The organism is Allobosea sp. GW821-FHT12C12 (assembly GCF_058807355.1).
In genome coordinates, this window is record NZ_JBXAQP010000010.1 from 1 (window position 1) to 112,182 (window position 112,182).

Genomic DNA, 112,182 nt, shown 5'->3' on the forward strand with positions numbered 1-112,182 from the left:
CCCTCGCCTCCCGCGGCGGCGGCCGGGACGGGCGGGCGGTTGCCGCCGTCGCGGCGACGGTCGTCGCGGTTGGGGCGGCGTCCGCCGGGCTGGCGTTCGCCCGGAGCGCCGTCGCGCGGCTGGCCCTGCCTGGCGTTGTCCGGCCTGCGGCCGGCATTATCCGGCCTGCGGCCGCCTTGGGGACGGTGCGGCCTCCAGACCTCGATCAGTTCGGGTTCGGCCGGAGCGGCGGGAGCGGCATCCGTCGCTTCCGAGACAGAGGCCGGGTCGGTTCGCGTCGCCTCGCCGGGCCCGGCTTCGACAGCGGTCTCGTCCGCGACCCGCAGCGTCGACATCAGGTCGGCCGGAACCGGCTCCGGCGCGGGCTCGGCCTCGGGTTCCCGCGTCGGCGCCGGTTCGGCTTCGGTCAGGATCGGCGCGTCGGCGGTCTCGGCCACCGGCGCTTCCACCTGGGCGTCCGGCGCTGCGTCCTCGGCGGCGGACGCCTCCGCCGTCTCCGCATCGGCTGCGGCGGGGGCGGCATCGGCGCCCTCGTTCAGGACGGCGGCCGGATCGGCGGACGCATCCGTGACGGGCTCGGGCGCGGCGGCCGGAGCAGGCGCGGCCGCCAGCGGCACGGTGATCGCGGGTCCGGGACGCTTGACCGAGACGTAGCCGAGCGAACGCAGGATCGAGGCGAAATCCTCGCCGGCGCAGCCGACGAGCGAGGTCATCGCTCCGGTCGCGACGAAACCGTCCTGGTCGGCCGCGCCTGACGGCGGCACGCCCTGGGTCAGGCCGGGACGATAGGCGATCGCGGGACGGATCAGGTCCGCGAGGCGCTCCAGGATGTCGACGCGCACGGCGCGCTCGCCGCAGACGCGATAGCCGGCGGCGCGGTAGAGCCCCTTCGGGATCGCCTTGTCGACCGGAAACGAGGTCCGGCCCGAGGCCGCGAGATGGGCGATGTCGTCGAGCCCGGTCAGGTCCGGCCCGCCATGCTTGAGCGCCCAGAGCTGGGCCGCGAGCGCGCGCGGCGCGGGCTTGAGCAGCGCCGGCACATAGAGATGGAACGCTCCGAAGCGGATGCCGAGATGGCGCAAGGCGGCGCGGCCCTCCTGATCGAGCGCCTTCATCTCCTCGCCGACCTTGGCGCGCTCCAGCACGCCGAGCGATTCGGCCGCCTGGAAGGCGATGCCGCGCGCGATGCCGGTCACGGTCGAAGCGCTTTCCAGCAATTGCAGCGGGCCGAGCAGTTTCGTGACGTGGTTCTTGAGCCAGAGCGTCAGGCGGCCTTCGATCTGCTCGCGCGCCGGTCCGGACAGGTGCTCTTCGACGAGAAGCCGCAGGCGCGGCTCGATCGCCTTCTCGCCGGCGACGAGACGCGCGACCGGCTCGCCGACCCAGCGCAGCAGGCCGTCATGGGAGAGCACGAAGGCGTCGTCGCCGGCGAGCACGACGCGCGCGGCGCGCGCCTCGATCTCGCTCGCGAGCGCCTTCATCGCCGCCATGTTCAGGGCTTTCGCCTCCGGCCCGCCGGCCTTCGGGTCCGCGGTGAAGCGGAATCCCTGCAGCATCCCGACGTGCTGGCCCTCGACGAGCACGTCGCCCGCCGTGGTGACCTCAGCCTCCAACATCGCATTCTCCCGCAAACGACGCATCAGCACACTCGTGCGCCGATCCACGAAACGGCTGGCGAGCCTCTCGTGCAAAGCGTCCGACAACCTGTCCTCTACAAGACGCGCCACCCCCTGCCAATGCTCGGGATCGGGCAGCCAGTCCGGACGGTTCGCGACGAAGGTCCATGTCCGCACCTGGCTGATCCGCGCCGAGAGCGTGTCGATCTCGCCATCGGTGCGGTCGAGCGCCGCGAGCTGGGCGCGATACCAATCGATGTCGAGCCGGCCGTTCCGCATAAGCCGCAGATAAAGCGTGGTCGCGAGGTCGGCATGCTGGGCCGGGGCGATCTTGCGGTAGTCGGGCAGGCCGCAGACCTCCCAGAGCCGCTCGACGGCGCGCCGGCCGATCGCGAGCGCCTTGATCTCGGGATCGCGCGCCAGGATCTCCAGCGTCGTCTGGTCCTCGGCGATCACGGCGCGGGTCAGGCCCTGCTCGTTCGGCTGTAGATTGAGCGTCTCGAGCAGGCTCTCGACCGAACGGAAGTCCAGATCGGTGTTGCGCCATTGCAGTTGCCGGACCGGCTCGAAGCGATGGCTCTCGATCGCCTCGACCAGCTCGGCCTCGAAAGGCGGGCAGCGGCCCGTGGTGCCGAAGCTGCCGTCGCGCAGATGCCGGCCGGCGCGCCCGGCGATCTGGCCGAACTCGGCCGGGTTGAGGATGCGGAACTGATGCCCGTCGAACTTCTTGTCGGCCGCGAAGCCGATATGGTTGACGTCGAGGTTGAGCCCCATGCCGATCGCGTCGGTGGCGACGAGGTAGTCGACATCGCCCGACTGGTAGATATCGACCTGGGCGTTTCGCGTGCGCGGCGAGAGCGCCCCCAGCACCACGGCCGCGCCGCCCTTCTGGCGGCGGATCAGTTCGGCGATGGCGTAGACCTCCTCGATCGAGAAGGCGACGATGGCGGAGCGCGGCGGCAGGCGCGTGGTCTTGCGGTCGCCGGCGAAGAGCAGCCGCGACAGGCGCGGCCTTGTCGCCACATTGACCCCGGGCATCAGCCGCTCGATCAGCGGGCGCATCGTGCCGGCCCCGATCAGCATGGTCTCGGCCCGGCCGCGCCGGTTCAGCAGCCGGTCGGTGAAGACATGGCCGCGGTCGAGATCGGCGGCGAGCTGGATCTCGTCGATCGCCATGAAATCGACGGCGAGATCGCGCGGCATCGCCTCGACCGTGCAGACCCAGAAGCGCGGCCGCGCCGGCTTGATCTTTTCCTCGCCGGTGACGAGCGCGACGGCGTCGACGCCGGCCTTCTCGACCACTCGGCCGTAGACCTCGCGCGCCAGCAGGCGCAGCGGCAGGCCGATCATGCCGGTCGGATGGGCGACCATGCGCTCGATGGCGAGATGGGTCTTGCCGGTGTTGGTCGGCCCCAGAACGGCGGTGACGCCATTGGCTCGGGCGGCGGGCGGCAGGGAACGAAAAGGAATCAAGACGCCGCCAATCCTGTCGACCGGCCGCCGGGCGGCCGGTGTCTCATGCGAACGGAACGAGTCCGGAACGAAAACGGCCCGAATCGCTGACTCGCCGGAATCGGGATTCGTTCTTCTCGCCCGTATCGTACCCTAGCTAGGGCCGGCTGCCCGCGAAGCGAAGGGCGAGGAAGGTCAAAGATCGCCGAAGACCTCCCTGAACACCTCCGCCGCCTCGTCGGGCGCCTCGACATGGACGAAGTGGCCGGCGTTCTCGCAGAACGTGACTTTGGCGTCGTCGAAATGCTCGGGCACGAAGCGGGCCCATTCCGATTTCAGGATCGGATCGTGCCGGCCCCAATGCACGCGCGCCGGCTGATGGATCTTCACCGAAGGCGCGGGATGGCCGTCGATGGCGGCGATGCGCGCCGCGTTCTGGCTGCGATACCAGTCGAAGCCGCCGCGCAGATTGCCGGGCTTCATGAAATTCTCGACCCAATCCTCGAAAGCCGGCTGGAACGCCTCCTTGCGATGGCACCAATGGTTGAGGAAATAGCCGAGATAGAGCGCGCAGGCCTCGCGGCTCGACCCGATCAGCACCTCCGCCAGCGGCAGCTGCTGGAAGGACTGGTACCAGATCTCGTTGACATGGCCTTCGCTGACCCAGCGGCCGGCGACCGAGGCGGTCGGGCAGTTGAAGAACAGCAGCCTGTCGACGAGCTGGGGATGGCGGCGCGCCAGCGCCTGCGCCGCATAGGCGCCGACGTCATGCCCGACGACGCCGACGGGATCGAGCCCGAGCGCGCCGAGAAGCGCCGCCATGTCGTCGGCATGGACATTGGCGCCGACATCGGCGCGCGGGCCGCGCGACTTCTCGCTGTCGCCGAAGCCGCGCAGATCCGGCGCGATCAGGCGGAATTCGCCATGCAGCCGGTTCATCAGCGGCAGCCAGGTCGCCCAGAACTCCGGCCAGCCATGCAACAGCAGAACGGCCGGCCCGTCGCCGACCTCCGCGACGTGCAGGATGGTGTCGCGCACCGCGATCTGGCGATGGCGCAATCCGGGCGGGGCGGCGAAGTCGCTGGTCATGGCGGCGTTCCGGCACAGGCATGTCGCGCATCGTAGCGGCAGGCCCACGCAAACCGCAATGAACGGCATGCAGGATACAGGGCGCGGGATGCGTCGTTCCACAGCGTTCCGGCGACACAACCGCAGGATGAACCTGGCGATCCTCATCGCGGAGAGGCGCCGGAGCGGAGACGAGCTCAACACTAATCCCCGTGCGCGAAACCGTCGTTGGATTGGCGGGCTTCCGAAACGGGACCGCGCCATGTCCGCCCAAGCCTCATGCGACGCCTGTCGCCGCCGCGAAGTGCTGCGGCTGCGCCGCGGCCTGATCCGCATCCAGGACGAGGCGCGGCTTCCGCGCCGCGATATCCGGGCAGGCAGGTATCGCGCGCGCAAATACAGCCCCGACCAGCCGCGCGTGCCCGCCGGCCAGAGTGGCGGTGGGCAATGGACCAGCGGCGAGGGTGGCGGCGGAGGCTCGGGCTTCGGGTCGGGTCCTCCCTTCGGCGGAGCCATCGCCGGTGATCTCGTCCGTCTCGTCGAAGCCGGCCCCTGTGAAGAAGACCATGGCGAGGCTGTAGGAGAGGTCGAGGCTGGCCTGCCTCGGCCCGAAGGCGATCTCGCCACGGTTGCCGGCTCCGATGACGATGGCGGCGGGCGCGACCAGGTCGAGATGGCCGCGATCCCGCGGACCGGCCTCGACGATCAGCCAACGGCCGCCCGGCGTGCGGCTCGATCATGCGCAGCGCCGCCGCCCGCCCGGCATGCCCGTCGGCTTGCGTCAGGCCGGCGTCGGCCAGAAGGCCATGGCGGTTCTCCATCGGCCCATGCCCCACGAAGCAGGGCTTGGCCTCCCTGCCCGCCCCCTCGCGGCAGGGCCGGGCGTCGGGATCGGTGGCCGAGCCACGGGTCTGGTTCGACCGCCTCTCGCCGTGGAAGTCCGCCTCGGCGTCGCGGAGAGCCTGGCCAAGGGCTCGGTCGTCGCGTCGGACGCGTTCTTCCCCTTCGCCGACGGCCTCTTGGCGGCGGCCGAAGCCGGGGCGACGGCGGTGATTCAGCCCGGCGGCTCGATGCGCGACGACGAGGTCGTCAAGGCGGCCAACGAGGCCGGCCTCGCCATGGTCTTCACCGGTCACCGCCACTTCCGGCACTGAGTTCGGAAGTCTCACCACAGCGCCGTCGTCCCGGGCAAGCCGCGCGGCGGCGCCGATCCGGGATGAGGCGGTGTTTCGACGCAAGACGATCTGGCCTAATCCAGCCGCGCCAGCCGCGTCAGCCGGCTCGGATTGCTCTCGGCCAGCAGGATGTCGCCCTCCGGCGTCCCGCAAATCCCGTGCGCGCCGTTCAGCATCGGCCGGCAGCGGCCGAGCTTCTCGCCGCCGGGGCCGATCTTCTGCAGGCTCGGCACCATGTCGGTGACGTAGCTGTTGCCATCCGCGTCGCCCCAGATCGCGACCGGCTGATGGAAATGCGTCCAGGTCGCGAGGTGAAGGCCCAGATTGTCGAAGACCTGGACGCGATCTTGAGTGCGGTCGACGACGCAGACCCGGCCGTCGGCATGGGTCCAGAGCGCATGCGGCCAGCCGAACTGGCCGTCGCCCGCGCCATGCTCGCCCCAGCTCTGCAGATGCACGCCATGAGCGGAAAAGCGGTGAACGCGGCTCGCGGCATAGCCGTCGGAGACGTAGATGTCGCCCCAGGACGAGACATGGACATCGGTCGGATGGTTGAAGGGCGAGAGCGGTTCGCCGCGTTGGCCGAGCGCGCCGAGTTTTTCGCCTGAACCCGAGCAGATGAGCACCTCATGCATGTCGCGATCGACGCAGAGGATGCGGCCCTGCGCATCCGCCGTCAGCATGTGGGAGTCGGCGATGAGGTCGCCACCCCAGCCGGCGAGATAGCTGCCGTCGGGCGCGAGCTCGATCACGCGCGGGTCGTTCGGATGCGTCAGCGGGTCGTGCCGCAGCATGACGAAGACGTGGCCGCGCGGATCGACCGTGACGTCGGTGACGAAGCCCGCGTTCTGCGGCCATGAACCGAAGGGGCGCTCGACCCGATAGCGCGTGTCGCCGAGCGCGACGATGAGGTCGGGGGTGGGCAAGGCCAATGGTCCTTCAGTCGAGCTTTCCGGCATACGGATGCGTCTTCGCCCAATGCCGCGCGATGTCGAGCCGGCCGGTGATCCAGACGCCCTCATGGCCCTGCACATAGTCGAGGAAGCGGGCGAGGCCGGCGGCTCGCGCCGGATGGCCGATCAGGCGCATGTGCAGGCCGACAGACATCATCTTGGGCTGCGTCGCGCCCTCGGCATAGAGCATGTCGAAGGCATCCCTGTGCCAGTCGAAATAATCGGTCGAGGTCGCGAAGAAGCCGGCGCCGAACTTGCCGTCGTTGTTGACGAGCGAATAGGGCACGACGAGATGCGGCTTGCCGGAGACCACTGTCCAGTAGGGCAGTTCGTCGTCATAGGCGTCGGAATCGTAGAGAAAGCCACCCTCCTCGACCACGAGCCGGCGGGTGTTGACGCTCGGTCCATAGCGGCAATACCAGCCGAGCGGGCGCGCGCCGACCGTCTCCCGAAGCGAGGCGACCGCCTTCCTGATGTGCTCGCGCTCCTCGGCTTCCTCCAGCTCGTAATGCTTGATCCAGCGCCAGCCATGGCAGCAGACGTCGAAGCCCGAGGCGCGGATCGCTGCGGCGGCTTCCGGGTTGCGCTCGATCGCCAGCGCGCAGCCGAACACGGTCAGCGGCAGACCGCGTTCCTGGAAGAGCCGCATCAGCCGCCAGAAGCCGACCCGGCTGCCATAGGCGAACATGCCCTCGCCGGCGAGGTCGCGACCCTTGACCGGCATGTTGAGGCTGCTCGATTCGGTCAGCGCCGTCTCGGTGTAGCCCTCGCCGTCCTGCATCGAGGGCTCGGAGCCCTCCTCGTAATTCATCACGAAGTTGATCGCGATGCGGGCGCCGCCCGGCCATTTGGGATCGGGCGGGTGGGCGCCATAGCCGATCAGGTCGCGGTCATAGCTCAAGGCGGCGTCTCCGTGGCTTTCTTGACGAGGCGATCATCGCCGGGTCGATGAAGCGGCGCCAGCAAGATCGTCGCCAGAAGACGCTGCCGCGCCGCAATCCGGAAGCGCCGGGGACGCATGGCGTGGAATCACGCGGCCATTGCCGCCAGAGTCCCGAGCGCCGCCAGCCCCCAGAGCAGCAGGCAGGCGCGGCGGTAGAGCCCGAGCGCCCGGCGGATGTCGGCGGCGTCTGCGGCGGCGCGGCCGTCGCCCATCCAGCCGTCCTCGACCCTGACCGCGCCGTAGATGCGCGGGCCGGCGAGGCGCAACCCCAGCGCGCCTGCCAGCGCGGCCTCGGGCCAGCCTGCATTGGGCGAGCGGTGGCGGCCGGCGTCGCGGCGGATGGCGCGCCAGGCGGCCGCCGGGTCGGCCTCGCGCATCGTCGCGGCGGCCGCGACCAGCAGCAGCGCGGTCAGCCGCGAAGCCGGCAGGTTGACGAGGTCGTCGAGCCTGGCGGCGGCCCAGCCGAAGGCGAGATGGCGCGGCGTCCTGTGGCCGATCATCGAGTCGGCGGTGTTGACCGCCTTGTAGAGCGCGATGCCGGGCAAACCGCCGACGGCGAGCCAGAAGGCGGGCGCCGTGATCCCATCGGAAAAGTTCTCGGCCAGGCTCTCGAGCGCGGCGCGCGCCACGCCGGCCTCGTCGAGGCTGCCGGGATCGCGCCCGACGATCATCGAGACGGCGGCCCGGCCCTCGGGCAGGCCCGTCTCGAGCCCGTCGGCTACGCGCGCGACATGCTCGTGCAGGCTGCGCTGGGCGAGCAGGGTCGATGCGAGCAGGGCGATCGGCAGCAAAGCGAGCGGGCCGAGCGGGGCGCAGAGCCGGACGAGGATCAGCGTCGCGGCCAGCGTGACCGCGAGCAGGATGAGGAGGGCGGCGACGCCGGCCGCCTTGCGCCGCATGGCGGAATCGCTCTCGCGGTTCAGCGTGCGGTCGAGCGCCGCGATCAGCGCGCCAAACCAGGTGACGGGATGGCCGATCCGCGCATACAAGCCCTGGGGATAGCCGAGCGCGGCCTCGATCGCGAGGGCGGCCAGCGCCAGGGGCAAGGTGTCGGAGAGGTTCATGCGGGTGTGCGGGGCGCGGCGTGCTGGTTGAGGAAGACCTGATTGAGACAGACCTGGCCGAGGACGAGATCTGGCATGGCGGCGATCTCGCGCGGGCCCGCGCGCTGTTTCCCGATGCGCCCGAGCCCTGGATCGATCTCTCCACGGGCATCAGCCCGCATCCCTACCCGCTTCCGCCGCTGCCGTTAAGCCTGTGGCGGCGCCTGCCGGGCGCGGCGGAGGAGGCGGCGCTGCTGGCCGCGGCGCGCAAGGCCTATCGCGTGCCCGAACGCGCCGGAATCGTCGCGGCGCCGGGCACGCAGATCCTGATCGAGCTTTTGCCCCGCCTGGCCGGCAAGGGGCCGGTCGCCGTTCTCGGGCCGACCTATGCCGAGCACGCGCTGGCCTGGCGCAAGGGCGGTCATATCGTCGCCGGGATCGGCTCGCCCGAAGCGCTCGGCGACGCGGCGACGCTGGTGGTGGTCAATCCCAACAATCCGGACGGACGGATCGTGCCGCGCGAGCTTCTGGCCGATTTGGCCGGACGATGCCGGGCGCGCGGCGGCTTGCTGGTCGTGGACGAGGCGTTCTGCGATTTCATGCCCGAGGCAAGCCTGATCCCTGAGTTGCCACCGGGCGCGCTCGCGCTGCGTTCCTTCGGCAAGAGCTACGGGCTGGCGGGCCTGCGGGTCGGATTCGCGGTTGGAGAGCCCGACGAGATCGCCGCCCTGCGTGCGGGCCTCGGTCCGTGGGCTGTGTCGGGACCGGCGCTCGCCGTCGCCGCGACGGCGCTTGCCGATACGCGTTGGCTCGAGATGGCGGCGGCCTCGACGCGAGCCGCCGCCATGCGGCTCGACACCTTGCTCGGCGCTCATGGCGCGGTCGCCGGCGGCACCTCGCTCTATCGCCTGTTGGAGACGCCCGGCGGCGCCGCCTTGTTCGACCATCTCGGCCGCCATGGCGTCTATGTCCGGCGTTTCCGCTACGATCCACGCTGGCTGCGCTTCGGATTGCCGGGCGTGGAAAGCGAGTGGTTGCGTCTGGAGGCGGCGCTCGCGACCTTCTCGGTTTCCTCCGGAAACACCGCGTCATCCCGGACAAGCCGCGAAGCGGCGCAGCTCCGGGATCCATCATAGGGCAGGACGGCGTTCCAGGATGGATCCCTGTGTGTTGAGATGTGCGAGTGTCGGTGCGGGCGGGAAGCCTTTGGATCCGTGGTGGCGAACACCACGTTCCGGCTCGGCTCCCGCCCGCGTTGCAAGACCCCATCCTGAACAGCTGGTCGAGGCCGCCGACACGGACCTCGCGGTACAGGGACAGGCGCCATGACCAGACACCCCTGCTTCATCGGTTGCGATATCGCCAGGCATCATCTCGACCTGTTCGGGAAGACGAACGGCCCGCACAGCCGGATCGACAACACGCCGACGGCGATCGCGGCGTTCCTGTCGCGCTTCGAGGGCGGTTCGATCTTCGTCGCCACGCGGCTTGTCCGGGATGACGGGGTGTTTCCAGTGAATTACGAGTCCACAGGCACACAGCCATGACCGACCAGATCGTCTGGGGCGCGACCCTGCTCGAAGGCTTCGACGACGCCGGCGAGCCGATCCTGCACGCCGACTCCGGCGTCCTCGTCCGCGACGGCGTCGTCGCCGGGATCGCCCCGATCGCCGACCTCAAACGCGCCCATCCGCACGTCACCGTCACCGGCGGCTCCCGCTTCGCGATCACGCCCGGCTTCGTCAACGCCCATCACCATGTCGGCCTGACGCCGCTGCAGCTCGGCTCGCCCGATCATCCGCTCGAGCTCTGGTTCGCCAGCCGGCTCGCGCTGCGCGACGTCGACCTTCACGCCGACACGCTCTTCTCCGCCTTCGAGATGATCGCGAGCGGCGTCACCACCGTGCAGCATCTTCACAGCCGCGCGCCGGGAACGCCCGACGACATCCTCGCCGCCGCCGAGAAGGTGATCTCGGCCTACCGCGCGATCGGCATGCGCGCTTCCTATTCGATGGCGCTGCGCGACCAGAACCGTTTGGTCTACGAGGCCGACGCGGATTTCGTCGCGCGCCTGCCCGAGGACCTGCGCCCGGCGCTGATCGCCTATTTCAGGCGCTTCACCGTGCCGCTCGAAGATCAGGTCGCGGTCTTCGACGAGCTCTTCCGCCGTCATGGCGCCGGCGACCGGGTCCGCATCCAGGTCGCGCCGGCGAACCTGCACTGGCTCTCCGACAGGGCGCTGGAGACGGCGGGCGAGCTCGCGGCGCGCACGGCTACGCCGATCCACATGCATGTGCTGGAGACGCCCTACCAGAAGGCCTATGCGAGGCGCCGCACCGGCGGCTCGGCCCTGGCCTATCTCGACAGGGTCGGGCTGCTCGGCCCGCATTTCACCATCGGCCACGGCGTCTGGATGAGCGAGGCCGACATCGAGCTGGCGGCCGGGCGCGGAGCTTGCGTCTGCCACAACTGCTCCTCGAACTTCCGGCTGAAGAGCGGCATCGCCCCGCTCAACCGGCTGCTGGCGCGACAGATCCCGGTCGCGATCGGCATCGACGAGGCCGGCATCAACGACGATCGCGACATGCTGCAGGAAATGCGGCTCGTCCTGCGCGCCCATCGCGAGCCCGGCATCGACGCCCCCCACCCCTCGCCGGCGCAGGTGCTGCGCATGGCGACCGGGCAGGGCGCGCGCACGACGCCCTTCGCCGGCCGCATCGGCGCTCTCAAACCCGGCATGGCGGCCGATCTCGTGCTGTTCGACTGGCAGGCGGTGACATACCCCTATCAGGACGAGGCCCTGCCCTTCGTCGACGTGCTTGTCCAGCGCGCCAAGGCGGGCGCGGTCGACAGCGTCATGATCGGCGGCGCTTTCGTCTATCGCGAACGGCGTTTCACCAAGGTCGATCGCGAGGCGGTGCTCGCCGGCATCGCCGAGGCGCTGGCCAGGCCGAAGACGGCGGCCGAGCTGGAGCGCGTCCGGCTCTCGCAGGCCGTGATGCCGCATGTGCGGGCGTTCTACGATGGCTGGCTCGACGGGCTCGCAGACGAAGCCCAAAAGATCACATCGTGATCGTCTGCCCAGAGTGAGAGCGTGGCATCGGCCATGTTCTATCGTACCAGCGGCCGCGGCTGAGGCCGCAGTCGCGTCACCTCGGCGCTCGGCATCGTCTCCGCCACGACCGGGACAGCGCGCGCAAAGGCTTTCGCGATCTCGGCGCGCGTGGCGATCCAGAGCCGCTCTCGCCTTGCCGCCAGCAGCCAGAGGATGTCGCGGAAGGCGGCGAAGCGCGCCGGCCGGCCGCTGATGCGCAGGTGGAAACCGACATTGAACACCCGCGGCAGCCCGCGCAGCGCCTCGGCCTCGAGCACGTCGAGCGCATCGCCGACATACTCCACCATCTCGCTGGAGCGCACAAAGCCGTTGGGATGGAAGAACTTCATGTCGTTGGTGTCGAGCGCATAGGGCACGACCAGCAGCGGCTTGGCGGCGCATGAGCTGTCCCAATAGGGAAGGTCGTCGTCGAACCCGTTCGAGGTGTAGAGGAAGCCTCGCTCGGCCAGCAGCGAGCGCGTCCACGGGCTCTCGCCGCCCCGGCAGAAGAATCCGACCGGCGTCGCGCCCGTCGCCTCGCGGATCACCGAGACGCAGCGGTCGAGATCCGCAGCCTCGTTCTCGCGCGTGTCGTAATCGGCATGGGGCCGCCAGCGCCAGCCATGCACGGCGGCCTCGTGGCCGCGTTCCGTGACCTCGGCCGCGAGCTGCGGCAGCCGCTGGACGGCGCGGCCGCAGAAGAAGAAGGTCGAGCCGAGGCCGGTCTCGTCGAGCGCGCCGAGCATGCGCCAGAGCCCGGCGCGCATGCCGTAGCCGAAGATCTGCTCCTGGCCCTGGTCGCGCCTCCCGGTCGGCACGACGCTGACGACCTCGCCCATGGCTTCCGAGCGCGGATCGCCGTCGCCGACCTGCAGCTCGGCGCCTTCCTCGAAATTCACGACGATGGAGACGGCGAGGCGCGCCCCGTTGGGCCAGGCGAAATCGGGCCAGACGCCGCCATAGCCGAGGAGGTCGCGTTCGCTCATGACGGCCCTCATTCATTCACCCGGTCGAGCCCGATCGTCAGCGAGATCGCCGCCAGCGCCAGCATGGCGAGCAGGATCTGGACGCTGGACACGGCCGCGACCAGCGGCGAGTTGGTGTTCTGGACGATGGCCAAAAGTTCGATCGGCAGCGGCCGGTCGCGATAGCCATGGGTGAAGATCGTCACCGAGAGGTTGTCGAAGCCCTCGATGAAGGTGAAGACCGCTCCCGCCAGGATCGCCGGCAGCAGCAGCGGCAGGGTGATGGTCCGGAAGGTCTGCCAGCGGCTGGCGCCGAGATTGGCCGAGGCCTGCTCCAGCAGCGGGTCGAGCCTTTGCAGCCGCGCCATCACGGTGCGCACCATCACCGCCATGACGTAGCAGGACAGCGCGATCGACTGCAGCCAGATCGACGGCCCGATGCCGAGCAGCGCGCCGGAGAACAGCACCGCGACGCCGAGCACGATGCCCGGCACCATATGCGGCACCAGCACGAAGACCGAGAGCGCGGTCGCGCCGCGGAAGTCGCCCCGCACGCAGGCGAGCGCCGTCGGTACGCCGAGCACGATGCAGATCGCGGTGACGTAGAGCCCGACCTTGATGCTCGTCCACATCGCCTGCGTCAGCACCGGCTGCTCGAAGACCTTGCGATACCAGTCCAGCGTGAAGCCGGCCGGCGGGAACGAGATGTAGCCGCGCGTGTCGAAGGACATGATCACGACGATCACCGCCGGCAGCAGCAAGAGCGCCAGCGCGAAGACCGCGAGCGCGACGATGACGCCGACGCCGAGCCTGTCCATGATTTCGGCGCGGTCGATCGTCATCGCTGCGCGGCCCGCGTCCAGCCCGTCGCCAGATGCGTGATCCAGGCGAACAGCGCGAGCACGATCAGGCATGTCGCCATCAGGATCATCGCCGTGACCGCGCCCTTGCTCCACTCCAGCGAGTAGACCACCTGCTCGTAGATCATCGTCGCGGCGTTGAGGTAGTTGCCGCCGCCGAGCAGTTGCGGCACCACGAAGGTCGTGTAGCTCAGCGTGAAGACGAGCGACGCCCCGGTGCCCAGCCCCGGAATGCTCAGCGGCAGGATGACGTGGCGCAGCGTGCCGAGCCGGCTCGCGCCGAGATTGGCCGAGGCCTCGTCGAGACGCCTGTCATGCCGGCTCATCACCGCGATCAGCGGCAGGATCATGATCGGCAGGTGGATCTGCACCATGCCGATCACCACGGCCCATTGCGTGTTGATGATGCGCAGCGGCGCGGAGATCAGGCCCAGATCCATCAGCATGCCGTTGACCACGCCGCGCCCGCCCAGGATGACGATCCAGGCATAGGTCCGCACGATGCCGCTGGTCAGGATCGGCGCGATCGTCAGCACCAGGATGATGCGCCGGACCAGGGGGCTGCCGATCAGGAAGAGATAGGCGACCGGGAAGCCGAGCAGCGTGCAGAAGAATGTCGTGGTCAGCGCCAGCGCGATCGAGCGCTGGAAGGTGGTCTGGTAGAGCGGGTCGGCGAGCGCGGCCGCGAGATGGCGCAGCGACAGTTCCTGCGAGACGATGACGCCGCGCGACACGACGATGTCGGAGAAGCCGAGCGAGAGCAGCACGCCGAAGGGAATGACCGCGACCACGGTCAGGACGACGATCGCCGGCACCGCCGGCCAGATGCCGGTGCCGGAAAAAACCTCGTCGAAGAGGCGGACGTGCAATGGCTTCGGGGTCATGGCGCCGACAGCCATGCGCAATTGACAAGGCGCGGCGCGCTTCGCCCCCCTCCCCCCGCTTGCGGCGGGGAGGGGAATGGCCGATGTCGCGCCAAGCAAAAATGAGCCATCGATCTTGCGCCCGTCATGACGGCGGAAACACGACGCAGGCCGCCGCGTCGCGGACGCCGAGCGCGACCCGGTCGCCGGCCGCCAGCGCCGCGATAGTGTCGTCCCGCAGCGCCACCGCGCGCAGCATCCGGCCGCCGTCGAGCTCGATCTCGTATTCCATCAGCGCGCCGACATGGCGGCGGAACCGGATCGTGCCCTGCCAGGCCGAATCCTGGTCGCTCGCCGCCCTCAGCACGAGGTTGTGAGGCCGCAGCATCGCCCGCACCGGCCCGTCGAGCGCGGTCGGAACGCTCTGTCCGTCCGGCAGCGCGACCCGGCCCGACCGCGCGACGCCCTCCCAGAAATTCGAGGCTCCGACGAAATCGGCGACATAGGCCGTGTTCGGCCGGTCGAAGATCTCCTCCGGCGTGCCGAGCTGCTCGATCTTGCCGGCGCGCATCACCGCGATCCGGTCCGACATCGTCAGCGCCTCTTCCTGATCGTGCGTCACGAAGATCGCGGTGATGCCGAGCCGCTTGATGAGCTGGCGCATCTCCATCTGCATCGTGCCGCGCAGTTTGGCGTCGAGCGCGTTGAACGGCTCGTCGAGCAGGAGCACGCGCGGCTCCAGCACCAGCACGCGCGCGATCGCGACGCGCTGCTGCTGGCCGCCCGAGAGCTGGCTCGGATAGCGTTCCTCGAAGCCGGTCAGCGAGACGGTGGCGAGCGCGGCCCGCACCCGCTTGCCGATCTCGGCCGCCGCCATGCCGCGCATGCGCAGGCCATAGGCGACGTTGCGCGCGACGCTCAGATGCGGAAACAGCGCATAGCTCTGGAAGACGACGCCGACCGAGCGCCGGTTGACCGGGACGGGGATGGTGTCGCGCCCGTCGATCAGGATCGCGCCCGCATCGGGCGCCAGGAAGCCGGCGATGCAGCGCAGCAGCGTGGTCTTGCCGCAGCCGGAGGGGCCGAGCAGCGTCAGGATCTCGCCCTCCTGCGCGGTCAGCGAGCAGTCGTCGAGCACGGTCAGGCCGCCGAAGCGCTTGACCGCCCCGCGGATCGCGACGACCGGCGCGTCCCGCGCCCCGGCCTCGTGCTTCGCCGGAAGGCCGGCCTCGCTCACCCTGCGAACATCCGGTCGAAGGCCTCGACGATCTTGCCGCGGTTCGGCGCGACCTTGGGCCAGTCGACCGAGACCATCGAGGCGACCTCCTCGGGCGTCGAGGGCAGATAGGCGGCGGCGCCCGCCGGGGCGACGATGCCCTTGACCGTGGTGCCGAAATAATAGGGCGGCTGCGCCGCGAAGGTCTGGCTTTCCGGCGTCAGCAGGATGTTGGCGAATTCGTGGATCAGCTCGCTATGGGCCGTGCGGGCGAACTTGACGATGCAGGTCGGCAGCATCAGCGGGCCGGGGCCGGTGACCTTGGCGTAGCCGAGCGGCAGGCCGCTGGCGACCGCGATGCCGGTATTGTCGTGCCAGAGCGGGCAGAGCCCGATCTCACCGCGCTCCAGCATCTGCTGCAGCAGGCCGGGCGTGCGCCCGACCAGCGGCTTCAGCTCCTTCCATTTGGCGAGGCCGAAATCGGTGTCGGAATCGGGCCTGCCGAAGGCCGCCGCGCCGATCGAGATGCAGGCGAGGCCGAGATTGGACTGCGGCCGCGAGACGCCGATCTTGCCGGCATAGTCCGGCTTCCACAGGTCGGCCCATGTCTTGGGCGGATTCGGCACCATCTGCTTGTTGTAGGCGATGCCGATGCCGGCATAGCTGATCGGCACGCCCATGCCGTAGGCATAGGGCGGGAAGCGCGGATCGATATTGGCGGCGTTCGGAACCTTGCTCACGTCGAGCGCCTCGAGCACGCCCTCGTCGACGGCGTTGATGATCGCCGGCGATCCCATCACGGCGAAGTCGTAGGGCGAGGCGCCGCGCGAGGCCTTGATCTGCGCGATCGCCTCGGCCGAGAGGCCGCCGATCACCCGGAGCGAGACGCCCGGATTGCGCTTGGCGAGTTCGGCGCCGGCGCGCTTCAGCGGATCGTCCTGGGCGCTGCCATAGCCGATCATGACGAGTTCGCGGGCCTGGGCCCGCAGGACGGTGGGAGCCACGATGACGCCGCCAGCGGCCGCGCCGAGGAACAAGCGTCGAGACAAGGTCTTCATGAGACGGCCTCCTGGGTTCGGCTCGGGCCGGGCGATTTAGGCCAAGGCTGAGCGCGGCGTTTCGATCGGCGATCAATCTCTTTCACTTTTAGGAGAAACGAAACCTTTCGCAAGCACAAAACTTCATCGGCCGGGGATGATTTTCGCGCCGCTCACGCAACCGCGACGCGCAGGCCGGCCGCCTCCAGCGCCTGGATGTCGGCGGCCGGCGCGCCGCTGTCGGTGATCAGCAGGTCGACCTGGTCGAGCGGCGCGATCCGGGCGCTGCCGACATGGCCGATCTTGCCGTGGTCGGCGACGACGATGATGCGCAGCGCCGCCGCGATCATCGCCTGCTTGATCTCGGCCTCCTCCCAATTGCCGTTGGTGAAGCCGCGCGCCGCATCGACCCCGGCGCAGCACAGGAACGCGACGTCGGCGTTGATCTCGCGCAGCAGATGCGTGCCGAAGGGCGAGATCAGGCTGCGCGCCGCCGCGTTGCGGCCGCCGCGCTTCAGCCGCCCGCCGGTGACGATCACCGTGACGCCGTGATGCCCCTGCAGGGCGATGGCGATATCGAGGCCGTTGGTGACGACGACGACGTCGGTCAGCCCCCTGGGCAGCGCCTGCGCCAGCGCCAGCGTCGTCGTGCCGGCGTCGAGGATCACCGTCTCGCCGTCGCGCACGAGGCTGGCGGCGAGATCGGCGATCGTCTCCTTCTCGGCCGAGAAGGTCTGGCTCGGCAGGTCGACCGGGCGCTCGAACCGGGCCGGGCGCAGCGCCATGGCGCCGCCCCTGACGCGCCGGATCAGGCGGCGCCTCTCCAGCGCGTCGAGATCGGCGCGGATCGTCACCGCCGAGACCGAGAGCGCCTCGGCCAGCGCCGTCACCTCGACCAGGCCCCTGGCGGCGAGCATTTCCAGGATGCGCTCATGGCGGGGGGACGAGCGCCCCTTGGCCAGATCCTGGAGCGGCTGCGGCTGGCTCGTCGGTTGCATTCCAGGTAAATCCGGCATGTTTCGGAACGTCTTGCGTTTCAGCATAAAATGAAGGATATCGAAAGTCAGCCCCGAACGCCGACCGGCCTCGGGACCTTGCGGTCAGCGACGGGATCGAGAGCACAATGGTCGACCACAGCCAGCAATTCAAAGCCCTGAAGCGCGAATCCTCGTCCGACGCGCCGGGCGACCCCGAGCGCTTCCGCCGGGTCGAGCTGACCAATCGGGAGATGATGGCGCAGGGCCAGGCGATCTCGCGCACGCTGGAGACGGCGGCCGATGGCATCGCGCGGATCGCAAAAGACCTCGCCGACCGCCCGCTGCGTCGCGTCGTGATGATCGGTTGCGGCGATTCCTGGATTTCCGGCCATGGCGTGCGCCTCGCCATGGAACGCGCGCTCGGCATCGTCTGCGAGCCCTACGAGGCCTTCGATTTCGAGCATTATGGCCTCGCGACCGTGGACGAGGCGACGCTGGTCGTCGGTCTGAGCTCCAGCGGCAACACCGCTCCCGTGATGGCCGGTCTGCGCGGCGCGGCCGCCAAGGGCGGCTACGCGGTCGCGCTCTCGAATTCGGCCAACTCCGCCATGACGCGCGAATTTCCCGACACGCTGCTGATCCAGGCGACGCGCGGCGGCTGGCCGACCCAGTCCAGCACCGCCGCCATGGCGCTGAAGATCGCGCTCGCGCTGGAGATCGCCAGGGCGCGCGGCCGGGGCGAGGGCGAGGCAGCCGGCCTCGCCGCCGATCTCGCCGCGATGCCGGCGCTGATGGACGCGGTCTCGCGCGACTTCACCGACCGCGCCGTTACGCTGGGCCGAGAGCTGGCGCGCGCCGACATGGTGCTGCTCGCCGGCGCCGGCCCGCATTTCGCGCCGGCCGCTTTCGGCGCGGCCAAGCTGAAGGAGTTGGCCCCGATCCACGCCATCGCCTTCCCGCTGGAGGAATATCACCACTACCGCACCCAGAAGGCCGGCGACCCGATGTTCGTGATCGCGCCGGACGCCGCCAGCCACCAGCGCGCGCTGGAGACGGTCATCGTCGGCAAGGGCGTCGGCGGCCACACCATCGTGCTCGCGCCCGAGGGCGAGAGCGCCTTCGATGATTACGCCGCTCATGTCTGGCATCTGCCGAAGGTCCGGGTCGAGCTCGCGCCGATGCTCTACAGCGTGCCGCTGCACCTCTTCTCCTACCACGTCACCAAGGCCCGCGACGCGCTCGGGCTGGGCGCTCCGCAGTTGGGCGGTCTGGCGGCGTGACGCCGGAGTTCGTCACGGTCGGCGGACTCACCGTCGACAACGTGATCTCCTCCGACGGCGCCGTCGCGCTGGCGCGCGTCGGCGGCAACGGCGCCTATTCCGCGGTGGGCGCGCTTTGCTGGGCGGAAACCGTCGGCCTCGTCAGCGTCGCCGTCTCGACCTATCCGAAACCGGCGCTGGAAACGCTGCGCCGCAACGGCATCGCGCTCGACGGCGTCGTGATGCACGACGCCGTCCTCGAAAGCGGCAACTGGTTCATCTACGACGAAGACGGCAACCGGCATGAGCGCCTGTCGAGCCCGCCCGGCGCATTGGCCGAGGCCGGCTTCCCGATCGACCGGCTGAGTCCGGCCGAGGTCGCGCGCTGGCAGGAGATGCTGCGCCGGCGCGATATCGCGAACGAGCCGAGCTATTCGCAGTTCCGCGACACCCATCCGATGGTCGTGGGTCAAGTGCCCGAAAGCCATCTCGACGCGCGCGGCGTCCATCTCGCGCCGAGCCGCGCCGTTGTTCTCGACGCCATGCTGCCGCTGTTCAACGCGCGCGGCATGGTGGTGACGCTCGACGCCGGCTGGCAGCTCGCCGAGCTCTCGCTGCCCGAACTCGAACCTTTGCTCGCCCAGGTCGACGCCTTCCTGCCGAGCGAGGTCGAGCTGCGCGCCATCCTGCCCGGCGTCGCGCTCGAACCGGCGCTGGCTCTGCTCGCCGCCCGCTGCCGCGGCACGGCCGCCGTCAAGCTCGGGGCCAGGGGCGCGCTGGTCTTCGACAAGGCCGCCGGGCGCGCCGTCTCCGTCCCCGTGCTCCCGGCCCATGCGATCGATCCGACCGGCGCGGGCGACAGCTTCTGCGGCGGCTTCCTCGCCGGCCTCGTCGAAACCGGCGATCCGGTCCGGGCCGCCTGTTTCGGCGCGGTCTCGGCCTCGCTGATCGTCAGCCGCTTCGGCGTCGACGGCGCGCTGCCGATCGACCGCGCCGCCTGCCGCGAGCGCGTCGCGGCGCATGCCGCCGCCATCGGCCGGCCGTTCGCCGGCAACGTTCCCTGAAACCGCCCCCGGAACCGAACGCCCGCCATGTCCACGTTTCGCGTCTTCGCCGCCCGCCCGCTCGTCATCGCCGCGCTGCATCTGCCGGATTTCGGCAAGCTGCGCGACAAGGGCATGGCCTGGCTGGAAGACTATGTCGCGACCAATGCCAGGGTCTTCGCCCAGGCCGGCGTGCCTTACGTCAAACTGCAGGACCAGACCCGCGAGGCCGGCGCGATGGCCCCGCTCTCGCTCGCCATGACGGCGGCGCTCGGCCGCTTCCTGCGCCGCGAGGTGCCCGGGATCGGGCTCGGCGTCATCGTCGAGGCGCACGACCCGGTCGCCTCGCTTTCGGTCGCCCATGCGGCGGGCGCGGATTTCGTCAGGCTCAAGGTCTTCGTCGGGCAGGCGATGACGGCCCAGGGCCCGCGCACCGGCATGGGCGCGCAGGCCGTGGCCTTCCGCGCCGGGCTCGGCCGCGACGACATCGCCATCCTCGCCGACGTGCATGACCGGACCGCCGTGCCGATGTCGGGCGAGACGCCGGAATTCGCGGCCGAATGGGCCCAGAAGACCGGCGCGGACGGCCTGATCCTGACCGGGAGCGACTGGGCCGATTCGCTTGCCCGGATCGCCCGGGCCCGCAAGAGCGGCATCAAGCGCCCGATCCTGCTCGGCGGCAGCGTCACGGCGGGCAATGTCGGCGAGGCGCTGACGGCCGCCGACGGCGTCATCGTCTCGACCGCGCTGATGCGCGAGGACGCGAAAGCCGGCGACGTGCTGCGCTGGGACGCCGACCTGTGCCGCCGCTTCATGGACGCCGCGCGCGGCGGAGCCTAGGCCGCGGCCAGCTCCTCCGCGACGAAGGCCCTGACCTCCTCGGCCGCGACGCCCGGAGCGATGAAGCTCTTGCCGATGCCGCGCGCCAGGATGAAGGTCAGCACGCCGCGCCTGACCTTCTTGTCCTGCGCCATGGCGGCGACGATCTCGTCGGCGCTGCCCGTCCCGCCCGGCGCCTGCCGCAGCGTGCTCGGCAGGCCGACCGCATCGAGATGGCGCGCGACGCGGACCGCATCCTGTCCGGGACACAGGCCGAGCCGCTGCGAGAAGCGGAAGGCGAGCGCGAGCCCGATCGCCACCGCCTCGCCATGCACCAGCCGCCTCGAATCGTAACCCGTCAACCGCTCCAGCGCGTGCGCGAAAGTGTGGCCGAGATTGAGCAGGGCGCGGTCGCCGTCCTCGCGCTCGTCGCGCGCCACGATGGCGGCCTTGGCACGGCAGGCGACGGCGACGGCGTGGTCGCGCTCGGGGCCGCCCGCGATGATCCGGCTCCAGTTCGCCTCGCACCAGTCGAAGAACGCCGGATCGTCGATCAGCCCGTATTTCACCACCTCGGCATAGCCGGCCTTGAACTCGCGCTGGCTCAGCGTGTCGAGCAGCGCCGTATCGGCGATCACGAGAGCCGGCTGATGGAAGGCGCCGATCAGGTTCTTGCCATGGGCCGAGTTGATGCCGGTCTTGCCGCCGACGGACGAATCGACCTGCGCCAGCAGGCTGGTCGGAATCTGGACGAAGCGGACGCCGCGCCGCAGCACCGCCGCGGCAAATCCGGTCAGGTCGCCGACGACGCCGCCGCCCAGCGCCACGACGATGTCGTTGCGCTCGATCTTCGCCGCCAGAAGCTCGTCGCAGAGCGCCGCCAACTGGCCATAGGATTTCGAGGCCTCGCCGGGCGGGATCACGATGCGGGTCGACGCGATCCCGGCCTGATGCAGGCTCGCCTCCAGCGCCGGCGCATGCAGCGCCGCGACCGTCTCGTCGGTGACCAGTGCGAGCTTGGCGCCCGGCGCGAGATCGCCGATCAGCCCGGCCGCCTCGCAGAGCAGATGCCGGCCGATATGGATGTCGTAGGCGCGGCCCTGCAGCGCGACGGACACGCCGATCCGCGCGCCGGGATTCCCGTTTGGCGGCACGCTCATGACGCCTCCGCGCGGGCCTCGACGCGGCGCATCATCGCGTCGAGCGCCGCGATCGCATCCTCGACGACGACGTCGTGCGGCGCGTCGCGCGAGGTCAGGGTCAGGTCGGCCAGCGCATAGACCGGCTCGCGCTCGGCCAGCATGCGCCGCATCGTGGCGTCGGGATCGGCGGTCTGCAGCAGCGGTCGGTTGGCGCGCTTGCGCACGCGCCGCATCAGCACCTCCGGATCGGCCTTGAGCCAGATCGAGATGCCGAGCCGGCCGATCTTCTCGCGCGTCTCGGAGTTCATGAAAGCGCCGCCGCCCGTCGCCAGCACGAGCGGCGCCCGCGTCGTCAGGATGCGGCCGATGACGCGGCGCTCGCCCTCGCGGAACTCGCTCTCGCCGCGCTGCGCGAAGATCTCGGGGATCGTCATGTTCGCCGCCGTCTCGATCTCGACGTCGGCGTCGACGAAGGGCAGGCCGAGCCTCAGCCCCAGCCTGCGGCCGACCGAGCTCTTGCCCGAGCCCATCATTCCGACGAGCACGATCGCGCGCGAACCCAGCGCATGGCGCAGGGCGTCGCGGTCGATCGGCTCGGCGGTGTCCAAAATCGTCACTTCGGCGTATCCTCGGCAGCCGCTTTAGCATGACAAATCGCGCGGCGTCATGCCCCGGCTTTCCATGCAATGGCCTGAAGCGCCGCCCTGTCCCCTTCCCCCCGCTTGCGGTGGGGAAGGGCCAGGGATGGGGGGCCGAACGACTGGGCGAGCCAAGCATATCGGCGTTGCACCCGGCCGAGCCGCCCCCCCAACCCTCCCCGCCGCGAGCGGGGGGGAGGGGGCTGAGAGCGCCGCGCCTTGAAACTGTTCAAGCGTTTGCCGTCCATCGTGGCCCGGCTGCCCTTGCGTCCGGGAGGGCCGATCGGGAATAACCGAAGCGTTCCGGCCCGAATCGGAACGTATCCGCAAAGGTCGCCCGGCGTGCCGACGCTGTTCAGATTCGTCGCCATCCTCGCCATATTGGGCGGGCTCGTCTTCGGCGGCATGGTCGCGCTCGTCGCCTTCGTCCAGCCGGAGCCGCGCGAGATCGTCGAGACCGTGCCGCCGGCGAAGCTCCAGCCGAAATGAGCCGGCTGTCGCAACAGCGGCTCAAGGCCTTTCTCGACATGCTCGCGGCCGAGCGCGGCGCGGCCCGCAACACGCTCGACGCCTATGAGCGCGACGTCTCCGACTACATCGTCTTCCTCGGCGCGCGCGGCTTGGCGGACGCGACCTCCGACGACATCCGCGGCTGGCTCGCCGACATCGCCGCGCGCGGGCTCAAGGCGTCCTCCGCCGCGCGCAGGCTCTCGGCCGTGCGCCAGTTCCACCGCTTCCTCTATACCGAAGGACTGTCGGGCGCCGACCCCGCCGCCGCCCTGCAAGGCCCGCGTCAGGGCCGGCCGCTGCCGAAGGTGGTGTCGGTCGCGGCGGTCGGGCGCCTGCTCGACACCGCCCGCCAGGCCTGCGAGGCCGAAGGGTCGACGCCGGCCGGCCGGCTCCGCGCGCTGCGGATGCTCTGCCTGATCGAGATGCTCTATGCCACGGGCCTGCGCGTTTCCGAGCTGATCGCGCTGCCGCGCTCGGCCGCGACCACGCGCGAGCGCTTCCTGATCGTGCGCGGCAAGGGCGGCAAGGACCGGCTCGTCCCGCTGAACGAACCCGCCCGCGCGGCGGCGCGGGCCTGGCTCGACGCGCTGAAGGAGGCCGGCCAGGCCGAGGGGCGCTGGCTCTTCCCCTCCGACGCCGAGAGCGGCCATCTGACCCGCCAGGCCTTCGCCCGCGACCTCAAGACCCTCGCGGGCGCGGCCGGGCTGCCGGCCGCCGCGATGAGCCCACATGTGCTGCGCCACGCCTTCGCCAGCCACCTCCTGCAGAACGGCGCCGATCTGCGCGTCGTGCAGGAACTGCTCGGCCATGCCGACATCGCGACGACCCAGATCTACACCCATGTCCTCGACGAGCGGCTGAAGAGCATGGTGCGCGACCTCCACCCGCTCGCCGACGAGGGCTGAGGGGTTTTCGGTCAAGAGACCTGCCGCTTTCCTCGCGCTCGCCAAAGGCACAGCGCTATCAGCCCCCTTCCCCCCGCTTGCGATGGGGAGGGTGGGGGGCAGTCCGACCGGGTGCAGCTTTAGTTAAGGCTTGCTCGCCCGGTCGTTCGGCCCCCCATCCCTGACCCTTCACCGCCGCAAGAGGGGGGAAGGGAACGCGCCACGCTTTCATGGGACCGTACGGCACCGGGCTTGCGGCTCAGGCAGCGCTCACGTAACCAAACCCACCACCCGCCGGCAGCCTCCCTTCATGTCCGCCTCGATCACCGACCGTTATGCCGCGCTCGTCGCGACGGGCGCCATCGAGCGCGACCCGGCGCAGGTCGCGGTGGTCAGACGGCTCGCCGCATTGGAGGAGGCGCTGGCCGCGCGCCGGATCGGCCGCAAGAGCAGCGCGCTCGGCTGGCTGCTCGGCCGGGGCAAAAGCACCGGCGAGCCGCCGAAAGGGCTCTACATCTGGGGCTCGGTCGGCCGCGGCAAGACCATGCTGATGGACCTGTTCTACGACGCCTGCCCGGTCGAGAAGCGCAGGCGCGTGCATTTCCACGAGTTCCTGGCCGATGTGCATGGCCGCATCCACGCCTATCGCCAGCGTCTCAAAACCGGCGAGGTCAGGGAGCCCGACCCGATCGCGCCCGTCGCGGCGGGGCTCGCCGACGAGGCGAGCCTGCTCTGCTTCGACGAGTTCACCGTCACCGACATCGCCGACGCGATGATCCTGGGGCGTCTGTTCACGGCGCTTTTCGCGGCCGGCGTCGTCGTGGTCGCGACCTCGAATGTCGAGCCGTCGCGGCTCTATGAGGGCGGGCTCAACCGCGCGCTCTTCCTGCCCTTCGTCGCGCTGCTGACCGAGAGGGTCGAGGTGGTGCGGCTCGACGCCCGCACCGATTTCCGGCTGGAGAAGCTCGGCGGCGCGCCGGTCTATCACGTCCCGGCCGACGGGGCCGCGACCACGGCGCTCGACGCCGCCTTCAGGCGCCTGTCGGGCGCGGCGCGGGGCCAGCGCCTGGTGCTCGACGTCAAGGGCCACGACTTCGTCGTGCCGCAGGCCGCGGCCGGCGTGGCGCGCGCCTCCTTCGCGGATCTGTGCAGCCAGGCCTATGGCGCGTCCGACTACATCGCGCTGGCGCAGCGCTTCCATACGCTGGTGCTCGACGACATTCCGGCGCTGGTCCGCGACCGCCGCAACGAGGTCAAGCGCTTCATCATCCTGATCGACGCGCTCCACGAGCACCACGTCAAGCTCGTCGCCTCGGCGGCGGCCGAGCCGCATGGGCTCTACCGGGACGGCGACGGCCGCGAGGGCTTCGAGTTCGACCGCACCGTCTCGCGGCTGATCGAGATGCGCTCCGAGGACTATCTCGCGCTCCCGCATGGCCGCGCCGACTCGGCCGCCAGCGGCGACACGAGCGGACTGGTCGAGACCTGAGCCATGGCGCAGCGCGAACCGAGCGAGACCCGCATCCTCTCGGTCGCCAGCGAGCATCTGCGCCAGTTCGGCCTGAAGCGCTTCACCGTCGTCGCGGTCGCGCAAGAGGCCGGCATGACGCATGCCAATGTCTACCGCTACTTCCCCTCGCGCGCGGCGCTGGTCGACGCCGTGGTCGATGTCTGGCTCAAGGCGACCGAGCGCCGCCTCGCCGACATCGCCGATGGGCCGGACCCCGCCAGCGACAAGCTGGAGCGGCTGATCCTGGCTCTGGCCAGGGGCAATCGCGACCTGCTGAGCGAGGATCCGCATCTTTTCGCCGCGTTGTCGCAGGCGGTGGCGAAGCGCCACGCCATCAGCCGGCGCAACCGGGCGCGCGTCCGGGCGCTGTTCGAGCGCGTCATCGACGAGGGCATCGCGTCCGGCGCCTTCGAGCCGCGCGACCGCGACCGGGCGATCGCCTTCGTCATCGACGCGACCCACCGCTTCATCCATCCCGCCGCCCTGGCGCTGGAGGCCGACGTGCCGCAGGCCTCCGTCGATGCCCGCCTGGCGACGCTGATCCGCGTCGCCCTGCGGGTTCTGGAAACGGGCATCGTCTGAAATTTTGGTGACAAGTTACACAATCTGTAGATCGTAATAGGGTGTTTTCGCCGCAATCCGCCGTTATCCATGGGGTTCGACCGGCCTAACCCATTGATATCATGTTGCTCGCCGCGCGACGGCTTTTGACTTCGCGGATCGACCGCCTAAATTGCCCCCTGTCGCCAAAGGGTTGCGGCAAAACCCCGGTTTGGGCCAAAGACACGCACGGTTTCGCCGGTTCGCCGGCCTCTCGCAGCGCCAAGGACAGCGCTAAGCACAAGGACTAGGCAATGGCCCGCAAGAAGATCGCCCTCATCGGCGCCGGCCAGATCGGCGGCACGCTCGCTCACCTCGCCGGCCTGAAGGAACTGGGCGACGTCGTCCTGTTCGACATCGCCGAGGGCATCCCGCAGGGCAAGGGCCTCGACATCGCCGAATCCGCCCCGGTGGACGGCTTCGACGCCGCCTATACCGGCACGCAGTCCTATGCCGACATCGCCGGGGCCGACGTGGTCATCGTCACCGCCGGCGTGCCGCGCAAGCCCGGCATGAGCCGCGACGACCTGATCGGCATCAACCTCAAGGTGATGAAGGCGGTCGGCGAGGGCATCAAGGCGCATGCGCCGGGCGCCTTCGTGATCTGCATCACCAACCCGCTCGACGCCATGGTCTGGGCCCTGCGGAAGTTCTCCGGCCTCGAGCCCAACATGATCTGCGGCATGGCCGGCGTGCTGGATTCGGCCCGCTTCCGCCATTTCCTCGCCGACGAGTTCAAGGTCTCGGTCAAGGACGTCTCGGCCTTCGTGCTCGGCGGCCATGGCGACGACATGGTGCCGCTGGTGCGCTATTCCGGCGTCGCCGGCATCCCGCTGCCCGACCTCGTCGCCATGGGCTGGACCACTCAAGGCAAGCTCGACGCCATCGTCGAGCGCACCCGCAAGGGCGGCGGCGAGATCGTCAACCTGCTCAAGACCGGCTCGGCCTTCTATGCCCCGGCGGCCTCCGCCATCGCGATGGCCGAAAGCTATCTCAAGGACCAGAAGCGCGTCCTGCCCTGCGCCGCGGCGCTGACCGGGCAATACGGCGTCAAGGACATGTTCGTCGGCGTGCCGGTCGTGATCGGCCAGGGCGGCGTCGAGAAGATCGTCGAGATCGGCCTCGACGGCGACGAGAAGGCGATGCTCGCCAAGTCGGTGGCCTCGGTCCAGGCCCTGATCGACGCCTGCAAGACCGTCGATCCGTCATTGGCGTGACATAAGGGCGGTCGGCAGTCGTGAGGCGCGCCGTCCACATCCCTGCTGCCGACTGCCCATTGCCGACTGCCCGCTTTTTCCCGAGGAACCCACCCCGATGAACATCCACGAATATCAAGGCAAGGCGGTCCTCAAGGAGTTCGGCGCGCCGGTCTCGGCCGGCTTCCCGGCGCTGACGGTCGCGGAGGCGGTCGAGGGCGCCCGCAAGCTGCCCGGCCCGCTTTATGTGGTGAAGAGCCAGATCCACGCCGGCGGCCGCGGCAAGGGTAAGTTCGAGGAACTGCCCGCCGAGGCCAAGGGCGGCGTGCGCCTCGCCAGGTCGATCGAGGAGGTCGAGGCCCACGCCAGGGAGATGCTCGGCAACACGCTGGTGACGGCCCAGACCGGCCCGGCAGGCAAGCAGGTCAACCGGCTCTATGTCGAGGACGGCTCCGACATCGCCAAGGAGTTCTACCTCTCGGCGCTGGTCGACCGCGAGACCTCGCGCATCGCCTTCGTCGTCTCGACCGAGGGCGGCATGGACATCGAGAAGGTGGCCCATGACACGCCGGAGAAGATCGTCACCTTCTCGGTCGATCCCGCCACCGGCATCATGCCCCATCACGGCCGCACGGTCGCCCGCACGCTCGGCCTGACCGGCGACCAGGCCAAGCAGGCCGGCACGGTGCTCGCCCAGATCTTCGCCGCCTTCGTCGCCAAGGACATGGCGATGCTGGAGATCAACCCGCTGATCGTGACGACGCAGGGGCAGCTCAAATGCCTCGACGCCAAGGTCTCGTTCGATTCCAACGCGCTCTACCGCCACCCCGAGCTGATGGCGCTGCGCGACGAGACCGAGGAGGACGCCAAGGAGATCGAGGCCTCCAAGCACGACCTCGCCTACATCGCGCTCGACGGCACGATCGGCTGCATGGTCAACGGCGCCGGCCTCGCCATGGCGACGCTCGACATCATCCAGCTCTATGGCGAGAGCCCGGCGAACTTCCTCGATGTCGGCGGCGGCGCTTCCGAGGAGAAGGTCACGGCGGCCTTCAAGATCATCACCGCCGACCCGAAGGTGAAGGGCATCCTGGTCAACATCTTCGGCGGCATCATGAAGTGCGACGTGATCGCGCGCGGCGTCATCGCGGCGGTGAAGACGGTCGGCCTCGAGGTGCCGCTGGTGGTGCGCCTCGAGGGCACCAACGTCCAGGAAGGCAAGGATATCATCTCGTCCTCGGGGCTCAACGTGATCCCGGCGGACGATCTCGACGACGCGGCGCAGAAGATCGTCGCGGCGGTGAAAAAGGCCGCGTGAGCATGACTGATCAAGGCAATGCCGACAAAGCCGCTCAGGTGAGGCTTGTGCTCGATCTTTCGCCAGAGCGGGCTGCCGAACTCGAAAAGATGGCGCGATATCCAAATCGCGACATTGCTGATCCCGCGAAGGAATTTCTTGAAGCAGAGATCGAGGCGGAGCACGGCCCGAGATACGGCCCGTTCCGACGCAAGCATTTGTACCGCGCCTGAGCCAATCTCCGCGCCAACAGAGATCATTGCATGTCCATCCTGATCGACAAGAACACCAGGGTCATCTGCCAGGGTTTCACCGGCAAGAACGGCACCTTCCATTCCGAGCAGGCGATCGCCTATGGCACGGTCATGGTCGGCGGCACCTCGCCGGGCAAGGGCGGCTCACTCCATCTCGGCCTGCCGGTGTTCGACACCGTCGCCGAGGCGAGGGAGAAGACCGGCGCCGACGCCTCGGTCGTCTACGTTCCGCCGCCGGGCGCGGCCGATGCGATCTGCGAGGCGATCGACGCCGAGATCCCGCTGATCATCTGCATCACCGAAGGCATCCCGGTGCTCGACATGGTCCGCGTCAAGCGCTCGCTCTCCGGCTCGAAGTCGCGCCTGATCGGGCCGAACTGCCCCGGCGTCGTCACGGCCGGCGAGAGCAAGATCGGCATCATGCCGGCCAACATCTTCAAGCCGGGCTCCGTCGGCATCGTCTCGCGCTCGGGCACGCTGACCTATGAGGCGGTGTTCCAGACCACGCGCGAGGGTCTCGGCCAGACCACGGCGGTCGGCATCGGCGGCGACCCGGTCAAGGGCACCGAGTTCATCGACATGCTGGAGATGTTCCTGGCCGATCCGAAGACCGAGTCGATCGTGATGATCGGCGAGATCGGCGGCTCGGCCGAGGAGGACGCCGCGCAGTTCATCAGGGACGAGGCCAGGCGCGGCCGCAAGAAGCCGATGGTCGGCTTCATCGCCGGCCGCACCGCCCCTCCCGGCCGCCGCATGGGCCATGCGGGCGCGATCATCTCCGGCGGCAAGGGCGGCGCGGAAGACAAGATCGCGGCGATGGAGGCGGCCGGCATCCGGGTCTCGCCCTCGCCGGCGCGCCTTGGAAAGACCTTGGTGGACGTGTTGAAGGGCTGAGCGTTTCCGACGCCGCACGCAGGGAAAAGGCAGGACGACCATGGCTCGCCAGGACATCAACGAGGCTCTCGCCCGGACGGGTTTCCTCTATGGCGGCAACGCGGCCTATATCGAGGATCTCCACGCCCGCTACCAGGCCGATCCGAAATCGGTCGACGAGCAGTGGCAGGGCTTCTTCGCCGGGCTGAAGGACGACGGCGCGTCGATCGTCCAGAACGCCAAGGGCGCGTCCTGGACCAGGCCGAACTGGCCCGTCCACGCCAACGGCGAACTGGTCTCCGCGCTCGACGGCAACTGGAGCGTCGTCGAGAAGGCCGTCTCCGACAAGCTCGGCGCCAGGGCGAAGTCCACGGGCTCCGCGATCAGCCCGTCCGACGTGCAGCAGGCGACGCGCGACTCCGTGCGCGCCATCATGCTGATCCGCGCCTACCGGATGCGCGGCCATCTCCACGCCAGGCTCGATCCGCTCGGCATCGAGACGGTCGACAATTCCGAGGAGCTGTCGCCGGCCGCCTTCGGCTTCGGCGAGGCCGATCTCGACCGCAAGATCTTCATCGACAACGTGCTCGGCATGGAGTTCGCCACGATCCGCGAGATGGTCGCGATCCTGCAGCGGACCTATTGCAACACCATCGGCATCGAGTTCATGCACATCTCCGATCCGGAGCAGAAGGCATGGCTGCAGGAGCGGATCGAGGGACCGGACAAGGAGATCGCCTTCACCCGCGAGGGCAAGAAGGCGATCCTGAACAAGCTCGTCGAGGCCGAGGGCTTCGAGAAGTTCATCGACCTGAAATACACCGGCACCAAGCGCTTCGGCCTCGATGGCGGCGAATCGCTGATCCCGGCGCTGGAGCAGATCATCAAGCGCGGCGGCGCGCTCGGCGTGCGCGACATCGTCTTCGGGATGGCCCATCGCGGCCGCCTCAACGTGCTGACGCAGGTGCTCGGCAAGCCGCATCGCGCGCTCTTCCACGAGTTCAAGGGCGGCTCGTTCCATCCCGACGACGTCGAAGGCTCGGGCGACGTCAAGTACCATCTCGGCGCGGCGACCGACCGCGAGTTCGACGGCAACAACGTCCACGTCTCGCTGACCGCCAACCCCTCCCATCTCGAGATCGTCGATCCCGTGGTGCTCGGAAAGGTCCGCGCCAAGCAGGACCAGTTCGGCGACATCGTCGAGCGCTCCAAGGTGCTGCCGCTCCTGCTGCATGGCGACGCCGCCTTCGCCGGACAGGGCGTGGTCGCCGAGTGCCTCGGCCTGTCGGGGCTGAAGGGCCACCGCACCGGCGGCTCCGTGCATTTCATCATCAACAACCAGATCGGCTTCACCACCTATCCGCGCTATTCGCGCTCCTCGCCCTATCCGTCCGACGTGGCGAAGATGGTCGAGGCCCCGGTCTTCCATGTGAACGGCGACGATCCCGAGGCCGTGGTGTTCGCGGCCAAGATCGCGATCGAGTTCCGGCAGAAGTTCCACAAGCCGGTCGTGGTCGACATGTTCTGCTATCGCCGCTTCGGCCATAACGAGGGCGACGAGCCGGGCTTCACCCAGCCGCTGATGTACCGCAAGATCCGCTCGCACAAGTCGACGCTGGAGCTCTACTCCGCCAAGCTCGAGGCCGAGGGCGTGATCCAGCCTGGCGAGATCGACGAGATGAAGGCCGCGTGGAAGGCGAGACTCGAGGTCGAGTTCGAGGCCGGCCAGGCCTTCCGGCCGAACAAGGCCGACTGGCTCGACGGCCGCTGGGCCGGGATGAAGGCGATCCGCGCCGACGAGGACGATCCGCGCCGCGGCGCGACCGGCGTGCCGGCCGGGGTGCTGACGGAGATCACCGAGAAGATCACCGCGGTTCCCGCCGGCTTCAACGTCCACAAGACGATCCAGCGCTTCCTCGACAACCGCCGCAAGGCGGTCGAGGCCGGGCAGGGCATCGACTGGGCGACCGCCGAATCGCTCGCCTTCGGCTCGCTGCTGCTCGACGGCCACCCGGTCCGGCTCTCCGGCCAGGATTGCGAGCGCGGCACCTTCTCGCAGCGCCATTCTGTGCTGATCGATCAGGAGACCGAGGCCCGCCACACCTCGCTGAACCATATCCGCGAGGGCCAGTCGCGCTACGAGGTCATCAACTCGATGCTCTCGGAAGAGGCCGTGCTCGGCTTCGAATACGGCTACACCCTCTCGGAGCCGAACGCGCTGACCTGCTGGGAGGCCCAGTTCGGCGACTTCGCCAACGGCGCGCAGGTGCTGTTCGACCAGTTCATCTCGTCGGGCGAGCGCAAATGGCTGCGCATGTCGGGGCTCGTCTGCCTGCTGCCGCACGGCTATGAGGGCCAGGGTCCCGAGCACTCCTCGGCCCGGCTCGAGCGCTTCCTGCAGATGTGCGCCGAGGACAACATGCAGGTCGCCAACTGCTCGACGCCGGCGAGCTATTTCCACATCCTGCGCCGGCAGCTCAAGCGCGACTTCCGCAAGCCGCTGATCCTGATGACGCCGAAGTCGCTGCTGCGCCACAAGCGCTGCGTCTCGACGCTGGAGGAGCTGGCCGAGGGTTCGAGCTTCCACCGCGTCCTGCACGACGACGCCGAGCGCGGCAACTCGACCACCAGGCTGGTCAAGGATTCCAAGATCCGCCGCGTCGTGCTGTGCTCGGGAAAGGTCTATTTCGACCTGCTGGAGGAGCGCGAGAAGCGCGGGCTGGACGATGTCTACCTGATGCGCGTCGAGCAGCTCTATCCCTTCCCGCTGAAGTCGCTGGCGCAGGAGCTCTCGCGCTTCAAGGGCGCCGACGTCGTCTGGTGCCAGGAGGAGCCCAAGAACATGGGCGCCTGGACCTTCGTCGAGCCCTATCTCGAATGGGTGCTGGGCCATGCCGGCTCGAAGTCGAAGCGGCCGCGCTATGTCGGCCGCCCGGCCTCGGCCGCGACCGCGACCGGCCTGATGTCGAAGCACCTCGCCCAGCTCAATGCGTTCCTCGACGAGGCCTTCGCGGCCTGACCGTCACGCTCAAGACAAGAAGACACCAGGAAGAGGCCTGACATGGCGACCGAAATCCGCGTTCCCACCCTCGGCGAATCCGTCTCCGAGGCGACCATCGGCAAATGGTTCAAGAAGCCCGGCGACGCCGTGAGGGCCGACGAGCCTCTGGTCGAGCTCGAGACCGACAAGGTCACGCTGGAGGTCAACGCGCCGGCCGCCGGCGTGCTCGGCGAGATCGTCGCCAGGGAAGGCGAGACGGTCGGCGTCAGCGCCCTGCTCGGCACGATCTCGGCGGGAGAAGGCAAGTCCGACGGCAAGGCCGCCGCGCCCAAGGCCGCTGCGCCCAAGACCGATGCCCCGAAGTCGGATGCGCCCAAGGCCGACGAGAAGAAGGGCGACGCCGCCATCGCCCAGGCCGCCGGCAAGGCCGGCGCGGACACGGTCGAGGAAGCCGAGAAGAAGTCCGGCGAGGTCGCCGGCGACAGCGAGATCAAGCCCGCGACCAAGGCCGGCGATTCAGGCCCGGCCGTCGGCCGGCTCGCCGCCGAGAGCGGCGTCGATCCCTCGACCGTCAGCGCCTCGGGCAAGGATGGCCGCGTCACCAAGGGCGACATGCTGGCCGCGATCGCGACCGGCGGCCAGGCCGCTCCGGCTCCAGCGCCTGCGCCGGCTCAGCTCCGCGCCCCCTCGGCCCCGGACGACGCCTCGCGCGAAGAACGCGTCAAGATGACGAAGCTGCGCCAGACCATCGCGCGCCGCCTCAAGGAGGCGCAGGCGACCGCCGCGATGCTGACGACCTTCAACGAGGTCGACATGTCGGCGGTGATGGCGCTGCGCAACCAGTACAAGGACGTCTTCGAGAAGAAGCACGGCGTGAAGCTCGGCTTCATGGGCTTCTTCGTGAAGGCCTGCGTGCAGGCGCTGAAGGAGATCCCCTCGGTCAACGCCGAGATCGACGGAACCGATATCGTCTATAAGAACTACTACCATGTCGCGGTCGCCGTCGGCACCGACAAGGGGCTCGTCGTGCCGGTGGTGCGCGACGCCGACCAGCTTTCGATCGCCGGCGTCGAGAAGAAGATCGGCGAACTGGGCAAGAAGGCGCGCGACGGCGCCCTCAAGATCGAGGACATGCAGGGCGGCACCTTCACCATCTCGAATGGCGGCGTCTACGGCTCGCTGATGTCGACGCCGATCCTGAACGCGCCGCAATCGGCGATCCTCGGCATGCACAAGATCCAGGAGCGGCCGATGGTCGTCGGCGGCCAGATCGTGGTGCGCCCGATGATGTATCTCGCGGTCAGCTACGACCACCGCATCATCGACGGCAAGGAGGCCGTGACCTTCCTCGTCCGCATCAAGGAGGCGCTGGAGGATCCGGCGCGGCTGGTGCTGGATCTCTGACGAGAAGACAGCCGGGACTGACGCCGACAAGGGAGGCCAGGATGCTCAAAGCGCGCCCTTCCATCGCGCGGATGGCTGCCGTGATCGCAGCCACGATGACGACCTGGCCCCTGTCCGCGGCCGAGACCGTCATGACCGCCGAGCAGGCCACCGAAGTGCGCGGAATCTTCCTGTACCAGCGGATGTTCTTCGAGGACTGCGGGCGGCAGACGGGCGACAGGGCGACCTATGACGAGGTCTGGAATTCGTGGGCGCGGCGCAACTTCTATCACGGCGATGTCGCCGACCGTGTTCTGGCCCACCACCGCGTCGCCTTTGATCAGGAGCGGCTGCGCGGTGTGACCGCGACGGCGATCCGGATGAGTTTCAGCAATGTCGGCAATGCCGTTGCCTACTGCGCATTGTCCGGGCTCGCCGTGGAAAAAGGCGATCTCGACATCCCGAAAACGAGGCCGGACCTCTTCGACATGCTGGTGCGCTCGGATCGCGTTCTAAGGGCCGGCGTAAAGTGAGGCCCTGGCGCATTGCGGCGCAGGGTGGCCCGCTGAGTTTCGCAGCATGCCCCGGGGCGTGAGGCGCTATTGAATCTGACCTGACCGCGCGCCGGACGCGCGCAAATGGAGCTCTGCATGTCCTACGATCTCGTCGTCATCGGAACCGGCCCCGGCGGCTATGTCTGCGCCATCCGCGCAGCCCAGCTCGGCCTCAGGGTCGCCGTGGTCGAGAAGCGCAAGAGCCATGGCGGCACCTGCCTGAATGTCGGCTGCATCCCGTCCAAGGCATTGCTGCACGCCTCCGAGATGTTCGAGGAGGCCGGCCACACCTTCCCGAGCCTCGGCATTTCCGTGGGCAAGCCCAAACTCGATCTCAAGCAGATGATGGTCCACAAGCAGGAGACGGTCGACGCCAACGTCAACGGCGTCGCCTTCCTCCTGAAGAAGAACAAGATCGATCCCTTCCACGGCACGGCCTCGATACCGGCGGCCGGCAAGGTCGTCGTCACGGCCGAGGACGGCAGGACGCAGGAGCTGGAGACCAAGTCGATCGTCATCGCAACGGGCTCGGAATCGACCGCGCTGCCCGGCGTCGCGGTCGACGAGAAGACCGTGGTGACCTCGACCGGCGCGCTCGAGCTGACGGCCGTTCCCAAGCAACTGCTGGTCGTCGGCGCCGGCGTGATCGGGCTCGAGATCGGTTCGGTCTGGGGCCGCCTCGGCGCCAAGGTCACCGTCGTCGAATATCTCGACCGCATCCTGCCCGGCATGGACGACGAGATCGCCAGGCAGTTCCAGCGCATCCTGGGCAAGCAGGGCTTCGAGTTCCACCTCGCCTCGAAGGTGACGAAGGTCGAGACGGGCAAGAAGGGCGGCGCGGCCGTCACGGTCGAGCCCGCGGCCGGCGGCGAGGCCAGGACGCTGAGCGCCGACATCGTGCTGGTCGCGATCGGCCGGCGTCCGAACACCGAGGGGCTCGGGCTCGACAAGGCCGGCGTCGCGACCGAGAAGGGCCGCGTCGTCATCGACGATCATTTCGCGACCAACGTGCCGGGCATCTACGCCATCGGCGACGTGGTGCGCGGCCCGATGCTGGCGCACAAGGCCGCGGACGAAGGCGCCGCGGTCGCCGAGATCCTCGCGGGCAGGGCGGGCCATGTGAACTACGACGCCATCCCCGGCATCATCTATACCGCGCCGGAAGTCGCCGCGATCGGCAAGACCGAGGAAGAGCTGAAGGCCTTGGGCGTCGACTACAAGGTCGGGAAGTTTCCCTTCACGGCCAATGCCCGGGCCCGCGCCATCCGGCACGCCGACGGCTTCGTGAAAGTCCTCGCCGACGCCGCCACCGACCGCGTGCTCGGCTGCCACATCATCGGCCCCCATGCCGGCGACCTGATCGCCGAGGTCACCGTCCTGATGGAGTTCGGCGGCTCGTCGGAAGACCTCGCCCGCACCTGCCACGCCCATCCGACGCTCTCGGAAGCCGTCAAGGAAGCGGCGATGGCGGTCGAGAAGCGGCAGATCCATATGTGAGGCGGGCGGCGGCGTCCTTCGCGCGCGGTCCGGTTTGGTGTAAATCGGGTATATGACCCGCGACGAAGCCGCCGCCGAACTGTCCTGCCGTGCGAAAGCCCTGCGCGATCGTGGCGCACGGGCTGCTTTCGTCTACGGCTCGACGGCTCGCAACGAGGCGAGAGACGACAGCGACATCTTCATCGATATCGAGCCCGGCCGGAAATTCTCGCTGCTCGATCTTGTCGGCATGCAGAGCTATCTGACGGAAGAGCTGGGCGTCGAAATCACCTGACGACACGCAACAGCCTGCATCCCAGGCTGCGGGATCAGATCGAAAGCGAAGCCGTCCAGGTCTTTTGCACTACTCTCGCCGCGCCCGAAACGCCGTCAGCGTGTTCCTCAGCAGGCAGGCGATCGTCATCGGGCCGACGCCGCCGGGAACCGGCGTGATCGCGCCCGCCACCGTCACCGCCTCGGCGAAATCGACGTCGCCGACGAGCTTGCCGTCCGGCAGCCGGTTGATGCCGACGTCGATCACGGTCGCGCCGGGCTTGATCCAGTCGCCCCTGACGAAATGCGGCCGGCCCACCGCCGCCACGACGATGTCGGCGCGCCGGACCACGCCGGCGAGGTCGCGCGTGCGCGAATGCGCGATCGTCACCGTGCAGTCGGCCTGCAGCAGGAGCTGCGCCACCGGCCGGCCGACGAGCTCCGAGCGGCCGATCACCACCGCCTCCAGCCCGGCGAGCGTCGGCAGCGTCTGGCGCAGCAGCAGCATGCAGCCGAGCGGCGTGCAGGGCGCGAGCAGATTCCCGCCGCTCGCCTTGCCGCCGGCGAGCCGGCCGGCATTCACCGGGTGGAGCCCGTCGACATCCTTGGCGGGATCGATCGCGTCGATGATGCGGCCGGCGTCGATATGCTTCGGCAGCGGCAGCTGGACCAGGATGCCGTCGACGGCGTCGTTGGCGTTGAGCTCGGCGAGCTTGGCCAGCAATTCGGCTTCGCTCGTCCCGGCCGGCAGGCGGTGCGCGGCCGAGTTCATCCCGGCCTCGGCCGCGAGCTTCTCTTTCGAGGCGACATAGACCCGGCTCGCCGGATCGTCGCCGACCAGCACCACGTCGAGGCCGGGCACGAGGCCGCTCCGCGCCTTGATCGCGGCGACCTCGCCGGCGATCCCGGCCCGCAGGCTCGCGGCCGCGGCCTTGCCGTCGATGATCTGCGCCTGCCCGGCCATGCGTCCCGTCTCCACTCGTCCCGGTCGAGCCGCCCTCATGCGCGATCGGCCGGGACGCGACAAGCCCGAATGCGACATCGCCTTGCCGCGGCGCGTCGCGGGACGGTTCAGGCCGCGCGCCGCAGCCCGGCCATCTCGGCGCGCAGGGCGGCGGCGAAGCGACGCGCGGCCAGACCCGGCCGCGGGCCGACGATCAGCCCGACCGCCAGCTCGAACAAGGGCGGCAGGCCGTCGCCCGCCCCGAGCCGGCGCAGGCCCGCGGGCACGGCGCTCTCGGTGATCGCGCTGACGCAGAGGCCGGCCTCCACCGCCGAGAGCACCCCGGCCATATGCGAGGAGGAGAACACGATGCGATGCGCCTTGCCGGCCCCGTTCAGCGCGGCGAGGATGCGCGGGCGGCAGCGGCACCCGTCCGAGAACAGCCCCAGCGGCAGCGTTTCCTGCAGTTCAGGCCGGTGGCCGCGACCGGCCACCCAGACCACCGGCTCGCGCCGCAGCATCTCGCCGACCGGGCGGCCTGGGTCCTGCGTCACCAGGGCGAGATCGTAGGCGCCGGCCGCGATGCCGGGCTCGATCCGCTTCGACAGGTCGCAATGCAGCTCCAGCTCGACCTTGGGGTGCTCGGCGGCGAAGCGCGCGATGAGCGGCCTCAGATAGGCGTCGACGTAATCGTCCGGGATGCCGATGCGCAACCGGCCCGTGGCGCTGTCGCCGGCGAGATCGGACAGCGCCTCGCGCTCGATCGCCAGCAGCCTGCGCGCATGCGCGATCAGGCGCTCGCCGGCGTCCGTCGGCGTCACGCCCCGGCGCGAGCGCTCCAGCAGCCTGTGCCCGAGCGTGCTCTCCAGATCCTGGATGCGCGCCGAGATCGCCGACTGCGTGCGCCCGAGCCTGGCGCCGGCGGCCGTGAAGCCGCCCGTCTCGGCGACCGCGACCAGCATGTCGAGCGCGGCGAGATCGAAATGGAGCATGGCCGATCCATCGGATTTCAGAATGGTCGAATCGATATAATCCGTTTTTCCGATGGATGGTAGCGGCGTAGGAAATGTCGATGAGCCTCCGTCCTCATCGTGAGGAGCGGACGTCGGCCCGCGTCTCGAAGGATGTTTCAGTGCGTGCCGGATCACCCTTCGAGACGCCGCTTCGCGGTTACTCGGGATGAGGGCGGAGGGTGCAATGCCCGGAAAGGCCGCCATGACCACCGCCGATCTCGCCATGCCCCGCCCTGCCGCGCCCGCGCTCGCCATGTTCCTCGCGCTGCTCGCGGGCGCGACCTGCATCGGCTTTTCCGGCGTGTTCGTGCGCTTCGCCGATGTCGGGCCGGCGGCGGCCGGCTTCTGGCGCATGGCCTTCGCGCTGCCGCTGCTGGCGGCGTGGATGGCGGCCGAGCGGCGTCGGCCCGTCACGGGCGCGGTGCGGACGAATGCGCCCTGGCCGATCGCGCTCGCCGGCCTCGCCTTCGCCATCGACGTCGTGCTCTACAACGCCTCGCTCGGCCATACGACCATCGCCAACGCCTCGCTGCTCGGCAATCTCTCGCCGGTCGCGGTCGTGCTCGGCGGCTGGCTCGTCCTCGGCGAGCGCCCGAGCCGGCGCGTGCTCGGTGCGCTGGCGCTGGCGCTGGGCGGCGCGCTGATGCTGGTCGCGCCCAAGCTCGCGGGCGCGCCCTCATCCGCCGCCCTGCCGGGCGGCGCCTTCGGCGACATGCTCGCGGTGATGGCGGCGGTCTCCTACGCGGTCTACATCCTCGCCATCCGCCGCGCCCGCGCCAGCGCGGACGCCGGCCGGATCAGCATGATCTCGAGCGCGCTCTGCGCCGTGTTCTGCCTCGCCGCCGCGCTGGCGCTGGCCGAGACGATCGTCCCGCGGAGCCTGCAGGGCTGGCTCGCGGTGATCGCGCTCGGCGTCGTCTCGCATGCGCTCGGCCAGGGCCTGATCACGCTCTCGCTCGGCTCTTACGGCGCGAGCGCCGCCTCGCTGGTGATGGTCTGGCCGGCTCTGGTCAGCGTGCTTGCCGCCTGGGCGATCTTCGGCGAACAGCCGTCTCCGGCCCAGGCGTTCGGCGGCGTCGCCATTCTGGCTGCCGTGCTGCTGGTGAGACGGGGCTGAGCGTCCAGGGCGTGGCGCTACCCTTCTCCCCCGGGGGGAGAAGGGGAAACGCGCCGATCCCCACGGGCAAAGCCGCCCCGCGAATACCCACCCTCCGAAACCCATGCCATAACCTCCCCGTCCACCCGGCCAGGGGCTCTCGCGAGGCGTCGCGCGGGCGGGTGGAAGGGCGGTGTCCGTGGCGCGAGGGCCGATGCAGCCCGAGACCATGGAGGGTCCGCGAGCGCCGCCGACTGCAGGCGAAGCCGGCGCGCTCGATGTGACCTGAGACCCGGACCTGAGACCCTTTTCTCTTCCGGTCTGAGGGAGCGTCCTGGTTTTCATTTCTGGCCTCAGGCGGCCTGTTTTTCCAGTGCGGATTTGAGGGCGAACTCGGCGGGCGTGATGTTGCCGAGGGCCGAGTGGGGTCGGTGTCGGTTATAGTCCTCCTTCCATGAGGTGATGGCGCTGCGAGCCTCGGCGATCGTCGAGAACAACGTGTCGTTGAGGCACTCGTCCCGGAAGCGTCCGTTGAAGCTTTCGACGAAGGCGTTCTGCGTCGGCTTGCCGGGGGCGATGTAGTGGCATGCGACGCCGGTCTCCTGGCACCAGCGCAGGATCGCCATCGAGGTGAACTCGGTGCTGTTGTCGGAGACAATGGTTTCCGGCCGGCCGCGCAGCCGAATGACGCCATCCAGTTCGCGGGCCACGCGCAGGCCTGAAAGCGAAGTGTCGGGGACGAGCGCCAGGCACTCGCGCGTATAGTCGTCGACGATGGCGAGCACCCTGAAGCGGCGACCGTCCGAGATCGTGTCGGAGAGAAAATCGAGGCTCCAGCGCGCGTTGGCCCGCTCAGGCACGAGCATGGGCCTGCGCGTGCCCAGTGCCCGTTTGCGGCCGCCGCGCCGGCGCACCTGCAACTTCTCCTCGCGATAGAGCCGTCTCAGCTTCTTCTGGTTCATCACGATGCCCTGGCGGTCCAGCATGATGTGGATCCTACGGTACCCCGATAGCTGGGGTCGGATCGGTCCATGCGCTGTGTCCGAGCGGCCACAAGAACAGAGTTCGCGGTTCGCGCTAGCATCGAGCGTCAGTCCTCGATCTTCGGCGCTCCAGCTTCCGCGCACCCTGCCGCCTGCATGATGTTCATGGCGTCGATCATGACCTGCGTGTCGAGGTAGGCATGGAGGACGACCACTTTTCCCCACCGGAGCTGAATGACGTGCGCTCCGTCATTCACATAGGCCTCGCCATTCGCGAGCGTGGCGAAGTCCCTCCATTCCACGACAACGGTCGTGTTCCAGGGCTGCCCGCTGATGGCCAGATGCTTGATGTGAAAATTCAGCCCGGGAAGAACGCGCAGCAACCGTTCTATCCAGAGGCGGATGGCGGCTGGCGTATGTCGCGTTCCACCGAGCGTATGGTCTCCGGGGAAGATATGCTCGAAGCGGCTTGCCATGCCGGCTACCGCATAGTCGACATCGCTGCGCCCCAAGGCGTCGAACAGCTTGCGCACATTGCGGCGAACGATTGCGTGGTACATTGAATTGGCTCCTATTTGTGTAGGGAATTGAGCCGGCGCTGCGACGAATGCCGGGCTAGGTCGTCAGCGGATCATGAAATTCAGCACGCGATCAGCGAGAGCGCCAAACGGAGCGCGCATCATTCCCGCCATGCTGAGCCGTGACTGGATGAACACGCTCTTGGCGTGGCTGAAGGTCTTGAAGCCTTCTTCGCCATGATAGGCGCCCATGCCGCTCGCTCCGACGCCGCCGAACGGCATGTCGTCCTGAACGAATTGCAGCAAGGTGTCGTTGACGACTGCGCTGCCGCTGGTCGTGCCGGAAAGCACTCGGTCGACGACGGCCGGCCGATCGCTGAAAACGTACAGCGCCAAGGGCCGGTCGCCCTCGTTAATACGCGCGATCGCTGCGTCGATATCTCGATACGCGACGACCGGCAGGACCGGACCGAAGATTTCTTCCTGCATGATCCTCATGTCGGGCGTTGCACCGACGACGATCGTGGGCGCTAGCGTGTTCGCCCGGCCGACCTCCGGCTTGGAGCCGATCTGGACGATCCTGGCGCCCTTCATGCGCGCATCTTCGATGAGGCCGACAAGGCGGTCGTGATGGCGTTGGCTGATCAGCGAGGCATAGCCCTTGTCGGCCGGTCCCTGCGGGTAGGCTTTGCGGGTTTCCGCTTCGTAGGCCGCGGCGAAGGCGTCGACCTTGTGCTCGGGAACGAAAACATAGTCAGGGGCGACGCATGTCTGGCCGGCATTGCTAAGCTTGCCGTAGACCAGTGCCTTGGCGACACGCGGGATCGAATAGTCGTCGCCGACGACGACCGGCGACTTTCCGCCCAGTTCGAGCGTCACCGGCACCAGATTCTCGCTTGCCGCCCGCATGATCGCCTTGCCGACGCTGGTGCTGCCGGTGAAGAACAGGTGGTCGAACGGCAGCGCCGAGAAGGCAGCGCCGATATCCGGCCCGCCAGCGACGACCGCGACTTCGTCTTCGGAGAAGACCTCGGCCAGCATCCCAGCCATCAGCGCCGACGTCCGCGGCGTATACTCCGATGGCTTGATCATCACGCGGTTGCCGGCGGCGAGCGCGGTGGCGAGCGGCGTGAGGCATAGAGCCAACGGATAGTTCCACGGCGACACGATACCGACCACGCCGAGCGGCTGCATCACGACCTTGGCGCGAGCCGGGCGGAACTGCATGGCGACGTGGCGCGACTTCGATCGCGCCCAGCGACGCAGGTGTTTCCGGAGATAGTCGATGCCCTGGATCACGGGCATGATTTCCATGACCGCGGTCTCGAAGCGCGAGCGGTTGCCGAAATCGGCGTTGATCGCTTCTTCGTATTCGGAGCGACGCGCCAGGATCGCCTTCTTCAGCCTCGCCAGGCTGGCGAGTCGCTGGTCGATCGCTGGCGCGCCCGCTGCGAGGAATGCGGCGCGCTGCCTGTCGAGCACGTCGGATAACGAAACATCGACGGGAATGGTCGGTTGAGCGTTCATGATAGCCTCCAACAGTGGTGCGTCTCATTGCTCAGCGGCAGATCGTCTCCGAGCGAAGTTGACGGTGTCAATATGATGAAGGAAATTGTCACTGTCAACATAGAAAATTTTGATAGGTGTCATCGGCTTCCCCGAACCCGCCCTTCTTAGGGAATGCGCCGCGCCACATCACCCGCGGCGTGTGCGGCAGCCACCGAGTGAATTGAGGCACACTCCACCGCGATGCGCAGCATCTCCAGAGCGATTCCGCCACCTTTCAGCTTGTGTGACGTGTTCCTTGAGGACTTCTCTTCGCGCTGGGCGAGCGTCCGTGAAGTCGATTGGCGCGTCGCACTCTACGGCTCGGGCCGGAAAGCGGAACAAGATATGGGCATTGTCAATATCGGTGGGTCTTGCTAGGGGAGCAGGATGAACTCACGCAGCAAATCCGCTCCCTCGCGCAAATATCATCACGGCGACCTCAGACAGGCGCTCATCGACGCGGGCGTCGCGATCGTCACCGAGGAGCAGAACTGGAATTTCTCCCTGAGGGAAGTCGCGCGCCGCGCAGGCGTTTCGCACAACGCGCCCTACAATCACTTCGCGGAAAAGCGTGACCTTCTGGACGCTGTTGCGGCCGTCGGCTTCGACACTCTTCGGCTGGAAATGAGCAGCGCCATGGAAGGGGCCAGTGATGCTGGCATAGCGATGCTCTCCATCGCGCGAGCCTATGTAGCGTTCGCGGCGAGCAACCCCGCGCTCTACCGGCTCATGTTCGGCCCAGAGCTTGCCGAACCGGAGGGTGAGCGGCCCGAACTGACGGAAACCTCGGGTGCCGGCGCTAAAGCCGTTCTGCGCGACGTCGTGGTGCGGGGTGCGGAGGAAGGTCTGTTCGCTGTGTCGACGGACAACGAGATGTCGGTCGCTATGGCCGTCCTGTCGGCCTGGTCGGCCGTCCATGGTCTTTCGATGCTGATCATCGACAACAAAGCCCATGCGGGAGCGAAACCTGAACTGTTGACCCAGAGCGTCATGACCCACCTCATCGAAGGGCTCCGCCGCCGTTGAAGCTAGAGTCAGACTCGATCACGTTTGCACATATCCTGAGTGTCGGATGTAGTTGGCGCATTCGGCGGGACGGAAGCGTTTGAGGATGGTTTGGAGCGCTGCGACGATGGCGTCGAACGAGCGTGGCGCGGCGCGTCGTAGCAGCGCCTTGAGCTTGGCGAAGACCTGCTCGATCGGGTTGAAGTCGGGGCTGTAGGGCGGAAGATAGAGCAGGCCCATACCGGCATCCTCCAGGCACTGGCGTACGCCAGAAACCTTGTGAGCGGGCAGGTTGTCGCAGACCACGATGCTGCCGGGCGGCAGCTCGGGGATAAGGTGATCGGTCACCTGCGACCTCCCGGAGCAGGTCGTTCCAATCCTGTCCCTCCGGCGCGGCGGGGATCGCGACCACGCACGTCGCCTGCTCCTCCTCTGCAAGCTGCCGGGCGGCGGCGCCTGCACCCGCATCGTCGTTGTCGGCTGCGACGATCAGCCGGCGCACGTCGGATGGAGGGCGGAAGCAACTCTCTGGCCGGGGCGATCACGGGACCGATGATCGTTCTCGCGGCCTTAGCGACGGCGACAACTGGCTCTGCTTGGCACGACCTCATCATTGGCCCGGGCATTTCCGCAAGGTAGAGGATGACCCGTCGAGGGTTAGTGCCCTGCCGGGCGATCAGCCGGCGATCTGGCCTACGTAGTCGCGGTACGAGCGCAGCGGCCGGCCGAGCAGCGCGGTCAGGCGCTCGACGTCGCCGGCATCGGGGATCATGCCGTCGGTCAGGAAGCGCTCGCCCATCAGGCGCATGTCGAGCGCCATCCAGCTCGGCATGAACTGGCGCAGGTTTCGCTCGAAGCCCGCGGTGTCGTCGCCGGGATAGACGATCGGCCGGCCGAGCACGTCGCTCCAGACGGCGGCGGCATCGGCGCCGGTCAGCGTGTCGGGTCCGACCAGGTTGATGCGGGTCAGCGGTAGCGGCGTGGCCGACTGCTCGCGGCGGACGAGCTCGATCGCCGCGATCTCGCCGACGTCGCGCGCGTCGATCATGGCGATGCCCTTGGCGCCGAATCGGCATCGGGTAGATGCCGTAGCTCGCGATCGCGTCCTTGATCGTCAGCTCGTTGTCCATGAAGTAGGCCGGCCGCAGGATAGTGGCGTGGAGCCCCATCTGCTCGATCATGCGCTCGACCCCGAACTTGCCGGCGAAATGGGGCGCGTTAACGTAGCGGTCGCTGTGGATCACCGAGAGATAGACGATCCGCTCGATCCCGACCTCGCGGGCGATGGCGAGCGTTACGAGAGCCTGGGTGTACTCGTCGGCGACGACGCCGTTGAGGAGGAACAGGGTGGAGACGCCCGTGAACGCCTGGCGCAGCGCATCGACGTCGAGCGAAGGATGATCGTCAGGCCGACGACCGAGCGGCCAGCGAAACTTGCGATTGGCCTCCGTGATCGGAAGATCGTTGATCGAGGCGATGCGGCGAGCCATCAGGCCGGCATCGTCGAACGCCCAGTTCTCGTTGCCGTAGGAGCGGAACCAGTGACCGCTGTCGTCGCGCCACTCGTAGGCGAACCGCACCGCGATTCGATTGCCGTCATGCGCCCACACCTCCTTGATGAGGCGGTAATCCAGCTCCCTTGCCCATTTGCGCGTCAGGAAGGCGACGATCGCCTCACGCCCCACCAGGAACTCGGCACGGTTACGCCAGACGCTGTCGGGCGTGTAGGCCAAGGACACACTTTCTGCGGATCGCGGCTGTTCCAGGCATCCTCCGCCATGCGGGCTTTCTGTGCCGCGGTTTCGGCGGTGAAGGGAGGCAATGGCGGTCGAGACATCGTTACACCAGCAAGCTACTTCAGGCTTTCCGTACGACGTTGCGGATGCCGCCTCCAGGCGAACCCGCGATCGAAGCCGGCGCAACCTGACGCTTTGGATCTCCGAACCGCTCCGGGGTAGGTATTCAGCTTCTCGCCCCGAACCGCAGGCCATCCATCAGCAGCAGCACCATCCGCTCGGTGTGTGCTGCGCCATCGTCTCCGGACGCCACGGCAAGGTTCCCGATCGCACGCAGCAGATCATAGGCGGCTACGTCGGTACGGGTCTCACCGCTGCCGGCGGCGGCATCCAGCAGCATCGACAGGGCGGGCTCGAACCGGCTTCGGAAGTAGTCCGGCAGGCTAGCGAAGGCCGGATCGCCGGAATGAAGCGCGGCCGCCAGCCCCTGCTTGGTGGCCAGGAAGCGCGTGTACCGCATCAGCCATGCCGCCAGCGCCTCGGCCGACCCGTGTTCGGCGGCAAGCTGCTCAGCCGCAGACGCGCAAGCGTCGACCTCACGACGGAACACCGCCGCCACCAGATCGGCGCGGGTTGGAAAGCGGCGGTAGAGCGTCCCCAGTCCGACACCCGCCTCGGCCGCGATCTCCCGGATTGGCGCATCGACGCCTGATCGGGCGAACACGATCTTGGCGGCCTCCAACACCGCTTCCTCGTTCCGGCGGGCATCGGCGCGCATTCGCGGCGGGTATGCGCCCGCATCGCGCTCGGCCCGAGAGGCCTCCTCGACCACGTTCCTCGATTTGGCCGGCGCCATACTCACGAGGCTCCTTGATAAGCGGAACAATGATCCGTATCTAATCATAGCGGATCAATGATCCGCTTGCCAGTCACGAGGTCGGCCGTCCCATGTCCAAATCGATTGCCGGAGGCGGTCCGTCTGCCGTCGCGTCCCTCGCATCCGCCATCTTGCCGTCCGCGCGTCGGGGCGTTGATCTGCACGTCCGGGTGTCCGCGCCACTCGTGGGCGAGGCGCTGCCCATCATCATCTTCTCGCATGGCAACGGCCAGTCGCTTCACGCCTATGGTCCGCTCGTCGATTATTGGGCGGCCCACGGCTTCGTCGTGCTCCAGCCGACGCACCTGGACGCGCGGATGCTCGGCCTCGCCCCGGATGATCCGCGTCGCCCACAGTTCTGGCGCTTCCGCGAGGAAGACCTGGTGGCGATACTCGACAGCATCGATCGGATCGAGAGCGAAGCCTTTATTATCCGAGGCAGGATCGACGGTTCCTGTATCGCGGTCGCCGGCCATTCGTGGGGCGGGCAGACCGCCGGCACCCTGCTCGGGGCCACTCATCCCGATCCAGACGACGGATCGGTGGTCGACCGGAAAGATGCCCGCATCAAGGCGGGCGTGCTACTGGCGGCACCCGGCAGCGGCGCCGATCTGACCGAACACGCCGCTCGCACCTTCCCGTTCATGGTCCCGGACTTCTCGACCATGACCACGCCGACCCTGATCGTGGTCGGTGACCATGATGTGGGCAGGCTTTCGACACGTGGCGCCGACTGGTGGCGCGACGCCTACGATCTGAGCCCATCCCCCAAGGCGCTCTTCACGGCCTTCGGCGGTGAACACGCTCTCGGCGGCATCCCCGGATACGAGGCACGCGAAACGACGGACGAACGTCCCGAGCGCGTCGCCGCGATCCAGCGCCTCTCGACCGCCTTCCTGCGCAGTGCGCTCTATCCGGGCGACCCCACTTGGGCCGAGACCAGCGCGGCGCTCGCGGCCGAGACCGCGCCGGAAGGCAGCATCGAGATGAAGTAGGCTGGACGCACCCAGCCCCGGCCCCCTCGCGGACGCGCGCCCGACCCCGTTCCCGGCCGCGCCACACCACCTCTCACAGGAGCTATTGCATGAACACGATCCTCATCACCGGCAGCTCGTCGGGCTTCGGGCTGGCGACCGCCCGCACCTTCCTCGATCGCGGCTGGACCGTCGTCGCCACGATGCGCACTCCCCGCGAGGAGGTGCTGCCCGCGTCCGAACGGCTCCGCATCGTTCCACTCGATGTGACGGATGCCTCCAGCGTTGCCCGCGCCGTGGAGGAAGCCGGGCCGATCGACACCTTGGTCAACAATGCCGGCGCCGGTCTCATGGGGGCGCTGGAAGGCGTGCCGATCGACGCGACGCGCCAACTCTTCGAGCTAAACACGTTCGGTCCCATGGCGATGACGCAAGCCGTTCTGCCCGGCTTCCGGGCACAGGGCTCGGGCGTGATCGTCAACGTGTCGTCGGCCGTGACGCTGAAGGCCTTGCCGATGCTGTCGGCCTACACGGCCAGCAAGGCCGCCGTGGAGGCGTTCAGCGAAGACCTCGCGCTGGAGGTGGAGCCGTTCGGGATACGCGTGCGGCTGGTCATTCCAGGTCGCGCACCGGAAACCTCGTTCAGCGCGACGGCCCGCGCCCGCTCCCGGAACGGCATCCCCGAAGCCTATGCAGCCTGGGCCAAGCAGGTGTTCTCCACTACGCCGCCGCAGTCTGTCGAGGTCACCACGGCGATCGACGTGGCGGAGGCGGTCTGGCAGGCCGTAACTGACGCCTCTTCGCCTTTCCGTATCCCCGCCGGCGCGGATGCTAAGACGCTTGCTGCACAGTTTGCCTAGCGACTGTTCTTTCCCTCCGAAGCGTCAAAGTGTCCGCCGCATGTAGACGTCGCAGCGCACATAGGGCGACACGGCGCGCTCCTCGGGCGCGAGATGGCGGAAGCCGCTGCGCTCGTAGAGCGTGACCGCGGGGATGAGCTTCGTGTTGGATTCGAGATAGATCGAGCGCGCGCCGATCATCCGGGCGTGCGCGATCGCGGCGTCCATCAGCTTGCGGCCTACCCCGCGCCCCTGCGCGGCATGCGACACCGCCATCTTCGCCAGCTCGAGTTCTCCGTCGGCGTACGGGATCAGGGCGACGCAGCCGATCGCCTCGCCGGTCTCGGCTTCCGCAATGAGTATCGCGCCGCCCTTGTCGACGATGGAGTCCTGCGCGCTCTCGATCTGCAAGCGGTCCTTCTCCTCGACGGCGAAGTATCGCTCCAGCCACTCGACATTAAGCGCCGCGAACGCGGCGGCATGGCGCGGCTCGAAGCTTACGATCGAAACATCGGAGTCGGCCGGCGTGAAGGCGGGATCAGGCGCGGCGAGCGGCACCTCGCCGCGGGCTATGGCATCGTAGGTTCGAATGTCACCGTTTATGCGACCCTGCCAGCGCACGATGAAGGTCCGCGTGTCCTCGGCTTCCAGATGTGTGGTGAGCGCTGCCTGGTCTTGCCACCGCTCAGCCACGAGAAGCCGCCCGGCAGCGGCGTCGAGCACGGCCGCGTCGTAGGACAGATTGCCGTCACGGAGCCGAGTGGCTGTGCTGAGGCGATGCAGATCCGCCATGAAGTGGGGGAGTTCGGCGGGAGGCACGGACACGGTGCCGGTCACGATCAGCATGCGACAGCTCGCGGTTGCGGCCGGTCAGACGGCGGTAAGGACGATCTTGCCCCGGATGCAGCCCGGGCATGTGCGCCTGCGGCATCCGCCAGCGGGAAGCGGCTGTCGCCACGATGCGCACCGTGCCGTCGGCGAGCAGGCCTCCCGCCTCCGCCAGTTGTGCGCCGTTCGAGCGGACCTGGGTGGACGAGACGGTGATGCCGCGCTGCTCGGCCTCTACCTGGCCGGCGAAGCCGAGAGGGTTGACGAGGAACAGCGCGCCGCTGGGGCGCAGGACGCGGAGGAACCGCTCCATGCCGGCGCCGCCCACCGCATCGACGACGAGGTCGGCGTCGTGGACGACTTCGTCCGCCGGCGCCTTGGCATAGTCGATGAAACGGTCGACGCCGAGGTCGCGCATCAGCGCCTTGTTGCGACCCGAGGCGACGGCAATCACCCGCGCTCCTTTCCAGTTCGCCAATTGCATCAGGAGATGGCCGACGCCACCGCCCGCGCCGTTCACCACCACCGTCTTGCCGGCGAGGTCCACGGGCCGGTGAGCGAAGGGTTGGAACGGGTTCGGCTCGTTGTGGCCGAGATCGATCAGGAACTGCCAGGCGGTGAGCAGCGACATCGGCGCGCCGGCGGCCTCGACATGATCGATGCCGGCGGGCTTGAGCGCCAACTCCGACGCCGCGACCGCGACATAGTCGGCGTAACAGTCGCTGCCCTTCATCAGGTCGGCGGGAAAGCGCACCATGGCGAACACCTCGTCGCCGGTCGCAAAACCTTCGACGCCCTCGCCGAGCGCCGCGACCGTGCCGGACACGTCGGTGCCGAGGATCTGCGGGAAGAGGGGATCGGGCCGCCATTCAGGCGGCAGCGCGCGATAGCCGTCGCGCAGATAGAGGTCGGGAGGATTGATACCGGCGGCGTGGACGCGGACCAGCACCTCCCCCAGACCCGCTACGGGACGCGGTGCATCCTTGTATCGCAGGACCTCCGGTCCGCCGAACGCATGCAATCGCGCCGCCTTCATCTCTCTGCCGACATCGCTTTCGTCCTTGTAGTCGCGATCCTCCGGGGGATCGTCTGATGATGTTGGATTGTGATGGAGACCCACCCCGGAGCAGGGTCTGCTGTCAGGCAGCGCTCGCCGGCAGACCACCACCTCGTCGTGGCGACATGCTACGCCTTCGGCTTCAGGAACGGGTTGATCGCCGCGAGCGTGTCGTCGAAGTGATCCTCCTTGTCGGCGTTGCGCATGAAGTCGACGCCCTCGACCAGGATCTCCCTGGGCGTGGGGGTCTCTTGGAACTTCGCCACCATCTGGTCGGCGAAGTCGTCGAGCGGCATGAAGCGCTCGTTGTTCTCCTGGCCAGGCGTGAGCGTGGTGCGCACGGCCGGACGGGCGAGCTCGATCACCTCGATGCTGCCGTCGAGAACGGCACGCAGCGAGATGGTGTAGCTGTGGATCGCCGCCTTGATCGCGGAATAGGTTGGCGCGATCACCAGCGGCACGAAAGCGAGCCCCGAGGTGACGTTGACGATCGCCGCGTTCGGTTGGCCGGCGAGATGTTCGACGAGCGCGCTGGTCAGCCGGATCGGGCCGAGCAGGTTGCTCGTGACCGAGGCTTCGGCGTCGCTCAGGTCGCGCTGCTTGGCGAGCGTCGGCTCCATGCGCATGATGCCCGCGCTGTTGAAGAGCACGTTCACGGCCGGGAGGTCGGCGACGAGTTTCTCGGCGAAGGCCGCGATGCTCGCGGGATCGTCCTGGTCGAGAACGAGCGCGTGCATGCGGGCCGATCGCCGATCGCCTTCTCCAGCGTCTCGATGCGGCGGCCGGCGATGACGACCGTGTTGCCGAGGTCGTGGAAACGGTGAGCGAGCGCCTCGCCGATGCCCGAGCCGCCGCCGGTGATGAGGATGGTGTTGCCGGTTTTCTGCACGGGGAACGTCCTTTCGATATCTGGGCCTGATCGCTTCCCTCCGGGCGTCGGCGCTTGCCGGGATCGAAGGTGCCTTGCTGTGGCCCGCTCAGATCTAGCGATCCGCGAACGGTCGAATAGATATCCAATATGGACGATGCGTCTCGCCTGCGGGACGATCTGCTGCCGTCGTTGGGTAAGCGCCCTGGCGACGACTTACGAAGACCGTCGTGTTCAGGCTTCTCCCCAGAGACGCCGGACCCGGTCGATGCTTGGACGGGCGATCAGTCGCTGAAGTGGCGCCGAACGTGCGTCGGCAGGGCGATGCCGACCTTCGGCGCCCAGCGCTGGACGTAGAAGAGGGCTGCGTCGGCGATGGTGAAATGGTCGCCTGCCGCGAAGTCGTGAGACGCGAGCGCGGTACCGAGCACGCAGAAGCCCTGCTCGACGATCTCGCGTCCCCGCTGTTTCACCGTCTCGGCCAGTTCGTCGCTCGGCGCGAACTGCGAGGGCGCGAAGAGCCGGCCATAGCCCTGGCCGTGGATCGTCCCCTCGACATAGGCGAGGACCTCGATCGCGCGCGCTTCCCCTTCAGCATCCTCCGGAAGCAGTGCCGCCGTCGGCGCCTGTCGCGCGATCCAGGTCGCGATCGCGCTGAACTGGGTCAGCACGGAGCCGTCGTCGCGGACGAGCGTCGGCACCTTGCTCTTCGGATTGATCGCCAGGAAGTCCGCCTCGCGCGTCGCGCCACGGCCGACGTCGATCTACTCCAGTTCATAGCTGAGCCCGGCCTCCTCCAGCAGGACGTGGATGCCGATCGCGCAGGTGCCGCGCCCCCAGTAGAGCTTCACAGCCCCGCTTCCGTGACGAAGGCGGCTTCGAGGAAGGCGCAGGCGCCGTCGAGCGCCTCGGGCGCTGCCTTGAGCATCGCGACGTTGGACGGGAAGACGTGGACCATGCCCTTCCAGACGTGCACCTCGCACGACGCCGAGGCCGCCTTGGCGGCCGTACCGAATCGAAGGGAGTCGGCGAGCAGCACCTCGTCGTCGCCCACGCCGATCCGCACCGGGGACAGCGAGGCCAGGTCACCGCTCATGGCGTTCACGCGAGCGTCGGCGGGGTCCGCGCCGCGCAGATACTGCTCGGCCCCCTGCTGGAGGATCGAGCGCGAGAGGATCGGGTCGGCATCGGCCCGGCTCTCCATCGTCTCGCTGGCGAGCGACAAATCGATCCAAGGTGAGAACAGCGCCGTTCCGACAGCCTTCGTTACGGGACCTCCCGACGCCACCAGCGCGAGCGCGAGGCCGCCCCCGGCCGAGTCCCCGGCTACCGCGACGGAGTCGAAGCCGGCCGGCGCCATTCCGTCCAGCGCCTGGTGCGCATCGTCGAACGCCGCCGGGAACGGATGCTTGGGCGCCAGCCGGTAATCGGCGACGAACACGGCACCCTTCACCCGCGCGGCGAGCTGGCTGGAGAGGCCGCGATAGGCGGTCGCCGACCCCAGCACGTAGCAGCCGCTATGGAGGAACAGCACGGCGCGGCCCGGCACGGCGTGGGCCGGTCGGCACAGCCATCCCCGAACGCTCCCGATCTCGGTCTCGCTCCACTCGACGCCTTCGGGGGCCGGCGTCTTCTCGATGAGCGCGTCATAGGCTTCGCGACCGTCCGGACGTCGCAGTGGCGATGGATCTGACGAGCCGCACCGTCGACCTCGTGGCGGAACAAGTCGACGTCACCTTCCGCATGGGGCCGATGAGCGACTCCAGCTTGGTCGTCAGTCGTCTCGGTGCGATCAACTGCGTGCTGTGCGCCGCCCCGGCGTATCTCGACCGGCGCGGATGGCCGACGACGTTGGCGGAACTACGCGCGCACGACCTGCTCGCGATCCCCCGTGGCGACGGTCTACCGCGCCGCTGGTGCCTGCGAGACCGGGATGGCGCCGAGCATCACTTCGATGCGCCGGTACGCCTGCGCCTGCGCCGGGGATACGGATCGTTTGTAATCCGTATTCTTCATAGATGGCGTTGGTCAGGTACGCGCCTTCGGTCGGCGACCAGTCTAAGGTCTCATAATCGAGCGCGACGCCTTCGGGGTCGGCGGCGATCGGCGCAGCCGGATGCGAGTAGGCCGCACGAGCGAGATAACCGCGCACGGATTTAGGGGGTGTCGCCAAGATGGGCGCGGAGGTCGCCGGCAAGGCGACGGGCGCACGGGTAGACACGTCGCGTTCGATCCATCCGAGCAGTGTGGCGACATCGGGCGCCATGCCCGGCGACGCCGGAAAGCTGGCGGGTGGTCGGCCGGCAGCTTGTCGATGACGGTCAGCCTGGTGGGGAACGTGGTGCCGTGCCTGGCATAGACCGAACCGGCGATAGCGGCGGAGAAGACAACGCGGCCTCGTTCCTGCAGGCGCACGAACGCATCGCGCCAGTCGGGCATGTCGGGACCGACATTGGCGCCGGTGATCGCCACGAGCCGGCCGCCGGGCGCGAGCCGGTTCAAGGCCGATGCGATGTGGCGAAACCCGGCATCGGCGACGCGGCCGGAGACATTGGACATGGCCGAGAATGGCGGATTCATCAGCACAACGGAGGGAACGGCCGCCCGATCGAGATGATCGTCGATCTGCCTGGCGTCGAACCGTGTGACGGCAAGCGCCGGAAAGAGGGACGAGAGGAGGTTAGCACGGACGTCAGCCAGTTCGTTGAGGATCAGCGAGCCGCCGGCCGTCGATGCGAGAATGGCGAGCAGTCCGGTGCCGGCAGAGGGCTCCAACACGATGTCGGTCGGCGCGATAAGCCGCAGCCGTCACCATGGCGAGGCCAAGCGGGACCGGCGTCGAGAATTGCTGGAGCGCTTGGCTCTCTTCCGAGCGGCGGGTGTGGGACGGTAGGAGCCCGGTGATTTTCGACAAGGCGGAGAGCCGCGCTGCCGGGGATACGGATTTACGGAACAGGGCCTTTCCGTATTTGCGCAGGAACAGGACGGCGGCGACCTCGCAGGCCTCGTAGGCCGTTTTCCACGTCCAGGCGCCGGATGTGTCTGATGCGCCGAATGCCGTTCCGAGTGCGGTGCGTAAGATGACAGCGTCAATGCGGGCGCTGCGTTCAAGATGGAGAAGAAGGAAGATTGGCGGCCGCCAGGATCGCCGTGGCAGCGTTGTCGGAGGCGAGCGGAAACGTCACGGCGGCGTCGCCGGGGACGGGAGGCACGATTTTCATGTCGGAAACCTCGGGAGAGCGAAAACGGGACAAGCCCGCGCGGCGCTCTCCTTCGAACCGCCCGGACTCAGCCCTTCCCGGCCGGCCTCTCCCTCTCAGAGGCCTGACATGAAAAAAGCGCTCAACCGCGGAGGTGGGCGCTTTTTGTCAGTTCTCGGGCGTGCCGCCGTTGAGCACTTTGGCGAGCCAGCCATCGGTGTAGATCCAGTCGATGGTCTCGCCGGTCGCGAGGTCGAGAGCATGTGCTCCACCGCCGAAGCCATAGACGCGCGGGCGCGAGCAGGTGTTGGCGTATTGGAAACCCCAACGCCCCGTGAGGCCGAATTCCGTGGCGCACCGCTTCACGAACTGGATCAGCCGCTCGGGATCGCCGGTGGCATTATCGCGCATCCCGAGCTGCGTGCCGCCATGCTCCGGCTCGATCGAGAGAAGGAAGCCCTCGGAAGGTGGTTCCTCCGACGCGCCTTCTTCGGAGAGCGCATTGTAGAGATCGAGGGCGCGCGGCGTTCTCAGGTGTGCCGACGTCAAGCAGGCACGAGAAACGGGTGAAGTAGTCGGCCATGTAAGGCTCCTGAAACGAAGATGCCCGGCGCGATGGCCGGGCTAAGGATGGGCTGGGAATGTGCGGGACGGCCGGAACCGCCCTGCATCGTCCGCGCTACTCGGCCGCGATCATTGCGGCGGGCTCGTCGTCTTCCGGTTCAACCGGCTCGCTGCCTTCACCATCGTCAGAAAGGAATGCCGGCAATGCCTCGGCGCCGCAGGCCTGCTCCGCGCTTTCGGCGTTGGGCTCGCTTTCGGCACCGTTGAGGCGCAGCGGTTCCGGCAGCCAACCGGTGTCGGCCAGCAGGCGTTCGGCTTCCTTGGCCATGTCGCCTTTCTTCATATGGTCGATGAGCTGCGCGGCCCGCTCGCCGGCGCCCTCGCGAACGGCTTCGAGGATGCGCGCCTTGGTGACGCGGCCGAGATAATTGCCGACTGTCGGACGCCAACCGGCTTCCACCATGTCCATGCCGGTCGTCCGCGCAAGACGATCGGCCTGCGCCAGGCGAATTTTCAGGTCGTGCTCGCTCACACTGGAACCGCCGTAGGGATTCGGCTTCTCGTAGAGCGCGTTGACGCCATAGCTGACGCAATGGGCGAGCAACGCCATGCGGCTGGCTTCGTCGAGTGCGGCGAGCCAGTCCCACAGAGCAGCATCATCGGCGGGGACATCGACCTTCCATGCCTTATGCCGCTCAGCGACAGATTTCGCGGAAGGGCTATCCTTCAGCTCGTCCGCCTGCGCTGGGAAGAAGAGGTGGCGGACATTCGTGCAGGAAGCCGAGGAGCCCCCTCCCCTGCTGCACCCGAACATGGCGCACCACTATCGCGTCCAGGTCGACGCGCTCTATGCCGCGCTTCAGGAGGATTCGGAAGCCAAGCGGATGACTGCGGCCGACCTGATGCGGTCGCTGGTGAAGGAGATCATTCTGACGCCGGACGACGGCGCGCTGCAGATCGACGTGCGTGGCGATCTGGCCGGCATCCTGACGATGTCCCTCAAGGGCAAAAGGGTGGCCGTCACGGTGGGATCGGCGCGAACGCAAAAAAGCCGCCCTGGAGAGGCGGCTGATTTGGAATCGCAAGTTGCGATGGTTGCGGGGGCACACAACCACCGATACCGACATTCGTTGAGGCTGGCGATCTGACACCTCTGCCACAAGCGAGTTCGAATCCGTTCAGGCGCCGCCATCCGCTTCTCTGCCCGACGCATCAACTCCGGAGAGGAACCCTCTCTGGAACGAGCAAGTTACCCGGTGGCGATCTTGGCTTGAGAGATCACACACCACATGACGGTGAAGAAGGCCAGGGTCGTCAGAGAAGGACCGAGATCGACGCCAGCTGGCTTTTGATCTCCGCGAGCGAGCCCTCATATTCCCAAGTCTGAATCGTATCATGTGGGCACTCAATAAAAATATAATCCTCCGTGAGAGATAGAATCCTATCGATTTTGATCGACTTCTCAACTAAATTATCGGATCCAACAGAATCTACAATAATTTTCCTTCCTCATCGTAACCGTGATACACGGGCTTAGCCTTAATCTTCAGAACGATAAACATATTTTAGCTTCTCCTTTCAAGAGTGATCTTTCGTCCCATATGATCAGGACAATGTGAACTCACCATAGACCGAATTGCCGAGCGCATTGCGGCGCAATTCGACGCCAAAGCCCGCAGCGTCGCTGACCGGGATGACGCCGTCCTTCACCGACAACTCGATCGGGTTTTCCAGCACCTCGACATGGCCGGGAATGCGGGCCCAGTAGGGGAAGTGCTCCTGGATGTAGAAATTCGGGATAGAGGCGCTGAAATGCATCCCAACCGCGGTCGACAACGCGCTGGCGCAGATGTGGGGCTGAACCTTCATGCCGTAGGCCTCGGCCATCGCCGCTATCTTACGGGCTTCGAGCAGACCGCCGGTGTTGCCGATGTCGGGCTGGAGGATGTCGGCAGCACGGCTTTCGAGGATGTCGCGGAAGCCGTAGCGGGAATAGACACGTTCGCCGACCGCGACGCGTTGCGAGATGCCGTTGGCGATCTTGACCAGGGCAGCCACGTCGCCAGGGACCGCCGGCTCCTCGACATAGGTGATGTCGAGGTCCTCGACGTCGCGGCAGAACCGGATCGTGTCGTCCGGCGTCAGCCCGGCCGAGAGATCCAGCATAATCTCGACGTCGAGACCGACGGCGCGCCGAATCTCGCGGACCGTCGCGATGGCGCGCTTGGCAACGCTGCGGTCACTGGCGGCGCGGTAGGACGGATGGCGCAGCTTACCCTCCGGCAGGATCGTGACGAAGGGGTAGAATTTCAGCGCGCCATATCCATCCTCGACGGCTTTCGCAGCCGCCGCCGGCAACTGGCTGTCCTGGGTACAGCCGAAGTACCAGCCGTTGCAGTAGGTGCGCAGCTCGTCATGAACGCGTCCGCCGAGAAGCTCGTAGACCGGAAGGTTCAGGCTGCGGGCCTTGATGTCGAGCATCGCCTGCTCGATGGCGCTCATCGCCGCATAGACGATCGGGCCGCCGCCCTTGGCCCAGAATCCGTGATCGTAGATCTCGGTCCAGAGCGCCTCGATCCGGAATGGATCGATCCCGCCCTTCATGTAGCGCTCGATGATATCCTTCAGCATGCCGGCGGAGGCCGTGCCGCCGATGCCGTAGGCGATGCAGGCCTCGCCGAGGCCGATAATGCCCGAGTCGGTTTCCAGCTCCAGGATGACCGGGCGGATGCCGCCGCTCTCGATCAGATAGATGCGCGCCGATGTGATCTTCATGTCGCCTTCGCCATTGGAAATGAGGAGAGGGTTCGAGGCCCGGCGATGCGGTCCGCCGAAACCCGTGGTGCAATGTCAGTCGCGCCAAGGCAGGGGCGGATGCTGTCCTCCTCGCATGCAAGGCAGGTTAGCAGTTGGCGTCACCGCGAATTGAAACAAGCCAGTCCTACCTCTCAATAGAAGCCAGTTCGGCAAGCAGCACAGGCGCGATATCCGGATGACGCATTGCGACCAGAGAGGCATCTTCCCTATACTCATCAAGTATCCACTGGCATATCTCGTTCACTACCTCCGCATGCGGCCACCGCGACACAACGAGATCGCAGCGCCGGCCGGTTGGGACCAGCTCCGCGCGCGCCGGAACCAGCGCGCCTCCGGCCAACAAACTGGAAATGACATTGAACCAACCAACAGCGACGCCCTGCCCCACCAAAGCCGCTTGGACGACGAGCGTATAATCGGTGAAGAGGAGCTCGCTCGCCGTTTGCAAAGTGCTGTCTGACGCGAAGAGCTCGGCCCAATGAAATTTCGAACCGCTGAGCGTGATCATCCGCGCGGCGGCGGGGAGCAGCGAACCGGCATCGGCGCGCGCTTCCTCGTACCGATCCGAACAGACCGGGAGCAGCAGTTCCCTCATAAGAGGAAAGACCTTGACCTTGTCGCCCGGTCGCGGGTCGAATCGCATCGAGATATCGACACCTTCGACCGGGCCTTCCAGTGGCCCGTTGATCAACTGAAATTGGATCTCCTCACCGGGAAACCTCGCTTGGAAACGCGCGAGCCGCGGCATGAACCAGTGCGTCGCAAAGGCGGCAGACACCGACAACACGATCGGCCGCCGCGGGACGCGATGGCGGCCGACGAGTTCCGAAACAATGCGCTCAATATCGCCGAAACTGCGCGAAACTCCCGAGAACAGCTTGTTTCCGTCCTCCGTCAGCACGACTCCGGACGGCGTTCGACGGAACAGCGACAGCTCCAGATGAAGCTCGAGGCGGCCGATCATCCTGCTCACGGCGGGGCTGGTAACCCCGAGTTCCCGAGCCGCCCGCGCGAAGGTCCCGCATCGCACGGCAGCTTCGAATGCCACAAGGGTGTTGAGCGAAGGGAGCAATCGTCGAAGCTCGGACATTACAAAATGTAACCCGGCCGTTGATTATTTTGGACGTTGCGCGGACGATCCCAATGCGGACACTTGGATCCAGGCGGCCGCTTCGGCGGCCCGCAAATCGCATCCAAAAGGCGCTCCACATGTCTTTCGCCGACTTCAAAGTCCTGACGTTCGATATCGTCGGAACCTGCATCGATTTCGAAAAAGGTGTTCTTGACGGATTTCGCGCCGCCGGCGGCCCGGCCGCCGCCAAGTTGACGGAGGACAAAATCTTCGGCGCCTACCTCACCGCACGCACCGATTCCCCTGGTGCCGCGAGCGCCGTCATGCGCGACGTCTACATCGCAGCCGCCAAGACGCTCGGATTGCCGACAGACGACGCAGCGGCCGATTGCTACTTCCGCTTCTTCTTCAACGCGCCCGCCTTTTCCGATTCTGGGCAGGCGCTCCGGCGACTGCGGCGCAAATTTCGTCTGGTCGCGATGACAAATTATGACAGGGTCGCCTACACCAACTGCGCGAACAAGCTCGGCTTGCCGTTCCACGACAGTATCACGTCCGACGAGGCCAAGTACCCGAAGCCCGATCCGCGCTTCTTCGCATACAATCTCGGCAGGCAGTCGGCCTTTGGCTACAAGCAGGAGGAGATCCTGCATGTCGCGCAGAGCCAATACCACGACATCGGAGTCGCGCGGGAGCTCGGATACAAGGTCTGCTGGATAGAGCGACGCAAGGGGCTGAAGGGTTTCGGTGGGACCCCGGTGCCGAAGGAGGTCACCAAGCCGGACTTCCACTTCGCGACGCTCGGCGAGCTGGCCGACGCGGTCGAGCTCGATTGACCTCGGAGCGTCGCCAGGGGTGAGAACCATGCAGCGGCTGACGCCACCGGCTTCCCTCTGGCGCGAAACTGGGATGCCGGCCTCGGTGCCGAAGCCTCTCACCCATGACGCGTCGGCGGACGTGGCAATCATCGGGGCTGGATATACCGGCCTTTCGGCAGCACTGCGCGCGATCGAAACCGGCCTAAAACCTGTCCTTGTTGAAGCATCCGAGGTCGGATTCGGCGCATCGGGCCGCAATGGCGGAGTGGTGTCGACCAAATACCGTGTCTCGCTAAGCGACATGGCGAAACACCACAGCGTGGAAACCGCGAAGCGTATGAGCCGCCTCGGGCACGACGCCATGGATTGCGTCGAGCGCTACGTCGAGGAGTTCGGTATCGAATCGGCTGGTTTCGCCAAGACTGGCAATCTGCGCTGCGCCCACAACACTCATGCCCTCGAGGCGCTGAAGGAAGAAGCAAAGACGGTTCGCGATACATTCGGCGACAACAGTCTGAAAGTCCTGGGCGCAGAGGAGACCGCGGCCGAGATCGGAAGTCTCGGTTTCACTGGCGGTGTGCTCAACACACATGCGGGCATCATTCACCCCTTGAACTACGCCCGTGGCTTGGCCGAAGCAGTCGTCAAGGGCGGCGGAGAGATCTTCGAACGCTCGATGGTCGAAGAGGTGATACAGGCTTCCTCCGGCGTAGAGCTTGTGACTTCGCAAGGTTCGGTCCGCGCCGGGCGCCTGATCGTGGCGACGAACGGCTATTCCGACCTGTCCCCGGCCACCTCCATTGTCAGGAAAGCCGTTATCCCTTTCCGAAGCGCGATGGTCGCGACGAAACCGCTTCCGCCTGAAACCTTCGCGACGCTCGTGCCGAAGGGGCGCAGCTATAGCGAGACCCGAAGGATGATGCGCTGGTTCCGCCGCATCGACGACCGCCTGCTCTTCGGCGGCCGCGGCGCCTTTGGCAAAACCGACTCCTCTTCGGCTTTCGCTGCGCTGGAAATGGCGATGAAAGGCCTCTTCCCGCAGTTGTCCGACGTCGCGATCACCCATCGTTGGTCCGGACTCGTCGCGATGACGATGGACAGCCTGCCACAAATCGGGCTCGTCAATGAACGGACCGCCTTCTCGGTGGGCTACAACGGCACGGGAATCGCGATGGCCAGCCTGCTTGGCCGGCACGCACTCGACCTCGTCATCGGAGAGGAACCCGATCTCTGCCTGATGCGGCGGAAGCGCCCGGAGGCGATCCCCTTCTATTTTATGCGCGAGCCCGCCGTCCGAACAGTGGCCGGCTGGTACCAGTTCCTCGACGGAATTGGCCGCTGACGGATTCGATCTCGATCTGCAGCGCGTCATAGCGCGCTGCAGATCCGCAAGGCATCCAGAATCGCCGAATGAATATTGCGGCTGGAGACGGCATCGCCGATGCGGTGCAGCGCGAAGTCGGCCGCCGGGCCACCGGGCTGTGGCTCGGCTTTCACCAGGGCCTCGAGATCGGTCACCCCGTCATTAGCTGAACGCCCGCGCAGCGCGTCATACACCTCCGACATCGGAATCGAGCCCTGCTCGACCACGACATGGTCGACAATCCGGGTCGTCACCTCCTGCGTGAGATCGCTGAAGAGCTTGACCAGAAGCCGGTTGTCCTGACGCTCGACCGCTATCAGACGCGTCTCCGTGACCGGCTGGATACCGTATTTCAGGAAAAGCTGCTTCCAGCGGGTACGCTCGGAATAGGTCAGTTCCTCGGCGATGAAAGCATCGACCGAAATGTAAGCGACCCGCGCCCCCATCTCGACGGCACGCTCGGCCGCAAGCGGCGCGGGATGCCTGCCGGTCCCGTCGAAAACCAGCACATCCCCGGATAGGGCGACCTGACCGGTGAGCACGTCCCAGGTGGTGGTACATAAAGCCCCCCCCTCCTGAATATCGACCGCCGGCAGGCCGCCTGTCGCCATGATCACAACGTCGGGATCCAGTGCGGCGATATCGTTCTCGTCCATAAAGGCGTTGGCATGCAGGCTGGCGCCGAGGCGTTGAAGCTCGGCGACGCGCCACTCGACGATGCCCTTCAGGTCGCGCCGCCAGGAACTCGCGCCGACCAGGATCTGGCCGCCGAATTCGGCCCCGGCCTCGTAGAGCGAGACGACATGGCCGCGCTCGGCGCTGACGCGGGCAGCTTCGAGGCCGGCCGGCCCTCCGCCCACGACCACAACCTTCCGACCCGGCTTGTTCGCCTTCGGGATGACATGCTTCAGAGTGAGCTCCCGGCCTGTCACCGGGTTGTGCAGACAGGAGGGGCGCTGCGGCGATTGGCAATGGGTAGCGCCTACACATGGCCGGATTTCTGCCTCCCGTCCGCTGGCGAGCTTGGCGACGATGTAGGGATCCGCGATCTGGGCTCGCGTCATGCCGGCCATATCAAGTTTGCCCTCGCGCACCGCGTAACGCGCGGACGAGAGATCGGCGATGCGCGCGGCATGAAAGACGGGCAATCCGACCTCACGCCGGAATACGCCGACCGGCTCGACCCAGGGCGCCAGCGGCGTACCCATGCCTGGCATATTGTATTTGGCGAGCGCCGGCACCGATTCCATCGAGCCGTAGATCGCATTGAAGAAGTCGACCGCGCCCTCTGCCTGGAGGATCTGGCAAATGCGGATGCATTCCTCCAGTTGCAGCGCGTTGTGCGGTCCCTCGTCGACGGTAATGCGGATCCCGACGAGGAAGTCATCACCCACCACCTTCCGGATCGCCTCGTGCACTATCAACGCAAAACGGCAACGGTTCTCCAGCGATCCGCCGAAGCGATCGGTGCGCCGGTTCATGTCGGGCGACAGGAACTGCCCGATGAGGTGCCCGCCGGCTTGGGTCTCGATGCCGTCGAGCCCGCCCTCCTTGCAGCGCAGGGCGGCGGCGGCAAAGGCCTTCACGACCCGTGCGATATCGTGCTCGTCCATCTCCTTGGGGATGCTGCGGTGCGCGGTCTCGCGGATCGGGGAAGGAGCGATCGTCGGCAATCTTTCAGCGGCATAAGAGTCGCCGCGACGGCCCAGATGCGTGATCTGGCACATCAGCGCCGCGCCATGCGCATGCATCCGGGTGCTGAACCGCTGGAAATGCGGGATGATCTCGTCGGTACCGACATTGAGCTGGCGGAAGATGTTGGGCGAATCGATGTCGACATTCGACGACCCGCCGAACATCGAAAGGCCGATGCCCCCCTTCGCCTTCTCCTCGTGATAGGCTTGATAGGCTTCAGCGGGCATCCCGCCCTGTTCTAGTCCGCAGGCGTGGCTGGTGCTCATGATGCGGTTGCGGATCGTCAATCGCTTGATGGTCAGCGGCTGCAGCAGCGGATCTTTGGCAACGATCGCGGGATCGGGCTTGTACATGGTGGCCTCCGGAATCTCGACCAAGGTTCATCGTTCGCACGAACGGATCGCGCGGCTTTGACCGTAGTTGCTGAATGTCCCGCGCCGCGGCGCGGGGTCGGGTTGCTAAAGGACCTGGCTGAGGAACTGCCTCGTCCGGGGGTCCTTGGCGTTGGTGAAGAATTCCTGCGGCGGGCCGTGCTCGACGATGACGCCCTTGTCGGTGAAGTAGATGTGGTCCGCCACCTCGCGGGCGAAGCCCATCTCGTGCGTCACCAGGATGCAGGTCATGCCGTCGGCCGCGAGCTCCTTGATCGTCACGAGCACTTCCTTGACCGTCTCGGGGTCGAGCGCGGCCGTCACCTCGTCGAAGAGCATGATGTCGGGACGCATGGCGAGGCTGCGCGCGATCGCGACGCGCTGCTGCTGCCCGCCCGAGAGCTGCCCCGGATAGACGTCTTCCTTTCCGGTCAGCCGGACCTTCTTGATGAGCGCCCTGGCGCGCACCTCCACCTCCGCCTTGGGCTCGCGCAGCACCTTGATCGGCGCCATCATGACGTTTTCGAGCGCCGTCTTGTGGGGGAACAGATTGTACTGCTGGAAGACGATGCCGACCTTCCGGCGCAGCGCGAGCTTATCCAGCTTCGGGTCGTTGACCTCCTGCCCATGGAGCTTGATCGAACCGCTCCGGATCGGGTTGAGACCGTTGATGCAGCGGATCAGGGTCGACTTGCCCGAACCCGAAGGCCCGATGATGCAGACCACCTCGCCCTTGCGGACGTCGAGGCTGATCCCCCTGATCACCTCCAGACTGCCGAAGGACTTGTGGACGTCGCGCAGCGAAACAATCGGATCGCCCGTTGGCGGCGAATGCGGTAGCGCAGCGATGGCGCTTTCAGACGGCATATTTTCGCTCCAGCCTTCGTGTCCACAGCGCTATGGGATAGATGTAGGCAAAGAAGAGGCACAGCAGGAACAGGTAGAAAGGGAACAGCAGATCGGGTCTGGCGCCGGCTGCTTCCATGCCCGCCTGGGCGTTCGAGACGGCTTCATGGACGCTGAAGATCGAAGCCATCGGCGTCGAGAGCGTCAACAGCGCATACCAGTTCATCCATGGCGGTATCGCGCGCTTCACGCATTGGGGCAGGATGATCCAGCGCAGCGTCTGCGGGCGGGTGAAGGCGAGCCCCTCGGCGGAATCCCACTGCCCAGTCGGGATGGAATGCACCGCCCCCCTGACGATCTCGCTGATGTTACCCATCACCGGCAGCGCAAAGGCGACGGTGGCCTTGAACCAGTCGGGCAATGGCAGCCTGATGCCGCCGGGCAGCCTGAGCTCCGTCGGCAGCAGGAACATGATGGCGAACAGGATCACGAGCCAGGGCGAGTTCCGCAGGAGATGCGTGACGAAGCGGGACGGGACCCGCACCGCCCAGATCAAGCTGATCTGCATCAGGCCCAGAGCGATGCCAAGGACCGTGGCGAGAGCCATCGCGAGAAAGCTCATCGCCAGGTTCAGGGCGAAACCCTTCAGAATGAAGGGCAGCCATATTCCGAGCGTTTCGAGGGCCGAGGGCTGGCCTGCCGCGCGCGTCTGAGCCCATGCCGAGACGACCGACACCAGGAAGGCAGCGAAAAGACAGGCTCCGTAACGCCAGCTGATCCAGGACAGCGGACGCCAAGGCGACAGGCTTTCCTTGTCGAGAACAAATGCACGCGCCGTCATCGGCCGTATCCCGGCAGGGCGACCTTGCGCTCGATGAAATGGAGCGCGCTGGCGAGCGCCGTCACGACGATGATGTAGAACAGGAAGAGCAGAAGCATCATCTCGGGGACGTTGACGTTGTCCGACCAGACCTGGTTGAGGACATAGGTCATCTCCGGCACCGCGATCACGTATGCGAGCGAGGTGGTTTTCGCCAGGCTGACGAGATTGTTCGTCAGCGCCGGAAGGCTGATCCGGAAGGCCAACGGCAGGGTGATATAGAGATAGGTCTGCCAGCGGGAGAAGCAGAGGCTCTCGGCCGCCTCCAGCGTCGAGTCGGGTACGGCTTCCAGGCCGGATCGGAAGATCTCGACGTTGAATGCGCCGCCGAAGATGCCCAGCGACATGATCGCCCAGCCATAAGCGGAGATCAGCGGCTGCGAATAGCCACCCATGTCCACGGCCGGTACCAGCGTGCCCAAGCCGAAGAAGAAGAACAGCAGCTGGATCATCGGAGGCGTGTTGCGGAACGCCTGGATATAGGCATCCATCACCACGCGCAGGACGGTGCTGCGCGCCTTCTGAGCCCAGGCGCCGATAACACCGATGACCAGCGACAGCGACAACGTCCAGAAAATCAGCTGGAGCGAATTGCTGGCGCCCGCCCAAAACCGGTCGAACTCATAGCTGTCGTAGAAGACGTTGAAGTTCAGACCCGTGCTATCGTACAGATTTCGAAAATATGGTCCGATGAATTCGAGCATAGGTGTCCATCATCGACGCAATAATTCGGAACGATCTTCAATCTCAAGCAATTTCACGACCCGAGGTCGTGGAATTGCTTGATAATCCTGAATTTTCGCATTGCCTTCGCGCGGAGCGGTATCGGCTTCGCGCGAGACCGCCTCAATTCCGCGGATTGAGATAGGTCGTATCCCATTTCATTTTCTGGTTCTGCTCCGCAAACCAAGGATCGGCCTTGACGTTCCACTTCTTGGCGAGCGCGATGAGCTTGCCTTCCGCCTGCCAGCGATAAGCCATGCCGGCCATGAAGGCGCCCCAGGCCTTGTTCTGCTCCTCGATCGGAACCGCCGCCCCCCAGGGGTTGGTGTAGAGCGTCGCCACCGGCATCTCGTAATCCGTCCATTCGGGTAGCTCGAGATCGGCCATGATGCTGACGTCGTCATAGAGCCAAGCTATGCACTTTCCGGTGCGCAGGGCCTCTTTGGCCTCGGTGTTGCCGGCATAGGCCGTGAGCTTGGCCTTGAGCTGGGTCTCCGCCATCTTGTTGTAGGCGTTGCCCTGCTTGCCACAGACGGGCTTTTCGGCGATGTCCTTCCAATCCTTGATCACGCCCTTTTTGGCGAGCAGCGTGGGGCCGGAGGTCCAATAGGCTGGTTCAATAATGCCGATAATCTTGCGGCGCTCGGCAGTGTCGTACATGCCGCCGATGATCAGGTCGATCTTCCCCTGCTGCAGCATCTGCATGCGGTTAGCCGAGGTGATGACCACGGCCTCGAGCTTCACTCCTAGCGCTTCGGCGACGCCCTTGGCGAGATCCACCTCGATGCCTTGGAGCGAGCCGTCCGGCGCGGGAAAGGACCAAGGCTTGAATGCGCCTTGGACGCCGACCCTGACCGTGCCGCGATCGAGAATTTCCTTCAGCTGTCCGCCCGCCGCCTGCGATGGATGGGCCGCCAAAACCGCACAGCCTCCCGCGGCGGCGATGATCAATGCGCGGAGTGTCTTCGTTTTACTTGATGACAGCATGTCTTTCTCCCCTTTATTGAAGACTATATCGGCGGGCAGGCTTCGTTCAGGCAGTCTTTCCTTTCGGAAAACAACGGCTCTGATGATCGAGGAAAGCCTCGACTTCTTTCTCAACCTGCGTGGGGCTCCACCCCAGCAGGTCGGCAACGGAATCCGCTGCGTGCTTGACGATGCAGCGATCGACGTGCCGGCCCCATGCGCGACCGGTCCGGGTGTAGAGGATGCCACGCAGGTCGCGCGCATGCTCTTCGCTAACCGCCTTGCGATAGGCTTCCACCCGATCAAGGTCATGGTCGATTGCGGCATCGCGCCCGCTCGAACGAGCATCAACAATTGCCGTCTTGGCAACCGGCAATATCCGCGCGACAGCGTCGCGCAATTCCCGGCCAGCGCTCATATGGCTTTGCACCGGTCCCGCCGTCATCGCGAATACGCCCGGCAGACCTCGCGCCGCGAGATTATGTATTTCGCGAGTTCGGCGCCCCATCGGCTGATTGGGATCGAAAGTCAGAGGGCGAACACCGGCCCAGGTGAATTCCACGTCCTTTTGCTGTAGCGACAATCCGGCGAGCAGATGATTGGCTTCACCGAGAAGAAAGTCCACGTCCTCACGCGTGGGACATGCTTTATTAGCGTCGTCATCGAAGGGCGTCTCGGTCGGGCCGAAATAGAACCAATCCCCTTCAAGCGGAAGGCAATAGAACGGCATGCCGCCGCGATGGAGCGTGGCAATGCCGAAACCCTTGTAGCGCTCGGGCAGGCGCACCACGATGTGAGCGCCTTTGGTGCCCCGCACGAGGGGAAAACTGGAAGTCCGCCCGCCCGACGCGACCTCGTCGATCCATGTGCCCGCAAGATTGAGCACGATCTTCGCGCGGATCACCTGCATCGTACCCGACCGGTCCGACAGATCGACGATCCAATCACCCTCCGGGCTGCGCTCGCGAAGCGTAGCCTGCGTGAAGAGCCGCAGCTCGGCGCCGTTACGCTCCGCTTCAAGGGCATTGTCGACACAGATCCGATCCGGCCAGTCGATCATATATTCGCGGTAGGTCGCGATCGATTTCAGCTGCCTGCGATCGCGGAGATCGGCGGTGAAGGGGAGTTCCCGCTCGAGGCCGGTTCGGATACGGCGATAGTCCAGCGGCGGGCTCGGCGGCCCCAGGCGCTTCAGAAGCGAAAAGCCAATGTCGAGATGCCAGCCGCGAATATCGTCACCACGGTAGAGTGGGAAGCACATTGTGAACGGCTTGCAGCGCTCCGGCCGGAGGCGCACCAATTCCTCGCGCGATTCCATCGCTGCCTTGGCCATCTTGATCGCACCCAGCAGCCGCCTTGGCGATCGGGCGAAAGTCCGCACGGGATGGTGCGTCTCGAAATAGCGCAGACCGCAATGCAGGATTCGGGAAGAGCGGCTCGATGCACCGTTGGCGAGGTCGAATTTCTCCGCGAGCAAGACCCGGTAGCCGGCGGTTGTCAGCTCGCGCGCCGCGCTGGTGCCGTTAACGCCGCCGCCGATGACGGCGACGTCGAAACGATCTGTGGTCGGTGGCAGCGCTCTCATATCCCCGTCACGACGCTCCTAAAGAGATCGATACAAGGAGTTAAGCGTCAGATTCGAAATGATCAAAATAGAATATTTGGCGATCGCTATGCAGATAATGCATATAGTTTGCGTGCGGGTTGTTGCGCCGGCCCGCCGCGGTCAAAAGCGACCGTTCGGTTCCGCAACAATTCCGTGACGCACGCCCTACCCGCTCTGATCGGCTTGAAGCTCGCTTTGCCGCCGGACCCCCGCCTCGATCATACGTTCGCATAGCGCGGGGGCGATCCTCGCGAGCGGATTGATCACGGCTTCCGTGACGCCTAACGGGGTCGCCGTCGAGCTGATGATGGCCTCGTAGTCATATCCTCGCCGCAGCAATTCACCTGTTGCGACGAGGCTCTCCGCGATCATCATATCGAGCGAAGGCCGCGACACGTCATTGGCGCGAGCGGTGTTCGTGGATACGAACGCACGGGCGAACAAGGCGAAGATCGCGATGGCAGATCCCGCCACGTTCGATGCGACCCGGATATCCGCCTCCGTGACGTCGGCAGGCAGGCCAAACCGCGCGAACCAGTCTTTCACCAGCGCAATGTCGGTGCTTTTGGCAGCAGGGCCGGCGACCACCGGCACCGCACCGCGGCCGACCGCCTGGGCGATCGTCGGGATTGCCTTGACTACTGGATTGGCCGTCCAGCGGCCTATCGTCTCCAGCGCGACGCCGTTCGTCACGGAAACGACGATGACCGACGGCGCCAGATGAGGCGTGAAGGCGGCGAGGACCTCGCGATAAGCATGCGGCGAGACGGCAAGGACCAGGAGGTCGGCCCGGGACGCCCATTCCGGCTCGCCGGCCTGCAACCCGGGCACCGCTGCGAGCAGCGCATCGCGCGCGGTGCTGTTGCGGCCGACGACCGCGATCGTGTCCGCGGCGGATGTCCGGACGCTCGCTTCTGCGAGGACCTTTGCCAGACGGCCGGTCCCAGCGATCAGGATGGTCAATGCACGATGGGCCATGTTGGCTTTCCCAGGTCGGGATCGGTTCACTCTATCGCGGCAACAGTTGTAAAGCCGCGTCGCGTTCGCTAGCGAGGAGATCGAGCAGGGCCTCCACCGCCCGGTTGGCGGGGCGGGCCTCCGGCCGCAGCAATGCGACATTGAAGGGGATCGTCGGCGAGAAGGGGATCAACTGAACGCGCTCATCGACCTCGCTCACAGCCGTGTAGGGATCGATCAGCCCGACACCAATGCCGTTTTTCACCATCTCCCAGACGGCTGCCGAAACCGTCGTCTCGTAGGCAGGGGCGTATCTGACCCCGGCCGAACGGAACGCCTGGGGGACAAGTTGCCCGCCCGAGGTCAGCGTCGTCCAGGAAATGAACGGCACGTCGACGAGATCCGCCGGCTCGATGCGCGACTTGTCAGCGAGGGGGTGCCCGCTCGGCACCGCTGCGATATAGGGGGCGTCGCTGAAATGCTCGATGCGGAAGCCGGAGCGTCGAAAAGGCGTCTCCGCGATGCCGATGTCGATCTGCTGGGAAGCCGCCCATTCCTCGACGCGCGCCGACACGGTGGCATGAAAGACGATTCTTGTCTTGGGCCAGGCCACTTGGAACTTCGCTAGCAGCCGCGGCATGAATCCGATCGCCAGCGCCGGCATGATCGCAGCGTCGATCCTGCTGCTCTCGCCCTCGGCGACGCGGGCGGCGAAGCTCTTAAGGGAATCGAGGGATACGAAGGCTCTCTCGATTTCGTCGAGCAGCAAACGTGCGACAGATGTTGGCGTCACGAGCCCGCGCCGGCGCTCGAACAATGTAACGCCGAGTTCTGTCTCTAGCTTGTCGAGCAGCCGGCTTACCGCTGGTTGGCTCCGCCCAAGCAGCTCCGCCGCCGCGCTGACCGTTCCCGTCAGCATCACGGCTCGGAAAGCGGAAAAATAGAGCAAGTTCATCGGCTGAGCGTCCGCAGGGTCATTTCCAGATCATCGTCCGCAACGCGCGATCAGTCCAATGCGCAGTTAACCTGGGAAGACCTTGATATCAATCGGCTGCGAAAGGTATGCACGGCGGTGAGAAACCGATCCGGTGAAGCGCCGGCGTTTGTGCCGGCGCGGGCGCCATAAAGGCCGTCCACTGGATAGGCTGATCCCTTTTTGGGGTTGGCGGGGATGTTCGCTGTGGAGGTCTACGCGGCGGTGGCGGCGGCGCTCGTCGAGGATGGCGGCGGCGAGTGATCTCGTGGGTCGGGGTGCGCACATCCATCCTACAGCCCGGACATGAACCCGATCGAGAACGCCTTCGCCAAGCTGAAGGCCATGCTGCGAGCCAGAGCGGAGCGCTCCATCAGGGCCTTGTGGGACGCGGTCGGCGCCATCGTCGACCTCTTCTCGCCGACCGAATGCGCAAACTACTTCGAAGCCGCTGGATATGATCCGGATTAAGCCGGAAACGCTCTAGCTTCCCCCGGGCAACCAGATCCAGGAGATGTGACAGTACCGCCGGGTCGGGAGCGACGTGCGCGACGGCGGTGCGGACCCCGTATTCGGCAGAGCGATCGGTAAAGGGCGCGGCATTAAGGCAAGCGATCAGGCCGCCGGGGCGCAGCACTGGATAGCTGCGCTCATGCACCGTACCGCCCATCAGATCGATCACCAAATCCATGTCGCGCAGAACGGTGAAATCCTCAACGTCATATGCCCAGACGCGGGTGGTGCCGAGGGCTGCCAACGCCGGTCGGCTGGCGGAGGAGGCGGTGGCGTGGACGGCTTCTGCCCCGGCGAGGCGAGCGAGCTGCACAGCGATTCGCCCGACGCCCCCGGCAGCGGCATGGATCAGCACGCGCCCCACCGGCCGGTCCCCGTTCAGCGCCAGGGCCGCCGCCGCCGACAGGCCGGCCAGAGGCAGGGCGGCGGCCTTTACGTCATCGACCGCGTGGGGAACCGGGGCGATGACGGAAACGGGCATGTTCACCGCCTCCCCCCATGTTCCCATGCCGCCGCGTGGGGCCAGGAAGGCGATCCGGCGGCCGAGCCATTCGGTGTCGACGCCCCCGCCGGCGGCCACCACGGCGCCCATGCCGTCGCGTCCAGTCTGAGCCGGAAAGGCAGCGGCAGGGGCGGCAGTTTCCCGGAGCGGATCTTGCCGTCGATCGGATTAACTGAGGCGGCATGGATCGCGATCCGCACTTCGCCTCTGCCGGGAGGCGCCAGTGGACCGGCCCTCCATACGAGAACCTCGGGTCCGCCGATGCGATCGTATTCGACGCGCTCTGCCGTGGTCTTGATGGAGGTATTCATGGCAGAGCCTCCTCTTCCGCCGCGAGTTAGGCCAATGCCGCCTTCGCCTTCTCCCGGCATCGCGGCAGGACCTTGCGGGTATAGTCGGCTTGCGGATCGGCGAAGACCGCATCAACCCCAACGCCCTGGCAAAGGCTGAACAACCTTCTTGGAAATGATAGCTCGGGCACTCGTTGCGCGCCTACTTTTTGTAGAATCCGGGGATGAGGCTCTTGCGATAATCGACCCGCGTGGGGGTGATCTTTGCGTCGGCGAGGAAAGTCGCGACCGAATCGTAGCTCTCGAAGTCCTGGGGCGTGAAATCCCGCATCGTGCAGTCGATCTGCTTGAGGAAGTCCATGGTCTGTTCGAGCGGAATCTTGGCCTGGAGACGGACTGCCTCCGCCGCCCGCTTGGGATCGCTCTTGGTGATCGCGCACGCATCCGCGAGCGCTGCTGTAATGGCCTGCAACTCGGGTTTGTGGGAGTTCAGCCAAGGGCCATTCGCCGTGACCCAGAAATTGTAGACGTAATCGACGTCTCCGCTCGACGCCAGGATCTTGCCGCCCTGCCTCACCGCGACTGAGGGAAACGGCTCGAACAGCCAGAAGGCGTCGATATCGCCGCGAACCAGCAGCGCCGCCATCTCAGGCGGACCGGCTTTCACGACTTTCAGCTTGCCTGTGTCCAGGCCGTATTTCTTGACGGTCAGATTGGCGAGATATTCCATTGCTCCGCCCGGAACCACGCCGATGGAAGCGATCGCCCCCGGATTGGCGATCGTGCTCTTGGCTGCCATCTTGAGGAACTGGCCGGACTGGGTGACGACGCCGACCGCCCTCACGTCGCCGCGTCCCATCCTGATGATGCCGCTGACCTCTGCGGCAGCTCCGACATCGACAGTGCCCGCCACCATCGCATCCAGCGCTTCGGGACCCGACGAGAAACTGGTGAATTTGACGTCGACGCCGTGCTTCTCGAACAGCTTCTCCTGCTTGGCGACGAAGAACGCCACAAAGCCCGGATCGATTCCGACCCCGATATTGACAGGTTCGGCCGAGGCCGACGAGCAAGCCAGTGCCGCAGAAGCGAGCCATGCACCGGCGACGATGCTCCCCTTAAACTTTTGAAAGATGCAAGCTGACGACATCATCGACCTCTGTTGATCCCTATGGTGTTGGCGAATGGAGGCTCGTTTCAGGCTGTTCTCGGCGAAGCTGTCGGCTGCGAAATTTGGCTCTGAGCCGTTCGCGATGGCGGCTTCGACTTCTGGCAGTGGCATATGGGATCATGCCCGGCCGCTCACTGGCAATTGTGCCGCCCCTTATTAGTCGATAAGGGCTGAATATAAGTGTGTGGCCTATCGGGCGAATTCGGCGGCTTCCGGAGCGCCTGGCACGGCCTGGCGGCCGAAAAAGATATCTGCCACGACAGCTTGCCTTGGCGCGCCCGGCACCGGGCGCAGTGTTCCGGGCGGGCTCATCTATATGAACCGGCTATCGATTAATATCCGCCCGCGGATTGCGAAACCTTCCGAAAATTGCTCGACTGGAATTGGATTATGGACCAACTTCTTGGTCGCAGACAACAATATGTGGGAGACGTCGTTCTCATCTGCATCAGCAGAAATATGTTACAAACGACTGTTGCTACGGTGCACCAATAAAATTAAAAGGGGATGCTTATGCAAGTAGGTGTGCCGGTCAACTTGGCCGACGTGTCGATTCGAATTGGAAATTTCGAGATCGCGAGCGACATCAATCTGTCGATTTCTGCAGGGGAGTTCATTTGCCTGCTTGGCCCGTCAGGCTGCGGAAAATCGACGCTGCTGAATGCGATTGCAGGCTTTACCACCGTCGGGGGCCGTGTCCAGGTCGGCGATCGCCTTGTCACGAAACCGGGAACAGACCGGGGTGTCGTTTTTCAAAGCTCCGAGGCGCTTTTTCCCTGGCTTACAGTTCGGGAAAATGTCGAGTACGGTTATCGTATCCGAGGCGTGCCGAAAGCCGAGCGCGCCGGGATGGCGGACGAATACATCAAGATGGTCGGCCTCACGATGGCCGCGGACCGGTATCCGAGCGAGCTCTCCGGCGGCATGCGTCAGCGCACGCAGATCGCCCGTGTTCTCGCCAATGAACCCGCCGTCATTCTGATGGACGAGCCATTCGGCGCTCTCGACGCGCAGACGCGCGAGGTTCTCCAGGGCGAACTTGCGAAGATTTCGCATAAAACGGGCGCCACCATCATCTTCGTGACGCACGATATCGGCGAGGCGGTTCTCCTCGCCGACAGGATCGTCACCATGAGCGCCGGTCCGAGAGCGAGGATCAAGACGGTCGTTGACGTAGACTTGCCGAATCCGCGGGATCTGGACGATCCGCATGCGGTCGAACTGATCCGATTGCTGCGCAGCGACATTGCCGCCGAGGTCAGCCGGACCCTGGTCGGGCAGGGTCTCGTCGTCGACGCGGCGGCAGCGTGACCAGCAAGCGAACGCTCAATCGGCAAGGCAATCGGCTATGCAGAATTTGAAATACTTTTCGGATCGAGTTGCGGCATTGAGCATCACCATATGCTCAATCCTGGGAGGATTACTTGTCTGGCAACTGGCAAGCCTGAACATCTCTCCGCTTTTCCTCCCGTCTCCGCTCATGACGTTACAGGGTTTTTTAGAGCTTTCCGAGGACGGCACGCTTCTGACGTCGATCGTTGCCTCCAGCCTGAGAATTCTGAGCGGCTGGCTGGCCGGCGTCATCGTGGGCATTCCACTTGGCATGACGATGGGCTACTTTCCGCTCGTCCAGCGACTGTTCGATCCCTATATCGAGTTCTTCCGCTTCGTACCGCCCATCGCCTTCGTGACACTGGCAGTGATCTGGCTCGGTCCCGGCGAAGCGTCGAAGGTTGCGTTGATCTTCTACACGACCGTGTTCATCGTGACGTTGAACGCGCTGGCCGGCACGCTTGCGGTTTCGGAGCTTCGCGTCAAGGCGTCGCAGGCACTGGGCGCGAGCTCTATTCAGACACTGATGACCGTGATCGTTCCCTCGACGGTACCTTATATGATTACCGGTGCGCGGATCGCGATGGGCAATTCTTTCCTGACCATCGTCTCTGCCGAAATCGTGGCGGCTCAGGAGGGGTTGGGAGCGCTGATCTGGAACGCGCGTAACTTCGGGCGAACCGAATGGGTATTCGCCGGCATCATTACCCTCGGCTTTCTGGGCTTCGTATTCGACCGGATTCTGAGATTTGTCGTACGCAAGACGTTGAGCCGCTACAGCATCGCCATGTAGCATCGGGCGGGGAGGCGGCGCGGATGCTTCGAGCGAGCACCGCTTCCCGGCGGAGTTCGCAAGAAAGTTCTGAGCTCGCCGTCCCGGCCTAATGTTCTTTCGGTCGGCGCATGGGGTCGCCCGGATTGACTTCGAGATTGCCGAGAATCCGACGCAACGTCGCGAAGAGATCCTCGGTTTCCGCCTCGCTGAAGTCACGGATCAAAGCCTTCGCGTGCCTGACGGCTGCGGGGGCAAGGTCGTGATAGATGTCGCGCCCGCGGTCTGTCAGTTCGACTTCGACCACGCGGGTGTCGTTGGCCGAAACACGCCTGATGACCAGACCGTCCCGTTCCATCTGGTCGACCAGCCGACTAAGCGCCGATTGGGATATCAGCGTCAGCCGCATGAGCTCGCTCATGTTTCGCGGCCCCTTCTTCATGACGACCATCAGGACGCGCCAGCGCTGCACGGTCACGCCATAGGGCCTCAGCCGCTCGAGGAAATTGTTGTTCAGGCTCGCCGCAATCAGATGAAACAGGTAGGGTAGATATTCCTCAAGATCCGAGAGGTCGGCCTGAAACGGCGCTTCTGAATCGTCGGTCATCGTTTGGCCTGCAGCGTCTCGCGCACTGTCTATACACTTGCCGCTCGATTTCCAATCGTCGCGCCACTCCGCTCCTCTCCGCACCGCTGAAGGTGGGATGGCGTCGTGCTTTGCTACTCACGAGATTCGTTCGAGACGATCGGTTGGCTCTTCGATGAAGAGCCCTCGACGCCGGCGCTTCAAGCGTCAGCGCCGCAGCACGACGCCCGCGGCCTCCCGATCCCAGGTCTGCGGCCCACGGCCACGCTCGCGCAGCTTGAACTTCTGCACCTTGCCGTTCTCGGTCCGCGGCAAGTCTTCGACGAATTCGATGAACCGCGGTATCGCAAAATAGGACATCCTGCCCTCGCAGAAGCGAATGATCTCCTCTTCGGTCGGCCGATAGCCGGCCCGCAGCACGATGGCAGCCATCACCTCATCCTCCGCCAGCTCGGATGCGATCGGAAAGACCGCAGCGAGTGCCACCGAGGGATGGGCGATCAGCACCTGCTCCACCTCGTATGACGAAATATTCTCGCCGCGGCGCCGGATGGCGTCCTTCATGCGGTCGACGAAGCGGTAGAAGCCGTCGGGGCTGCGGATCATCCGGTCGCCCGTATGAAGCCAGAGATTTCGCCAAGCCTCGACCGTCTTCTCCGGCATGCCGAAATAGCCGAGCGCCATCGCGTAGGGCTCGCGGGCTCGTAGGAGCAGTTCTCCCGCCTGGCCGTCCGGCAGGGGATTGTCCTCCTCGTCGACGATCAGCGCATCGAAACCGTCGGCCACGAGGCGGCCCACCCAGCCGGGGCGGCGCTCCCCCATCGTCGAGCCGATGACGGCGTTGCTTTCGGTCGTCCCGAAACCTTCCAGCAGGATCACGCCTGTCCTGCGGGTGAATTCCTCGCTCGCGTGTTGTGGAACGCCCGGCGCCAGCGCGGCGCGGATGGAGTGCTCGCGTTCGGAAGCCCCTTCAGGCCTCGACAGCAGCATCGGCGCCATCGCGCCAAGCAGGTAGGTGATGGTCGCGCCGGAGGCCTGCATCGCAGCCCAATAACCAGAGACCGAGAACTTCGCCTCGACCACTTGCGTCGCCCCGAAAAGGAGCGCCTGGAAGAAGCAGTTCAGGGCATTGGTATGGAACAAGGGAAGTGGCGTGTGGAGGACGTCCTTTTCCCGCACGCCCAGTTGCCTGCCGGTATAGAAGCCCCACCAGAAGAACTGGCCGTGAGGACAGACGACGCCCTTGGAAAGGCCGGTCGTTCCCGACGTGTAGAGAATGGTGAGCGGATCGCCTTGTCCGATCCGCGCAGCGGGAACCGGCGCCGCGGGCTGTGGCAGAGGGGCGACTGGGATCGGCAGATCGGGCCATCTGTCATTGCTCCCACCGCCGATGACCCAAACCGCCTCGACTGCGAGCTTGGCGAAATCTAGCCCATCGAGAGCCTGAAGCAGATTGCCCTCGATGATCAGGAGCTTCGCGCTGGAATTCGATAGGATGTGCTGGAACTGGAAGCCACGAGAGGCGGTGTTGATCGGCACCGAAACCGCGCCCATCCAGCCACAGCCGAGGAAGATCGACATGAATTCAGGGCGGTTGGAGCACATGATCGCGACACGGTCGCTTTGTACCACCCCAGCCGCGGCCAGCGCTCCGGCATATCCCCCAGCCTGATCCAGCGCCTCCGCGAAGGTCCAGCTGGTATCGAGGCAGGAGAACAGTTCCCTGCTCGAAAAGCGCTGCTGCTGCTTCTGCAGGATGGCCGGCAGCGTCCTGATCGAGGGCGCGAATTCCGTCACCGGATCGAAGGCCATTGTCATTTTTACCCCCTTGAGAGCCGGCCCCGCCGAACCCGCGACTAGCCCGGACCCAAGATAAAGTCTGCCAGATGTCATTTCATATGACAAATCATATTTCTTTATCCTGTGCGCGAATCGCGCTTCCGTGTTTCGTCGAACTGCAGGCCAGGGAAGCAGATACGAGGCGGATGTACCGCAGCCGGATCGTATCCGGCATCGGTCGCCCTCACGCCTGATTTGCCCATCCAGGAGAGGGGGCGGGTGGCAATTGGGTGTCAGCTTGGTCGAACTTCAGGCAATGAACATCCGCCGGCCCGTTCGCAGGCTTGAACCGGCATAAGGGTGTGCCGGCGCTGGGGAGCGGACCTATTCCTCGCTGGGTACGAGCTGCCTGACGAAACGATGCAACACCGCCTCGAAGGCCGAAAGCGCGGGCGAAACCGAGCGGCCACTGGGTCGGACGAGGACGATGTTGCGCGTGATCGAAGGCTCGATCAGTGGCCGCGCTACGATCGCGGGGCGCGCGACCGCACGCGCATAGGTCGGCAATACGGCGATGCCAAGCCCGGCCTCGACCAGCGCCAGCGCCGTTGTGATTTGAGCGACTTCATAACTCGGTTTCAGCGGGATTTGGGCGCTTTCATAGCCGACTTCGACAAGAAGGCGTATTCCGCTATCGCGCGTCAAGGTGACCAGGTTCTCATCGGCGAGTTCGCGCCATGCCACCGCATCGCGCCGGGCGAAAGGGCTGCCCCGGCCACAGAACAGCATGAGGCTGTCATGCGCCAAGGGCTGGCGCTCAATATTGTCCTCCAGCGCCGAGAAGGTGCCGATGCCGCAATCGGCCCTGCCGAAGCGCACCGCCTCGACGATCATATCGTTGCGTGCATCGAAGATAGCCACCTGCAAACCGGGATGCTTCTGCCGTAGCGCAGCCATGGCAGGGGGCATGATAACCGCGGCGAGCAGCGGCGGAGCCGCCACGACGATCCGCCCGCGCCTGCGCTCGGCGAGTCCGTTGGCATTCAACACGGCCGTATCGAGATCCTGCATGATCTTCAGCGCGGCGCCGTGGAACTCACGACCGCCCTCGGTGAGCTCTACCCGGCGGGTCGTGCGGTCGAGCACGCGGATGCCAAGTTCTCGCTCCAGTTCGCGCACGAGCTGAGACAAGGCTGGCTGCGCCATGTGCAGCCGCTCGGCCGCCTTGGTGAAGGTGCCTTGCTCCGCGACCGCGAGCAAGGCCTGGATCTGGCGCAGCGTGATCGCCATGGGAGCCCCGATTTATAGTGTTTGGTTCCAAATTCATACGAATGTTGCGAGTTGTCGTATAGCCCGCAAGTGCGATCATTGGCAGGCCGCCTCCATTAGGCTGCGGTGCGGCCTGGCGCCGGACATTTCCGATGTGGGAGTGGAACCAGCTTCATGAAATACGCCAAGAAGGACGCCAAGGCCTATGCCCGCGCCCATATGAAAGGAATCTGGGCAGCGGCGCTCACCCCCTTCACCGAGCGTCTCGCGATCGACGAGGATGGTTTTCGCCAGAATATCCATCACTGGACGCAGGATCTCGGGATTGACGGCCTGTTCATCGCCGGCAAGCAGGGCGAGTTCTTCTCGATGTCGATCGAGGAGCGCAAGAAGAGTTTCGAACTGGCGGTCGAGGCCACGGCCGGCAAAGGTCAGACGATCATGTCCTGCTCGGACCAGAACATGGACGTCGTGATTGATCTGGCGAAGCATGCCCAGAAGGTCGGCGCCGACTACATCGTCGTGCACGCGCCGATCCTGCACTTCTTCAAGGCGCAGGACGAGACGCTCTACGAGTACTACCGGACCATCGCCGAGAAGGTCGATATCGGCATCGCGCTCTGGAGCCACCCGGATTCCGGCTACCTAATGAGCCCGCAGCTCTGCAACCGGCTCGCCGATATCGAGAACGTCGTCGCGATCAAGTACAGCGTGCCCCGGCCGATGTATGCGGAGCTCACGCGGCTCGCCGGCGACCGCATTCTGGTCAGCACCGCTTCCGAGGAGGAATGGCTCGACAACATCCTCGAGCTCGGCTGGCAGCTCTATCTCTGCTCCTCGCCGCCCTATCTGATCCAGACGGCGAACGACCGGCGCATGCGCGAATACACCGATCTCGCCTTCCGCGGCGAGGCCGATAAGGCTCACGCCATTCGCGACAGCCTGAACCCGGTGCGCGAGGCCCTGCGCGGCACGCGCCCGGCCGAGAAGCCGCATGCGCACCAGAAATACTGGCAGGGCCTGCTCGGGCAGGTCGGTGGACGCGTCAGGCCGCCGATGCTGGAGCTGACCGAGACCGAGAAGGCCGCGACGCGTGCCGCTTTTGAAAATTGCGGGCTCACGCTCACCACTGGCCGGACCTTGGCGAAGGCCGGCTGAGACGCGATCAGGACGAGAAAACGGGAGAGACAGATATGGCGACCGAAGGGCGGCTCAAGGCTTTCAGTTTCAAGAAATGGATCGAGGAGCACGAGCACTTGCTCAAGCCGCCGGTCGGCAACCAGCAAATCTGGACCGATTCCGACCTGATGGTGACGGTGGTCGGCGGCCCGAACCAGCGCACCGATTTCCATGACGACCCGGTCGATGAGTTCTTCTATCAACTCAAGGGCGACATGATGCTCAAGGTCGTCGACGACGGGAAGCATTACGACGTGACCATCCGCGAGGGCGAGATATTCCTGCTGCCGCCGCATGTGCGCCACTCGCCGCAGCGACCCCAGGAAGGCTCGATCGGGCTCGTGGTCGAGCCGAAGCGTCCCGAGGGCTGGCTCGACGCTTTCGAATGGTATTGCTTCGAATGCCAGGGCCTCGTCCATCGCGTCGAGGTCGACCTCGTCAGCATTGTCGACGACCTGCCGCCGCTCTATCGAGAGTTCTACGGCGACGAGCAGGCCCGCACCTGCCCGCATTGCGGCACCTTGCATCCCGGCAAGGAACCGCCGGCGGGCTGGGTTTGCCTCTGAGCGTCGAGTGTGGCCGGCCCGCACTTTATGGCTTTCGCGTGCCGGCCCGAAATTATTCTAAGCTTAGACCCTTTGAAAATCCGACATCCATGATCGGAGGGGGAAACCCGTGAAGAGCTGTCAATCAGTGGTTTTGGAATGAGCTGGCAGCTGCCATCTGGCAGGCAATAGCGGAAGGCGGGCAAAGGCGCTGAACGGTACCACGTTGTTCGGCGGCTTCGACTAGTGGAGTACGGTGTGCTGTCGCCAGGAAGCATCTGCGGCGTGGGAGCTAGGGCTCGGTCGCACCGCCGGGGGTGCATATGTCCCGGAATTGAACAGCCTGTCGGCGTGGGAAAGGATGCTTTCTAGATGATGTATATTTTAGAGCATTATTACTTATGAGATTGAGGTGCCATGTTATTGCACTTTCCAAATTGAGTAGAATTCTTCAATAGAAGCTATCTTAAACAGAATTTGAGGGAAGCGAAGATGAGATTTTCATTTCTACTGTTTGCGGAGGCGGCGGATGGCACAAGTCCGGTCTTCGGGGCAGCCGAACTTGCCGCCGTTTCAGGCATCGTCGAGAGGACGCCGAAGCTTACGGCGGCCAATCTCTACATTCCCGGAAAGGCGAAGGACCGGTTCAGGGACGAGGAGGTCGCGCCGGTCTTCGGCATGCAGCTCTATTTCGACGAGCTTTCCGATCTCGAAGCGGCGATCTGTCCCAGGGGAGAACTTCAACAACTTGCCGACCTGGAGGCATTCTCGAGCCGCCGAAACCTAAACATCACCCAGCAGGCTATGTATGTCAGGCCGTTTCCAGTCGACCATCCCGGCCTGGATAACGCCGGCAATGGCAATCCCTGTTCGTACGTAGTCCATTACCCAGGTCCGGCCTACGACCTCAATGCTTGGCTCGATCATTACCTCAGCCATCATCCCCAGATCATGCGGACGTTCCCCGGAATCAGGGGTATCGAAATTCTGACACGCGTAGACTGGGTCGGGTTCCTGCCTTGGACACGGGTGGATCACATGCAGCGCAACCGTGTCCTGTTCGACAGCCAGGTGGCGTTGACGCAGGCGCTCCAGTCACCTGCGCGCATCGCCATGCGTGACGACTTCCAGAATTTTCCGCCCTTCGACGGCGGCAACTGCCACTATCCGATGGAAACGCTGGCGCTTGCGCCCCGGCTTGCTGCCGCGGCGCGGTGAGCGGCATCCTGCGGCTCATGCTGCCCCGGCAAGCCGTACGGTGTTGCGCGGCAATGTATGGCGCTTTTACTTTGTTTCCGTAGCGTTATCGCGGCTCCGGATCAGGCTTTACTCAACGCCCGGACGATCGGCCCTGCCGTGCGTCATCAGGGCCCGGAAGTCCGCGATGGCTTGAGGGTGGGCCTTGGCGAAGGACGGCCCCCGGCTCGGCTCGATACCATTGAGGGCTTTCAGCCTGACCTGCATCTCGACGCTCTTCAGCGCGACCGCCGCGCAGTTTACGATCGGCGCGTGCCCGACGCGCAGACCATACTCGCAGCCCATCAGGAGCCCCGGCAGAACACCAGCCGGAACGATTACGTCGGCACCCGATTGGACCATGGGCTCGGCGATCGTGCAGAATGCCTCGATCAGGCGCGCCTTCGCGTCGACATCGCCAGCGAATGCCGCTGAGAAGTCAGAGGGGATGGCATTGAGACCGCCGATATGGCTGATGCGGTCGCGCAGGCCGTAGCGGTCGCCCTGCTCCTGGAACCAGACGCCATAGATCTGGTCGATCGAGATCAGCGCGATATTGCGGCCCATCTGCGCTGCGTAGTGAAGCGTCACTTCCCCGGTGCCGATCACGGGAATCGAAACCGCCGAGCGAAGCTCGTAAAGCCCCGGATCCTGGAAATGTCCCATGACGATGGCATCGTAGCCAGCCTCCTCGGCCGAGATGCCGCTGTCGATCGCCAGAGCCGCGCAGCGGAACTCGGATAGCCGTCCGAATGCGCGGTCGGGCGGACTCATGCCGAACACCTCAACGCGGGTATCGGGCTCGGCAATGTCATTCAGGTATTGCGACAGCCTGACGAGGTATTCGCGGCTCGCCGTGGCGTCGATGAAGCTTTGCCAGAATATGCGCATGCGTCTCCCCCTCTCTGAAAATCCGGCGTGTCCTCGGCCGCGAGGTTGGACGCCTGCCGCGGCCGAAGCCGCGTCTCGATCCTTCGCCCATCCTTCTCGCTTGTCGGCGCGCGCCTCAGGCGGCGGGAGTTAGAGCGAGCACGCGCAAGGGGCTGCCCGAGCCATTCAGGATCTTCAGCGGTGCCGCGATGACGGTGGCGCCAGTCGCGGGGAGAAGATCGAGATTGCAGAGGCATTGCAGCCCATATCGGCCACCTCCATGGAGGTAGTGATGGGCCGGATAAGGCGGCTGGAAATGCCCGGCTTGCCCCGCATCCGTTCCGATCGTCTCCGTGCCGAAGCCGAGAATCCCGCGTTCATCGACCAGCCAGCGAACGACCTCCGCATCCGGACCCGGCGTGTGGGCGCCGTCCTCGCGCAAATTCGCGTAGGACGCGCCCGAGCGTTTCGACCAGTCTGTCCGCATGAAGACCCATGTCCCGGCCGAGATACGGCCATGCCGCTCTTCCCAGGCCAGAACCTCGTTCTTCGTCAGCAGGAAATCATGGTCTGCAGCCGCGGCATGCGAGCAGTCGATGATGCCGACAGGGGCAATCATGTGCTGGACCGGCAGGGTATCGACCGAATTCAGGGGCAGGTCGCGTCCCGTATACCAGTGGATCGGGGCATCGAAATGCGTGCCGGTATGCTCCCCAAAGGTAATGTTGTTCCAGTACCAGGCAGGGCCGGTCTCATCGTAGCGGGAAATGCATTCGATCCGGACCGGCGAGGATTGCCCCAGTTCCGGCGGCATGACGATGGTCGGGAAGTCTGGTGAAAGCGTCTGGGTGAGATCGACGATCTTCAGCGTGCCGGCGGATAGCTCGCTGCTCAGGAGCGGCAGAACGGACGTGACCATGGGATCTCCTCATCTCTTCGCAGCGGACAGCTCGCGTTCCAGAGCTTTCGGGTTGGCTTCCAGTCTCTGGAGGATGTCCTTGGCGTAGTCGCCGACATAAATCTCTTCGAGGCCGCCGAGCAGCCCTGACAGAATGGCATCCGCGATGGCCTGGTATCCGACCTTGGGCTGCGAGTAGGTCTGATACCACTCGTTCTCCGTTGGACCGGTGATTACGTTCAGCAGCCTGACCCCTCCCTGCGCCAGCTCGGAACGCAGAATACGGGACAGGGCGTGCGCCGCGGCTTGGGTGACGGCGTAGCCGCCGAGATCGGGCGCCTGAGCCTGGCCGAAAATCGACAGAAGGTTCACCCAGGCAACCGCGCTCCTGCCTCCATCGGCGCCGCGCGAGCGCATCGTGGGCGCCATCGCCTGCGATAGCCTCAGCGTGCCGAACACGACGGTCTCCATGGCTTCCCTGATCGAATTCATCTGGTTGGGAGCCAGAATGCCGCCGGGCCGGAGGAAATCGGTGGTGTTGATCAGGATCTCGATCTTGGCGCCGTAGTCGCGGGCCAGATCCTGGACCGATTTCTCGCTGGCGAGTTCGAGAGGGACCACGAAGACGTCCTCGAACGCCTCCAGCTTCGTGATATCCGGATACGGCTTCCATTCGCTCGGGACTCCGACGTAGATTTCGTCGGCTCCGGCCTTTCTTAGGGCCTTGACGAGCGGCAGGGTGACCGGGTTACGGCCATCGGTGATCAGGATGCGGCGATGCCGGGGGGATGCGATCATTTCTCGCCATTGCTTGTCGTCGCTGAGGTCGGGGTGCCCGTCCATTGGAGCAGCGTAGAGAACCGCCTGCCCCGCCTTGTCGAGCTTGAGGTGCATCCTGACCCGCATTTCCTCGCGGCAGGCGGTATGAAGGTGGCAGATCGCGACCGGCCCGCAATCGAGCTTCACCAGCCCGACAAGCCAGGGCGCGCGCTCGCGGAAATAATTGTCGGCCGGAACGTCGATAAGAGTCAGGGAGGCGAGGGTGCCGCCTGTGGGGGCATCGGCGATTTCGAAGTTGTCCGACAAGCAGGCTGCGCAGGCCTCGGGCGCGGGGTATGCGAAAGTACCGCAGGCTCTGCAGCGATGGAGTGCGAAGCCCCCGTGCGCCGCGGCTTTCGTGAGGTCATGCGCGCGCCGGCTGCGCGGGACTGGCGGAAGCAGCGCGACCGGCGTCCGCGCTTGCGGATTCTTGCGCTTCGGTTTGGTGAGGGCGTCGCTCATAGGTCTTGTCCGGCGATGATGATCGCTCCGGACCCAAGTCCGCGATCGTAGTTGATCATGCCGAAGCCGGAGGCCAGGGACAGCCGTGCCCCCGCGACTTGAGTGGGACCTGCGCTGTCCGTGACCTGCCGGATCGCTTCCACGATACCGAGATGCCCGCCTGCCGCTCCAGCCTGCCCAACCGACAGCTGGCCGCCCGAAGTGTTGTGCGGAAAGGTGCCGGCTACGGTGAAATCATGGTGGCGGACGAAGGCGGGGCCTTCGCCCTTTGCACAGAAGCCGAGGTCCTCGAACTGCATCATAGAGATGACGGGGTAGTCGTCATAAGTCTGGACGAGGTCGATGGCGCCGGGAGCGATGCCGGCCATCGCATAAAGCTCGCCGATATCGGCGGCCCATCCGCCGCGCTCCTGCACGACGTCGCCCGTAGTCGCATTATGCCGTTCGATCGTCGACAGCAGTCGGGCGAACGGCAGGCCCTGCAGACGGGCTGTCTCCTCGCGCATGACCAGGAAAGCCTCGGCCCCGGCGCAAGGCATGACACAGTCGAACAGATGGATCGGATCGGAGATGACACGCGCCGACATGTAGGCTTCGAGCGTCAGCGGCTTTTTCATCAGCGCGTGCGGGTTGCGCAGCGCATTGTCGCGCTGCGAGACCGCGAGCTTGCCGAAATCCTCGCGCTTCGCCCCGTATTTGCTCATATAGTTGCGGGCGATCAGGGCGAAGCTCGCATTAGGCCCCCCGCTGCCATAGGGGTAGACGGCGTCCTGCGAGAAGCGGGAGAAATACTCCAGCGACTGGCGGAACGACTCGATGTGATTGGTGTCCGCGCCGATACAGGCGACGATCTCGGCGTCGCCCGACTGGACGGCACGCGCGGCCTTGCGCAGCGAAACGATGCCCGAAACGCCGCCCATCGGCACGAATTCAAGGAAGCGTGGGCTCAGGCCGAAATGCTGGGTCAGCCCGATCGCCGTATCGGGCGCGGTGGAGAAGCTGGAGATCGATAAGCCGTCAAAGTCCTTATGGGAAATGCCCGAAGCTTGGACCAGCCCGGCCAGCGCCCGGCCGATCCACCAAGCGGTGCTTTCGGGGGAGTAGCGTCTGTAAGGCACGGTGACGGGCACGGCGAGAACGATGCCCTCGTAAGCGTGCCTGTCCCTCCCGGCCATTCCGCTTTTCCTTCACTCTCAGGCAATGGTAAGTATGACGTCGACATTTCCCCGCGTGGCGTTCGAATAGGGACAGCGTTCATGGGCACCGGCCACGATCTCTTCGGCGAGTGACCGTTCGATGCCCGGCAGCGTGACGATCAATTCGACGGCCAGCGCATAGCCCACGGCCACCGGCCCGATTCCGACGAGTGCGGAAACGGTCGTCTCGTCGGACAGCGAGATCTTGCGGGTACGTGCCACGAGCTTCACCGCCCCGAGGAAACAGGCTGAGTAACCGGCTGCGAAGAGTTGTTCCGGATTGCTGCCAGCACCGCCCGGGCCGCCGAGCCCCGGCGGGACGTGCAGCGGCATCCGCAGATTGCCGTCTTCGCTTTCGACCCGGCCCTCGCGCCCGCCGAAAGCAGTCACCCTGGCTTGGTAGAGGATTTTCTCAGGTGTCATACGGCTTCCCGTCATGGATGTTGAGATCGATCAGCATCACAGCGCAAATCGCTATATATGACAATTCATGTTTCATTATGAATTTAGAGATGCGGACGATCAATGCGATGCTTGGCATCTCGCTGCCCTCCTTCTTTCCGTGACGATCCGGCCAAGAGGCCAGAGCCCACAATTCATAGGGCGCCCGTCTGAATTAATAGCCGAAATATGAATTTTCATATTCTCGGCATTTGCCTATAATCGCCTCATCGAGACGGTGGGTCGCCGCGATGCGGCCCGGATCTCGCGCGTGTCTTTTTGGGCTAGCCCAACCCAGGCGGGGAAAGCGGTCATATGGCCGTCGGACCGGCCGAGGAACGGCAAGCGCAGGGACCGGCACAGCGGAGGGGATGTGAAGTGAAGATCGGCGAAGGTATCGGTATCGCGCTTACGCGGCTTGGCGTAAGCCGGGTTTTCGGTGTGGTGGGCAGCGGCAATTTTCACGTCACCAACGGACTGGTGAGCGGCGGGGCGGAATTCGTCGCTGCCCGGCATGAAGGCGGCGCCGCGACCATGGCCGATTCCTACGCCAGGATGAGCGGGGAGGTCGGGGTTCTGTCGGTGCATCAGGGTTGCGGCCTGACCAACGCCATCACCGGCATCGCCGAAGCGGCGAAGAGTCGGACGCCGCTTCTCGTCCTCAGCGGGGAGGTTCTCGATCCCGCCTCGAATTTCTTCATCGACCAGGACAGCCTCGCCGAATCCGTCGGCGCGGTTTCGCTGCGGGCGCGCTCGGGCGCGACGGCACTGTCCGATCTTCAGAAGGCGTTTTCGGTCGCGCAGAGGGACCGGCGGACGGTGCTCTTCAATCTGCCGCTGGACGTGCAGGAAGAGCCTTGCCCGGCGGGGCGCCTCCATCTCGTGAAGCCTCTTCCGGCCCTTCCGAAGCCCGGAGCCGCGCCGGAAAGCACGCTCGCGCTCATCGACATCCTGAAGGCGGCGCGTCGGCCCGTGTTCATCGCCGGCCGCGGCGCGCGCGGAGCGGCAGCCCGCGAGGCGCTCAAGCAATTGGCGGAGGATGTCGGCGCGCTTCTCGCAGAAGGCGCGGTCGCCAAGGGGCTTTTCGAGGGGACCCCTTGGTCGATCGGTGTTTCTGGCGGCTTCTCGTCGCCGCTAACAGTCGAACTGATCCGGAACGCCGACGTGGTGGTTGGTTGGGGGACGACGCTCAATAAATGGACGACCCGCCACGGTCACATCCTCGGGGATGGCGTGAGGCTGGTCCAGGTCGATCTCGAAGCGCGCGAGCTGGCCAAGAACAGGCCCGTCGAACTCGGCATCGTGGGCGACGTCGCGGTGACGGCGCGCGCCGCCAGCGACATGCTCAGAGGTAGCAATTATAAGACTGCCGGCTATCGCTCGCCCGATCTCGCAAAGCGAATCTCGGAGAGGGTCCTGTGGCGTGATGTCGACTATCGCGACGAGAGCACGCAAAGCGAGATCGACCCCCGAACCCTATCCATCGCGCTCGACGACATCATTCCGAGGGAACGGGTCGTCTCCGTCGATTCTGGGAACTTCCTCGGGTATCCCAGCATGTATTTGAAGGTGCCCGACGAGAACGCCTTCTCGTTCACCCAAGCGTTCCAATGCGTCGGGCTGGGGCTTGCGACCGCGATCGGCGCCGCCTTAGCCCAGCCCGGCCGCTTCCCCGTCGCGGCTTGCGGAGACGGAGGTTTCTTCATGGGCATCTCGGAGCTCGAGACAGCGGTGAGGCTCAAGCTCGGCATGCTGATCGTCGTCTATAACGACCATGCCTATGGCGCGGAGGTCTATCATTTCGCACCCCATGGCCATGCCGTCGAAACCGTGACATTCCCCGACAGCGATATCGCGTCGATCGCTCGCGGCTATGGTGCAGACGGTGTCACGGTCCGTAGCAAGGCGGATCTGGAAGCCGTAAAGGCCCTGGTCTCGAAGGGGCTGGAGAGGCCGCTCGTCGTCGACGCCAAGATTGTCGGCAAGAGTTCCTGGTGGCTTGAGGAAGCCATGAGCGTGCATTGATTCATTCCGCGCTCGCGACGGCCGCGCCATGACCCACCGTGCCCGCAAACCGCTGCGCCTCGCCCAGATCGGTTGGGGCGCGATCAACCGGCGCATCGCCACCTTGCTGGCCGGCCCCTCCGACATCGCGATCGTCGCCATCGGTGTCCGCGACGCGGCGAAGACGGCGGACATCCCCGGAGGCGCCCGCCTCGTCACCGACCCGCAGGACCTCGCCGGCCTCGATCTCGATCGTGCAAGGACACCGAGACGCGCGCGAAGGGCGGGCGGGCCCCAAAGGGTGGGGCCCGTCCGTATCTGGTGGTGGAAGCCGCCGGACGCGAATCGGTCGCCATCTGGGGCGAGGCGGCGCTGACGCACGCCCCTGCCTTCGCCGTCGCCTCGACCAGCGCCTTCTGCAACACAGGTCTGCTCGATCGCCTGCTCGCCGCCGCATAGACGACCGGCAGCCAGTTGCTGATCCCGCCCGGGGCGCTCGCCGGCATCGACGGCTTCGCCGCCGCCGCGCTCCTGCCGCTGGACGAGGTCGTCCATCGCATCGTCAAGCCGCCCCAGGCCTGGCGCGGCACCGCGGCCGAAAGCCTCGTTGCGCTCGACGGGATGACGCAGCCGGCCACCTTTTTCGCCGGTACGGCACGCGAAGCCGCCTCGCGCTTCCCCCAGAACGCCAATGTTGCGGTCATCATGGCGCTCGCCGGCTTCGGGCTCGACCGTACCCGCGTCGAGCTCGTGGCGGACCCAAGCGCAGGCGGCAACGGCCACCAGCTCAGCATCCGCGGTGATTTCGGCAAGCTCGACCTCGCGATCGAGAACCGTCCGCTGGCCTCCAATCCGAAATCCTCGGAGATGACGGCGCTCGGCCTCGTCCGGCTGATCGAGAACCGCATCTGCCCGCTGCTGCGCTGACCCCCTGCCGCATCATGCTCGGGCTTGACCCGAGCATCTCGGAAACCAGCGTCTTCTCGTCACGAGATTCTCGGGTCGAAGCGGCGCTTCGCCCGAGAATGACGCCAGTGGCGAGCCGCTCCGGAATTCATAATCACTTCATCTGAATTTATCTGATTTATCCGACTGGATCGCGCAATGAGCCGCGCCCTATCGTCCTTGCCAGAATGGCGGTCCCCACCGGATCGTGACGCTGAACGCACCGCCAGCTGAGGCCTGCATGACGACCTATCCCGATCTCAAGCTCTATATCGGCGGCGCCTGGCGGAAGACCGCTGAAGAGCTCCCGGTCCTCAACCCGGCCGATGAGAACGTGCTCGGTGCCGTGCCGGTCGCCTCCAAGGCCGATCTCGACGATGCGCTTGCCGCCGCGGCCGAGGGCTTCAGGATCTGGAGCCAGACCTCGCCGCGCGAGCGAGCAGAGATCATGCTCAAGGCCACTGCGCTGATGCGCGCACGCACCGAGGAGATCGCCCATGCGATCACCCTCGAACACGGCAAGCCTTTCAGCCAAGCCTGCCGCGAAGTGGTCCGCGGCTGCGAGTTTTTCGAATGGGACGCGGCCGAGGGCCAGCGGACCTATGGCCGCGTCGTGCCGAGCGAGCCCGGCATCCGCTATGTCGTGCTGCGGCAACCGGTCGGCACGGTCGCGGCTTTCTCGCCCTGGAACTTCCCGATGAGCCAGCCCTCGCGCAAGATCGCGGGCGCGCTCGCCGCCGGCTGCTCGATAATCATCAAGGCCGCCGAGGAGACGCCGGCCGGCGCGCTCCATATCGCCCGCGCCTTGCATGATGCCGGCCTGCCGCCCGGCGTCTTCAACCTCGTCTTCGGCGTGCCGGCCAAGATCTCGGGCTATCTCATTCCGCAGGCCCAGATCCGGCTCGTTGCCTTCACCGGCTCGACCGCCGTCGGCAAGCACCTCTCGGAGCTCGCCGCCCGGCACATGACGCCGGTGTTGATGGAGCTCGGCGGCCATGCCCCGGTCATCGTCTGCGACGATGTCGATCCCGTCGCCGCCGGGCATCTCTCCGCCACGCGCAAGATCCGCAATGCCGGCCAGGTCTGCACCTCGCCGACGCGCTTCTTCGTGCAGGAGGCGGTCTTCGAGCGCTTCAGCCGAAGCTTCGTCGAGAAGGCCCGCAGCACAATCGTCGGTAACGGGCTCGATGCGGCGACGCAGATGGGTCCGGTCGCCAATCATCGCCGCATCGAGGCGCTGGAGGCGCTGACGGCCGATGCCCGCGCCCGCGGCGGGCGCGTCCTCACCGGCGGCGAGCGCATCGGCAATCGCGGCTATTTCTTCCCGCCGACCGTGCTGACGGAGCTGCCCGACGATGCTCGCGCCTTGCGCGAGGAGCCCTTCGGCCCGATGGCGATCATCAACCCGGTCCGTTCGGTCGAGGAAGCCATCGAGAAGGCGAATTCCCTGCCCTTCGGCCTCGCGGCCTACGGCTTCACTCATTCCGCCGCCCGCGCCGACATGATGGCGGAGGGCATCGAGGCCGGAAACGTCTCGATCAACACGCTGGAAGCCTCGGTAGCGGAAGTGCCCTTCGGCGGCGTCAAGGACAGCGGCTATGGCCGCGAGGGCGGCGCCGAAGGCCTCGACCACTACACGCATGTGAAGACTGTCTCGCACCGGATGACGATTTAGCCTCTTCTGCTCTTGCCGCCCGGCGGCAGGCGGTCGGTGGCGATCGGCACGGCGTCGGCCCGATGGCGGGCTCGGATCTTGGGTAGCAAGAGGTCGAGGAAATGTGATCATTAACGACAGATTATGTTCCGGCGGTCGGCGCAAATGACGGAAAAACGGCGTCAGACGCAAGTTTGCGAAACGTTTAACATGAGTGGTAAGCGTTCTTGCGGTGAAGGGCCATCTGCGGCGAGAAAGTTCCAGCTTCGGCATGCGCCGCTTCGGTATCCAAACCCTCGCGGAGTAGCCTCCGCCGTCGTTGCCGCATTGCACGACCGACGAAATCCGAGTGCCTACCGGCGAGGCCTCAGCCAAACTCGGACTGACGGGGATCACGATGTCCGACATACTCAAGCGAATTACAGCCTATAAGCGGGAGGACGTAGCGGCGGCTCGCACGCCTGAAGCCGTACTTGTCGCTGAAGCGGCCAATTCCGCGCCGTCTCGTGGCTTCGAGGCCGCGCTTCTCGCACGATCTCGCGAAGGTCGCATTGGCCTCATCGCTGAAATCAAACGCGCGAGCCCCTCCCGCGGTATCATCCGGGAGGATTTCGAGCCGACCCAGCTTGCGATGGCGTATGAGCGCGGCGGTGCTGCCTGCCTATCGGTATTGAGCGACAAAGCGTCGTTTCATGTGCGCCAGAGCATCTCATCGCTGCCAGGGCGGCATGCAAGCTTCCAGTCATCCAGAAAGATTTCCTGATTGATCCCTATCAGATTCTTGAGGGGCGCTCCTGGTCCGCCGACGTAATTCTGATCATCATGGCAGCAGTATCTGACCAACTCGCAGCTGAGCTCGAGGCGACGGCATTTCAGCACGGGATGGATGTAATCTTGGAGGTGCATGACGATTTCGAACTCGAAAGCGCACTGCATCTTCGTTCACGGCTAATCGGCATCAACAATCGCAATCTCAACACGTTCGAGCAGTCGCTAAGTGTAACCCAGCGTCTCGCGCCACTCGTGCCGACTGATCGCCACGTAATTGCGGAAAGTGGAATTTTCACGCGGGATGACTGTCGGCTTCTGGTCGAGCAGGGCATCACGAGCTTCCTCGTCGGCGAGGGGTTAATGCGACATAGCGATGTAGAGGCGGCCACGCGGACCTTGCTCGGAGAGACGCCTCTGGTTTCATGAACCCCCCAATTCAGTCTCCACGAAACCGGCAGCAGGTCAAAGGGCTCATGCCAGAGCACCCGTCTATTTGCATGTCTTGGGGAGGATTGGCGAAATTCAGTCCAGGTTGATGACGAGGCTCTTCATGAAGGTGTAGTGCTCGATCGTGGCGCGGACGGATTCCCGGCCGTAGCCGCTGGCCTTGACGCCGCCCATCCACTGGTTGGGCTTGAGGTTGAGATAACGGTTGATCCAGATCATGCCCGTTTCCAGGCGGCGCGACAGTTTGTGCGCCCGGTCGAGATCGCGCGTCCATAGGCCGCCGGCGAGGCCGAAGCTCGTGTCGTTGGCCTGGCGGATCATCTCGTCCTCGTCGTCCCATTGGAGCACGCCGGTCACCGGCCCGAAGATCTCCTCCTGCATCACCCGCATCTCGTTCCTGACATTGCCGAGGAGCGTCGGCTGGATGAAGAGCCCGTTTTCCAGGCCGGGGATGTGGGCTCGCTGCCCACCGGCCAGGAAGTGGCGCCTTCCTTCTGCCGAGCTCCAGATAGGAGAGGATCTTGTCGACCTGCACCTTCGACGCCTGAGGTCCCATGACGATGCGCGGGTCGAGCGGAACGCCCTGGGGTACTGCGGCGAGCTTGGCCAGGAAGAGCTCCATGAAGTCGTCGTAGATCTTCTTGTGAACGAAGAGCCGCGAGCCGGCGATGCACATCTCGCCCTTGTTGTAGGTGTTTGCGGTCAGCCGATGTGGCCTTTCCAGGTCCGCATCCTCGCAGATGATATGCGCGGATTTGCCCCCGAGCTCCACGGTTTGAGGAATGATGCTCTGCCCGGCCATCTCGATGATCTTCCAGGCCGTCGCCCGCGAGCCGGTGAAGGCGACCTTGCGGACACGCGGATCGGTCAGGATCGGCTCGCCCAAGGCTTGGCCGTATCCAGTCACGACATTGAGCACGCCCGGCGGCGGCAGGTCGGCGATATCCCGCACAAATTCCATGACCGCAAGGCAGACCACCACCTCGGGGGGCTTCATGACGATGGTGCAGCCGGAGGCAAGCGCCGGCCCAATCTTCATCGTGAACGCGCTCATCGCCACATTCCACGGAATGATCTGGGCGACCACGCCGACAGGCTCGCGATGCGTCAACACGAGGGCATCGGGAAGATCAAAGGTCTCGCCCTTGATCTCGTAGGGAGCGCCCGCATAGGTGTCGAGATGGTTGGCAGCGCGTGAGACGTCGTTGATCGCCTGCGTAATCGGCTTGCCGTTGTTCACGACCTCCATCCTCGCATAGTCGAACACCCGCGCGCGCAGCCTGGCGGCGATCCCATGATCTGCACTGGAGAATATGTCTCTGTCAGCATCACTCATGTGGCCGCCAAAGCCGATGCATTTCGAGCCTCGGAGAAACTCTGCCGCTCGGCTGATGTGAGATCGCCGAAATGAGAGTAGTCGATGGCTGCATTGAACTAAAACATACGTTATGAATTGTTTTTCATCGTTTCTGTTTTCCGCCTCAGATCGATTTATATACGCAACGATCTTGAACAATTTTGAAAGAATATCGTGGTATTCTCAGTCGGTTCCTTGAAAGGTTGGGATATCGTGGTAATGCCCCTCTGGTACGCACAGCACCTGTTCGGCCGGCATTCTGAGTTTTCGTGCTTCAGCTATGTACTCTATTGAAGAAGCAGCGGATTCATCGAGCTTTTGCGCCTCGGAGCGGTGGCCACGGAGGAGGAAGCGTCCGCGCGTAACACGCATGAAGCGAGACGCGGCTCGCACGTGTTTGATGTCCAGACTTAGGCGAGCCTGAATCGACTTCTCTGGAGTGAGGCCGAGGACGTGATCGCCAATGACCTGACACCCTGATCCTCCTCCAGATTTGAGTAGAGTCCGTCACTCACTGATCCGAGACCACTTGCTGGATCGCCGGAAGGTAGAGTTTCCGGCCTTCGATCACGGCGGTGAGCTGGGCATGCCGCCAGGATTTTGCAGCAGGATCGGAGGCTTGTTGCCGATGGCCCCGTGCGGCCGATCCTCGTTATACAACGAGGCTTGAGAACGCCCACGGAACCCAGTTCCGAGAAGTTCTCTACCGGTACCATCCGTGGTTTGGCCGCGAGGTCGGCGTTCATGGCGCCGTGGCGAAGTGCGACGGCATATATTTCCGCTGCGCGGTGGCCGGCGACCATGGGGACCGCGGGCTCGAGGTTTCGGCGTGGATGTTCGAGCGTGCGTCATGTCCTGACGATCTTCGGCTGACGGCGGCCCCATTCGTCAGCCTGGGTGCGCTGGCGGAGCTGTCGGCGCTGCTCGATGGGGCTCTGAAGACGTCCATGGCATCATCGAATGCCCCGCTTTCGGGGGCATTCCGATCCTCTCACGACCAGATTCGGGGAGAGGCCCATGCGAGCGACGACGGCGAACAGCGGCAGGCACAAGCGGCCGCGCGGGCGTCAGCAGATGGATCTGTTCGACAGCGTCAGGCCGAAGGCGGACGGCGCGCCGCTCTGGCCGGAGCTGCCGGAGCGAGCACGCTAGGCGCTGACCGAGTTGATGGCACGGCTGATCCTCGCTCACGCCGCCACAGCCGTTCCGCTTCCCACAAAGGAGGCCGGCGATGATCTCTGAGAAGGTCCGGCCTCATCACCTGGAACGCAAGGCGATCCTATATGTGCGCCAGTTCTCCGCCCACCAGGTGCTGCACAATCGCGAGAGCAGCGCGCTGCAATGCCATGCGGGACCGCCTGACCGCGCTGGGATGGTCGCAGGTCGAGGTGATCGACGATGATCTCGGCCGTTCCGCTGCGGAACTCGGCAGCGCGCGTCAGGCGCTGTGCTGGCTGCACGAACATGATCTCGACCTGCCCGTGAAGCAGCGCAACGGCGATACGATCTGGCGCCGGCCGAACTATGCGTCCATCCACCGGGTCATCGCGAACCCGATCTACCGGATCCCTGTGTTCAAGCCCGCGGCCGATGGCGTCGAGCCCTGGCTCAATCCCACCGACGCCGCCAAGCTCCTCAAGGTCTCGACCAGGACGCTCAGGCTTGCAGCTGAAGCCGGCGAGATCGAAGCGATCCATCCCCCTGCCCGACGGACCCTGGGTCTTCGCGCGCGCTGCTCTTGCCACAGATGCCGCCCAATCCATCACCACACGGGCGCGGCAGAACCCAAAATACCCCGCAGGATCGCCGCCCGCACAGCAAAACCTCTTCTCTTCAATCACATAGCCAGATGGATGTTCTGATGCGCGGTTGTAGTATCTGAGCCAAGCCTCCATCTTTTCGGCCGCATCCGCAACCTCAGCCGACCTCACGCCGGCATCGGCCACATCAACCCCTGTCAAGGACTGAACAACCTTCATGGAAACGACAGCTAGCTCTGCATCCGACGTCGTTCCCGCGGGCTAACTCCAAACATTGCCGTAAAGGAGCGAGAGAAATGCGCGGCGCCTACAAAGCCCGTCAAAACACCGATCTGGATGACTGAAAGCGCGCTCTGCCGCAAAAGCTCATCCGCCTTAGCGAGACGCATTCGTCGGTAAAAGTCCATCGTCGACATTCCGAGACGCGCGCGGAACAGGCGCTGCAGTTGTCTCACGCTGCCGCCAGACAGCGTGGCCAACTGTTCAGGCGAAAGGGGGTCAGCGAGATGACTTGACATTAGGTCAACGGCTGCCGCCAGCATGGGATGCTTTAGATGATGCCGCTCGGAAGCTGGCGATCTTTGTGGCTCGTCAGCGGTACGGAGCCGGGGATGAATGAACCAGTCGCTTACTGAATGTGCGAAAGCCGAGCCGTGATCGGCGGCCATCAGAGTACACATCATATCTAGCGAGGAGACGCCGCCCGCGCAGGTGCAGCGATCACGGTCAATGACATAGAGATCGCGTTCGATCAGTAAGTCCGACCGAAACTCACTCAACGCGTCGATGTAAGCCCAATGGACGGTGAAGCGCCGACCGTCCATCAAACCAGCCTTCGCCAATATGGCGGCCCCCCCGGAGATTCCCCCAAGGCGTACTCTCGCAGCTTGTAGTGCCCTTAAACCGCGGTCCAAAGCGGGATTGCTATACAGCATCGGGTTGCCTCCCATGACAACTAAAGCGAGGTCAAGCCACCTACCTGCTTCTGCAAGAGGGCGGGTTTCGAAGCCCCCGCCGGAGGTGGAAGCCACGAAGCCGCCCTTAACGGAAAAAAAGCTGCAGCGATATAGCTCACACTCCGCCAGCTGATTAGCCGCCCTTAATGGCTCTACCGCCGACGCGAGCGATATGAGCGGATAGCCCGCCGCTAGAATAAAGCCAATCTGCCGCGGTTCTGGGGCAGCTGCTGACGGGGCTGGATCTGTCACGGGAGATTGCCATCCTAGTCATGGTAACCGATCGACGGCAAGAAAGTAGCACCGACGGCTGGATTAGGCAAGAATATGGCCGATATGAGCAAGTTTGACACGAGCAGCAGCGGTACCAATGTTGCCTTGAAATAATTCAACGAAGAGCGGACGCCGGCGCGGACTTTGTGTGAGAGAAACCTTTGCCGCGCGGCGAAATCCCTCAAACGAGAGAATTCCGGCAAATCGAAATGATAACGCGGATGATATTTCGTATACCATATCACCAGCCTCTTGCGCAGGCTGGAGCAAAAATCCAGAGCCTCTCCGCTTGGCCGGTGATAGGGGAATGCCGGGTCCTGGAGGAGCTTCGGCTGGTCCGAGGCGACGTTGCCCAGTCCCAGGATCGCATTGGGGCGAAGCATGGGATCAGGCGGGGCCAGCTGTGAAGGGTGAGTGGATCGAGTTAGGTTCAGTCACGATGTTCGAGGCGCCTGCAACCTACATATCCAAAGGGGAGGACAGCTTTCTCGTCTATCGGGATGCGTCAGGGAATATAAGCGTTTTTAGCGCCAAATGCCCACATAAGGCGGTCCGCATGAGACCCCACGAAGTCTGCGAGGCAAGGATAGCATGCGCCCTCCACGGCTGGATATTTGACCTCGCCTGGGGAGGCCGCGAAGTGCACGGGTGCGCAGATCCCCGCGGCAATCTTGCGAAATTGACTACGTACATCGCCGAGGTGCGGGATGGGATTGTCCACATAAGAACTTAACGTGGGCGCCCGGCCGGACCCTAGAGCATCGATCAAAAATTTCAGAGGAAATCGCAATGGGGAAATGTGCAGTCAATTACATTTCGCACTACGAACCTATTCGCACTCTGACGAGGCTGTTTTCGCCTCCGGGGTTTAACTATGAAATCTATCCACCTAAAACGACAAAGCCGGGCGGAATCGTTTTTCACGTCTCGTGCAACACATTGCTTATGCCGCATATCGCCTTTTTGGCGCAAGAAGTATTCAAGGCACTGAAAGTTGAATTCATTACGCTTAGTGGGCCTGAGCACTGCTGCGGAGGGCCACATTTCGCCAACGCAGACGACGATTTGGAGCTCCAGGTCACTAGTCTGACACTCAATAGTTTCAGACAAGCTCGACCAGCAGATGCTGTGTCGACGTGCCCCGATTGCGACAATCATCTAGGCAAGCATAAGCGCCCCCATCATCAATTCGGTCATAAGAACCTCGTTGAGGAATTGGGCGACCGCATCAACGACTTGAAGCCGTTGATGATCAATACGGTCCCCCGCAAAGTTGTTGTCCATGCGCATCATGATGAGCCGAGTCGGCAGCGCGATGCCATCAGCCTGAATAAAATTCTCCGGCAAATTCCTGGCCTTGAGATTATCGAAGCAACGGCTGCCGATGGGAAGGGCAACCATTGCCGGATGTCGAGGGGGCGCTATGAAACTACCGTATCAGACGAGCATTCGAGGAAAATGTTCGACGAGATGGTTTGCCTTGGGGCTGATACATTGGCTGTCCCTTACCACGGTTGTTACCGTGAACATTGCCCCCGTGAGGCGGAGTACTCCATCGAAGTAAAGCATTACCTGTCGCTAGTAGCAGAGGCGATTGGGATCCCGGCCCCGGAAGAAACATTCAAGAAGGTGCGGTTGGCGGCGGGAACAGAAGATGCCTTGGCAATCTTGAGGCCCCGCATGGAGGAGTTGGGGGTCGGCGAGGAAGCAGCCCGCTTTGCGATCGAAAGGGCTATTTATCGCATCTACTGATACATACATCAGCAAAGAACGTGTCTTGCGCTTCAAAAAAGAAAGGGGATTAATATGAATCGCGATAGCAAGTATCGTAAGCCACTGCATCGGCGACAAGTTTTGAAGACGGCTGTTTGGGCTGCAGCCCTACTGGGGGTCGGCACCCAAACTGTTCAATCGGCCGATAACTCGGTGGTTTTTGCCGGATGGGGTGGAAGTATACAGAAGGCGCAACGCCAAGTTTTCTTCGATAGTTTCGAGAAGGAAACTGGAATTAAGGTTATCGATGTTGCAGATCTCCAGCTCGCAAAAATCAAGGCAATGGTGGACAGTAAGAACGTCCAATGGGACGTCGTGGAAGCTCTTGGAGACTGGATTCCGCAAGGAGAGAGGCAGAATCTATGGGAACCACTTGATTACAGTGTAATCAAACATACCGGAGTTGCTGGTGAATTGGTTCAGAAAAGCGGAATTGCTGTTTCAACCTATGGAATTATTCTGGCGTACAACAAGCAAGCGGTGAAGCGAGCACCAACCGGCTGGGCTGATTTCTGGAACGTAAAGGACTTCCCGGGCCGCCGCGGGATGGTCGATCAGCCGCGTTACACGCTTGAAGTAGCTCTGCTCGCAGATGGTGTCGAGCCAAAGGATCTGTATCCGCTTGACATGGATCGTGCGTTCAAGAGCCTGGATCGAATAAAGAATGACATTCATGTCTGGTGGAAGCAATGGCCCCAGCCTCCGATGCTCTTAAGTTCACAAGAGCTTGCGATGTCGCTCATTTCGCATACACGTATCGTTTTGGCGCAGAAGGAGGAGAAAGTTCCCCTGGAGATCGTTTGGAAACAGGGTCTTATGACTGTAGATGTCCTTGCAGTTCCGAGGGGATCCCCGCGTAAAGAAAGCGCGATGAAGCTGATTAACTGGATGATGGATCCAAAGCGGCAGGCCGAGCTGGCAAAGGTGGCCAGCATCGGTCCAGCGAGCACGGCAGCGTTCCAATATCTAACGCAGCAGGAACTCGAAGTACTCCCGATCTATTATTTCCAGAAGGGCGAAATGCGCTCACTCGATTACAATTGGTGGACGGAGAATGAGGCGCGTGCCATCGAAAGATGGAATACCTGGAAGCTTCGTTAATACATAGGTTCTGATCAGAGCAGTTTAATGACTAGAACGAAAGTCCCCGTTCCCCTAGTTTTGCTTGCCCCTGCGTGCATTTTGCTGACGTTCGTTTTTGTGATTCCAATTGGACTGCTTCTGTCCCAGAGCGTTTTCGATCCGGAATTTTCACTGCGGCATTATGAGAAGATATTCATAGTGCCACAGTACTTTCAGGTGTTGCTAATCAGCTTTCAAATTGCAGCGTTGTCGACGATTGCTAGCTTGGCGTTGGGCTACCCTCTTGCGTATTTCATTTCGCAGGCGGATTCGACCGCTCGATCGGTTGCACTTGCGATCATTTTGCTTCCATTTTGGACAAACATACTCGTTCGTTGTTACGCTTGGATGATCATTTTGCAAACCAAGGGACTTATAAATTTAACGTTAGTTGACTGGCTTCAGATCATTCCAACGCCGATCCCCATGGTTTACAACTTACCGGGCGTTATAGTCGGTATGGTCCATTACCTTCTGCCGCCGGCAGTACTCATTATCGACAGCGTTATGAGGACGATCGATCCTAGATTGATTGCTGCAGGGTCCAGTTTGGGGGCTAGGCCTAAGCAGGTATTCTGGAGGATCTTTTTTCCTCTGACATTGCCTGGGCTCAGGGCGGCCGGACTGCTGACGTTCATAATGGGGCTGGGCTTCTTTGTAACGCCAGCGCTACTTGGCGGTCGATCGGACATAACAATCGCTATGCTAATAAATGTCGAGTTTACCGAGCTTACCAACTGGGGTTTTGGTTCTGCTCTAGCGGTTCTGCTCCTGGTTGTTACACTGATCGGCCTCTATTTCTACTATCTTGCTCAGCCGAACCGAAGGATCGCCAATTTTCAATGAAAACGCAATCCGCACCTCTTCGCATTGGAATGTTCACACGGCTGGTGGCTGGTTTCGGATTCGTATTCCTTCTGGCTCCCTTGCTCGTCGTTGTGCCAGTTTCGTTCGGACGCTCATCACTGATGCAGTTTCCACCGAAGGAGTTCTCTCTCCGCTGGTACCAGGCTCTGTTTTCTGATCAACAGTGGCTCGCCGCAACGGCAAATAGCATACGAATTGCTGCGGTAGTGGCAGTGATATCGACCGTGTTAGCCACCGCGGCCGCAATAGGGTTGACGAGGTTCAATTTTCGTGGCCGGGCCGTGGTTCAAGCCCTAGCAATTTCTCCGCTGATTGTTCCCGTAATCATCACGAGTGTTGGTCTATATTTCTTGTTTTCGAAACTCGGTATGACTGGCACGACCACATCGCTAATCGTAGGCCACGTTATCGTTAGCTTTCCTTACGGTATGATCGTGATCACGGCTGCTCTCGAACGCTTCGATCCACGATTGGAGCAGGCGGCCATGAGCCTCGGCGCGGGACCGTTGGTGACTTTCTGGCGCGTTACGTTGCCGATAGTCCGACCAGCGATTGTTATCGCTGGGCTCTTTGCATTCCTCATTTCATTCGATGAAGTCGTGATCGCGATATTCCTTTCGGGACCCGAGACGACAACTGTACCGAAGAAAATGTGGGATGGGATTCGCTTCGATCTAGATCCAACGTTGGCAGCTGTGTCGACAATCTTGATCGGCTTCTCATGTCTAATTGTAATCACGACCGAGCTGCTACGCCGCAGTATGGAGCGCAGAAAAGCCACGTCTGGAGTCCATCAGTGAACCGAAATTTGAATGAAGTCATGCTGCAGTTGCACCAGGTCGAAAGAAATTTCGGCAGTGTCCGGGCAATTAATAATTTGTCTCTCGAAGTGCGGCGGGGAGAGTTTGTCACGCTGCTGGGCGCGAGCGGTTCGGGTAAGTCCACTACTTTGCTCGTAATTGCCGGCTTCCAGCGGCCGGACAGCGGGAAGATTTGTATCAACGGAGTGGATCTAACCCAGGTACCTCCTTATGAAAGAAACATTGGCGTTGTCTTTCAACACTATGCCCTCTTCCCGCATCTGACAGTCGAAAAAAATATCGCTTTCCCGCTCGAGATGAGGCATGGGACCAAGGAACAGATCAAGCGTCGGGTTTCCCAAATGCTTGAGCTTGTCCAGCTTAGCGGCTTTGGGCATCGTAAGCCAGACGAACTGAGCGGGGGTCAACAACAACGTGTTGCTCTCGCGCGTGCACTTTCGTTCGAGCCGCCGGTACTTCTTCTTGACGAGCCGTTGGGTGCTCTAGACAAGAATCTTCGAGAAGACATGCAGCGGGAAATCCGAGCAATACAGCTGGAGCTTGGTATTACCACTATTTCCGTAACGCATGATCAGCAAGAAGCCCTGACGATGTCTGACCGGGTGGTTGTTATGCAGAAAGGAAGCATCGCTCAAGTTGGCACTCCAACGGAGGTTTACGAGAAGCCCGCTAGCAAGTTCGTGGCCGAATTCATGGGCGCTTCAAACGTGATCGATCCTGATACGGCTGTGCGACTTATCGGCGGAGATGCTGGGTTTAAATTGCAACATTGCGGTGGAGTTGTTGTTCGTCCCGAGAGGCTCAGCTTGGCTAAGGCAAATGGTCGGAGCGCGCACCCATCCGTGGAGGGCCGAGTCACAAGCGCGATATACCTGGGAGATCAGTGGCGATTTCATGTGGAGATGCCGGATGCAAAGGTTTTGCTGGCAACGCAACTCAATGAAGGTTTGAAGCCGTTTGAAACTGGAGAAAACGTTCAGATCTCCTGCCGCGCCGTGGATGCGTGGGTAATCCCAGGTGGCGCGAGCTAGATATTCGCCGAGTTATAATGATTCGGCGGGCGAATTTTGCTGCGCTGAATGTTTACGATTGTAGGCGTTGTGCGTAACGCGGCGCGCGAAAGCGGCGCACCGACTGTCGGTTATTCATTAAAGAGCCTAACTAGGGAGTTAGTTCTATGGATGCGCCAATTGGCAACAGAGCATCGCCAACACGCGGAATCCCTTTGGGAAAGTTGACGGTCCAAGACGTCCATAATGGAATGGCGGATGGACGATTTACTTGTGAGGATCTCGTTCGGCGATGCCTTGATTTCATCGATCGTCACAATACCGAGTTCAATGCAATCATTACGCCAAATCCCGAAGCCTTGGCGTCCGCGCGAGACTTGGACCGGAGACGGAGGGCAGGGGAGGTCCTGGGGCCGTTGGCGGGCGTTCCGGTCGTGGTTAAGGATCCGATGGACATGGCAGGGTTGCCGACTACAGCGGGGTGGAAGCTGCTTTGTGCAGCGCGTGGTGGGGTTTCGCTCGTACCGTCGGCTGACGCCCCTGTGGTAGAAAGGTTGCGCAGAGCGGGCGCGATCATTCTCGGCAAAACCAATGTGCCGGTATTAAGCCATTCGGGCAGCCACGCCAATGATAGCTGGGCTGGTCCTACAATTAATGTGGTCATTCCTGACCGTGTGCCAGGCGGAAGCAGCGCAGGTACGGCTGCAGCGGTAGCTTCGGGGATGGTGGTTCTGGGATTGGCAGAAGAAACGGGGGGATCTATCCAGAATCCCGCTTCGGCTCAGGATCTTGTCGGGATTAAGCCCACGATCGGGTTAGTACCAAATTCCGGGGTCGTGCCGCTTTCGGGGAATCGAGACGTCGTAGGACCGATCGCGCGAAACGTTCGCGACGCAGCGCTTTGCTTGGATGTGTTAGCGGGTTACTGCTCCGAGGATCCTAAGACTCTTGCTGCAGTCGGAAAGCGGCCACCGGGTGGCTACACGTCGAAGTTGTCGGACGAAGCGCTTAATGGAAAGCAGCTAGGTCTTTACGGGAGCGGATGGCGGAACCAACCTCTTTCAGAAGAAACTTTGCTCATTTACGAGCGCGCGAAAGAGGAGCTCAAGTCCTGCGGTGCGACCTTGGTGGAAGATCCATTTGCAGGATCCGGCTTCGCTGATCTGAGACGGCCAACGCCACCGCTCGAGAATTTCGACGCCACGGGGTTCGAGTCACTGCCGTACGATCTGCAGAATTACCTTCAACGGCATGGAGGCCCCAAAGTTTTCGCAGATTTCTCCGAGTTTTCTAAGGCGACAGAAAGTGAAAACCCATTTGGCCCGAAGGGCGTTTTAAGCTTTATGCCAAGCTTACCGCAATTCCATGCGGCACTTTCAGATCCATCCCGGCCGCCGGATCTATCTGATTTTATTGCTCGGAAGGAACAATATATCAATATATTTGACTCTGTTATGGATGAAAACGATCTCGATGCGATGGTGTTTCCGCAGATGCGTGAAGAACTTCCACCGTTAAAGGGTAAGCGCCCAATTCAAGAAACTACGGTCGGCGAGATCAACATCGCTGGACTGCCAGGGGTGAATGTGCCGGCCGGCTATTATGCTTCCGGCGCCCCCTTTAGCCTGATTTTTGTTGGAAAGCTTTGGAGCGAGCCCGAGTTGCTTGCTTACGCTTTCGCATACGAGTCGGCGACAAGGCATCGGCGTACCGTGGAGCTGAAGAGCTAGAGCGTTTCCGGTTTAATCCGGATCATATCCAGCGGCTTTGAAGTAGTTTGCGCATTCGGTCGGCGAGAAGAGGTCGACGATAGCGCCGACCGCGTCCCACAAGGCCCTGATGGAGCGCTCCGCTCTGGCTCGCAGGATGGCCTTCAGCTTGGCGAAGGCGTTCTCGATCGGGTTCATGTCCGGGCTGTAGGGCGGCAGGAAGGACAGCGTCGCGCCCGCGCGTTCGATCGCCTCGCGGACGCCGGCCGGCTTGTGGCGGGCAGGTTGTCCATGACGACGATGTCGCCGGGCTTCAGCGTCGGAACGAGAACCTGCTCGACATAGGGGAGGAAGACGACGCCGTTCATGGCGCCGTCGTAGACGAAGGGCGCCGTCATGCCGCCGAGGCGCAGGGCTCCGGCGAAGGTGGTCGTCTTCCAATGTCCGTGAGGAATGCCGGCCCGACAGCGCTCGCCGCGCGGGTCGCGGCCACGCAGGCGGGCCATCTTGGTGGACAGGCCGGTCTCGTCGATGAAGACGAGGCGCTGGGGATCGAGCTCGGGCTGAGCCTCGAACCAATCCCGGCGCCGCTTCAGGACGTCGGGGCGCTCCTGTTCCAATGCATGGGCGGACTTTTTTTGAACGTCCAGCCCCGCCCGCGAAGCCAGGCGCTCAACGCGCTGCGGCGGATGGAGACGGTGCGTTCGGCCAGGAGCCGGGCCGACATCTCGTGCAGCGTGATGTCCCGACGCTCCTCGATCAGAGCGACGATGAAGGCCTCATGCGCATCAAGGCTCGAGCCGCGACGCCTGCCTTGTGCCCGCGCGGCCAACTCTCCCGTCCTGGCTCGCGAAATCCATCGGATCGCCGTCGAAATCCCGACGCCAAACCGCCCAGCCGCCTGACGGGCTGAGAAACCGTCCGACGAAGCCTTCACGACACGCACACGAAGATCGTCACTCAGAGCTCGCGCCATCGCCAACCTCCTTCAACACGGAGGTTGAATCAGCCGAAGCTGCGCTCGTCACATCACAATCGATTCAACGATCAGCGGAACTGCTCGAGTTCACCCGCGAGATGAACCGGCTCCGCATGGAGGGGCGGGCATCGATCGACTCGGCCGAGGCCGAGGTGAAACAGATTGACCAGGAACTCGATACGCTGCTCAACCTTATCCTGAAAGGTGGAGCGGCCATCGTCTCAATGAGAAAGATGGTGACGCTGGAGCACCGTCGAAAGGAGCTGAAGGCATTCCTGCAAGAGGCGGAGGAGCAGCCGCCCCTCCTGCATCCGAACATGGCTCACCATTACCATGTCCAGGTCGAAGAGCTATACGCGGCGCTTCAGGAGGATTCTGAGGCCAAGCGGATGACTGCCGCCGACCTTATCCGATCCCTCGTGCGGGACATCATCCTGACGCCGGAGGACGATGAACTGAAGATCGACGTGCGCGGCGATCTCGCTGGAACCTCGCGATTTCCCTGAAAAGCAAACGGCCCGCCGGGGGGGGGCGATCGCAAGTTGCGATGGTTGCGGGGGCCAGCTTTCATCATTACTTGCGCTGGGCGCAAGTAATGATAGTTGCAGGTTCGAAGGGCGATGCTCACCCTTCTTCCCTATCGCTTCACCCTAACATTTTCCAAGCTCTCGCAGCGCGCGGATGATGGGCTCTTTAACGCCACGGCATAGACAGATCCAATCGGACGGATGCCAGACGCACGCTACACCTGCTCTTTTGGAATGTAGCCCCGCTCCCAAGGTGTTGGCTGTCCGGCCAGTTCGTCCATTTCCTGAACCGGCGCGACCTGCGCAGACAAGGTCAAGCAGAATTCCGCAAATTCCTCCGCTCTTTATGCGGTGAATAGAGTGCTGAGTTTGTGTCATGTGGAGTGCCGAGGAGCTACTGTTGGCCCGTTGCGGACGCTCGGAAGGTCCGCTTCCGGGCGCTTCCGATTACCGATGCCTTGTAGCCGGGAACGGCTTATTGCAGACGCTCGGAAGCACCGCTTCCTAGCTGCTCACGGTGCGCTTGCTTCGTATCAGAAAGGCCTATCGAGCAAACTGCGCATGCGTTGGACTGCGGCATTGGGCGCAGTCAGGATAGGCTTGGCGAGTTGTCGACGCACCGCAGCAGCCGCCAGCGACGTCGAAAAGTGCGCGAGCATAACAGCATCGAACCCGGCCATGTCCGGGGCGCGCTCGGCCAGGAGCCGATCATGGGTCGCGCGATCGCCACTCTTTAGTGCCGCAATGGCGTGGTCGATCAGCACGGTCGTCAGGGTCGCACCGGGATTGATGCGCCGCGCTACATTGGCGAATTCCTCCTCCATCGTCGCGATCGAGGGGGCGAAGGTGGCGAGCATGCCGATATGGTCGCCATGGGCGAAGGCCGCCTCGAACATCGCCTCGTTCGGCTTCACGACCGGGATGGGTAGCTCGTCCGCCATGCGCTCGATCGCCGGGCCGAAGGCCGAGCAGGTCACCAGAATGCCGTTCGCGCCGATGCGATGGGCATAGCGACCAAAGGCCACGAAGCGCTCGATCAGCTCTTCCGACAACTCTTCCCCGCATTTTGCGCGGTCGATGCTGAGACCGTCGTCGAGCAGGTTGACCGTTTCGGCCTCGGGCCAGTCTTCCGCGAAGGCGGCAAGCACAGGAGCCATCGCAACGGGTGTCGCGTGGAACAGGACGATGCGCGGCGCAGCGGTCATGATTCCTGTCCCCTGTATACCGGCTCGCAGGGAACCAGACCGGAGTTTCGGTAAGTGTTGCGCGCCGCCTCGGATGTCAGCGCCTGCAGCAGGCGCTCCGTTTCGGCGCGTCGGGGCGATGCTGTCAGCACCGCTGCTTCGAAACGCGTCGCCGATTGCAGCTCCACCGGGAACGGACCGACGATCTGCACCTCCGGAACCATCAGCAGCTCGCTGATCTGCTGGACCGCGAGATCCGCTTCGCCGCTCACTATCTTGCGGGCGGTGAAACCGGCGGGGATGACCGTCGCGCGCGAGCGGATAGCTTCGGCGATGCCGAGCCGTTCGATCAAGCCTTCGAAATAGATGCCGCTGGCGCCGGCGCGCGAATAAGCCACGGAGCGCGCCGCCAGCAAGGCCTGCCGGAAGGCAGCGGCTGTGGCGATCTCGGGTCTGGGAGCGCCCGCCGAGACCGCAACACCCAGCACTGCATCAGCGAGCGGACGGATGCTGGCCCGATCGACCACCGCCCCGGCGGCCAGCTTGCCGATCGCCTCGTCGGTGAGGATGACGATGTCGGCGCTCTTCCCCTCGGCCAGGGCCTTCATGATGATGGTCGTCGGCTCCCACACGACATCGACGGCGATGCCGTTGGCGGCCTCGAAGGCTGGCAATACGTTTCCTTCCAGCGCGCCTCGCAAGGCGATGCCGCTCATGATCTTCAAGGTCATCAGTCCTCCCTGGGGTCAGCGCAGCTTGACGAGATAGTCGGCGGAGAGCTCGACGAGCTCGTTCAGGCCAAGCAGGGCCATGTTGCGATCGACTTCTTCCGCCAGGATGTTCGCCGCATGCCGCACGCCGTCGACGCCGGCCAGAGCCGCCGCGAAAAGGAAGGGGCGCCCGACGAAAACGGCCTGCGCACCGAGTGCGAGAGCCTTGAGCACGTCCGTGCCACGCCGGATGCCGCCATCGATCATCAGCGTGATGCCGGGAACGGCGGCACGGATCTGCGGCAGCATCCGGAGAGGCGCGACGGCATGGTCGAGCTGACGGCCGCCGTGATTGGTCAGGATCACGCCGTCGACGCCGATGTCGCGAGCGCGCGTGACATCGGAGACGGCCAGCAGTCCCTTGAGAACGAGATGGCCCGGCCAGAGGCGGCGTATCAACTCGATGTGCTGCCATGTGAAGCGATCGCGATCGCTGAAGTTGCGCCCCAGGCCCCGCGAGAACATCGGTGGGCCGCGCTCGGCATCCATGTTCTCGAAATGCGGCATGCCGTGACGCAAGAATGTCCGGCCGAGCGTCTGCAGGAGCCAGCGCGGATGTAGGGCGCAGTCCAACGTCACCCGGGGCGTGATGCGGATCGGCATGCTGTAGCCGCTGCGCAGATTATTCTCGCGATTGCCCGGCACCGGCGTATCGGTCGTGACGACCAAGGTGCGGAATCCGGCCCTGCCCACCCGCTCGACCATGGCGTGGATCCGCGCTTCGTCGCCTGCGAAATAGGCCTGGAACCAGGTCGAGGGGTATAGACGCTGTACCTCTTCCAGCCGGATCAGCGAGGTCGCACTCATGATCATTGGCAGGCCGACTCCGCGTGCCGCCTCCGCCAGGACGAGATCGCCGCGATAGGCGGCGATCGCAGAACCGCCCATGGGCGCGATGCCGAACGGGCCAGCATAGTCGGTCCCCAGCAGGGTCACGCGCTGCTGGCGGTGCGAGACGTCGCGCAGTGTCCGCGGAAGGAAGGCGTAGTCGCGATACGCCTCGGCTGCATCGCGAAATGCGGCGCCACGTTCGACCGCGCCCGAAATATAGCCATAGATCATGCGCGGCAGCAGACTGCGGCCGGCGCGATCAAGATCGTCCAAGGACAGGATATGCCGGAGCCGGCGCAGCTGAGACGGCGGCAGCCGCGCCGGCAGCGACTCGTTCGCAATGCCGGCCGTTTCGGTGTGTGATGAGGTCATCGGGGTATCCGTTCCGTCCTGGCCGTGGCGCCGTTCGCCCGCTAGTCGATCGTCTCGGGCGAGCCCTGGAATTCGGCCGAGCAGAATGGGCCGCCTTGGAACAGGGCGGCGACCTCGTCCTCTTCCATCGCCTCCGGCGGCAGCTCGGCGGCGAAAGCCTCGGCATCGTCGAGCGGCGTGAAGCCGATACGGGCGGCGCCCGGATTGTCGTACCAGACACGGCGATTGGCCGAGACGGCATAGACCGTCTCGAAATGGATCCCCGACGCGTTCAGGCAGCACAGCGCCAGCCGGCCCATATCGGCGGGGCTCAGCCAAAGGCTCAGCATCCGCCGGTTGGTCGGACATGGCCGGAACTGGCCGATACGCAGGTTGATGGTCTCGATCCGGTATTTGTCCGCGTACAGGCGTGCCAGCGCTTCGGCGAAGACCTTGCCGACGCCGTAGCGTGAATCCGGCCTCAGCGGCTCGTCCGGCCCGGTCCGCAGAACGCGCCGTCGAAAGCCCAGGACATGGTTGGAGCTGGCGAGGATGACGCGCCCGACGCCCTGGCGCCGAGCACCTTCGTAAACATTGAAGGTGCCATCGATATTGTTGCCACGGATCGCCTCCCAGCTGTCCTCGAGCGGCAAGCCGCCGAAATGGAAGACCATATCGATTCCCGCCAGCGCGCGCTCCACGGCGGCGGCGTCGCGCAGGTCGCAGCGGACGATCTCCTCATTATCGGCAGCGGTAGCGATGTCGACGATGTCGGCCGATCGCAGCAGGCGGCAATGGGGCGCCAGCGCTGTCCGCAGGGTCGCTCCGATCGCTCCGGCTGCGCCGGTAATCAGGACAGCTTTCTGGTGAGTCATGGCGAGGCCCGAATGGGGAGGCGGCGCCCTCCGAACGACCCCGGCCGCACGGTGTCGATGGGCTTCGCAGGTTAATGGATCGCAAGAAAGTAAACGCTTTCAAGAAAGCTAGGAGGCCAATTCGCACATGTCAAGCCAACCGCTCCATTAATGCTGGATTTCCTTCCATTTTCGCTCGCGAGCGAAGCATTGGCGCGCGAATGAATGTAAGCGATTTCCGATTTTTGATGAACTGGATCTCTGCTCTACACTGTTGGCATCTGATCCGGGATGAGACTCGGCCTGTGGGGGCGGGGCAAGCGCCCAATCGTATCGCAATCATCGATCCGATCGCCGCTTCGCCGCACGCGAAAAAGGATGACGGCGGAACAGCGGCCGGAGAAACATTAGGTTCATGATAAGCGCTTACAGTTCCTATTTCTCTATATTTTCTAGATACTTCAATTGTTTAATCCAATTTTGAACACATTCCCGCCTCGGTTGACACCAGCTTCAGCGCCTGTACTGTAAACGCTTACTCGCACTGCCACAGTGAATGGCGGCTTTGAACGAAGGGGAGTTGACCATGGCGCTGACGAATTCGCTTATCCGCGGGGCTGCCGGGATCGTACTGCTCGGCGCAGTTTCGGTCACGGTCGCGGCCGCCCAGGAGGTGCGCGTCCTCAACTGGAAGGGCTGGGGCACCGATGAGGCTTTCGCGCTCGAAGCTTTCCGGACGGCGACCGGCGCGAAGATCGTCCACGACTATATCACCTCCTATCCGGAGGTCTTCGTGAAGCTCAGGACCAATCCGGGCTATTATGACGTCCTCATCCTCAATGCCGCCTTCGTCGGCCAGGCCGCGGCCGAGGGCTTGCTCGAACCTTATGATACGGCAGGCCTCAAGAACTATCCGGACCTATTCCCGGACATGCGCGATGCCCCGCAAACCAAGTTCGAAGGCAGGACCTATGGCGTGCCCTGGATCTGGGGGGCGACCTCGATCTCTTACGACACCGCTACATTCCCGACGCCGCCGGCCTCGCTGTCGGTGCTGTGGGATCCGGCCTATGCGAAGAAGGTCTGCTGGCGCGACGATCCTGAGGATTCGGTGCGTTTCGCGGCGCTCGCGACCGGGCAGAACCCCGACGCTCCCCAGGACATGAAGGCGATCCGCGACAAGCTGCGGGCGCTGAAGCCGCAAATCAAGTCGTTCTGGAAGTCCGAGGACGAATGGCGCAAGCTGTTCGTCGCCAAGGAATGCGTGGTCTCGAATTTCTGGACCAGCAGCACAGAGCGGGCGATCGCCCGCGACAAGCTGCCCGTCAGCTACACGGTCCCGGTCGAAGGAGCGCTCGCCTTCCGCGACATGATCGTCATGCCGAAGGGCGGCCGCAACAAGGCGCTGACCGCCAAGTTCGTCGATTATCTGATCAGCCCCGAATTCTATGCCGCCTGGTACAAGGGCGGCGGCGCGCCGGTCTCGGCGAATGCCAAGGCGATGGAAGGGCTGCCCGAAAGCGCGCTCAGCAAGAAGATTCTCGCGACGCCGGAAGGGATGAAGCGGATCAACTTCAAGGGCCCGATGAGCGATGCGCAGCGCCAGAGCTATCTCGATCTCTGGCAGGAAACCAAGGCCTTCTACGCCCAATAACCGGACATCGAACGATGATTTTCGACCGGCATCCGGATGGCGGATGCCGGCATGGAGGGTGCTTTGCCTGTTTCCAACCTGACTGAGCTCGAGCAACGTGCCTTTGCCTGCCTGGCCTTCGGGGTCATCGGCGATGCGATGGGCTCTCCCACCGAGTTGCTCGAACCCGAGGAGATCGAGCGCCGCTTCGGTTGGGTAGACGGTTTCGAGGGCGACGGCACCGACGACGTCATCATGCGCGATTTCATCGCGGCTGCCCTGATCAGGACTGGAGGCTATGCCAACGCCGACGATTGGGCCGGACAATGGCGCGAGAACCGCCAGATGATCTTCGGCGACAAGTCCAATCGCTTCTTTCCGTCGATCCTGCATGCCGCCGAGAAGCTCGCCCGCGACTATCTGCCCCGGCAACTCGCCGAGGGAACCATGCCGAGCTCCACCTCCGCCATGGCCATCGCGCCTGTCGGGATCGTCAATGCCGGCCATCCACGTGCCGCCGCAGCGCAGGCGACCGAACTCGCCAGCCTGATCCACGTCACTCAGAACGGCTTCTGCCAGGATGCCGCCGCTGCCATGGCGGCCGCGACGGCGACAGCCCTGTCGCCCGACGCGACGCTCGACGCCGTCCTCGATGCGGCGGTCGAGGCGATCCGGCCCTGGAGCGGGCGCGACATGCGTGCCCTCGTGCAGAAAGCCCTGGCGCTCGCGGCCAGCGAGACTGACTTCAAGAGCTTCCGCAAAGCCTATCACGCCGGCTTCCGGCAAGCCGTAATCTGCGACAGCCGCGAAACGATCCCCGCTGCGCTGGCGATCGCGAAGCTGGCACAGGGCAATCCCTGGACCGCCGCGGTGCTCAGCGCGAATTTCGGCCGCGACTCCGATACGATCGGCTGCATGGCGGCTGGACTCTGCGGTGCCTTGGCCGGGTTGACCGCCGAGACCGAGGCGGGGATCGCCCGGCTGTCGCAATCCGTTCGCGCCGAACAGCAGCGGCTGGCGACGGCGCTTGTCGCAATCCGGGCCGAGAAGGTTGCGACCGAGGCCTCCGCCTGGTCACGACTGGCCTAGGGGCCGCCCCAGGGCCTTGGAGGCGACAAAGCCGCTCTTCAGGAGAACCACAGGATGAGAGTGAAGAGGGAGTGGGTCGGCTACGGGTTGACGGCGCCGGCCTTTATCTGGCTCTGCCTCACCATCGTGCTGCCGCTGGCGGTGATGTTCTATTTTAGCCTGCTCTCGGCAATGCCGATGGGGCTGGCGAAGCCGCACCTGACCCTGAATCAGTATCTGCTGTTCTTCGAGCGCGACTTCTATCGCTTCCTGACCTGGCGCTCGCTCCAGCTCGGCGCCTACGTCACGGCAATCTGCGTGCTGATCGGCTATCCGGCCGCACTGATCCTCGCCCGGACAGTCAAGGGACGCTGGCGCGAGGCGGTGCTGCTTCTCGTGGTCCTGCCCTTCTGGAGCAATGCCCTCATCCGCATCTTCGCCTGGACCATGGTGCTGCGCACCGACGGGCTGATCGACCAGGCCCTGCAGGTCTTCATTCCAGGCGCGTCGCTCGGGATTCTCTACAGCTATCCGGCAATCGTCGTCGGATTGGTCCATTCCTTCCTGCCCTACATGATCCTGACCTGCTACATCTCGCTGCAGGCAATCGACGACTCGCTGATCGAGGCTGGGCAGGCACTCGGCGCCCACGACCTCACGGTCTTCCGCAGGATCATCCTGCCGCTCAGCCTGCCAGGCCTGTTCGTTGGGATCGTGCTGACCTTCGTGCCCGTCGTCGGCTCGTTCATGGAGCCGCGCATCCTTGGCGGCCCGCAGGGAATCATGCTCGGCACGATCATCGAGGACCAGTTCACCGAGGTCTTCAACTGGCCACTCGGCGCGGCGCTGTCCTTCACGCTTCTCGCACTCGTCCTGCTCGTCTTCCTGGTGGCCTCTCCGCTGCTCAGGGGCGGGCTGAAGACGGCCTGATCCGGAGGCATTGTTCGCATGGTGCGCCTGCGCTCACTGTTCGGCTGGGGTTACATCACCGCCCTGCTGATCTTCCTCTATCTTCCCATCGCCGTGATGATGCTGATGGGGTTCAACGAGTCGAGCAGCTACGAACTGCCGTTCCGCTTCAGCCTGACCTGGTATCAGGAGCTCTCGCGGAACGAGACCTTGTGGCGCGCCGGTGGCAACAGCGTGCTGCTCGCCCTCGTCAGCACGATGGTCGCGACGATCATCGGCACCGCCGCCGCGCTCGCCCTGTCGCGCTATCGGGTGAAGGGCCATGTTCTGCTGCAAATCCTGCTGTTCCCTCCGATGGCGGTGCCATGGCTGATCCTGGCCACCTCGATGCTGATCTTCTTCTATTACTCCGGCATCGGCCGCGGCCTGCACGCGATGCTGCTCGCCCACGTCGCGCTCTCGCTGCCTTATGTCATCATCGTCGTCGGCGCTCGCTTGCAGAGCTTCGGCCAGGAAATGGAGGAGGCGGCCGCGACGCTCGGCGCCAATGCCTGGCAGACTTTCATGCGGGTCACACTACCGACAATCGCGCCCGGCGTAGTGGCGGCAGCTCTTTTCGCCTTCGGCATCTCCTTCG

Annotated in this window: 97 protein-coding genes and 18 pseudogenes (1 of these 115 only partly in view); 53 read left to right on the forward strand and 62 right to left on the reverse strand. The window is 64.9% G+C overall.

What is annotated here, in order from left to right:
* The 4 genes and pseudogenes from AC1RRW_RS15045 to AC1RRW_RS15060 all read right to left on the reverse strand — a co-directional run.
* Window positions 1–3,086, reverse strand: a 3,086-nt coding sequence (locus AC1RRW_RS15045) for a helicase-related protein (protein ID WP_492901586.1), incomplete at its 3' end; no start/stop codon positions are given.
* 177 nt (window positions 3,087–3,263) lie between these two features.
* Window positions 3,264–4,157 (reverse strand): alpha/beta fold hydrolase, encoded by an 894-nt coding sequence (locus tag AC1RRW_RS15050; RefSeq protein ID WP_492901587.1) that lies wholly within the window; start codon window positions 4,155–4,157, stop codon window positions 3,264–3,266.
* A 256-nt stretch (window positions 4,158–4,413) separates the two neighbouring features.
* Entirely contained in the window at window positions 4,414–4,704 is a 291-nt protein-coding gene (locus tag AC1RRW_RS15055; RefSeq protein ID WP_492901588.1) for a hypothetical protein, read from the reverse strand.
* A 139-nt stretch (window positions 4,705–4,843) separates the two neighbouring features.
* A pseudogene (locus AC1RRW_RS15060) lies at window positions 4,844–5,092 on the reverse strand (IS5/IS1182 family transposase); the annotation flags it as partial.
* Between AC1RRW_RS15060 and purH the strand changes: the two are divergent.
* Window positions 5,084–5,290: pseudogene (gene purH, locus AC1RRW_RS15065) on the forward strand (bifunctional phosphoribosylaminoimidazolecarboxamide formyltransferase/IMP cyclohydrolase); the annotation flags it as partial. The pseudogenes AC1RRW_RS15060 and purH overlap by 9 nt on opposite strands.
* 95 nt (window positions 5,291–5,385) lie before the next feature.
* Here the strand turns inward: purH and AC1RRW_RS15070 are convergent.
* The 3 genes from AC1RRW_RS15070 to cbiB form a co-directional block, all read right to left on the reverse strand.
* Window positions 5,386–6,237, reverse strand: a complete 852-nt coding sequence (locus tag AC1RRW_RS15070; protein WP_492901589.1) for an NHL repeat-containing protein — start codon at window positions 6,235–6,237, stop codon at window positions 5,386–5,388.
* A gap of 13 nt (window positions 6,238–6,250) precedes the next feature.
* Window positions 6,251–7,165 carry an allantoinase PuuE gene (locus AC1RRW_RS15075; protein WP_492901590.1) on the reverse strand — a complete coding sequence of 305 codons (915 nt, stop codon included), beginning with the start codon at window positions 7,163–7,165 and terminating at the stop codon, window positions 6,251–6,253.
* Between the two features lie 128 nt (window positions 7,166–7,293).
* On the reverse strand, window positions 7,294–8,271 hold the full coding sequence (cbiB, locus tag AC1RRW_RS15080; RefSeq protein WP_492901591.1) for an adenosylcobinamide-phosphate synthase CbiB: 978 nt from the start codon (window positions 8,269–8,271) through the stop codon (window positions 7,294–7,296).
* Window positions 8,272–8,291: 20 nt separating this feature from the next.
* On the opposite strand from cbiB, the gene cobD reads away from it, so the two are divergent.
* The 3 genes from cobD (at window position 8,292) to AC1RRW_RS15095 (ending at window position 11,323) form a co-directional block, all read left to right on the forward strand.
* On the forward strand, window positions 8,292–9,386 hold the full coding sequence (cobD, locus tag AC1RRW_RS15085) for a threonine-phosphate decarboxylase CobD (protein ID WP_492901592.1): 1,095 nt from the start codon (window positions 8,292–8,294) through the stop codon (window positions 9,384–9,386).
* 189 nt (window positions 9,387–9,575) lie between these two features.
* Window positions 9,576–9,797, forward strand: a complete 222-nt coding sequence (locus tag AC1RRW_RS15090) for a hypothetical protein (protein WP_492901593.1) — start codon at window positions 9,576–9,578, stop codon at window positions 9,795–9,797.
* Window positions 9,794–11,323, forward strand: a complete 1,530-nt coding sequence (locus AC1RRW_RS15095; protein WP_492901594.1) for an amidohydrolase family protein — start codon at window positions 9,794–9,796, stop codon at window positions 11,321–11,323. The genes AC1RRW_RS15090 and AC1RRW_RS15095 overlap by 4 nt, the downstream gene beginning before the upstream one ends.
* Window positions 11,324–11,361: 38 nt before the next feature.
* Here AC1RRW_RS15095 and AC1RRW_RS15100 read toward each other — a convergent pair whose 3' ends face one another.
* From AC1RRW_RS15100 to AC1RRW_RS15125, 6 genes are all read right to left on the reverse strand, one after another.
* The gene (locus tag AC1RRW_RS15100) at window positions 11,362–12,330 is read right to left on the reverse strand and encodes a polysaccharide deacetylase family protein (protein ID WP_492901595.1); all 969 of its coding nucleotides are present in this window, start codon (window positions 12,328–12,330) and stop codon (window positions 11,362–11,364) included.
* A gap of 8 nt (window positions 12,331–12,338) precedes the next feature.
* Window positions 12,339–13,151 carry an ABC transporter permease gene (locus tag AC1RRW_RS15105; RefSeq protein WP_492901596.1) on the reverse strand — a complete coding sequence of 271 codons (813 nt, stop codon included), beginning with the start codon at window positions 13,149–13,151 and terminating at the stop codon, window positions 12,339–12,341.
* Entirely contained in the window at window positions 13,148–14,053 is a 906-nt protein-coding gene (locus AC1RRW_RS15110) for an ABC transporter permease (RefSeq protein ID WP_492901597.1), read from the reverse strand. The genes AC1RRW_RS15105 and AC1RRW_RS15110 overlap by 4 nt, the downstream gene beginning before the upstream one ends.
* Window positions 14,054–14,177: 124 nt before the next feature.
* Window positions 14,178–15,269, reverse strand: coding sequence for an ABC transporter ATP-binding protein (locus tag AC1RRW_RS15115; RefSeq protein WP_492901598.1), 1,092 nt, complete (start codon window positions 15,267–15,269; stop codon window positions 14,178–14,180).
* On the reverse strand, window positions 15,266–16,306 hold the full coding sequence (locus AC1RRW_RS15120) for an ABC transporter substrate-binding protein (protein ID WP_492901599.1): 1,041 nt from the start codon (window positions 16,304–16,306) through the stop codon (window positions 15,266–15,268). The genes AC1RRW_RS15115 and AC1RRW_RS15120 overlap by 4 nt, the downstream gene beginning before the upstream one ends.
* 152 nt (window positions 16,307–16,458) lie before the next feature.
* Window positions 16,459–17,283 (reverse strand): DeoR/GlpR family DNA-binding transcription regulator, encoded by an 825-nt coding sequence (locus AC1RRW_RS15125; RefSeq protein ID WP_492901600.1) that lies wholly within the window; start codon window positions 17,281–17,283, stop codon window positions 16,459–16,461.
* Window positions 17,284–17,408: 125 nt separating this feature from the next.
* On the opposite strand from AC1RRW_RS15125, the gene AC1RRW_RS15130 reads away from it, so the two are divergent.
* From AC1RRW_RS15130 to AC1RRW_RS15140, 3 genes are read left to right on the forward strand one after another with little or no spacing between them, the layout of a single operon-like run.
* Window positions 17,409–18,542, forward strand: a complete 1,134-nt coding sequence (locus tag AC1RRW_RS15130; RefSeq protein WP_492901601.1) for an SIS domain-containing protein — start codon at window positions 17,409–17,411, stop codon at window positions 18,540–18,542.
* The gene (locus AC1RRW_RS15135) at window positions 18,539–19,585 is read left to right on the forward strand and encodes a carbohydrate kinase family protein (protein WP_492901602.1); all 1,047 of its coding nucleotides are present in this window, start codon (window positions 18,539–18,541) and stop codon (window positions 19,583–19,585) included. Before AC1RRW_RS15130 ends, AC1RRW_RS15135 begins: the two co-directional genes overlap by 4 nt.
* A gap of 27 nt (window positions 19,586–19,612) precedes the next feature.
* Window positions 19,613–20,404, forward strand: coding sequence for a BtpA/SgcQ family protein (locus AC1RRW_RS15140; protein WP_492901603.1), 792 nt, complete (start codon window positions 19,613–19,615; stop codon window positions 20,402–20,404).
* Here the strand turns inward: AC1RRW_RS15140 and aroB are convergent.
* Both aroB and AC1RRW_RS15150 read right to left on the reverse strand, forming a co-directional pair.
* Window positions 20,401–21,543, reverse strand: a complete 1,143-nt coding sequence (aroB, locus tag AC1RRW_RS15145; protein WP_492901604.1) for a 3-dehydroquinate synthase — start codon at window positions 21,541–21,543, stop codon at window positions 20,401–20,403. The two genes, AC1RRW_RS15140 and aroB, sit on opposite strands and share 4 nt — an antisense overlap.
* The gene (locus AC1RRW_RS15150; RefSeq protein WP_492901758.1) at window positions 21,540–22,136 is read right to left on the reverse strand and encodes a shikimate kinase; all 597 of its coding nucleotides are present in this window, start codon (window positions 22,134–22,136) and stop codon (window positions 21,540–21,542) included. The genes aroB and AC1RRW_RS15150 overlap by 4 nt, the downstream gene beginning before the upstream one ends.
* A gap of 369 nt (window positions 22,137–22,505) precedes the next feature.
* Between AC1RRW_RS15150 and AC1RRW_RS15155 the strand changes: the two genes are divergently transcribed.
* From AC1RRW_RS15155 to AC1RRW_RS15215, 13 genes are all read left to right on the forward strand, one after another.
* Entirely contained in the window at window positions 22,506–22,652 is a 147-nt protein-coding gene (locus AC1RRW_RS15155; protein ID WP_492901605.1) for a histidine kinase, read from the forward strand.
* Window positions 22,649–23,578, forward strand: coding sequence for a site-specific tyrosine recombinase XerD (locus AC1RRW_RS15160; protein ID WP_492901606.1), 930 nt, complete (start codon window positions 22,649–22,651; stop codon window positions 23,576–23,578). Before AC1RRW_RS15155 ends, AC1RRW_RS15160 begins: the two co-directional genes overlap by 4 nt.
* A 289-nt stretch (window positions 23,579–23,867) precedes the next feature.
* Window positions 23,868–25,046 (forward strand): cell division protein ZapE, encoded by a 1,179-nt coding sequence (zapE, locus tag AC1RRW_RS15165; RefSeq protein ID WP_492901607.1) that lies wholly within the window; start codon window positions 23,868–23,870, stop codon window positions 25,044–25,046.
* A 3-nt stretch (window positions 25,047–25,049) separates the two neighbouring features.
* The gene (locus tag AC1RRW_RS15170) at window positions 25,050–25,649 is read left to right on the forward strand and encodes a TetR/AcrR family transcriptional regulator (RefSeq protein ID WP_492901608.1); all 600 of its coding nucleotides are present in this window, start codon (window positions 25,050–25,052) and stop codon (window positions 25,647–25,649) included.
* 272 nt (window positions 25,650–25,921) lie between these two features.
* Window positions 25,922–26,884 (forward strand): malate dehydrogenase, encoded by a 963-nt coding sequence (mdh, locus tag AC1RRW_RS15175; RefSeq protein WP_492901609.1) that lies wholly within the window; start codon window positions 25,922–25,924, stop codon window positions 26,882–26,884.
* 97 nt (window positions 26,885–26,981) lie between these two features.
* Window positions 26,982–28,181 (forward strand): ADP-forming succinate--CoA ligase subunit beta, encoded by a 1,200-nt coding sequence (gene sucC, locus AC1RRW_RS15180; protein WP_492901610.1) that lies wholly within the window; start codon window positions 26,982–26,984, stop codon window positions 28,179–28,181.
* Between the two features lie 2 nt (window positions 28,182–28,183).
* The gene (locus AC1RRW_RS15185) at window positions 28,184–28,393 is read left to right on the forward strand and encodes a hypothetical protein (RefSeq protein ID WP_492901611.1); all 210 of its coding nucleotides are present in this window, start codon (window positions 28,184–28,186) and stop codon (window positions 28,391–28,393) included.
* Window positions 28,394–28,423: 30 nt separating this feature from the next.
* Window positions 28,424–29,308 (forward strand): succinate--CoA ligase subunit alpha, encoded by an 885-nt coding sequence (gene sucD, locus AC1RRW_RS15190; protein ID WP_492901612.1) that lies wholly within the window; start codon window positions 28,424–28,426, stop codon window positions 29,306–29,308.
* Between the two features lie 40 nt (window positions 29,309–29,348).
* Window positions 29,349–32,306 carry a 2-oxoglutarate dehydrogenase E1 component gene (locus AC1RRW_RS15195; RefSeq protein WP_492901613.1) on the forward strand — a complete coding sequence of 986 codons (2,958 nt, stop codon included), beginning with the start codon at window positions 29,349–29,351 and terminating at the stop codon, window positions 32,304–32,306.
* Between the two features lie 42 nt (window positions 32,307–32,348).
* On the forward strand, window positions 32,349–33,692 hold the full coding sequence (odhB, locus tag AC1RRW_RS15200; protein WP_492901614.1) for a 2-oxoglutarate dehydrogenase complex dihydrolipoyllysine-residue succinyltransferase: 1,344 nt from the start codon (window positions 32,349–32,351) through the stop codon (window positions 33,690–33,692).
* Window positions 33,693–33,733: 41 nt separating this feature from the next.
* Window positions 33,734–34,204, forward strand: coding sequence for a hypothetical protein (locus AC1RRW_RS15205; RefSeq protein ID WP_492901615.1), 471 nt, complete (start codon window positions 33,734–33,736; stop codon window positions 34,202–34,204).
* A gap of 117 nt (window positions 34,205–34,321) precedes the next feature.
* The gene (gene lpdA, locus AC1RRW_RS15210; RefSeq protein WP_492901616.1) at window positions 34,322–35,722 is read left to right on the forward strand and encodes a dihydrolipoyl dehydrogenase; all 1,401 of its coding nucleotides are present in this window, start codon (window positions 34,322–34,324) and stop codon (window positions 35,720–35,722) included.
* Window positions 35,723–35,774: 52 nt separating this feature from the next.
* Complete coding sequence (locus AC1RRW_RS15215; RefSeq protein WP_492901617.1) at window positions 35,775–35,996, forward strand: nucleotidyltransferase family protein; 222 nt, start codon at window positions 35,775–35,777, stop codon at window positions 35,994–35,996.
* Window positions 35,997–36,065: 69 nt separating this feature from the next.
* Here the strand turns inward: AC1RRW_RS15215 and folD are convergent, their stop codons facing one another.
* Window positions 36,066–36,938 (reverse strand): bifunctional methylenetetrahydrofolate dehydrogenase/methenyltetrahydrofolate cyclohydrolase FolD, encoded by an 873-nt coding sequence (gene folD, locus AC1RRW_RS15220; protein WP_492901618.1) that lies wholly within the window; start codon window positions 36,936–36,938, stop codon window positions 36,066–36,068.
* Between the two features lie 107 nt (window positions 36,939–37,045).
* Window positions 37,046–37,909 carry a LysR family transcriptional regulator gene (locus AC1RRW_RS15225; protein WP_492901619.1) on the reverse strand — a complete coding sequence of 288 codons (864 nt, stop codon included), beginning with the start codon at window positions 37,907–37,909 and terminating at the stop codon, window positions 37,046–37,048.
* Window positions 37,910–38,132: 223 nt separating this feature from the next.
* Between AC1RRW_RS15225 and AC1RRW_RS15230 the strand changes: the two genes are divergently transcribed.
* Window positions 38,133–39,047 (forward strand): DMT family transporter, encoded by a 915-nt coding sequence (locus AC1RRW_RS15230; protein ID WP_492901620.1) that lies wholly within the window; start codon window positions 38,133–38,135, stop codon window positions 39,045–39,047.
* A gap of 332 nt (window positions 39,048–39,379) precedes the next feature.
* Here AC1RRW_RS15230 and AC1RRW_RS15235 read toward each other — a convergent pair.
* From AC1RRW_RS15235 to AC1RRW_RS15245, 3 genes and pseudogenes are all read right to left on the reverse strand, one after another.
* Window positions 39,380–40,033, reverse strand: a pseudogene (locus tag AC1RRW_RS15235) (IS3 family transposase); the annotation flags it as partial.
* Between the two features lie 83 nt (window positions 40,034–40,116).
* Window positions 40,117–40,569, reverse strand: a complete 453-nt coding sequence (locus tag AC1RRW_RS15240) for a nuclear transport factor 2 family protein (protein ID WP_492901621.1) — start codon at window positions 40,567–40,569, stop codon at window positions 40,117–40,119.
* Window positions 40,570–40,632: 63 nt separating this feature from the next.
* Window positions 40,633–42,066 (reverse strand): coniferyl aldehyde dehydrogenase, encoded by a 1,434-nt coding sequence (locus AC1RRW_RS15245; RefSeq protein ID WP_492901622.1) that lies wholly within the window; start codon window positions 42,064–42,066, stop codon window positions 40,633–40,635.
* A 396-nt stretch (window positions 42,067–42,462) separates the two neighbouring features.
* Between AC1RRW_RS15245 and AC1RRW_RS15250 the strand changes: the two genes are divergently transcribed.
* The gene (locus tag AC1RRW_RS15250; protein WP_492901623.1) at window positions 42,463–43,101 is read left to right on the forward strand and encodes a TetR/AcrR family transcriptional regulator; all 639 of its coding nucleotides are present in this window, start codon (window positions 42,463–42,465) and stop codon (window positions 43,099–43,101) included.
* Between the two features lie 18 nt (window positions 43,102–43,119).
* Here the strand turns inward: AC1RRW_RS15250 and AC1RRW_RS15255 are convergent.
* From AC1RRW_RS15255 to AC1RRW_RS15275, 5 genes and pseudogenes are all read right to left on the reverse strand, one after another.
* Window positions 43,120–43,437, reverse strand: a pseudogene (locus AC1RRW_RS15255) (transposase); the annotation flags it as partial.
* Between the two features lie 16 nt (window positions 43,438–43,453).
* A pseudogene (locus AC1RRW_RS15260) lies at window positions 43,454–43,582 on the reverse strand (toprim domain-containing protein); the annotation flags it as partial.
* A gap of 174 nt (window positions 43,583–43,756) precedes the next feature.
* Window positions 43,757–44,471 (reverse strand): annotated as a pseudogene (locus tag AC1RRW_RS15265) (NmrA family NAD(P)-binding protein); the annotation flags it as partial.
* A pseudogene (locus AC1RRW_RS15270) lies at window positions 44,469–44,917 on the reverse strand (nuclear transport factor 2 family protein); the annotation flags it as partial. The pseudogenes AC1RRW_RS15265 and AC1RRW_RS15270, both read right to left, overlap by 3 nt.
* Window positions 44,918–45,042: 125 nt before the next feature.
* Window positions 45,043–45,594 carry a TetR/AcrR family transcriptional regulator gene (locus tag AC1RRW_RS15275; RefSeq protein ID WP_492901760.1) on the reverse strand — a complete coding sequence of 184 codons (552 nt, stop codon included), beginning with the start codon at window positions 45,592–45,594 and terminating at the stop codon, window positions 45,043–45,045.
* A 170-nt stretch (window positions 45,595–45,764) separates the two neighbouring features.
* On the opposite strand from AC1RRW_RS15275, the gene AC1RRW_RS15280 reads away from it, so the two are divergent.
* On the forward strand, window positions 45,765–46,688 hold the full coding sequence (locus tag AC1RRW_RS15280; protein WP_492901624.1) for an alpha/beta hydrolase family protein: 924 nt from the start codon (window positions 45,765–45,767) through the stop codon (window positions 46,686–46,688).
* An 89-nt stretch (window positions 46,689–46,777) separates the two neighbouring features.
* Complete coding sequence (locus tag AC1RRW_RS15285; RefSeq protein WP_492901625.1) at window positions 46,778–47,527, forward strand: SDR family oxidoreductase; 750 nt, start codon at window positions 46,778–46,780, stop codon at window positions 47,525–47,527.
* Between the two features lie 24 nt (window positions 47,528–47,551).
* On the opposite strand, the gene AC1RRW_RS15290 is transcribed toward AC1RRW_RS15285, so the two are convergent.
* From AC1RRW_RS15290 to AC1RRW_RS15310, 5 genes and pseudogenes are all read right to left on the reverse strand, one after another.
* Window positions 47,552–48,352: a GNAT family N-acetyltransferase gene (locus AC1RRW_RS15290; protein ID WP_492901626.1), complete on the reverse strand. Its 801-nt coding sequence runs from the start codon at window positions 48,350–48,352 to the stop codon at window positions 47,552–47,554.
* A pseudogene (locus tag AC1RRW_RS15295) lies at window positions 48,346–49,370 on the reverse strand (NADP-dependent oxidoreductase). Before AC1RRW_RS15295 ends, AC1RRW_RS15290 begins: the two are co-directional and overlap by 7 nt.
* A 149-nt stretch (window positions 49,371–49,519) precedes the next feature.
* Window positions 49,520–50,280 (reverse strand): annotated as a pseudogene (locus tag AC1RRW_RS15300) (SDR family oxidoreductase).
* Between the two features lie 263 nt (window positions 50,281–50,543).
* Window positions 50,544–51,023, reverse strand: a complete 480-nt coding sequence (locus tag AC1RRW_RS15305; protein ID WP_492901762.1) for a glutathione S-transferase family protein — start codon at window positions 51,021–51,023, stop codon at window positions 50,544–50,546.
* An 83-nt stretch (window positions 51,024–51,106) separates the two neighbouring features.
* The gene (locus tag AC1RRW_RS15310; protein WP_492901627.1) at window positions 51,107–51,793 is read right to left on the reverse strand and encodes an alpha/beta hydrolase; all 687 of its coding nucleotides are present in this window, start codon (window positions 51,791–51,793) and stop codon (window positions 51,107–51,109) included.
* Between the two features lie 149 nt (window positions 51,794–51,942).
* On the opposite strand from AC1RRW_RS15310, the pseudogene AC1RRW_RS15315 reads away from it, so the two are divergent.
* Window positions 51,943–52,164 (forward strand): annotated as a pseudogene (locus tag AC1RRW_RS15315) (LysR substrate-binding domain-containing protein); the annotation flags it as partial.
* A gap of 64 nt (window positions 52,165–52,228) precedes the next feature.
* Here the strand turns inward: AC1RRW_RS15315 and AC1RRW_RS15320 are convergent.
* The 3 pseudogenes from AC1RRW_RS15320 to AC1RRW_RS15330 all read right to left on the reverse strand — a co-directional run.
* A pseudogene (locus AC1RRW_RS15320) lies at window positions 52,229–53,480 on the reverse strand (methylase); the annotation flags it as partial.
* 147 nt (window positions 53,481–53,627) lie between these two features.
* A pseudogene (locus AC1RRW_RS15325) lies at window positions 53,628–54,042 on the reverse strand (hypothetical protein).
* Between the two features lie 96 nt (window positions 54,043–54,138).
* Window positions 54,139–54,810, reverse strand: a pseudogene (locus AC1RRW_RS15330) (DNA-binding protein); the annotation flags it as partial.
* Here AC1RRW_RS15330 and AC1RRW_RS15335 point away from each other — a divergent pair.
* Entirely contained in the window at window positions 54,794–55,171 is a 378-nt protein-coding gene (locus tag AC1RRW_RS15335) for a hypothetical protein (protein WP_492901774.1), read from the forward strand. The pseudogene AC1RRW_RS15330 and the gene AC1RRW_RS15335 sit on opposite strands and share 17 nt — an antisense overlap.
* Before the next feature lie 457 nt (window positions 55,172–55,628).
* On the opposite strand, the gene AC1RRW_RS15340 is transcribed toward AC1RRW_RS15335, so the two are convergent.
* Window positions 55,629–56,798: a mandelate racemase/muconate lactonizing enzyme family protein gene (locus AC1RRW_RS15340; RefSeq protein WP_492901628.1), complete on the reverse strand. Its 1,170-nt coding sequence runs from the start codon at window positions 56,796–56,798 to the stop codon at window positions 55,629–55,631.
* Between the two features lie 166 nt (window positions 56,799–56,964).
* Window positions 56,965–57,930, reverse strand: coding sequence for a LysR family transcriptional regulator (locus AC1RRW_RS15345; protein WP_492901629.1), 966 nt, complete (start codon window positions 57,928–57,930; stop codon window positions 56,965–56,967).
* Between the two features lie 119 nt (window positions 57,931–58,049).
* Between AC1RRW_RS15345 and AC1RRW_RS15350 the strand changes: the two genes are divergently transcribed.
* Entirely contained in the window at window positions 58,050–58,748 is a 699-nt protein-coding gene (locus AC1RRW_RS15350) for an HAD-IA family hydrolase (RefSeq protein WP_492901630.1), read from the forward strand.
* 28 nt (window positions 58,749–58,776) lie between these two features.
* Window positions 58,777–60,072, forward strand: a complete 1,296-nt coding sequence (locus AC1RRW_RS15355) for an NAD(P)/FAD-dependent oxidoreductase (protein ID WP_492901631.1) — start codon at window positions 58,777–58,779, stop codon at window positions 60,070–60,072.
* Between the two features lie 26 nt (window positions 60,073–60,098).
* On the opposite strand, the gene AC1RRW_RS15360 is transcribed toward AC1RRW_RS15355, so the two are convergent.
* From AC1RRW_RS15360 to AC1RRW_RS15395, 8 genes are all read right to left on the reverse strand, one after another.
* Complete coding sequence (locus tag AC1RRW_RS15360) at window positions 60,099–62,141, reverse strand: oxidoreductase (protein WP_492901632.1); 2,043 nt, start codon at window positions 62,139–62,141, stop codon at window positions 60,099–60,101.
* 105 nt (window positions 62,142–62,246) lie between these two features.
* Window positions 62,247–63,026 (reverse strand): amino acid ABC transporter ATP-binding protein, encoded by a 780-nt coding sequence (locus AC1RRW_RS15365; protein ID WP_492901633.1) that lies wholly within the window; start codon window positions 63,024–63,026, stop codon window positions 62,247–62,249.
* Complete coding sequence (locus AC1RRW_RS15370) at window positions 63,016–63,846, reverse strand: amino acid ABC transporter permease (protein WP_492901634.1); 831 nt, start codon at window positions 63,844–63,846, stop codon at window positions 63,016–63,018. Before AC1RRW_RS15370 ends, AC1RRW_RS15365 begins: the two co-directional genes overlap by 11 nt.
* Window positions 63,843–64,589, reverse strand: coding sequence for an amino acid ABC transporter permease (locus AC1RRW_RS15375; protein ID WP_492901635.1), 747 nt, complete (start codon window positions 64,587–64,589; stop codon window positions 63,843–63,845). The genes AC1RRW_RS15370 and AC1RRW_RS15375 overlap by 4 nt, the downstream gene beginning before the upstream one ends.
* Before the next feature lie 142 nt (window positions 64,590–64,731).
* Complete coding sequence (locus AC1RRW_RS15380; RefSeq protein ID WP_492901636.1) at window positions 64,732–65,595, reverse strand: transporter substrate-binding domain-containing protein; 864 nt, start codon at window positions 65,593–65,595, stop codon at window positions 64,732–64,734.
* Window positions 65,596–65,641: 46 nt separating this feature from the next.
* Window positions 65,642–67,159, reverse strand: coding sequence for an FAD-dependent oxidoreductase (locus AC1RRW_RS15385; protein ID WP_492901637.1), 1,518 nt, complete (start codon window positions 67,157–67,159; stop codon window positions 65,642–65,644).
* 186 nt (window positions 67,160–67,345) lie between these two features.
* On the reverse strand, window positions 67,346–68,158 hold the full coding sequence (locus AC1RRW_RS15390; RefSeq protein ID WP_492901638.1) for a pyrroline-5-carboxylate reductase family protein: 813 nt from the start codon (window positions 68,156–68,158) through the stop codon (window positions 67,346–67,348).
* Between the two features lie 31 nt (window positions 68,159–68,189).
* Window positions 68,190–69,092 (reverse strand): LysR substrate-binding domain-containing protein, encoded by a 903-nt coding sequence (locus AC1RRW_RS15395; RefSeq protein ID WP_492901639.1) that lies wholly within the window; start codon window positions 69,090–69,092, stop codon window positions 68,190–68,192.
* A gap of 306 nt (window positions 69,093–69,398) precedes the next feature.
* Between AC1RRW_RS15395 and AC1RRW_RS15400 the strand changes: the two are divergent.
* A pseudogene (locus AC1RRW_RS15400) lies at window positions 69,399–69,581 on the forward strand (IS630 family transposase); the annotation flags it as partial.
* 145 nt (window positions 69,582–69,726) lie between these two features.
* Here the strand turns inward: AC1RRW_RS15400 and AC1RRW_RS15405 are convergent.
* A pseudogene (locus tag AC1RRW_RS15405) lies at window positions 69,727–70,215 on the reverse strand (zinc-binding dehydrogenase); the annotation flags it as partial.
* Between the two features lie 402 nt (window positions 70,216–70,617).
* A complete protein-coding gene (locus AC1RRW_RS15410; RefSeq protein ID WP_492901640.1) occupies window positions 70,618–71,697 on the reverse strand; it encodes an ABC transporter substrate-binding protein in 1,080 nt (359 codons plus the stop codon).
* Between the two features lie 435 nt (window positions 71,698–72,132).
* On the opposite strand from AC1RRW_RS15410, the gene AC1RRW_RS15415 reads away from it, so the two are divergent.
* Entirely contained in the window at window positions 72,133–72,897 is a 765-nt protein-coding gene (locus tag AC1RRW_RS15415; protein WP_492901764.1) for an ABC transporter ATP-binding protein, read from the forward strand.
* Between the two features lie 37 nt (window positions 72,898–72,934).
* The gene (locus AC1RRW_RS15420) at window positions 72,935–73,711 is read left to right on the forward strand and encodes an ABC transporter permease (RefSeq protein WP_492901641.1); all 777 of its coding nucleotides are present in this window, start codon (window positions 72,935–72,937) and stop codon (window positions 73,709–73,711) included.
* 88 nt (window positions 73,712–73,799) lie between these two features.
* On the opposite strand, the gene AC1RRW_RS15425 is transcribed toward AC1RRW_RS15420, so the two are convergent.
* The 3 genes from AC1RRW_RS15425 to AC1RRW_RS15435 form a co-directional block, all read right to left on the reverse strand.
* The gene (locus AC1RRW_RS15425; protein WP_492901642.1) at window positions 73,800–74,297 is read right to left on the reverse strand and encodes a MarR family winged helix-turn-helix transcriptional regulator; all 498 of its coding nucleotides are present in this window, start codon (window positions 74,295–74,297) and stop codon (window positions 73,800–73,802) included.
* 186 nt (window positions 74,298–74,483) lie between these two features.
* Window positions 74,484–76,094: an ATP-dependent acyl-CoA ligase gene (locus tag AC1RRW_RS15430; RefSeq protein WP_492901643.1), complete on the reverse strand. Its 1,611-nt coding sequence runs from the start codon at window positions 76,092–76,094 to the stop codon at window positions 74,484–74,486.
* Between the two features lie 345 nt (window positions 76,095–76,439).
* Window positions 76,440–77,345 (reverse strand): LysR family transcriptional regulator, encoded by a 906-nt coding sequence (locus AC1RRW_RS15435; protein WP_492901644.1) that lies wholly within the window; start codon window positions 77,343–77,345, stop codon window positions 76,440–76,442.
* 153 nt (window positions 77,346–77,498) lie between these two features.
* Between AC1RRW_RS15435 and AC1RRW_RS15440 the strand changes: the two genes are divergently transcribed.
* From AC1RRW_RS15440 to AC1RRW_RS15450, 3 genes are all read left to right on the forward strand, one after another.
* A complete protein-coding gene (locus AC1RRW_RS15440; RefSeq protein ID WP_492901645.1) occupies window positions 77,499–78,482 on the forward strand; it encodes a dihydrodipicolinate synthase family protein in 984 nt (327 codons plus the stop codon).
* Between the two features lie 35 nt (window positions 78,483–78,517).
* On the forward strand, window positions 78,518–79,069 hold the full coding sequence (locus tag AC1RRW_RS15445; RefSeq protein WP_492901646.1) for a 3-hydroxyanthranilate 3,4-dioxygenase: 552 nt from the start codon (window positions 78,518–78,520) through the stop codon (window positions 79,067–79,069).
* A 471-nt stretch (window positions 79,070–79,540) separates the two neighbouring features.
* Complete coding sequence (locus tag AC1RRW_RS15450) at window positions 79,541–80,266, forward strand: hypothetical protein (RefSeq protein ID WP_492901647.1); 726 nt, start codon at window positions 79,541–79,543, stop codon at window positions 80,264–80,266.
* A 108-nt stretch (window positions 80,267–80,374) separates the two neighbouring features.
* Here the strand turns inward: AC1RRW_RS15450 and AC1RRW_RS15455 are convergent, their stop codons facing one another.
* From AC1RRW_RS15455 to AC1RRW_RS15475, 5 genes are all read right to left on the reverse strand, one after another.
* The gene (locus tag AC1RRW_RS15455; RefSeq protein WP_492901648.1) at window positions 80,375–81,175 is read right to left on the reverse strand and encodes an aspartate/glutamate racemase family protein; all 801 of its coding nucleotides are present in this window, start codon (window positions 81,173–81,175) and stop codon (window positions 80,375–80,377) included.
* A gap of 115 nt (window positions 81,176–81,290) precedes the next feature.
* Window positions 81,291–82,073, reverse strand: coding sequence for a cyclase family protein (locus tag AC1RRW_RS15460; protein WP_492901649.1), 783 nt, complete (start codon window positions 82,071–82,073; stop codon window positions 81,291–81,293).
* 9 nt (window positions 82,074–82,082) lie between these two features.
* On the reverse strand, window positions 82,083–83,333 hold the full coding sequence (locus AC1RRW_RS15465; RefSeq protein ID WP_492901650.1) for an SDR family NAD(P)-dependent oxidoreductase: 1,251 nt from the start codon (window positions 83,331–83,333) through the stop codon (window positions 82,083–82,085).
* The gene (locus AC1RRW_RS15470; protein ID WP_492901651.1) at window positions 83,330–84,508 is read right to left on the reverse strand and encodes a thiolase family protein; all 1,179 of its coding nucleotides are present in this window, start codon (window positions 84,506–84,508) and stop codon (window positions 83,330–83,332) included. The genes AC1RRW_RS15465 and AC1RRW_RS15470 overlap by 4 nt, the downstream gene beginning before the upstream one ends.
* A gap of 18 nt (window positions 84,509–84,526) precedes the next feature.
* Window positions 84,527–84,952, reverse strand: coding sequence for an organic hydroperoxide resistance protein (locus AC1RRW_RS15475; RefSeq protein ID WP_492901652.1), 426 nt, complete (start codon window positions 84,950–84,952; stop codon window positions 84,527–84,529).
* A gap of 396 nt (window positions 84,953–85,348) precedes the next feature.
* Between AC1RRW_RS15475 and AC1RRW_RS15480 the strand changes: the two genes are divergently transcribed.
* The 5 genes and pseudogenes from AC1RRW_RS15480 (at window position 85,349) to trpC (ending at window position 90,770) form a co-directional block, all read left to right on the forward strand.
* Window positions 85,349–86,995, forward strand: coding sequence for a thiamine pyrophosphate-binding protein (locus AC1RRW_RS15480; protein ID WP_492901653.1), 1,647 nt, complete (start codon window positions 85,349–85,351; stop codon window positions 86,993–86,995).
* Window positions 86,996–87,298: 303 nt separating this feature from the next.
* The gene (locus AC1RRW_RS15485) at window positions 87,299–87,433 is read left to right on the forward strand and encodes a hypothetical protein (RefSeq protein WP_492901654.1); all 135 of its coding nucleotides are present in this window, start codon (window positions 87,299–87,301) and stop codon (window positions 87,431–87,433) included.
* A 15-nt stretch (window positions 87,434–87,448) separates the two neighbouring features.
* On the forward strand, window positions 87,449–87,901 hold the full coding sequence (locus AC1RRW_RS15490; protein ID WP_492901655.1) for an aspartate dehydrogenase: 453 nt from the start codon (window positions 87,449–87,451) through the stop codon (window positions 87,899–87,901).
* Window positions 87,902–88,160: 259 nt separating this feature from the next.
* Complete coding sequence (locus AC1RRW_RS15495; RefSeq protein ID WP_492901656.1) at window positions 88,161–89,594, forward strand: NAD-dependent succinate-semialdehyde dehydrogenase; 1,434 nt, start codon at window positions 88,161–88,163, stop codon at window positions 89,592–89,594.
* 376 nt (window positions 89,595–89,970) lie between these two features.
* Window positions 89,971–90,770, forward strand: a pseudogene (gene trpC / locus AC1RRW_RS15500) (indole-3-glycerol phosphate synthase TrpC).
* Window positions 90,771–90,866: 96 nt separating this feature from the next.
* On the opposite strand, the gene AC1RRW_RS15505 reads toward trpC, so the two are convergent.
* Window positions 90,867–91,301 carry an aldehyde dehydrogenase family protein gene (locus tag AC1RRW_RS15505; protein ID WP_492901766.1) on the reverse strand — a complete coding sequence of 145 codons (435 nt, stop codon included), beginning with the start codon at window positions 91,299–91,301 and terminating at the stop codon, window positions 90,867–90,869.
* A pseudogene (locus AC1RRW_RS15510) lies at window positions 91,294–92,127 on the reverse strand (aldehyde dehydrogenase family protein); the annotation flags it as partial. The pseudogene AC1RRW_RS15510 and the gene AC1RRW_RS15505, both read right to left, overlap by 8 nt.
* Window positions 92,128–93,165: 1,038 nt before the next feature.
* Here AC1RRW_RS15510 and AC1RRW_RS15515 point away from each other — a divergent pair.
* On the forward strand, window positions 93,166–93,300 hold the full coding sequence (locus AC1RRW_RS15515; protein WP_492901657.1) for a hypothetical protein: 135 nt from the start codon (window positions 93,166–93,168) through the stop codon (window positions 93,298–93,300).
* Window positions 93,301–93,494: 194 nt separating this feature from the next.
* Window positions 93,495–94,010 carry a MerR family transcriptional regulator gene (locus tag AC1RRW_RS15520; RefSeq protein ID WP_492901658.1) on the forward strand — a complete coding sequence of 172 codons (516 nt, stop codon included), beginning with the start codon at window positions 93,495–93,497 and terminating at the stop codon, window positions 94,008–94,010.
* Window positions 94,011–94,138: 128 nt separating this feature from the next.
* Here AC1RRW_RS15520 and AC1RRW_RS15525 read toward each other — a convergent pair whose 3' ends face one another.
* Together AC1RRW_RS15525 and AC1RRW_RS15530 are read right to left on the reverse strand one after the other, a co-directional pair.
* Window positions 94,139–94,858: a GlxA family transcriptional regulator gene (locus AC1RRW_RS15525; RefSeq protein ID WP_492901767.1), complete on the reverse strand. Its 720-nt coding sequence runs from the start codon at window positions 94,856–94,858 to the stop codon at window positions 94,139–94,141.
* A 272-nt stretch (window positions 94,859–95,130) separates the two neighbouring features.
* Window positions 95,131–95,520 (reverse strand): hypothetical protein, encoded by a 390-nt coding sequence (locus AC1RRW_RS15530; protein WP_492901659.1) that lies wholly within the window; start codon window positions 95,518–95,520, stop codon window positions 95,131–95,133.
* A gap of 56 nt (window positions 95,521–95,576) precedes the next feature.
* Here AC1RRW_RS15530 and AC1RRW_RS15535 point away from each other — a divergent pair, with 56 nt between their 5' ends.
* From AC1RRW_RS15535 to AC1RRW_RS15565, 7 genes are all read left to right on the forward strand, one after another.
* The gene (locus AC1RRW_RS15535; protein ID WP_492901660.1) at window positions 95,577–95,870 is read left to right on the forward strand and encodes a Rieske 2Fe-2S domain-containing protein; all 294 of its coding nucleotides are present in this window, start codon (window positions 95,577–95,579) and stop codon (window positions 95,868–95,870) included.
* 56 nt (window positions 95,871–95,926) lie between these two features.
* Window positions 95,927–96,889 (forward strand): heterodisulfide reductase-related iron-sulfur binding cluster, encoded by a 963-nt coding sequence (locus tag AC1RRW_RS15540; protein ID WP_492901661.1) that lies wholly within the window; start codon window positions 95,927–95,929, stop codon window positions 96,887–96,889.
* Window positions 96,890–96,943: 54 nt separating this feature from the next.
* The gene (locus AC1RRW_RS15545; protein WP_492901662.1) at window positions 96,944–98,011 is read left to right on the forward strand and encodes an ABC transporter substrate-binding protein; all 1,068 of its coding nucleotides are present in this window, start codon (window positions 96,944–96,946) and stop codon (window positions 98,009–98,011) included.
* Window positions 98,012–98,092: 81 nt separating this feature from the next.
* Window positions 98,093–98,878, forward strand: a complete 786-nt coding sequence (locus tag AC1RRW_RS15550; RefSeq protein ID WP_492901663.1) for an ABC transporter permease — start codon at window positions 98,093–98,095, stop codon at window positions 98,876–98,878.
* Window positions 98,875–99,699, forward strand: coding sequence for an ABC transporter permease (locus tag AC1RRW_RS15555; RefSeq protein ID WP_492901664.1), 825 nt, complete (start codon window positions 98,875–98,877; stop codon window positions 99,697–99,699). The genes AC1RRW_RS15550 and AC1RRW_RS15555 overlap by 4 nt, the downstream gene beginning before the upstream one ends.
* A 20-nt stretch (window positions 99,700–99,719) precedes the next feature.
* A complete protein-coding gene (locus tag AC1RRW_RS15560) occupies window positions 99,720–100,751 on the forward strand; it encodes an ABC transporter ATP-binding protein (protein ID WP_492901665.1) in 1,032 nt (343 codons plus the stop codon).
* A gap of 146 nt (window positions 100,752–100,897) precedes the next feature.
* The gene (locus AC1RRW_RS15565) at window positions 100,898–102,460 is read left to right on the forward strand and encodes an amidase (RefSeq protein ID WP_492901666.1); all 1,563 of its coding nucleotides are present in this window, start codon (window positions 100,898–100,900) and stop codon (window positions 102,458–102,460) included.
* Between the two features lie 12 nt (window positions 102,461–102,472).
* Here AC1RRW_RS15565 and AC1RRW_RS15570 read toward each other — a convergent pair.
* Window positions 102,473–103,415, reverse strand: a pseudogene (locus tag AC1RRW_RS15570) (IS630 family transposase).
* A 101-nt stretch (window positions 103,416–103,516) separates the two neighbouring features.
* Between AC1RRW_RS15570 and AC1RRW_RS15575 the strand changes: the two are divergent.
* Window positions 103,517–103,924 (forward strand): hypothetical protein, encoded by a 408-nt coding sequence (locus tag AC1RRW_RS15575; RefSeq protein WP_492901667.1) that lies wholly within the window; start codon window positions 103,517–103,519, stop codon window positions 103,922–103,924.
* A gap of 554 nt (window positions 103,925–104,478) precedes the next feature.
* Here the strand turns inward: AC1RRW_RS15575 and AC1RRW_RS15580 are convergent.
* Genes AC1RRW_RS15580 through AC1RRW_RS15595 form a run of 4 tightly spaced genes read right to left on the reverse strand, consistent with a single transcriptional unit; the run spans window position 104,479 to window position 107,956 of the window.
* Window positions 104,479–105,150 (reverse strand): arylsulfatase, encoded by a 672-nt coding sequence (locus tag AC1RRW_RS15580; protein ID WP_492901668.1) that lies wholly within the window; start codon window positions 105,148–105,150, stop codon window positions 104,479–104,481.
* Window positions 105,147–105,860: a substrate-binding domain-containing protein gene (locus AC1RRW_RS15585; RefSeq protein WP_492901669.1), complete on the reverse strand. Its 714-nt coding sequence runs from the start codon at window positions 105,858–105,860 to the stop codon at window positions 105,147–105,149. Before AC1RRW_RS15585 ends, AC1RRW_RS15580 begins: the two co-directional genes overlap by 4 nt.
* Window positions 105,861–105,875: 15 nt before the next feature.
* Window positions 105,876–107,102, reverse strand: a complete 1,227-nt coding sequence (locus AC1RRW_RS15590; protein WP_492901670.1) for an alpha-hydroxy acid oxidase — start codon at window positions 107,100–107,102, stop codon at window positions 105,876–105,878.
* 41 nt (window positions 107,103–107,143) lie between these two features.
* Window positions 107,144–107,956 carry an NAD-dependent epimerase/dehydratase family protein gene (locus tag AC1RRW_RS15595; RefSeq protein WP_492901671.1) on the reverse strand — a complete coding sequence of 271 codons (813 nt, stop codon included), beginning with the start codon at window positions 107,954–107,956 and terminating at the stop codon, window positions 107,144–107,146.
* A gap of 565 nt (window positions 107,957–108,521) precedes the next feature.
* Here AC1RRW_RS15595 and AC1RRW_RS15600 point away from each other — a divergent pair.
* The 4 genes in view from AC1RRW_RS15600 to AC1RRW_RS15615 are tightly spaced (at most 54 nt apart) and all read left to right on the forward strand, a layout consistent with a single transcriptional unit that may run on beyond the window.
* Complete coding sequence (locus tag AC1RRW_RS15600) at window positions 108,522–109,589, forward strand: ABC transporter substrate-binding protein (RefSeq protein ID WP_492901672.1); 1,068 nt, start codon at window positions 108,522–108,524, stop codon at window positions 109,587–109,589.
* 36 nt (window positions 109,590–109,625) lie between these two features.
* Window positions 109,626–110,657, forward strand: a complete 1,032-nt coding sequence (locus tag AC1RRW_RS15605) for an ADP-ribosylglycohydrolase family protein (protein ID WP_492901673.1) — start codon at window positions 109,626–109,628, stop codon at window positions 110,655–110,657.
* A 54-nt stretch (window positions 110,658–110,711) separates the two neighbouring features.
* Window positions 110,712–111,566, forward strand: coding sequence for an ABC transporter permease (locus AC1RRW_RS15610; protein ID WP_492901674.1), 855 nt, complete (start codon window positions 110,712–110,714; stop codon window positions 111,564–111,566).
* 18 nt (window positions 111,567–111,584) lie between these two features.
* Window positions 111,585–112,182, forward strand: the 5' portion of a protein-coding gene (locus AC1RRW_RS15615; protein ID WP_492901675.1) for an ABC transporter permease. It continues 185 nt past the right edge of the window; the window shows 598 of its 783 coding nt (coding positions 1–598); it begins with the start codon at window positions 111,585–111,587; its stop codon lies off the right edge, out of view.

Bases quoted from the DNA above. Each gene is read 5' to 3' on its own strand.
- AC1RRW_RS15215 (WP_492901617.1), top strand. From the start codon at position 35,775: ATGACCCGCGACGAAGCCGCCGCCGAACTGTCCTGCCGTGCGAAAGCC.
- AC1RRW_RS15110 (WP_492901597.1), bottom strand. From the start codon at position 14,053: ATGACCCCGAAGCCATTGCACGTCCGCCTCTTCGACGAGGTTTTTTCC.
- sucC (WP_492901610.1), top strand. From the start codon at position 26,982: ATGAACATCCACGAATATCAAGGCAAGGCGGTCCTCAAGGAGTTCGGC.
- AC1RRW_RS15450 (WP_492901647.1), top strand. From the start codon at position 79,541: ATGAGATTTTCATTTCTACTGTTTGCGGAGGCGGCGGATGGCACAAGT.
- AC1RRW_RS15610 (WP_492901674.1), top strand. From the start codon at position 110,712: ATGAGAGTGAAGAGGGAGTGGGTCGGCTACGGGTTGACGGCGCCGGCC.
- AC1RRW_RS15495 (WP_492901656.1), top strand. From the start codon at position 88,161: ATGACGACCTATCCCGATCTCAAGCTCTATATCGGCGGCGCCTGGCGG.
- AC1RRW_RS15395 (WP_492901639.1), bottom strand. From the start codon at position 69,092: ATGAACTTGCTCTATTTTTCCGCTTTCCGAGCCGTGATGCTGACGGGA.
- AC1RRW_RS15205 (WP_492901615.1), top strand. From the start codon at position 33,734: ATGCTCAAAGCGCGCCCTTCCATCGCGCGGATGGCTGCCGTGATCGCA.
- AC1RRW_RS15380 (WP_492901636.1), bottom strand. From the start codon at position 65,595: ATGCTGTCATCAAGTAAAACGAAGACACTCCGCGCATTGATCATCGCC.
- AC1RRW_RS15560 (WP_492901665.1), top strand. From the start codon at position 99,720: ATGCTGCAGTTGCACCAGGTCGAAAGAAATTTCGGCAGTGTCCGGGCA.
- AC1RRW_RS15535 (WP_492901660.1), top strand. From the start codon at position 95,577: ATGTTCGAGGCGCCTGCAACCTACATATCCAAAGGGGAGGACAGCTTT.
- AC1RRW_RS15125 (WP_492901600.1), bottom strand. From the start codon at position 17,283: ATGCAACCGACGAGCCAGCCGCAGCCGCTCCAGGATCTGGCCAAGGGG.
- AC1RRW_RS15600 (WP_492901672.1), top strand. From the start codon at position 108,522: ATGGCGCTGACGAATTCGCTTATCCGCGGGGCTGCCGGGATCGTACTG.
- AC1RRW_RS15095 (WP_492901594.1), top strand. From the start codon at position 9,794: ATGACCGACCAGATCGTCTGGGGCGCGACCCTGCTCGAAGGCTTCGAC.
- AC1RRW_RS15240 (WP_492901621.1), bottom strand. From the start codon at position 40,569: ATGTACCACGCAATCGTTCGCCGCAATGTGCGCAAGCTGTTCGACGCC.
- AC1RRW_RS15470 (WP_492901651.1), bottom strand. From the start codon at position 84,508: ATGGCCGGGAGGGACAGGCACGCTTACGAGGGCATCGTTCTCGCCGTG.
- AC1RRW_RS15055 (WP_492901588.1), bottom strand. From the start codon at position 4,704: ATGGTCTTCTTCACAGGGGCCGGCTTCGACGAGACGGACGAGATCACC.
- AC1RRW_RS15360 (WP_492901632.1), bottom strand. From the start codon at position 62,141: ATGTACAAGCCCGATCCCGCGATCGTTGCCAAAGATCCGCTGCTGCAG.
- AC1RRW_RS15435 (WP_492901644.1), bottom strand. From the start codon at position 77,345: ATGGCGATCACGCTGCGCCAGATCCAGGCCTTGCTCGCGGTCGCGGAG.
- AC1RRW_RS15545 (WP_492901662.1), top strand. From the start codon at position 96,944: ATGAATCGCGATAGCAAGTATCGTAAGCCACTGCATCGGCGACAAGTT.
- AC1RRW_RS15440 (WP_492901645.1), top strand. From the start codon at position 77,499: ATGAAATACGCCAAGAAGGACGCCAAGGCCTATGCCCGCGCCCATATG.
- AC1RRW_RS15575 (WP_492901667.1), top strand. From the start codon at position 103,517: ATGAACCGGCTCCGCATGGAGGGGCGGGCATCGATCGACTCGGCCGAG.
- AC1RRW_RS15385 (WP_492901637.1), bottom strand. From the start codon at position 67,159: ATGAGAGCGCTGCCACCGACCACAGATCGTTTCGACGTCGCCGTCATC.
- AC1RRW_RS15355 (WP_492901631.1), top strand. From the start codon at position 58,777: ATGCAGCGGCTGACGCCACCGGCTTCCCTCTGGCGCGAAACTGGGATG.
- AC1RRW_RS15280 (WP_492901624.1), top strand. From the start codon at position 45,765: ATGTCCAAATCGATTGCCGGAGGCGGTCCGTCTGCCGTCGCGTCCCTC.
- AC1RRW_RS15170 (WP_492901608.1), top strand. From the start codon at position 25,050: ATGGCGCAGCGCGAACCGAGCGAGACCCGCATCCTCTCGGTCGCCAGC.
- AC1RRW_RS15455 (WP_492901648.1), bottom strand. From the start codon at position 81,175: ATGCGCATATTCTGGCAAAGCTTCATCGACGCCACGGCGAGCCGCGAA.
- AC1RRW_RS15515 (WP_492901657.1), top strand. From the start codon at position 93,166: ATGCGAGCGACGACGGCGAACAGCGGCAGGCACAAGCGGCCGCGCGGG.
- cbiB (WP_492901591.1), bottom strand. From the start codon at position 8,271: ATGAACCTCTCCGACACCTTGCCCCTGGCGCTGGCCGCCCTCGCGATC.
- mdh (WP_492901609.1), top strand. From the start codon at position 25,922: ATGGCCCGCAAGAAGATCGCCCTCATCGGCGCCGGCCAGATCGGCGGC.
- AC1RRW_RS15350 (WP_492901630.1), top strand. From the start codon at position 58,050: ATGTCTTTCGCCGACTTCAAAGTCCTGACGTTCGATATCGTCGGAACC.
- AC1RRW_RS15425 (WP_492901642.1), bottom strand. From the start codon at position 74,297: ATGACCGACGATTCAGAAGCGCCGTTTCAGGCCGACCTCTCGGATCTT.
- AC1RRW_RS15230 (WP_492901620.1), top strand. From the start codon at position 38,133: ATGACCACCGCCGATCTCGCCATGCCCCGCCCTGCCGCGCCCGCGCTC.
- AC1RRW_RS15445 (WP_492901646.1), top strand. From the start codon at position 78,518: ATGGCGACCGAAGGGCGGCTCAAGGCTTTCAGTTTCAAGAAATGGATC.
- AC1RRW_RS15590 (WP_492901670.1), bottom strand. From the start codon at position 107,102: ATGACCTCATCACACACCGAAACGGCCGGCATTGCGAACGAGTCGCTG.
- AC1RRW_RS15250 (WP_492901623.1), top strand. From the start codon at position 42,463: ATGAACTCACGCAGCAAATCCGCTCCCTCGCGCAAATATCATCACGGC.
- AC1RRW_RS15160 (WP_492901606.1), top strand. From the start codon at position 22,649: ATGAGCCGGCTGTCGCAACAGCGGCTCAAGGCCTTTCTCGACATGCTC.
- AC1RRW_RS15460 (WP_492901649.1), bottom strand. From the start codon at position 82,073: ATGGTCACGTCCGTTCTGCCGCTCCTGAGCAGCGAGCTATCCGCCGGC.
- odhB (WP_492901614.1), top strand. From the start codon at position 32,349: ATGGCGACCGAAATCCGCGTTCCCACCCTCGGCGAATCCGTCTCCGAG.
- AC1RRW_RS15540 (WP_492901661.1), top strand. From the start codon at position 95,927: ATGGGGAAATGTGCAGTCAATTACATTTCGCACTACGAACCTATTCGC.
- AC1RRW_RS15185 (WP_492901611.1), top strand. From the start codon at position 28,184: ATGACTGATCAAGGCAATGCCGACAAAGCCGCTCAGGTGAGGCTTGTG.
- AC1RRW_RS15410 (WP_492901640.1), bottom strand. From the start codon at position 71,697: ATGCCACTGCCAGAAGTCGAAGCCGCCATCGCGAACGGCTCAGAGCCA.
- AC1RRW_RS15225 (WP_492901619.1), bottom strand. From the start codon at position 37,909: ATGCTCCATTTCGATCTCGCCGCGCTCGACATGCTGGTCGCGGTCGCC.
- AC1RRW_RS15555 (WP_492901664.1), top strand. From the start codon at position 98,875: ATGAAAACGCAATCCGCACCTCTTCGCATTGGAATGTTCACACGGCTG.
- AC1RRW_RS15105 (WP_492901596.1), bottom strand. From the start codon at position 13,151: ATGACGATCGACCGCGCCGAAATCATGGACAGGCTCGGCGTCGGCGTC.
- AC1RRW_RS15530 (WP_492901659.1), bottom strand. From the start codon at position 95,520: ATGCTTCGCCCCAATGCGATCCTGGGACTGGGCAACGTCGCCTCGGAC.
- AC1RRW_RS15580 (WP_492901668.1), bottom strand. From the start codon at position 105,150: ATGACCGCTGCGCCGCGCATCGTCCTGTTCCACGCGACACCCGTTGCG.
- AC1RRW_RS15420 (WP_492901641.1), top strand. From the start codon at position 72,935: ATGCAGAATTTGAAATACTTTTCGGATCGAGTTGCGGCATTGAGCATC.
- sucD (WP_492901612.1), top strand. From the start codon at position 28,424: ATGTCCATCCTGATCGACAAGAACACCAGGGTCATCTGCCAGGGTTTC.
- aroB (WP_492901604.1), bottom strand. From the start codon at position 21,543: ATGAGCGTGCCGCCAAACGGGAATCCCGGCGCGCGGATCGGCGTGTCC.
- AC1RRW_RS15475 (WP_492901652.1), bottom strand. From the start codon at position 84,952: ATGACACCTGAGAAAATCCTCTACCAAGCCAGGGTGACTGCTTTCGGC.
- AC1RRW_RS15345 (WP_492901629.1), bottom strand. From the start codon at position 57,930: ATGTCCGAGCTTCGACGATTGCTCCCTTCGCTCAACACCCTTGTGGCA.
- AC1RRW_RS15465 (WP_492901650.1), bottom strand. From the start codon at position 83,333: ATGAGCGACGCCCTCACCAAACCGAAGCGCAAGAATCCGCAAGCGCGG.
- AC1RRW_RS15290 (WP_492901626.1), bottom strand. From the start codon at position 48,352: ATGCTGATCGTGACCGGCACCGTGTCCGTGCCTCCCGCCGAACTCCCC.
- AC1RRW_RS15520 (WP_492901658.1), top strand. From the start codon at position 93,495: ATGCGGGACCGCCTGACCGCGCTGGGATGGTCGCAGGTCGAGGTGATC.
- lpdA (WP_492901616.1), top strand. From the start codon at position 34,322: ATGTCCTACGATCTCGTCGTCATCGGAACCGGCCCCGGCGGCTATGTC.
- AC1RRW_RS15430 (WP_492901643.1), bottom strand. From the start codon at position 76,094: ATGACAATGGCCTTCGATCCGGTGACGGAATTCGCGCCCTCGATCAGG.
- AC1RRW_RS15585 (WP_492901669.1), bottom strand. From the start codon at position 105,860: ATGACCTTGAAGATCATGAGCGGCATCGCCTTGCGAGGCGCGCTGGAA.
- AC1RRW_RS15595 (WP_492901671.1), bottom strand. From the start codon at position 107,956: ATGACTCACCAGAAAGCTGTCCTGATTACCGGCGCAGCCGGAGCGATC.
- AC1RRW_RS15390 (WP_492901638.1), bottom strand. From the start codon at position 68,158: ATGGCCCATCGTGCATTGACCATCCTGATCGCTGGGACCGGCCGTCTG.
- folD (WP_492901618.1), bottom strand. From the start codon at position 36,938: ATGGCCGGGCAGGCGCAGATCATCGACGGCAAGGCCGCGGCCGCGAGC.
- AC1RRW_RS15100 (WP_492901595.1), bottom strand. From the start codon at position 12,330: ATGAGCGAACGCGACCTCCTCGGCTATGGCGGCGTCTGGCCCGATTTC.
- AC1RRW_RS15525 (WP_492901767.1), bottom strand. From the start codon at position 94,858: ATGGGAGGCAACCCGATGCTGTATAGCAATCCCGCTTTGGACCGCGGT.
- AC1RRW_RS15140 (WP_492901603.1), top strand. From the start codon at position 19,613: ATGTCCACGTTTCGCGTCTTCGCCGCCCGCCCGCTCGTCATCGCCGCG.
- AC1RRW_RS15120 (WP_492901599.1), bottom strand. From the start codon at position 16,306: ATGAAGACCTTGTCTCGACGCTTGTTCCTCGGCGCGGCCGCTGGCGGC.
- AC1RRW_RS15375 (WP_492901635.1), bottom strand. From the start codon at position 64,589: ATGCTCGAATTCATCGGACCATATTTTCGAAATCTGTACGATAGCACG.
- AC1RRW_RS15090 (WP_492901593.1), top strand. From the start codon at position 9,576: ATGACCAGACACCCCTGCTTCATCGGTTGCGATATCGCCAGGCATCAT.
- AC1RRW_RS15365 (WP_492901633.1), bottom strand. From the start codon at position 63,026: ATGCCGTCTGAAAGCGCCATCGCTGCGCTACCGCATTCGCCGCCAACG.
- AC1RRW_RS15340 (WP_492901628.1), bottom strand. From the start codon at position 56,798: ATGAAGATCACATCGGCGCGCATCTATCTGATCGAGAGCGGCGGCATC.
- AC1RRW_RS15130 (WP_492901601.1), top strand. From the start codon at position 17,409: ATGGTCGACCACAGCCAGCAATTCAAAGCCCTGAAGCGCGAATCCTCG.
- AC1RRW_RS15605 (WP_492901673.1), top strand. From the start codon at position 109,626: ATGGCGGATGCCGGCATGGAGGGTGCTTTGCCTGTTTCCAACCTGACT.
- zapE (WP_492901607.1), top strand. From the start codon at position 23,868: ATGTCCGCCTCGATCACCGACCGTTATGCCGCGCTCGTCGCGACGGGC.
- AC1RRW_RS15565 (WP_492901666.1), top strand. From the start codon at position 100,898: ATGGATGCGCCAATTGGCAACAGAGCATCGCCAACACGCGGAATCCCT.
- AC1RRW_RS15275 (WP_492901760.1), bottom strand. From the start codon at position 45,594: ATGCGCGCCGATGCCCGCCGGAACGAGGAAGCGGTGTTGGAGGCCGCC.
- AC1RRW_RS15050 (WP_492901587.1), bottom strand. From the start codon at position 4,157: ATGACCAGCGACTTCGCCGCCCCGCCCGGATTGCGCCATCGCCAGATC.
- AC1RRW_RS15285 (WP_492901625.1), top strand. From the start codon at position 46,778: ATGAACACGATCCTCATCACCGGCAGCTCGTCGGGCTTCGGGCTGGCG.
- AC1RRW_RS15195 (WP_492901613.1), top strand. From the start codon at position 29,349: ATGGCTCGCCAGGACATCAACGAGGCTCTCGCCCGGACGGGTTTCCTC.
- AC1RRW_RS15370 (WP_492901634.1), bottom strand. From the start codon at position 63,846: ATGACGGCGCGTGCATTTGTTCTCGACAAGGAAAGCCTGTCGCCTTGG.